Annotated in this window: 118 protein-coding genes and 2 pseudogenes (2 of these 120 running past the window's edge); 73 read left to right on the forward strand and 47 right to left on the reverse strand. The window is 46.1% G+C overall.

The window, feature by feature from the left end; genetic code table 11:
* From ftsA to lpxC, 4 genes are all read left to right on the forward strand, one after another.
* Window positions 1–603: the 3' end of a cell division protein FtsA gene (ftsA, locus tag VC188_RS02300; RefSeq protein ID WP_215321364.1), read on the forward strand. 627 nt of this gene lie to the left of the window's left edge; only the last 603 of its 1230 coding nucleotides appear in the window; its start codon lies off the left edge, out of view; its stop codon occupies window positions 601–603.
* A gap of 48 nt (window positions 604–651) precedes the next feature.
* Window positions 652–1992: a cell division protein FtsZ gene (gene ftsZ, locus VC188_RS02305; protein ID WP_216154365.1), complete on the forward strand. Its 1341-nt coding sequence runs from the start codon at window positions 652–654 to the stop codon at window positions 1990–1992.
* 112 nt (window positions 1993–2104) lie between these two features.
* Window positions 2105–2605: a peroxiredoxin gene (locus VC188_RS02310; RefSeq protein ID WP_215321366.1), complete on the forward strand. Its 501-nt coding sequence runs from the start codon at window positions 2105–2107 to the stop codon at window positions 2603–2605.
* Between the two features lie 47 nt (window positions 2606–2652).
* The gene (gene lpxC / locus VC188_RS02315) at window positions 2653–3567 is read left to right on the forward strand and encodes a UDP-3-O-acyl-N-acetylglucosamine deacetylase (RefSeq protein WP_323482886.1); all 915 of its coding nucleotides are present in this window, start codon (window positions 2653–2655) and stop codon (window positions 3565–3567) included.
* Window positions 3568–3588: 21 nt separating this feature from the next.
* Here lpxC and VC188_RS02320 read toward each other — a convergent pair whose 3' ends face one another.
* The gene (locus tag VC188_RS02320; RefSeq protein ID WP_216154367.1) at window positions 3589–4086 is read right to left on the reverse strand and encodes a hypothetical protein; all 498 of its coding nucleotides are present in this window, start codon (window positions 4084–4086) and stop codon (window positions 3589–3591) included.
* A gap of 54 nt (window positions 4087–4140) precedes the next feature.
* Here VC188_RS02320 and secA point away from each other — a divergent pair, with 54 nt between their 5' ends.
* From secA to VC188_RS02350, 6 genes are all read left to right on the forward strand, one after another.
* Window positions 4141–6906 carry a preprotein translocase subunit SecA gene (gene secA, locus VC188_RS02325; protein WP_323482887.1) on the forward strand — a complete coding sequence of 922 codons (2766 nt, stop codon included), beginning with the start codon at window positions 4141–4143 and terminating at the stop codon, window positions 6904–6906.
* A gap of 173 nt (window positions 6907–7079) precedes the next feature.
* Window positions 7080–7538: a (2Fe-2S)-binding protein gene (locus tag VC188_RS02330; RefSeq protein WP_323482888.1), complete on the forward strand. Its 459-nt coding sequence runs from the start codon at window positions 7080–7082 to the stop codon at window positions 7536–7538.
* 14 nt (window positions 7539–7552) lie between these two features.
* Window positions 7553–9676: a xanthine dehydrogenase family protein molybdopterin-binding subunit gene (locus tag VC188_RS02335; RefSeq protein WP_323482889.1), complete on the forward strand. Its 2124-nt coding sequence runs from the start codon at window positions 7553–7555 to the stop codon at window positions 9674–9676.
* Window positions 9677–9759: 83 nt separating this feature from the next.
* Complete coding sequence (argJ, locus tag VC188_RS02340) at window positions 9760–10995, forward strand: bifunctional glutamate N-acetyltransferase/amino-acid acetyltransferase ArgJ (protein ID WP_215321371.1); 1236 nt, start codon at window positions 9760–9762, stop codon at window positions 10993–10995.
* 15 nt (window positions 10996–11010) lie between these two features.
* Window positions 11011–11868 carry an ATP-binding protein gene (locus VC188_RS02345; RefSeq protein ID WP_323482890.1) on the forward strand — a complete coding sequence of 286 codons (858 nt, stop codon included), beginning with the start codon at window positions 11011–11013 and terminating at the stop codon, window positions 11866–11868.
* A gap of 9 nt (window positions 11869–11877) precedes the next feature.
* Window positions 11878–12294, forward strand: coding sequence for an NUDIX domain-containing protein (locus VC188_RS02350; protein WP_215321373.1), 417 nt, complete (start codon window positions 11878–11880; stop codon window positions 12292–12294).
* Here the strand turns inward: VC188_RS02350 and zapD are convergent.
* Genes zapD through VC188_RS02380 form a run of 6 tightly spaced genes read right to left on the reverse strand, consistent with a single transcriptional unit; the run spans window position 12291 to window position 17601 of the window.
* Window positions 12291–13043 (reverse strand): cell division protein ZapD, encoded by a 753-nt coding sequence (zapD, locus tag VC188_RS02355; RefSeq protein ID WP_215321374.1) that lies wholly within the window; start codon window positions 13041–13043, stop codon window positions 12291–12293. The two genes, VC188_RS02350 and zapD, sit on opposite strands and share 4 nt — an antisense overlap.
* A gap of 11 nt (window positions 13044–13054) precedes the next feature.
* Window positions 13055–13741: a dephospho-CoA kinase gene (coaE, locus tag VC188_RS02360; protein WP_215321375.1), complete on the reverse strand. Its 687-nt coding sequence runs from the start codon at window positions 13739–13741 to the stop codon at window positions 13055–13057.
* Window positions 13696–14196 (reverse strand): A24 family peptidase, encoded by a 501-nt coding sequence (locus tag VC188_RS02365; RefSeq protein WP_323482891.1) that lies wholly within the window; start codon window positions 14194–14196, stop codon window positions 13696–13698. Before VC188_RS02365 ends, coaE begins: the two co-directional genes overlap by 46 nt.
* The gene (locus tag VC188_RS02370) at window positions 14196–15242 is read right to left on the reverse strand and encodes a type II secretion system F family protein (RefSeq protein ID WP_323482892.1); all 1047 of its coding nucleotides are present in this window, start codon (window positions 15240–15242) and stop codon (window positions 14196–14198) included. Before VC188_RS02370 ends, VC188_RS02365 begins: the two co-directional genes overlap by 1 nt.
* Entirely contained in the window at window positions 15233–16312 is a 1080-nt protein-coding gene (locus VC188_RS02375) for a GspE/PulE family protein (RefSeq protein WP_323482893.1), read from the reverse strand. The genes VC188_RS02370 and VC188_RS02375 overlap by 10 nt, the downstream gene beginning before the upstream one ends.
* Window positions 16309–17601, reverse strand: coding sequence for an HlyC/CorC family transporter (locus VC188_RS02380; protein ID WP_323482894.1), 1293 nt, complete (start codon window positions 17599–17601; stop codon window positions 16309–16311). Before VC188_RS02380 ends, VC188_RS02375 begins: the two co-directional genes overlap by 4 nt.
* Window positions 17602–17827: 226 nt before the next feature.
* On the opposite strand from VC188_RS02380, the gene VC188_RS02385 reads away from it, so the two are divergent.
* Window positions 17828–18232 carry a methylated-DNA--[protein]-cysteine S-methyltransferase gene (locus VC188_RS02385; protein WP_323482895.1) on the forward strand — a complete coding sequence of 135 codons (405 nt, stop codon included), beginning with the start codon at window positions 17828–17830 and terminating at the stop codon, window positions 18230–18232.
* Window positions 18233–18238: 6 nt separating this feature from the next.
* Here the strand turns inward: VC188_RS02385 and VC188_RS02390 are convergent, their stop codons facing one another.
* A complete protein-coding gene (locus VC188_RS02390) occupies window positions 18239–19213 on the reverse strand; it encodes a squalene/phytoene synthase family protein (RefSeq protein ID WP_323482896.1) in 975 nt (324 codons plus the stop codon).
* Window positions 19214–19331: 118 nt separating this feature from the next.
* Here VC188_RS02390 and VC188_RS02395 point away from each other — a divergent pair, with 118 nt between their 5' ends.
* Together VC188_RS02395 and VC188_RS02400 are read left to right on the forward strand one after the other, a co-directional pair.
* Window positions 19332–20747 (forward strand): sodium:solute symporter family protein, encoded by a 1416-nt coding sequence (locus tag VC188_RS02395; RefSeq protein ID WP_323482897.1) that lies wholly within the window; start codon window positions 19332–19334, stop codon window positions 20745–20747.
* Between the two features lie 105 nt (window positions 20748–20852).
* The gene (locus VC188_RS02400; protein WP_215321383.1) at window positions 20853–21872 is read left to right on the forward strand and encodes a 2-dehydropantoate 2-reductase; all 1020 of its coding nucleotides are present in this window, start codon (window positions 20853–20855) and stop codon (window positions 21870–21872) included.
* 72 nt (window positions 21873–21944) lie between these two features.
* Here the strand turns inward: VC188_RS02400 and VC188_RS02405 are convergent, their stop codons facing one another.
* Window positions 21945–22712: a fumarylacetoacetate hydrolase family protein gene (locus VC188_RS02405; protein WP_215321384.1), complete on the reverse strand. Its 768-nt coding sequence runs from the start codon at window positions 22710–22712 to the stop codon at window positions 21945–21947.
* A gap of 56 nt (window positions 22713–22768) precedes the next feature.
* Between VC188_RS02405 and VC188_RS02410 the strand changes: the two genes are divergently transcribed.
* Window positions 22769–23704 (forward strand): reductase, encoded by a 936-nt coding sequence (locus VC188_RS02410; protein WP_323482898.1) that lies wholly within the window; start codon window positions 22769–22771, stop codon window positions 23702–23704.
* Here VC188_RS02410 and VC188_RS02415 read toward each other — a convergent pair.
* Window positions 23701–24705, reverse strand: a complete 1005-nt coding sequence (locus VC188_RS02415) for a polyprenyl synthetase family protein (protein ID WP_323482899.1) — start codon at window positions 24703–24705, stop codon at window positions 23701–23703. The two genes, VC188_RS02410 and VC188_RS02415, sit on opposite strands and share 4 nt — an antisense overlap.
* 75 nt (window positions 24706–24780) lie before the next feature.
* On the opposite strand from VC188_RS02415, the gene rplU reads away from it, so the two are divergent.
* The 4 genes from rplU (at window position 24781) to proB (ending at window position 27365) form a co-directional block, all read left to right on the forward strand.
* Window positions 24781–25092, forward strand: coding sequence for a 50S ribosomal protein L21 (gene rplU / locus VC188_RS02420; protein ID WP_011902040.1), 312 nt, complete (start codon window positions 24781–24783; stop codon window positions 25090–25092).
* A 19-nt stretch (window positions 25093–25111) separates the two neighbouring features.
* Complete coding sequence (gene rpmA, locus VC188_RS02425) at window positions 25112–25372, forward strand: 50S ribosomal protein L27 (protein WP_011902041.1); 261 nt, start codon at window positions 25112–25114, stop codon at window positions 25370–25372.
* An 88-nt stretch (window positions 25373–25460) separates the two neighbouring features.
* Complete coding sequence (gene obgE / locus VC188_RS02430) at window positions 25461–26549, forward strand: GTPase ObgE (RefSeq protein ID WP_323482900.1); 1089 nt, start codon at window positions 25461–25463, stop codon at window positions 26547–26549.
* Between the two features lie 21 nt (window positions 26550–26570).
* Window positions 26571–27365: a glutamate 5-kinase gene (gene proB / locus VC188_RS02435; RefSeq protein ID WP_215321388.1), complete on the forward strand. Its 795-nt coding sequence runs from the start codon at window positions 26571–26573 to the stop codon at window positions 27363–27365.
* Here the strand turns inward: proB and VC188_RS02440 are convergent.
* Window positions 27362–27928, reverse strand: a complete 567-nt coding sequence (locus tag VC188_RS02440) for a CNP1-like family protein (RefSeq protein ID WP_323482901.1) — start codon at window positions 27926–27928, stop codon at window positions 27362–27364. The genes proB and VC188_RS02440 overlap by 4 nt on opposite strands.
* Window positions 27925–28524 (reverse strand): RNA pyrophosphohydrolase, encoded by a 600-nt coding sequence (locus tag VC188_RS02445; RefSeq protein ID WP_215321390.1) that lies wholly within the window; start codon window positions 28522–28524, stop codon window positions 27925–27927. The genes VC188_RS02440 and VC188_RS02445 overlap by 4 nt, the downstream gene beginning before the upstream one ends.
* 48 nt (window positions 28525–28572) lie before the next feature.
* On the opposite strand from VC188_RS02445, the gene VC188_RS02450 reads away from it, so the two are divergent.
* Entirely contained in the window at window positions 28573–30315 is a 1743-nt protein-coding gene (locus tag VC188_RS02450) for a proline--tRNA ligase (protein ID WP_323482902.1), read from the forward strand.
* Here the strand turns inward: VC188_RS02450 and ffh are convergent, their stop codons facing one another.
* Complete coding sequence (gene ffh / locus VC188_RS02455; RefSeq protein WP_323482903.1) at window positions 30316–31698, reverse strand: signal recognition particle protein; 1383 nt, start codon at window positions 31696–31698, stop codon at window positions 30316–30318.
* 20 nt (window positions 31699–31718) lie between these two features.
* On the opposite strand from ffh, the gene VC188_RS02460 reads away from it, so the two are divergent.
* From VC188_RS02460 to VC188_RS02480, 5 genes and pseudogenes are all read left to right on the forward strand, one after another.
* Window positions 31719–32567, forward strand: a complete 849-nt coding sequence (locus VC188_RS02460) for a cytochrome C assembly family protein (RefSeq protein WP_215321393.1) — start codon at window positions 31719–31721, stop codon at window positions 32565–32567.
* Window positions 32568–32570: 3 nt separating this feature from the next.
* A complete protein-coding gene (gene ampD / locus VC188_RS02465; RefSeq protein ID WP_255533271.1) occupies window positions 32571–33389 on the forward strand; it encodes a 1,6-anhydro-N-acetylmuramyl-L-alanine amidase AmpD in 819 nt (272 codons plus the stop codon).
* A gap of 331 nt (window positions 33390–33720) precedes the next feature.
* Window positions 33721–36630, forward strand: a complete 2910-nt coding sequence (locus VC188_RS02470; protein ID WP_370623804.1) for a ribonucleoside-diphosphate reductase subunit alpha — start codon at window positions 33721–33723, stop codon at window positions 36628–36630.
* A 43-nt stretch (window positions 36631–36673) separates the two neighbouring features.
* Window positions 36674–37861: a ribonucleotide-diphosphate reductase subunit beta gene (locus tag VC188_RS02475; RefSeq protein ID WP_215321395.1), complete on the forward strand. Its 1188-nt coding sequence runs from the start codon at window positions 36674–36676 to the stop codon at window positions 37859–37861.
* Window positions 37862–38198: 337 nt separating this feature from the next.
* Window positions 38199–38596 (forward strand): annotated as a pseudogene (locus tag VC188_RS02480) (histone); the annotation flags it as partial.
* A 98-nt stretch (window positions 38597–38694) separates the two neighbouring features.
* Here VC188_RS02480 and VC188_RS02485 read toward each other — a convergent pair.
* The 7 genes and pseudogenes from VC188_RS02485 to VC188_RS02515 form a co-directional block, all read right to left on the reverse strand.
* On the reverse strand, window positions 38695–39654 hold the full coding sequence (locus VC188_RS02485) for a carbohydrate kinase family protein (RefSeq protein ID WP_215321396.1): 960 nt from the start codon (window positions 39652–39654) through the stop codon (window positions 38695–38697).
* A 52-nt stretch (window positions 39655–39706) separates the two neighbouring features.
* Window positions 39707–40327, reverse strand: coding sequence for a DUF3426 domain-containing protein (locus tag VC188_RS02490; protein ID WP_416350483.1), 621 nt, complete (start codon window positions 40325–40327; stop codon window positions 39707–39709).
* Window positions 40316–41236 (reverse strand): annotated as a pseudogene (gene prmA / locus VC188_RS02495) (50S ribosomal protein L11 methyltransferase); the annotation flags it as partial. The gene VC188_RS02490 and the pseudogene prmA, both read right to left, overlap by 12 nt.
* A gap of 15 nt (window positions 41237–41251) precedes the next feature.
* Window positions 41252–42616, reverse strand: a complete 1365-nt coding sequence (gene accC / locus VC188_RS02500; RefSeq protein WP_215362568.1) for an acetyl-CoA carboxylase biotin carboxylase subunit — start codon at window positions 42614–42616, stop codon at window positions 41252–41254.
* Window positions 42617–42668: 52 nt separating this feature from the next.
* Window positions 42669–43130 (reverse strand): acetyl-CoA carboxylase biotin carboxyl carrier protein, encoded by a 462-nt coding sequence (accB, locus tag VC188_RS02505; RefSeq protein WP_215321399.1) that lies wholly within the window; start codon window positions 43128–43130, stop codon window positions 42669–42671.
* Between the two features lie 36 nt (window positions 43131–43166).
* Window positions 43167–43616, reverse strand: a complete 450-nt coding sequence (aroQ, locus tag VC188_RS02510) for a type II 3-dehydroquinate dehydratase (protein WP_215321400.1) — start codon at window positions 43614–43616, stop codon at window positions 43167–43169.
* 219 nt (window positions 43617–43835) lie between these two features.
* Window positions 43836–44363: a TlpA disulfide reductase family protein gene (locus VC188_RS02515; RefSeq protein WP_323482904.1), complete on the reverse strand. Its 528-nt coding sequence runs from the start codon at window positions 44361–44363 to the stop codon at window positions 43836–43838.
* 26 nt (window positions 44364–44389) lie between these two features.
* Here VC188_RS02515 and mpl point away from each other — a divergent pair, with 26 nt between their 5' ends.
* The 6 genes from mpl to mtgA are packed head-to-tail and all read left to right on the forward strand — an operon-like array spanning window position 44390 to window position 51206.
* Window positions 44390–45790 carry a UDP-N-acetylmuramate:L-alanyl-gamma-D-glutamyl-meso-diaminopimelate ligase gene (gene mpl, locus VC188_RS02520; RefSeq protein WP_323482905.1) on the forward strand — a complete coding sequence of 467 codons (1401 nt, stop codon included), beginning with the start codon at window positions 44390–44392 and terminating at the stop codon, window positions 45788–45790.
* A gap of 29 nt (window positions 45791–45819) precedes the next feature.
* Complete coding sequence (locus tag VC188_RS02525) at window positions 45820–46554, forward strand: beta-ketoacyl-ACP reductase (protein ID WP_216154388.1); 735 nt, start codon at window positions 45820–45822, stop codon at window positions 46552–46554.
* 2 nt (window positions 46555–46556) lie between these two features.
* Window positions 46557–48608 (forward strand): ribonuclease catalytic domain-containing protein, encoded by a 2052-nt coding sequence (locus VC188_RS02530; protein ID WP_323482906.1) that lies wholly within the window; start codon window positions 46557–46559, stop codon window positions 48606–48608.
* Entirely contained in the window at window positions 48592–49479 is an 888-nt protein-coding gene (locus VC188_RS02535) for an energy transducer TonB family protein (RefSeq protein WP_215321405.1), read from the forward strand. The genes VC188_RS02530 and VC188_RS02535 overlap by 17 nt, the downstream gene beginning before the upstream one ends.
* 56 nt (window positions 49480–49535) lie before the next feature.
* Window positions 49536–50441 carry a shikimate dehydrogenase gene (gene aroE, locus VC188_RS02540; protein WP_323482907.1) on the forward strand — a complete coding sequence of 302 codons (906 nt, stop codon included), beginning with the start codon at window positions 49536–49538 and terminating at the stop codon, window positions 50439–50441.
* A gap of 9 nt (window positions 50442–50450) precedes the next feature.
* On the forward strand, window positions 50451–51206 hold the full coding sequence (gene mtgA / locus VC188_RS02545) for a monofunctional biosynthetic peptidoglycan transglycosylase (RefSeq protein ID WP_215321407.1): 756 nt from the start codon (window positions 50451–50453) through the stop codon (window positions 51204–51206).
* A 17-nt stretch (window positions 51207–51223) separates the two neighbouring features.
* Here the strand turns inward: mtgA and pyrF are convergent, their stop codons facing one another.
* Window positions 51224–52069, reverse strand: a complete 846-nt coding sequence (gene pyrF / locus VC188_RS02550; RefSeq protein WP_323482908.1) for an orotidine-5'-phosphate decarboxylase — start codon at window positions 52067–52069, stop codon at window positions 51224–51226.
* A 73-nt stretch (window positions 52070–52142) separates the two neighbouring features.
* Here pyrF and corA point away from each other — a divergent pair, with 73 nt between their 5' ends.
* A complete protein-coding gene (gene corA, locus VC188_RS02555; protein ID WP_072583348.1) occupies window positions 52143–53108 on the forward strand; it encodes a magnesium/cobalt transporter CorA in 966 nt (321 codons plus the stop codon).
* Between the two features lie 20 nt (window positions 53109–53128).
* Here the strand turns inward: corA and VC188_RS02560 are convergent, their stop codons facing one another.
* The 3 genes from VC188_RS02560 to thiL are packed head-to-tail and all read right to left on the reverse strand — an operon-like array spanning window position 53129 to window position 55190.
* A complete protein-coding gene (locus VC188_RS02560; RefSeq protein ID WP_323482909.1) occupies window positions 53129–53608 on the reverse strand; it encodes a CinA family protein in 480 nt (159 codons plus the stop codon).
* Window positions 53608–54168, reverse strand: a complete 561-nt coding sequence (locus VC188_RS02565) for a phosphatidylglycerophosphatase A (protein WP_323482910.1) — start codon at window positions 54166–54168, stop codon at window positions 53608–53610. Before VC188_RS02565 ends, VC188_RS02560 begins: the two co-directional genes overlap by 1 nt.
* Window positions 54168–55190 (reverse strand): thiamine-phosphate kinase, encoded by a 1023-nt coding sequence (thiL, locus tag VC188_RS02570; protein ID WP_323482911.1) that lies wholly within the window; start codon window positions 55188–55190, stop codon window positions 54168–54170. The genes VC188_RS02565 and thiL overlap by 1 nt, the downstream gene beginning before the upstream one ends.
* A 105-nt stretch (window positions 55191–55295) precedes the next feature.
* Here thiL and VC188_RS02575 point away from each other — a divergent pair, with 105 nt between their 5' ends.
* Both VC188_RS02575 and VC188_RS02580 read left to right on the forward strand, forming a co-directional pair.
* Entirely contained in the window at window positions 55296–57617 is a 2322-nt protein-coding gene (locus VC188_RS02575; RefSeq protein ID WP_323482912.1) for an NADP-dependent malic enzyme, read from the forward strand.
* A gap of 128 nt (window positions 57618–57745) precedes the next feature.
* On the forward strand, window positions 57746–58366 hold the full coding sequence (locus tag VC188_RS02580; RefSeq protein ID WP_215321414.1) for a barstar family protein: 621 nt from the start codon (window positions 57746–57748) through the stop codon (window positions 58364–58366).
* A gap of 33 nt (window positions 58367–58399) precedes the next feature.
* Here VC188_RS02580 and VC188_RS02585 read toward each other — a convergent pair whose 3' ends face one another.
* A complete protein-coding gene (locus VC188_RS02585) occupies window positions 58400–59161 on the reverse strand; it encodes a 16S rRNA (uracil(1498)-N(3))-methyltransferase (RefSeq protein ID WP_323482913.1) in 762 nt (253 codons plus the stop codon).
* 43 nt (window positions 59162–59204) lie between these two features.
* Here VC188_RS02585 and tkt point away from each other — a divergent pair, with 43 nt between their 5' ends.
* Window positions 59205–61196, forward strand: a complete 1992-nt coding sequence (gene tkt, locus VC188_RS02590) for a transketolase (protein ID WP_323482914.1) — start codon at window positions 59205–59207, stop codon at window positions 61194–61196.
* A gap of 42 nt (window positions 61197–61238) precedes the next feature.
* The gene (gene gap / locus VC188_RS02595; protein ID WP_215321417.1) at window positions 61239–62267 is read left to right on the forward strand and encodes a type I glyceraldehyde-3-phosphate dehydrogenase; all 1029 of its coding nucleotides are present in this window, start codon (window positions 61239–61241) and stop codon (window positions 62265–62267) included.
* 146 nt (window positions 62268–62413) lie between these two features.
* Here gap and fur read toward each other — a convergent pair whose 3' ends face one another.
* Entirely contained in the window at window positions 62414–62866 is a 453-nt protein-coding gene (gene fur / locus VC188_RS02600; RefSeq protein WP_072583439.1) for a ferric iron uptake transcriptional regulator, read from the reverse strand.
* Between the two features lie 130 nt (window positions 62867–62996).
* On the opposite strand from fur, the gene VC188_RS02605 reads away from it, so the two are divergent.
* From VC188_RS02605 to hemL, 10 genes are all read left to right on the forward strand, one after another.
* Window positions 62997–63632 carry an outer membrane protein assembly factor BamE gene (locus VC188_RS02605; RefSeq protein ID WP_323482915.1) on the forward strand — a complete coding sequence of 212 codons (636 nt, stop codon included), beginning with the start codon at window positions 62997–62999 and terminating at the stop codon, window positions 63630–63632.
* Window positions 63633–63701: 69 nt separating this feature from the next.
* A complete protein-coding gene (gene dapB, locus VC188_RS02610; protein ID WP_215322246.1) occupies window positions 63702–64502 on the forward strand; it encodes a 4-hydroxy-tetrahydrodipicolinate reductase in 801 nt (266 codons plus the stop codon).
* Window positions 64503–64544: 42 nt separating this feature from the next.
* Window positions 64545–67217 carry a leucine--tRNA ligase gene (leuS, locus tag VC188_RS02615; protein ID WP_323482916.1) on the forward strand — a complete coding sequence of 891 codons (2673 nt, stop codon included), beginning with the start codon at window positions 64545–64547 and terminating at the stop codon, window positions 67215–67217.
* Between the two features lie 21 nt (window positions 67218–67238).
* Entirely contained in the window at window positions 67239–67766 is a 528-nt protein-coding gene (gene lptE / locus VC188_RS02620; RefSeq protein WP_215321420.1) for an LPS assembly lipoprotein LptE, read from the forward strand.
* Window positions 67767–67780: 14 nt separating this feature from the next.
* Complete coding sequence (gene holA / locus VC188_RS02625) at window positions 67781–68842, forward strand: DNA polymerase III subunit delta (protein WP_323482917.1); 1062 nt, start codon at window positions 67781–67783, stop codon at window positions 68840–68842.
* 32 nt (window positions 68843–68874) lie between these two features.
* Window positions 68875–70152: a glutamate-5-semialdehyde dehydrogenase gene (locus tag VC188_RS02630; protein ID WP_323482918.1), complete on the forward strand. Its 1278-nt coding sequence runs from the start codon at window positions 68875–68877 to the stop codon at window positions 70150–70152.
* A 29-nt stretch (window positions 70153–70181) separates the two neighbouring features.
* On the forward strand, window positions 70182–70607 hold the full coding sequence (locus tag VC188_RS02635; protein ID WP_215321423.1) for a CopD family protein: 426 nt from the start codon (window positions 70182–70184) through the stop codon (window positions 70605–70607).
* A 69-nt stretch (window positions 70608–70676) separates the two neighbouring features.
* A complete protein-coding gene (locus VC188_RS02640) occupies window positions 70677–72113 on the forward strand; it encodes a THUMP domain-containing class I SAM-dependent RNA methyltransferase (protein WP_215321424.1) in 1437 nt (478 codons plus the stop codon).
* An 81-nt stretch (window positions 72114–72194) separates the two neighbouring features.
* Window positions 72195–72365 (forward strand): rubredoxin, encoded by a 171-nt coding sequence (locus tag VC188_RS02645; RefSeq protein ID WP_071464595.1) that lies wholly within the window; start codon window positions 72195–72197, stop codon window positions 72363–72365.
* A 13-nt stretch (window positions 72366–72378) separates the two neighbouring features.
* Window positions 72379–73680 carry a glutamate-1-semialdehyde 2,1-aminomutase gene (hemL, locus tag VC188_RS02650; protein WP_323482984.1) on the forward strand — a complete coding sequence of 434 codons (1302 nt, stop codon included), beginning with the start codon at window positions 72379–72381 and terminating at the stop codon, window positions 73678–73680.
* A gap of 25 nt (window positions 73681–73705) precedes the next feature.
* On the opposite strand, the gene VC188_RS02655 is transcribed toward hemL, so the two are convergent.
* Both VC188_RS02655 and VC188_RS02660 read right to left on the reverse strand, forming a co-directional pair.
* Window positions 73706–74545, reverse strand: coding sequence for a symmetrical bis(5'-nucleosyl)-tetraphosphatase (locus VC188_RS02655; RefSeq protein ID WP_323482919.1), 840 nt, complete (start codon window positions 74543–74545; stop codon window positions 73706–73708).
* 49 nt (window positions 74546–74594) lie between these two features.
* Window positions 74595–76067: a deoxyribodipyrimidine photo-lyase gene (locus VC188_RS02660; protein WP_323482920.1), complete on the reverse strand. Its 1473-nt coding sequence runs from the start codon at window positions 76065–76067 to the stop codon at window positions 74595–74597.
* A 73-nt stretch (window positions 76068–76140) separates the two neighbouring features.
* Between VC188_RS02660 and VC188_RS02665 the strand changes: the two genes are divergently transcribed.
* From VC188_RS02665 to VC188_RS02700, 8 genes are all read left to right on the forward strand, one after another.
* A complete protein-coding gene (locus tag VC188_RS02665; RefSeq protein ID WP_323482921.1) occupies window positions 76141–76953 on the forward strand; it encodes a YdcF family protein in 813 nt (270 codons plus the stop codon).
* A gap of 66 nt (window positions 76954–77019) precedes the next feature.
* Complete coding sequence (locus tag VC188_RS02670; RefSeq protein ID WP_251368560.1) at window positions 77020–77619, forward strand: YqgE/AlgH family protein; 600 nt, start codon at window positions 77020–77022, stop codon at window positions 77617–77619.
* Window positions 77612–78025, forward strand: coding sequence for a Holliday junction resolvase RuvX (ruvX, locus tag VC188_RS02675; protein WP_323482922.1), 414 nt, complete (start codon window positions 77612–77614; stop codon window positions 78023–78025). Before VC188_RS02670 ends, ruvX begins: the two co-directional genes overlap by 8 nt.
* Window positions 78026–78069: 44 nt before the next feature.
* A complete protein-coding gene (gene pyrR / locus VC188_RS02680; RefSeq protein ID WP_215321429.1) occupies window positions 78070–78570 on the forward strand; it encodes a bifunctional pyr operon transcriptional regulator/uracil phosphoribosyltransferase PyrR in 501 nt (166 codons plus the stop codon).
* Window positions 78570–79529, forward strand: a complete 960-nt coding sequence (locus tag VC188_RS02685) for an aspartate carbamoyltransferase catalytic subunit (protein ID WP_323482923.1) — start codon at window positions 78570–78572, stop codon at window positions 79527–79529. Before pyrR ends, VC188_RS02685 begins: the two co-directional genes overlap by 1 nt.
* A 10-nt stretch (window positions 79530–79539) precedes the next feature.
* Window positions 79540–80883 (forward strand): glycosyltransferase, encoded by a 1344-nt coding sequence (locus VC188_RS02690; RefSeq protein WP_323482924.1) that lies wholly within the window; start codon window positions 79540–79542, stop codon window positions 80881–80883.
* A complete protein-coding gene (locus tag VC188_RS02695) occupies window positions 80880–81782 on the forward strand; it encodes a DUF6492 family protein (RefSeq protein ID WP_323482925.1) in 903 nt (300 codons plus the stop codon). Before VC188_RS02690 ends, VC188_RS02695 begins: the two co-directional genes overlap by 4 nt.
* A 3-nt stretch (window positions 81783–81785) precedes the next feature.
* Window positions 81786–82514 carry a glycosyltransferase family 25 protein gene (locus VC188_RS02700; protein ID WP_323482926.1) on the forward strand — a complete coding sequence of 243 codons (729 nt, stop codon included), beginning with the start codon at window positions 81786–81788 and terminating at the stop codon, window positions 82512–82514.
* Window positions 82515–82542: 28 nt separating this feature from the next.
* Here VC188_RS02700 and VC188_RS02705 read toward each other — a convergent pair whose 3' ends face one another.
* A complete protein-coding gene (locus tag VC188_RS02705) occupies window positions 82543–83499 on the reverse strand; it encodes a glycosyltransferase family 10 domain-containing protein (RefSeq protein ID WP_323482927.1) in 957 nt (318 codons plus the stop codon).
* 162 nt (window positions 83500–83661) lie between these two features.
* On the opposite strand from VC188_RS02705, the gene rfbB reads away from it, so the two are divergent.
* From rfbB to waaC, 5 genes are read left to right on the forward strand one after another with little or no spacing between them, the layout of a single operon-like run.
* Window positions 83662–84720: a dTDP-glucose 4,6-dehydratase gene (gene rfbB, locus VC188_RS02710; RefSeq protein ID WP_323482928.1), complete on the forward strand. Its 1059-nt coding sequence runs from the start codon at window positions 83662–83664 to the stop codon at window positions 84718–84720.
* A 27-nt stretch (window positions 84721–84747) separates the two neighbouring features.
* A complete protein-coding gene (rfbD, locus tag VC188_RS02715) occupies window positions 84748–85722 on the forward strand; it encodes a dTDP-4-dehydrorhamnose reductase (protein WP_323482929.1) in 975 nt (324 codons plus the stop codon).
* A gap of 44 nt (window positions 85723–85766) precedes the next feature.
* Window positions 85767–86696: a glucose-1-phosphate thymidylyltransferase RfbA gene (gene rfbA / locus VC188_RS02720; RefSeq protein WP_323482930.1), complete on the forward strand. Its 930-nt coding sequence runs from the start codon at window positions 85767–85769 to the stop codon at window positions 86694–86696.
* Window positions 86693–87259 (forward strand): dTDP-4-dehydrorhamnose 3,5-epimerase, encoded by a 567-nt coding sequence (gene rfbC / locus VC188_RS02725; RefSeq protein WP_323482931.1) that lies wholly within the window; start codon window positions 86693–86695, stop codon window positions 87257–87259. The genes rfbA and rfbC overlap by 4 nt, the downstream gene beginning before the upstream one ends.
* Window positions 87260–87298: 39 nt before the next feature.
* Entirely contained in the window at window positions 87299–88366 is a 1068-nt protein-coding gene (gene waaC / locus VC188_RS02730) for a lipopolysaccharide heptosyltransferase I (RefSeq protein ID WP_323482932.1), read from the forward strand.
* Here waaC and VC188_RS02735 read toward each other — a convergent pair.
* A complete protein-coding gene (locus tag VC188_RS02735; RefSeq protein WP_323482933.1) occupies window positions 88363–89988 on the reverse strand; it encodes a TolC family protein in 1626 nt (541 codons plus the stop codon). The genes waaC and VC188_RS02735 overlap by 4 nt on opposite strands.
* A 120-nt stretch (window positions 89989–90108) precedes the next feature.
* Here VC188_RS02735 and VC188_RS02740 point away from each other — a divergent pair, with 120 nt between their 5' ends.
* From VC188_RS02740 to trmB, 4 genes are read left to right on the forward strand one after another with little or no spacing between them, the layout of a single operon-like run.
* Window positions 90109–90954: an undecaprenyl-diphosphate phosphatase gene (locus VC188_RS02740; RefSeq protein ID WP_215321441.1), complete on the forward strand. Its 846-nt coding sequence runs from the start codon at window positions 90109–90111 to the stop codon at window positions 90952–90954.
* Window positions 90955–90993: 39 nt separating this feature from the next.
* Window positions 90994–91458 (forward strand): DUF2721 domain-containing protein, encoded by a 465-nt coding sequence (locus VC188_RS02745; protein ID WP_323482934.1) that lies wholly within the window; start codon window positions 90994–90996, stop codon window positions 91456–91458.
* Window positions 91459–91493: 35 nt separating this feature from the next.
* Window positions 91494–92429: a UDP-glucuronic acid decarboxylase family protein gene (locus VC188_RS02750; protein WP_323482935.1), complete on the forward strand. Its 936-nt coding sequence runs from the start codon at window positions 91494–91496 to the stop codon at window positions 92427–92429.
* A gap of 2 nt (window positions 92430–92431) precedes the next feature.
* Window positions 92432–93238, forward strand: a complete 807-nt coding sequence (gene trmB, locus VC188_RS02755; protein ID WP_323482936.1) for a tRNA (guanosine(46)-N7)-methyltransferase TrmB — start codon at window positions 92432–92434, stop codon at window positions 93236–93238.
* A 24-nt stretch (window positions 93239–93262) separates the two neighbouring features.
* Here the strand turns inward: trmB and VC188_RS02760 are convergent, their stop codons facing one another.
* From VC188_RS02760 to ribBA, 4 genes are all read right to left on the reverse strand, one after another.
* Window positions 93263–94735, reverse strand: a complete 1473-nt coding sequence (locus tag VC188_RS02760) for an NAD-dependent succinate-semialdehyde dehydrogenase (RefSeq protein WP_323482937.1) — start codon at window positions 94733–94735, stop codon at window positions 93263–93265.
* Window positions 94736–94845: 110 nt separating this feature from the next.
* Window positions 94846–95355, reverse strand: a complete 510-nt coding sequence (gene nusB, locus VC188_RS02765) for a transcription antitermination factor NusB (RefSeq protein WP_215321446.1) — start codon at window positions 95353–95355, stop codon at window positions 94846–94848.
* A gap of 5 nt (window positions 95356–95360) precedes the next feature.
* Window positions 95361–95876 (reverse strand): 6,7-dimethyl-8-ribityllumazine synthase, encoded by a 516-nt coding sequence (gene ribH / locus VC188_RS02770; RefSeq protein WP_323482938.1) that lies wholly within the window; start codon window positions 95874–95876, stop codon window positions 95361–95363.
* Between the two features lie 35 nt (window positions 95877–95911).
* Window positions 95912–97042, reverse strand: a complete 1131-nt coding sequence (gene ribBA, locus VC188_RS02775) for a bifunctional 3,4-dihydroxy-2-butanone-4-phosphate synthase/GTP cyclohydrolase II (protein ID WP_323482939.1) — start codon at window positions 97040–97042, stop codon at window positions 95912–95914.
* Window positions 97043–97164: 122 nt separating this feature from the next.
* Between ribBA and VC188_RS02780 the strand changes: the two genes are divergently transcribed.
* From VC188_RS02780 to VC188_RS02805, 6 genes are read left to right on the forward strand one after another with little or no spacing between them, the layout of a single operon-like run.
* Window positions 97165–97494: a hypothetical protein gene (locus tag VC188_RS02780; protein WP_216190772.1), complete on the forward strand. Its 330-nt coding sequence runs from the start codon at window positions 97165–97167 to the stop codon at window positions 97492–97494.
* Between the two features lies 1 nt (window position 97495).
* On the forward strand, window positions 97496–98083 hold the full coding sequence (locus VC188_RS02785; RefSeq protein ID WP_323482940.1) for a hypothetical protein: 588 nt from the start codon (window positions 97496–97498) through the stop codon (window positions 98081–98083).
* Window positions 98080–98409: a hypothetical protein gene (locus VC188_RS02790; protein WP_323482941.1), complete on the forward strand. Its 330-nt coding sequence runs from the start codon at window positions 98080–98082 to the stop codon at window positions 98407–98409. The genes VC188_RS02785 and VC188_RS02790 overlap by 4 nt, the downstream gene beginning before the upstream one ends.
* Window positions 98357–98962 (forward strand): GspH/FimT family pseudopilin, encoded by a 606-nt coding sequence (locus VC188_RS02795; RefSeq protein WP_323482942.1) that lies wholly within the window; start codon window positions 98357–98359, stop codon window positions 98960–98962. The genes VC188_RS02790 and VC188_RS02795 overlap by 53 nt, the downstream gene beginning before the upstream one ends.
* A gap of 17 nt (window positions 98963–98979) precedes the next feature.
* On the forward strand, window positions 98980–100098 hold the full coding sequence (gene ribD, locus VC188_RS02800; RefSeq protein ID WP_416350482.1) for a bifunctional diaminohydroxyphosphoribosylaminopyrimidine deaminase/5-amino-6-(5-phosphoribosylamino)uracil reductase RibD: 1119 nt from the start codon (window positions 98980–98982) through the stop codon (window positions 100096–100098).
* Window positions 100099–100124: 26 nt separating this feature from the next.
* Window positions 100125–100736: a riboflavin synthase gene (locus VC188_RS02805; protein WP_323482944.1), complete on the forward strand. Its 612-nt coding sequence runs from the start codon at window positions 100125–100127 to the stop codon at window positions 100734–100736.
* Here the strand turns inward: VC188_RS02805 and VC188_RS02810 are convergent.
* Window positions 100733–100978, reverse strand: a complete 246-nt coding sequence (locus tag VC188_RS02810; protein ID WP_072583304.1) for a type II toxin-antitoxin system Phd/YefM family antitoxin — start codon at window positions 100976–100978, stop codon at window positions 100733–100735. The genes VC188_RS02805 and VC188_RS02810 overlap by 4 nt on opposite strands.
* A gap of 93 nt (window positions 100979–101071) precedes the next feature.
* Here VC188_RS02810 and VC188_RS02815 point away from each other — a divergent pair, with 93 nt between their 5' ends.
* Window positions 101072–101380, forward strand: coding sequence for a type II toxin-antitoxin system HigB family toxin (locus tag VC188_RS02815; RefSeq protein WP_323482945.1), 309 nt, complete (start codon window positions 101072–101074; stop codon window positions 101378–101380).
* Complete coding sequence (locus VC188_RS02820; RefSeq protein WP_072583302.1) at window positions 101377–101760, forward strand: helix-turn-helix domain-containing protein; 384 nt, start codon at window positions 101377–101379, stop codon at window positions 101758–101760. Before VC188_RS02815 ends, VC188_RS02820 begins: the two co-directional genes overlap by 4 nt.
* 5 nt (window positions 101761–101765) lie before the next feature.
* Here the strand turns inward: VC188_RS02820 and queC are convergent, their stop codons facing one another.
* From queC to tolQ, 7 genes are all read right to left on the reverse strand, one after another.
* A complete protein-coding gene (gene queC, locus VC188_RS02825; RefSeq protein WP_215321457.1) occupies window positions 101766–102509 on the reverse strand; it encodes a 7-cyano-7-deazaguanine synthase QueC in 744 nt (247 codons plus the stop codon).
* Between the two features lie 23 nt (window positions 102510–102532).
* A complete protein-coding gene (gene ybgF, locus VC188_RS02830) occupies window positions 102533–103264 on the reverse strand; it encodes a tol-pal system protein YbgF (RefSeq protein WP_323482946.1) in 732 nt (243 codons plus the stop codon).
* Window positions 103265–103765: a peptidoglycan-associated lipoprotein Pal gene (gene pal / locus VC188_RS02835; RefSeq protein WP_215321459.1), complete on the reverse strand. Its 501-nt coding sequence runs from the start codon at window positions 103763–103765 to the stop codon at window positions 103265–103267.
* Window positions 103766–103907: 142 nt separating this feature from the next.
* Window positions 103908–105230, reverse strand: coding sequence for a Tol-Pal system beta propeller repeat protein TolB (gene tolB, locus VC188_RS02840; RefSeq protein ID WP_216190782.1), 1323 nt, complete (start codon window positions 105228–105230; stop codon window positions 103908–103910).
* Window positions 105231–105233: 3 nt separating this feature from the next.
* On the reverse strand, window positions 105234–106055 hold the full coding sequence (locus VC188_RS02845; protein ID WP_323482947.1) for an energy transducer TonB: 822 nt from the start codon (window positions 106053–106055) through the stop codon (window positions 105234–105236).
* Window positions 106056–106078: 23 nt separating this feature from the next.
* Window positions 106079–106498 carry a protein TolR gene (gene tolR, locus VC188_RS02850; protein WP_323482948.1) on the reverse strand — a complete coding sequence of 140 codons (420 nt, stop codon included), beginning with the start codon at window positions 106496–106498 and terminating at the stop codon, window positions 106079–106081.
* Between the two features lie 23 nt (window positions 106499–106521).
* The gene (gene tolQ / locus VC188_RS02855; protein WP_215321461.1) at window positions 106522–107178 is read right to left on the reverse strand and encodes a protein TolQ; all 657 of its coding nucleotides are present in this window, start codon (window positions 107176–107178) and stop codon (window positions 106522–106524) included.
* Between the two features lie 76 nt (window positions 107179–107254).
* Here tolQ and glyA point away from each other — a divergent pair, with 76 nt between their 5' ends.
* The gene (gene glyA / locus VC188_RS02860; protein WP_323482949.1) at window positions 107255–108499 is read left to right on the forward strand and encodes a serine hydroxymethyltransferase; all 1245 of its coding nucleotides are present in this window, start codon (window positions 107255–107257) and stop codon (window positions 108497–108499) included.
* 39 nt (window positions 108500–108538) lie between these two features.
* Window positions 108539–108985: a transcriptional regulator NrdR gene (nrdR, locus tag VC188_RS02865; protein ID WP_216121648.1), complete on the forward strand. Its 447-nt coding sequence runs from the start codon at window positions 108539–108541 to the stop codon at window positions 108983–108985.
* Here the strand turns inward: nrdR and VC188_RS02870 are convergent, their stop codons facing one another.
* Window positions 108986–110158, reverse strand: coding sequence for an ATP-binding protein (locus VC188_RS02870; protein ID WP_323482950.1), 1173 nt, complete (start codon window positions 110156–110158; stop codon window positions 108986–108988).
* Between the two features lie 148 nt (window positions 110159–110306).
* On the opposite strand from VC188_RS02870, the gene VC188_RS02875 reads away from it, so the two are divergent.
* Window positions 110307–110600 (forward strand): addiction module antidote protein, encoded by a 294-nt coding sequence (locus VC188_RS02875; RefSeq protein ID WP_323482951.1) that lies wholly within the window; start codon window positions 110307–110309, stop codon window positions 110598–110600.
* Window positions 110601–110644: 44 nt separating this feature from the next.
* On the opposite strand, the gene adk is transcribed toward VC188_RS02875, so the two are convergent.
* The 4 genes from adk to lpxK form a co-directional block, all read right to left on the reverse strand.
* Complete coding sequence (adk, locus tag VC188_RS02880; protein ID WP_323482952.1) at window positions 110645–111310, reverse strand: adenylate kinase; 666 nt, start codon at window positions 111308–111310, stop codon at window positions 110645–110647.
* 124 nt (window positions 111311–111434) lie between these two features.
* Complete coding sequence (gene kdsB / locus VC188_RS02885; RefSeq protein WP_323482953.1) at window positions 111435–112199, reverse strand: 3-deoxy-manno-octulosonate cytidylyltransferase; 765 nt, start codon at window positions 112197–112199, stop codon at window positions 111435–111437.
* 21 nt (window positions 112200–112220) lie between these two features.
* On the reverse strand, window positions 112221–112400 hold the full coding sequence (locus tag VC188_RS02890; RefSeq protein ID WP_215321469.1) for a Trm112 family protein: 180 nt from the start codon (window positions 112398–112400) through the stop codon (window positions 112221–112223).
* A 72-nt stretch (window positions 112401–112472) separates the two neighbouring features.
* On the reverse strand, window positions 112473–113546 hold the 3' portion of the coding sequence (gene lpxK, locus VC188_RS02895) for a tetraacyldisaccharide 4'-kinase (protein ID WP_323482954.1). Its footprint extends 18 nt past the window's final position; only the last 1074 of its 1092 coding nucleotides appear in the window; its start codon lies beyond the right edge, outside the window; the stop codon is at window positions 112473–112475.

A 113546-nucleotide genomic window follows, 5' to 3' on the forward strand; every position in this document is an offset into this window, starting at 1 on the left:
ATTGGCGGTGGTACAACCGATATTGCAATTTATTGCCAGGGTTCGATTCGTCACACAGCAGTGATTCCTATTGCGGGCGATCAGATCACTAATGACATTGCGATGGCATTACGTACACCAACGATTGATGCGGAAGATTTGAAGATTGCACACGGCATTGCTCGTCAAGAGATGGCTGATCCAACCGCAATGATTGATGTTCCTGGTGTGGGTGATCGTGAGCCACGCCCGATGTCTAAGCAAGCATTAGCTGCAGTCATTGAGCCGCGTGTTGAAGAGTTATTTACGTTGGTAAGAGGGGTAGTGCGTGACTCCGGTTACGAAGATATGGTTTCTTCGGGAATTGTTTTAACAGGTGGCACCGCATTAATGCCGGGCATGGTGGAGTTGGCAGAACAAGTCTTCCTAAGGCCTGCCCGTATTGGTACCCCTGAATACCGTGGCCATCTCCATGAAGTCTTACGTAGTCCCAGATATGCCACCAGCATAGGTTTGCTGATGGAAGGCCAAGCGCAGTTATTGCGCGGTCGTCGTGTTTCTCAATCAGGCGCGTTGCAAGGTGTTATATCGCGCATGAAAGAATGGTTTGCAGGAAATTTTTAAGTTTTTTTCGTCGTCGTCAATGTAGTACGTATTTACCTAGGAGGGTATATGGAATTTGAAATGTTAGATCAAGAAACAGCTGGCAAGACCATTATTAAAGTGGTTGGAGTCGGTGGCGCTGGTGGCAATGCTGTCCAGCACATGATCCGTCGCGGTGTTAACGGCGTAGAGTTCATTTGCATGAACACCGATGCTGGCGCTTTACAGCGTTCTGAGGCATCTGTGAATTTGCAACTGGGTTCTAGCGGATTAGGCGCTGGTGCCAAACCAGAAATCGGCGCAGCTTCTGCTGAAGAAGCACGTGCTCGCATTGCCGATACATTACAAGGCGCCCACATGGTGTTCATCACTGCTGGTATGGGTGGCGGCACAGGAACTGGAGCGGCCCCAATCGTGGCTCAAGTAGCTAAAGAAATGGGCATTTTGACGGTTGGTGTCATTAGTAAGCCCTTTGACTTTGAGGGTGTAAAGCGCTTGAAGGTTGCTGAAAATGGTGCAGCAGAGCTTGAGTCATATGTAGATTCATTGATTGTTGTGCTTAATGAAAAACTCTTTGAAGTGATGGGTGAAGATGCTGAGTTCGATAAGGCATTTGCTTGTGCCGATGATGTGTTACATAACGCAGTATCTGGCATTGCAGAAATCATCAATGTTCAGGGCTTGATCAACGTTGACTTTGAAGACGTTAAAACAGTAATGGGTGAGCAAGGTAAAGCCATGATGGGAACGGCAACTGTTTCTGGCATGGACCGTGCACGCTTAGCTGCTGAAGCTGCGGTGGCATCACCATTGCTTGAAGGTGTTGATCTGTCAGGTGCACGTGGCGTATTGGTAAACATTACAGCTAGCCGTTCATTGAAGTTATCTGAGACTCGCGAAGTCATGGCAGCGATTCGTGGTTATGCCGCTGATGATGCAACCGTAATCTTTGGTACCGTTTATGATGAAAGCCTAGGCGATGCCTTACGTGTAACTGTGGTTGCTACTGGTTTGAATAATCCTCAAGCACGTAAAAACAACCAACCTGAAGTGGTTTGGAGACAAGCTACTGGTACTCATGATGCAATGCCAACGATGGCAGACCTCAATAGCTTTGCTCCTGCTAGCGCATCAGCAGCAATGAGCAAGATCAGTGTGGATTCTGCTTTAAGTACTAGCGCAGGTTTGGCTCTCACTGGAACAGGTAGTGCTCCAGCAATGGCAACTCAATCGGCAAGTACTGGTGTTGACTATAGCCAATATGACTTGCCACGGGTTTTTCGTAGCTCTCGTGAGGCGACTCCTGCGCCTACATTAGGTGCGGATAGCTCTCCTCAGGCTAAATCTATGTTGGACAAAGGGGCTGATTACTATGAAATCCCAGCCTTTTTACGTAAACAAGCAGATTAATTAACTGCTTAATACAATAGGTAATTGCGAAATGCCAGCGCGGCGCCCCTCCGGACGACGAATCCCGCGCTTGCGTTGGCATGCTTACTAACAATTATTTATTGGAGATGTCATGATTGCTGTTGGACAAAAATTACCGAACGCTACTCTTTATGAATTTATGAATGAAGAGACCGAAGGCTGCTCCTTAGGGCCAAATGCTTTTGAAGTTGAAAAGCTAGTAGCTGGCAAAAAGATTGTGTTGTTTGCATTGCCTGGTGCATTTACACCAACTTGCTCTGCTAAGCACGTGCCCGGTTACGTTGAGCACTACGATGCGATTAAAGCTAAAGGCGTTGACGAGATTTGGTGTGTTTCTGTAAATGACCCATTTGTGATGGGCGCATGGGGACGCGATCAAAAGGTTGGCAAAAAGATTCGCATGTTGGGTGATGGCAGTGCTGAGTTCACCAAAAAGCTTGGTTTAGAGTTAGATCTAACTGCTCGTGGTTTTGGTGTTCGCTCAGATCGTTATGCCATGATTATTGAAGATGGTGTTGTAAAGTCTCTTGACCGCGAAGCTCCAGGTAAGTTTGAAGTGAGTGATGCCGCTTCCATCTTGAAAAAGCTGTAATTCAAAGTCTTATATAACAAATACCCCCTGAATTTAAATACCTAAACATGATGAAGCAGCGCACCATTGCCACTCCGGTTAAGACCGTGGGGATTGGCTTGCACTCTGGTCGCAAGGTGACGATTTCTATCAAGCCTGCGCCAGTAAATTCAGGGGTTCAGTTTGTCAGAGTGGATACACCCGAACAGTCGGTTGTTCCTGCAACCGCTTTAGCTGTATGTGACACAAGATTGGCCTCTGTTATTCAGAAGGATGGTGTGCGTGTTTCCACAGTGGAACATCTGCTTTCAGCCTGTGCTGGTCTTGGTCTTGATAATTTATTGATAGAGCTTGATGGTGAAGAAGTGCCCATCATGGATGGTAGCGCCGCTTCATTCTTATTCTTAATTGAATCTGCTGGCATTGCAGAGCAAGAGGCGCCACGTCAATTTGTAGTGATTAAAAAACCAGTAGAGGTTCGTGAGGGCGATAAGCTTGCGCGCTTAGAGCCATTCTTTGGGTTCAAGTTAGATTTCACGATTGACTTTAAACATCCGGCGGTAGATAAAACAGGCCAACGCTTTGTGGTCGATTTTGCAGAACAAGCCTATCGCAGTGAAATTGGTCGTGCACGTACTTTCGGATTTGCGCATGAAGTTGAAGCATTGCGTGAAATGGGATTGGCGCGTGGCGGCAGCTTAGATAACGCGATTGTTTTAGATGAGCACCGCATTTTAAATAACGAGGAACTTCGTTATGAGGATGAATTTGTGCGGCACAAAATTTTAGATGCGATTGGCGACCTGTATCTCATCGGACACCCTATTGTGGGAGCTTATGTTGCAGAGAAATCTGGGCACGCTCTCAATAACGCACTTTTGCGGAAGCTTTTGGAAGACCCTAGCTCTTATGAAATCAGCTCCTTTGCTGAAAATAAGGCTCCAGGCGCTTATTCCCAGGAAAGCCAGCCCCTCTTTTTCTAAGGGGCCCGAAGTAGTTTTCGTCTACTTTGGTTTATTTTTCAACAGCTTCTCGATGGAGGAGCGTAAACCAGAGTCAGGCCCTAACTTCTCTAATAGGGACTCCCAGGATTTTTTGGCAACCTCATTTAGCCCTTTTGGCTTTTCACGCTGATCTTGGCGAGGTTTAACTTCCCAAGCGGGTGGAGCGGGTTTTACTCGCACCTTTATTGCCTTGCAGGATAAGCCAGATTTACCTAACTCATTGATTAGACTAGGTAATATTTGCTGTAAGCGACTGGCGATGCTCGCACTGCTGACCAGTAAAAATAGCTCATCCTGTGAGCCAGAGCGCCAACCAGCTTCAATTTTTGGGCTCAGATGGTTTAAATCAAGCTTCGTTAGGGCTGAGTTAATAATTGTCTTGAGTTTGGCTAGATCTTCGGTTTTAGCCAAAATTCCCCCAAGACCATCGGATTCACGTAGGTAATCCATCCAGTCGTGAGCTGAGGGCTTGCGGGATGATTTGGGGCTAAAGTTCATAAAAAATGGGCTTGCGGGTGATAAACTCAAGGACTTAATTTTCTTCAATATCCCATGGTAATCGGTCTTCTTAAAACCCTGGTCGGCAGTCGTAACGACCGCCTCTTAAAACAGTATCGCAAAGTCGTTGCTAAGGTCGCCACTTTTGAGGCGAGCCTGCAATCTTTGAATGACTCTGCACTTGCTGCAAAAACTGCAGAATTCAAGTCACGCCTTGCCGCTGGAGAGTCCTTAGATGATATTGCTGCAGAAGCATTTGCGGTAGTTCGTGAGGCTAGTACACGCGTCATGAAGATGCGCCACTTTGATGCGCAGATTCTGGGTGGTCTAGCCTTGCATCAAGGCAAGATTGCCGAGATGGGTACAGGCGAAGGAAAAACCTTAACAGCCACTCTTCCGGTCTATTTGAATGCTTTAACTGGTAAAGGTGTTCATGTTGTTACGGTGAATGATTATTTAGCGCAGCGTGATGCTGAATGGATGTCTAAGTTGTATAACTTCTTGGGTATGAAGGTAGGTGTGAATCTATCTCAAATGGATCACACCACTAAGCAAGAAGCTTATGCCGCTGATATTACTTACGGCACCAATAATGAATTTGGCTTCGATTACTTACGCGACAACATGGTTCAGGATTTGGATCAGCGCGTTCAACGCGGTTTGGCTTATGCGATCGTTGACGAAGTCGACTCCATTCTGATTGATGAAGCTCGTACCCCATTAATCATTTCTGGTCAGGCTGAAGATCACACCGATCTTTATGTCAAGATTAATGCTCTGCCATCTCATTTAGAACGTCAAATTGGCGAAGAGAAGGCTGATGGCACAGGTGTCGAGAAACCAGGCGACTACTGGGTAGACGAGAAGTCTCAGCAGGTTTATTTGACCGAACAAGGTCATGACAAGGCTGAGTCTATATTGGTTCAATTGGGTGCGCTCAATGATGGTGACTCTCTCTATGCGCCACAAAATATTACTTTGATGCATCACGTGTACGCCGCTCTGCGCGCACACACCCTATATCACCGCGATCAACAATACGTTGTTCAGAATGGTGAAGTGATCATCGTGGATGAATTTACTGGCCGCTTAATGCAAGGTCGTCGTTGGTCTGATGGATTGCATCAAGCTGTAGAAGCTAAAGAAGGTGTACAGATTCAGAATGAGAATCAAACTTTAGCGACGATTACTTTCCAAAATTATTTCCGCATGTATGGCAAGTTAGCCGGTATGACTGGTACTGCCGATACTGAGGCGTATGAATTTAAAGAAATCTACAACTTGGAAACAGTTGTGATTCCGCCAAATCGTATTAGCCAAAGAAAAGATAAGCAAGATCAGATTTATAAGTCATCTCGCGAACGCTATGACGCGGTGATTAAAGATATCGAAGATTGTTATGAACGTGGCCAGCCAGTATTAGTGGGTACTACTTCGATTGAAAACTCTGAGTTGATTGCGAATCTATTAGATCAGCGCAAATTACCGCACCAAGTTTTAAATGCAAAACAGCATGCTCGCGAAGCAGAAATTATTGCTCAAGCTGGTCGCCCAAAAATGATCACGATTGCTACTAATATGGCAGGCCGTGGTACTGATATCGTGCTTGGCGGCAACGTCGGCAAGCAGTCCTCTTTGATTGAGGCTGACGGCGCACTAGCCGATCCTGATAAAGCAGCCAAAATTAAGCAGTTGCAGGACGAGTGGCAAAGCATTCATGACCAAGTACTCACTGCGGGTGGTTTACATATCATTGGCACCGAGCGACACGAGAGTCGTCGTATCGATAACCAGTTAAGAGGTCGTTCAGGCCGCCAGGGTGATCCTGGCTCTTCCCGCTTCTACCTTTCATTGGATGATCCGCTGCTACGTATCTTTGCAGGCGATCGTTTACGTTCAGTGATGGAGCGTCTCAAGATGCCTGATGGCGAGCCGATTGAAGCGGGTATGGTGACGCGCTCTATTGAGTCTGCTCAACGCAAGGTTGAGGGTCGCAACTTTGATATTCGTAAGCAATTGCTGGAATATGACAACGTTGCTAATGATCAGCGTAAAGAAACTTACCGCCTCAGAAATGAAGTGCTTGAGAGTGCTGATATTGGCGAGTTAATTGCTAATTTGCGCGAAGATGTTTTACGTTCCGTTTGCTCGGTTTATGTTCCTCTGGAGTCTATGGAAGAGCAGTGGGACCTAGTTGGGCTGGAAAACGTTTTAGCCAGTGAGTGGGGCCTCACAATTGACCTCAGAAATTGGGTTGAAGGTGCCGAGACTGTAGATGATGCAGAAATCGTTGACCGTGTATTGCAGTCCGCTAAAGAAGCTTACGATGTAAAGGTCGAACTCTCTGGGCGTGAATCTTTTGCAGGCTTTGAGCGCTCCGTTCTCTTGTATAGCTTGGATAGCCACTGGCGTGAGCACTTGGCTGCTTTGGATCATTTGCGGCAGGGCATTCATTTGCGCGGTTACGCGCAGAAAGATCCTAAGCAAGAGTACCGCCGTGAAGCATTTGAGCTGTATGGTGAATTGCTCAATGTCATCAAAAATGACGTTGTGAAAAACATCATGACGGTTCAGATTCGTAGTGCCAATGAATTAGATCAGGCATCCGAGTCGATGAATGACGATTTGGCTAAGCTTTCTGATGTCCAGTATCAGCATGCCGATCCCGAGAAAGAGGTTGCTGGATCAACGGGTGATCGTGGTGCCGCTATTGATATTCAGCCTGCACCTCTGCGCACAGGTCCAAAGGTGGGTCGCAATGATCCTTGTACGTGCGGTAGCGGTAAGAAGTACAAGAACTGCCACGGCGCCTTAGCTTAGATTTTTAATCTTCACACGACAGTGCTTCAATGGCTCAGATTTATCTGGGCCATTTTTCTTGGTGGAATCCCTAATAATTTAATACCCCTAGAGACCCTGAGATCTGTCATGATTTGTAAGTGCAAAAATGTTTGCTTCGTCTACAAAATCTCAAATTTAACTTAGGGGGCGTTATGGCCGTGTCTTTTACTCTCAATGGTAAAGCCGTTAATTTCGATGGGGATCCTGAAACACCGATTCTCTGGGTCTTACGAGACCATTTAGATGTCACGAGTCCAAAGTATGGCTGTGGCGCAGGACTTTGTGGTGCATGCACCGTGCATTTAGAGGGTGCTGCCATCCGTTCTTGCTCTACCCCTGTATCCGTTGCCGGTGGTAAGTCAGTTACCACTCTCGAGGGTTTAACGGCAAAAGTTGGGAAAGCACTTCAAGACGCTTGGATCGAGTTCGATGTGCCTCAGTGTGGATATTGTCAGACTGGGCAAATGATGTCTGCAGCCGATTTATTGGCAAAGAAAAAACAGCCTAGTAGTGATGATATTAAAAATGCCATGAGCGGAAATATTTGTCGCTGCGGTACCTATTCCCGTATCGAAAAAGCAGTCAAACGCGCTGCAGATAAATTGGCATAAAGGGCAATGATCACATGAAAAATCAATCTTTAAAAAGTAACAGCCGTCGGCAATTTATTCAGCAAAGCGCCGCTCTTGGCGGTGTCTTTGTTATCGGGATGCATCTGCCGCTGGCAAGTGAAGCTGCAGTAGGGGATACTGCAAAGCCTGCCTTAGCAAACGCTTGGGTACAAATTACTCCCAATAATCAAATTACCCTCATTTGTGCTCGCTCAGAGATGGGCCAAGACGTATACACCTCTTTGCCAGCTTTGCTAGCTGAGGAATTAAACTTACCTCTCTCAATGATTCAGGTGCAGATTGCCGGAGTTGCTCCTGTTTATATTAATGCGATGTTGGGTGGCCAAATTACTGGAGGCTCAACTTCAGTTCGTGAGGCCTTCGATAAATTAAGAACTGCTGGAGCTGCAACTCGTACAGTCTTAATTCAGGCCGCAGCCCAACGTTGGAACGTTTCTGCTGCCGACTGTAAAGCTATGAATGGCAAGGTAACCCATTCAGGTGGCAAGTCAGCTACCTATGGTGAATTGGCTGCAGATGCAGCTAAGCTACCCCTTCCAGAAAAACCAGCCCTAAAGTCGCCTGCGAATTTTATGGTGATTGGCAAAGAAACAATGCGTCGCTTGGATACGCCAAGTAAAGTTGCTGGTAAAGCAGTTTATGGAATTGACGTCAAGATTCCAGGTATGGCAATTGCATCCTTAGCGCAATGCCCTGTTATTGGAGGTACGCCTACATCCTTTGATGCTTCCGCTGCAATGAAGGTAACTGGAGTGATTAAAGTTGTCCAGATTTCGGATGGCGTTGCAGTATTGGCTAAAGATTTTTATACAGCGCGTAAGGGTAGGGATGCCCTGAAAATTACCTGGAATGAAGGCTCTAATGCGAACCTGAGCAATGCTGTTGTTCGTAAATCCTTAGAAGAAGGTTTATCTAAAAAAGGTGCTGTGATTAAAACAGTGGGTGATGCTAACGCTACCGTTGTAAATGGCAAGCCGTTGAGTGCCCAATACTTTTTGCCATACTTAGCCCACTCCACTATGGAGCCTGTGAACTGCTCTGCTGATGTATCTAATGGCAAGTGCAGAATTATTGGCCCAATTCAGTTTCAGCAAGGTGGGCAGGCGGTAGCTGCAGCTGCTGCTGGGGTTAAGCCAGAAGATGTCACGATTGAAACCACCTTCCTGGGTGGTGGGTTTGGCCGCAAGTTAGAGCTGGACTTTATTCGTCAAGCCGCTGAAATTTCTAAGGCGGCTGGCATGCCAGTCAAGATGCTCTGGACTAAGGAAGATGACATTACTCATGACTTCTATCGTCCTATGAGTGTTCATAAGGTGGATGGAATCTTGGGCGCCAATGGTCAGTTGGCTTCCTTGAAAGCCAAAATGGTTTCTCAGTCAGTGACAGCACGAGCCTTTCCTGGTTTTGTGAAAGATGGTTTTGATCCATTCATGGTGGAAGGCTCGAACAATATTACCTATGAGATTCCCAATCTAGAAATTACTAACGTGATTACGGATACCGGACTTCGAGTAGGTTATTGGCGCTCAGTCAGTAATGCTCTCAATGCATTTGCAATTGAGAGTTTTGTGGATGAAGCTGCTAAAGCTGCTGGTAAAGACCCTGTTGCATATCGCATGGCATCTTTAAGCAAACACCCACGAGCAAAAGCTGTTCTTGAATTGGCGGTGAAAAAGTCTGGATACGTTCCTGGCAGTAAGCGTTTTGGTGTTGCACAGATGGAGTGTTATGACACTTATTCTGCTTGCATACTTGAATTGGATCCTGCGGCTAAAGAGACCAAGGTTAAGAAAATTACGTTCGTTTCTGATTGCGGAATTACGGTACATCCTGATCAAGCAAGGGCGCAGCTCACTGGTGGCGTGATTTACGGCTTGAGTGCAGCCTTGAGCAATGAAATCACAATCGAGAATGGCAGGGTTCAGCAGAACAACTTCAATAATTACCCTAGCTTGCGACAAAATCAAGTGCCAGTAGTTGAGGTGCATTTGGTGCCAAGTCAGGAAAAGCCGGGTGGTTTGGGTGAGGTTGGAGTGCCTTTAGTGGCCCCAGCTCTAGTAAATGCAATCGCCGCAGCAACTGGCAAGCGGATTCGGGAGTTGCCAATCAAGGCGTAGTATCTGTAATGGGGTTTTAACCAAAATAAAGCGCGCCCAGAAGGTGCGCTTTATTTTTGAGCCTCATCTACAATTATCAGACTATGACTGTTAACTTACCCCTCCCCCAAAAAGCCGAATTAAAGCCTATTAAAGGTTTTGAGATGGGCATCGCCGAAGCTGGTATTAAGAAGGCAAATCGTAAAGATTTATTGGTGATGACTTTAGCTCCTGGTTCCCAGGTCGCTGGCGTTTTTACTCTAAATCGCTTTTGCGCTGCTCCAGTGCAAGTTTGTCGCGAGCATTTGGCGCAAGAGGGTCGTAATGGTGAAATCCGAGCCCTCGTGGTGAATACCGGCAATGCTAATGCTGGGACTGGTGAATCTGGTATGAAGCACGCCTTAGAAACCTGCGCAGCTTTGGCTAAGGATCTGAAGATTCATCCAGGGCAGATTCTGCCATTCTCAACTGGGGTCATTCTTGAGCCGCTCCCGATTGAGAAAATTATTAGCGCTTTGCCAAAGGCAGTGGCAAACCTTAGCGAGGACAATTGGTTTGATGCGGCTGAAGCCATCATGACTACGGATACTCAGCCTAAAGCTACTTCAGCAACTGTGCAAACACCTGCAGGATTGGTGACCATTACCGGTATCTGTAAGGGCGCTGGCATGATTCATCCCAATATGGCAACCATGTTGGGATTTATTGCTACTGATGCTGGATTTGCGTCTGGCCTCTTGAGTGGTCTTACTCGTGAGATAGCGGACCTTTCATTTAATGCGATCACCATTGATGGTGATACATCCACTAATGATTCTTTCATCATTATGGCGACGGGTCAGTCGTCAGTGCAAATTCAATCAGCGAACGAACCTAGTTATGCGATCTTGCGAGATGCATTAATTGCATTAGCTAGAAAGCTAGCGCAAATGATTGTGCGCGATGGCGAAGGGGCAACTAAATTTATGACGATCGAAGTGCTTGGTGGCAAGACTTCTGAGGAGTGCCGCTTGGTTGCTAAGGCAGTTGCCCATTCCCCATTAGTAAAAACCGCTTTCTTCGCAAGCGACCCTAATTTAGGTCGCATCCTGGCAGCGATTGGCTACGCAGGCGTCACCGATTTAGATGTGGGTCGCGTACAAATGTGGCTGGGCGATGTTTGGGTTGCTAAAAATGGTGGGCGCAATCCTGATTATCTGGAAGCTGATGGTCAGAGGGTCATGCAGGCCCCAGAGATCACCGTCAAGATTGACTTGGGTCGCGGCAGCGCTACACAAACCATATGGACTTGTGACTTATCGCATGACTATGTATCCATTAATGCAGATTACCGCTCATAAAAGACCATCCGCAATATGAATGAAAAATTAGACCGTCTTTTAGACCATCTTGATACTTTTTTACCGAAGCCCCTGACTGAGGAACAGTGGAAATCTTCTACTGCATATAGATGGCGTCGACGTGATAGTATTTTTGGCAGCATTGGGTTTTTGCAGCCCGTCAAGTACGTTGCAGATATTACTTTTGAGGATTTACAAAATATCGATCGTCAGCGTGATGCCATCCGCGATAACACCAAAAACTTTATTCAGAAAAAGCCAGCTAATAATATTTTGTTGACTGGTGCCAGGGGAACAGGAAAGTCCTCGCTGATCAAAGCGAGCTTGCATGAGTTTGCGAGCCAAGGCTTGCGCCTGGTTGAGGTTGAGAAGGAGCATTTGGCCGATTTAGCTGACATTACTGAGCTTTTGGCTGAGCGTCCAGAGCGCTTTATTATTTTTTGCGATGACCTCTCGTTTGAGGATGGTGAATCTGGCTATAAGGCTATGAAATCAGCTTTAGACGGCTCTGTCTCCGCGCAAGTCGACAATATTTTGATTTATGCCACCTCTAATCGTCGCCATTTATTACCTGAGTATATGAAGGATAACGAGACCTACGTTCATAACGATGATGGTGAAATTCATCCTGGTGAAGTGGTTGAAGAAAAGATTTCTTTATCAGAGCGCTTTGGTCTTTGGTTGTCTTTTTACCCGCCAAAACAAGATGAGTATTTGGCGATCGTGGCGCATTGGTTGCAGCATTTTGGTTTAAGTGCTGCGCAAATTGAAGCGGCGCGTTCAGAAGCTTTGGTCTGGGCATTGGAGCGTGGCTCACGCTCTGGTCGTGTTGCTTGGCAATTTGCTAAGCATTGGGCAGGTTCAAAATCTTAAGATTTTTTGATGAGTGAAATCAATCGCCCAGTTACTGAAGTGGCAGCTGGAATCTTGCTGGATTCTGAAGGACGCTATCTTTTAGGGCAGAGACCTGAAGGCAAACCCTACGCTGGTTACTGGGAAGTTCCAGGTGGAAAAATCGAAAAAGGGGAAACTGTTTTCGAGGCGCTGAAGCGTGAACTTCAAGAAGAGCTCGGCATTGATATTCAATCTAGTGAAGAGCTTACCGTTCTAGAGCATGATTACCCCCATGCCTATGTTCGCCTGCATGTGAGCATTATTCGCGATTGGAGAGGAGTTCCCAAAGGTTGTGAGAATCAAGCCTTATCGTGGGAGTTACTTGCTGCCGAAAAGCCTAGCGTTGAACCTTTATTGCCGGCCGCCTGGCCCATGCTGGAAAGGCTAAGAGCTCTTTTGACTTAAAACTGGCAGAGGGTGAGTTTGAATGGCACGTCAGCATTTACCAGCTGTGCTTTTTTATCGCGTTCGGACTTTAAGAAGCGAACTGAGAGTAAATATTTATTTGCGCTAATTTCAGAAAACAAAGCATCGTCTTCTACGGCAATGCGCATTAACTGATACACCTTGCCCGATGGAGCTTGCTGAAAAGATCCATTGTGTGCGACCACATCTTTAGCCTCACCTGATTGACGTAACAGTCGTAAAAATAATTGGCATGCCTCATGCCATGGCAAGAGTGGTCCAACATATTTTTCAAGCAATTCACGCCGCTCAGATGATGGACTATTTTTCCAGGCATGATAACTAGGCAAATCAATTGGACTGGTGCCACCTGGAATATTTAATCTGGTGCGAATCGCATTTAACCATTCACTTTCTGTAATCACAGAGTTGGGTCTGCCTGTTGATTGATTAATACTGCTAGCAACGGAATCAATTTCTGAGAGAGTTTGTGTCAGCGCCTCTTGATCAACCTTTTGTGACGACTTCAATCCATTAAGTGCATATTTTTGACGCTCAAATTCTTTGAGTAGTAAAGACTTGATGTCACCGCGTGCACCGATGTCACCAAGATCAAACAAAACAGAGATGGCATTGTGGTGCAACTCTGGGTCATCAGAGCGGACAAAGTGGTTAAAGCGGGCGAACAAATACTCCAGTCGAAGCATGCTTCGAACTAATTCGTTAAAGGGGTATTCGTAAACAATCACAAGCCCATATTCTATGACGAACTGGTGCGATCTTTCTGAATCTGTAAGATTTTTTCGTTCAACTTTAAAACTTCAGTTTTTAAGTTCTCAAGAGAGCCCTGATTCTCAATGACCATATCCGCCCTGGCAATACGCTCTTCTCTGCTGGCTTGAGCCTTCAGAATTCTCTCTACCTCGTTTTTGGGTAATTTGCTGCGCTGCATCACTCGTTCAATTTGAGTTTCCTCTGGGCAGTCCACGACTACGAGGTAATCCAGAAGGGGTGCCCAATTACCTGATTCAATCAACAGGGGCACTACAAAAACAAGGTAAGGAACCTTTTTTTCTATCAGCCGTTTGGTTTGCCGAATGGATTCTTCCCTTATGAGGGGGTGGGTGATTGCTTCTAAAGATTGCCTAGCTACCGGCTCGGAAAATACTAGACTACGCATCTTGACTCTATCTAAAGCCCCGCTTGAGTCAATAAACTCAGAGCCAAACTGCTTTTGAATGAAGGGGATAGCCACTCCATTTGGGGCGGTGATCTGATGGGCGATGAGATCAGTGTCGACAATGCCCGCACCCAGTTGAGCGAGCTGATCGCTCACGGCAGTTTTTCCTGAGCCAATACCTCCAGTAAGACCTACAAAGGGTACATGCCCTTTTAGGATGTCTAGACCGGCTTGCTCAGAAGAAGGGTTTGTAGGGTTTGTGGCCATAACAACTCAATGATGCCAGCAATAGCCAGGAAAGGGCCAAACGGAAAAGCTGAGCGATGATTTTGTTTATTCCATTGCAGCCAAATAATGCCGCCAATCAGTCCGGTCAGGGATGCCATTAGCAAAATACTGGGTAATGCAAACCAGCCAAGCCAAGCGCCCAAGGCTGCCAATAGTTTGGCATCTCCCATTCCAATCCCATCTTGCTTTTTGACTATCCGATAAAGAAGATTGAGGAGCCAAAGACTGGTGTAGCCTAGGACCGCTCCAATGATTGCGTTTTGAAAAGAAATGAAGCTTTGATTTGAAAGGCCATTAAACAAGAGACCCAGCAAGATGAGTGGTAAGGTGATGACATCAGGCAAGCGAAAGGTGCGCAAATCGAAATAAGCTAAGTACACCAAGATCGCTATCAGGCATATTCGGATCCAGTCGAGCAAGACAAAATTACCCATTAAACAATCTGTCCTAGGTTAAAGATGGGGAGATATAAGATTATGACCAGACTTCCAATAATGAGTCCAACGATAATGATTAACAAGGGCTCCAAGCTTTGGCTTAGGGTATTTAAGCGATTGCTTAATTGAGAGCCCAATATCGATGCGCGCTTTTGTAGCATTTCAGCGAGCGCACCACTTTCAGATCCTATTCGTAAGAGCTGCAATGTTTCCTGATCAAATAGCAGGCGTTTGGGATCTGCTTTTGATATGGCATCTCCGAGTGACCAGCCACGGGTAAGGTGTTTGAATATATCTGCGCTGAAATCATGGCTAAGCCAGTGGTTAGATGATTGTGCGGTAACCCTCAATGCATCTGGAAGGGGTAATCCAGACTTCAGGAGGTGACCTAATGTCCGGCACCAGTAGGTCAGAGTGGCCAATCTTAGGAGCTGGCCAATGATGGGTATAGAGAAGCTCAGTCTATCGCAGTGCTTTTGTATTTTGGGGATCCTAGACCATGCAAGACTAAAAAGCATGGCAAAGCCAATGAAGGCTATCGCGATTTCGAGGTAAAACGCTTCAAACCATGACGATGCCTGAATTAACACTTTAGTCGGAGCTGGCAACTCCGCTTGAAAATGAGCAAAAACATCCTTAAAGACGGGCACAACCCAAATCATCATCACTATCACTAGAAGGCAAGAGCTAGTAAGGGTGATGGCGGGATAACTCATTGCCTGTTGAATTTTTCGACGTAATTCAATTTGGGCCTCAAGTTGCTGGCAGATGGTTTTTAGCGCCAGATGAAAGTCACCAGTACGCTCACTAACCCGAATGAGATTAATAAATTCCATAGAGAATAGATTTTCTTGGGCGCGCAAGCATTGAGAAAAACTTTCACCCTTTTTGAGCTGGGTGTGAATGCTAGTCACCCAAGGAATCCAGGTCTTTGGGGCGGTTGAATAAACAAGTTCAATCGCATTGAGGATTGGTAGGCCTGCCTCTAGCAATGTTACAAGCTGCTCAGCAAAATGAAGTTGATTCTGCTTGCTTAGTGCCATGTGCCCACTTCTGCATTTAGGGCTGCTTGATTAATAAGGCCCGCTTGCATATGCATTAATCCGGCATCTCGCATGTTGAGGTATGAAGTAGACGAGTTAAACAAATGGGTTTTGCTTAGTACTTCATGAACCCCAATGCGCCCAAGGTAGCCATTGCCTTTGCAGAATGAACATGGCACGTTATTTTTGATCTTAAATCCAAGACATTGAGCGCAAGTTTTTCGCACGAGGCGCTGTGAGCTGACGCTTAAGAGACAGGACTCTAAAGATTGTTGATCTACTCCTAGATGGCCAAGTCTAGGAACTACCCCACAAGCATTTCGGGTATGTAAGGTGCTGAGAACGAGATGCCCAGTTTGTGCCGCCTGAATAGCAAGTTGGGCTGTAGCGGTATCTCGAATCTCCCCGATCATGATGACATCCGGGTCTTGCCGAAGAAGGGCGCGAATGATTGTTGGAAAATCCAAGCCTGCCCGGGGGTGATAGGCTACTTGGTTGACTCCAGCAAGACGAATTTCAATGGGGTCTTCTATCGAGCAAAGATTGCGATGATTTTGATTGAGCTGACGCAGGCAGCTATAGAGCGTTCGAGTCTTGCCGCTCCCAGTTGGCCCGGTCACTAGGATCAGCCCGCTGGATTGAGCAAGGGCTTGCTGAAATATCTCGAGTTGTTCCGAGAGGAGGCCAATGTCTTGAAGATCAAGCTCCTCTACGCAGCTGGGTAGTATGCGAACAACCGCCTTTTCTCCATGAAGGGTTGGCAAGATTGAGACCCGGCAATCAATATTGGGTTTGGAAAAGTTATGGCCAATGCAAAGGCGTCCATCTTGCGGCAGGCGTTTTTCTGCAATATCTAAGCGCGCCAGCACTTTGATACGTGTGATGAGGCGGTCATGAAATTCAATCGGGTAATGCGACTGTACTTGTAGCAGGCCATCGACCCGAATACGAATGAGTGTGGCTTGGACTCCAGCCTCTATATGAATATCACTCGCTCGAGCATCTAGGGCATATGTAGCGATTTCATACCAAGTGCGAATGATCAGTGAGTCATCAGCGGTAACGCTCAATCTTGTTCTGGAGTCCGAATGGCGGGACGATAAAGCTTCACTGTTTTAACACTATGCTCGTCAAATTGAACAATTTCCATGACGATGCCAGCAATGCGAATGCTGACATCATGATCGGGGATGGCCTCGAGTTTTTCGAGAATGAGTCCATTTAAGGTGCGCGGACCATTTAAAGGGAGGCTAAGGTTGAGTAAGCGATTCAGATCTCGTAGTGAGGCACCACCTGTTGCTAGATAGGTTCCATTGGGGAGCCAATGAGGATCAGTTGAGAGGTTGGAGAAAGAGGTCGTGAATTCCCCAATAAGTTCTTCGACGATATCTTCAAAAGTGACTAGTCCCAGAACTTCGCCATATTCATTTACAACCAAACTTAAGCGTTGTTGGTTATCTTGGAAAAATTGCATTTGCTGCAATACGGGGGTGCTACTCGGGATGAAGTAAGGCTCATTTAATAACACCTTAAAGTCTTCATGCTCAAGGTCGGTGTCACCTAGCAGAGTCAAAGCCTTTTTGACAGAAAGGATTCCGACAATACGTTCAGAGTCACCATCACAAACGGGTAATTTATTGTGATAGCAAGTCTCCAATTGTTGGACTACTTCATTAATAGGTCTTGAGAGATCCAAAACTTCAATCTTGGACCTGGGTGTCATCACATCATCAACAGTAATGTTTTCTAAATTGAATAAGTTGAGCAGGATGTTGCGATGATGATTGGAGACAAAACGATTTGACTCCAAAACGAGGCTGCGTAACTCTTCTTTACTCATAGCCCTGCTATCAGAAGAGGATTGCAGGCCAGATACTTTCATAAGACCAGAAACAAAGTTATTGATAAACCAAAGCAGCGGTTTCAATACAAAAGTCAGGGGCAAAATAAACCAGCCAACATTGGAGGCAATCTTTTCTGGAAAAGCGGCACCAATGACCTTCGGGGTAATCTCGCTAAAAATAATGATGAGTAGGGCAACAACTAAAGTAGCAATTGAGAGTACGAGACCACTATCACCAAAAATATGCAGAGCAATCCCCGTAACCAGAATAGGAAGAACGGTATTGATCAGGTTGTTCGAAATCAGCAGCACCGACAACAAGGAGTCAATACGCTTTAGGAGTCTGTCAGCTAGCGCTGCACCTGCATTGCCACCATTGGCCATTGCACGTAGACGGTGACGATTGGAGGACAGCATGCTGGTTTCTGCCATCGAGAAAAAGCCAGAGAGTGCAAGTAAAAATAGGACTAGAGCAACTTGGACATAAAGCGGCCAATCGTCAAAAAAGGTGTCCATGAGGTCTGCCTGAAAAAAGTAAGGATGAGTCAATATAGCAAAGTGGCATTTCTCAAGCTATAGCCATGGAATAAATATCTGTCATCCCTCTTGTTTATTTATGTGAGAATCACTTGATATGGCCTCCATACCAACCCCTTTGAGCTCAAATGGCGCTAACTACTGTGTTATTGCGGCGCCTTTTGGGTGTCTGGGCATTTCGACGGAAATGGTGGAGGGTAGCCTAATGCTTTCTAGAATGGATTATTTGCCAGCCAACACGGTTTTAATCGCTCCACAGAATCAGCTGGCTAAAGAGGTTGCGCGGCAGTGCATGGCTTACTTTCAGGATCCTCATTGGCAATTTGACTTACCCACAAAACCCGCGGGTACTGAGCACCAAAGAAAAGTGTGGACTAGTATCCAAGACATACCTGCTGGAAAAACAAGAACCTATGGTGATGTAGCTAAAAAGATCAAGAGTGGGGCGCGTGCATTAGGCACAGCGTGCGGTGCCAATCCCTACCCCTTAATTGCACCATGCCATCGAGTCGTGTCAGCCCAAGGTATTGGTGGCTTTATGAAAGAAAACTCCCCAGGTCTGTATCGCCAAATTAAGCTCTGGCTTTTAAGGCATGAAGGCGCTTTGTAGGTTTGCTTATTTAGCGAGTGATCTGCTACTAAGGTTGAAAAAAATCTTCATCACCATATCGCTTTTAACGGCCCACTTTGTAAAGCCGTAGAAACTCATGACAGTGTTTCTAGAAAGTTTTACTTCATCTTTACTGTCGAATTCTTTACGATCTGCAACCTTTGACAGAGTCATTACCGCCAAACCAAAAGCCAAAAAGCAGAAACGTCTCATACCCTGTTCCTGTTTAGGAATCAACAGAATGTAATGCAGAGATTCCCGGAGCTTTTCATAGGCAAGCCTGAGAAGTGCTTCATGACTAACATTGATTGGCTTCCAGGAGACCCCGCGGGCCTTATCCTCTGGTGAGTCTTTAAGAATATTGGTCATTTGTAGTGCTTGACCAAATGCAATTGCCAAATTTTCATGCCCCGCCATTTTTTCTTTGAAGGCCTGGGAATGGTTGCTAAAGATGGTTGTTAGCAGTTCGCCAACTACCCCTGCCACGACATAGCAATATTGTTCAAACTCAGCAAGATCTTGAAGGCCGGCTTGGTTTTGTCTTCCATGGAAGCACGACATTCCTTCAGACATGATGGAAACGCAACGACTGACTGCTGCTTGATCCTGGGTAGAGCAGGTATGCAAAATTCGCAGAACAGTGGGTGTATGAGAAATTAAATCCAACTCATCTTGATTGGTGTAATTTTTTAATGCGTTGAGGCAGGGTGCAACAAATGCCTCAACTGGAGCCCTCTCAAGCACTGCATCCAAAAACAGCGCCGAAAGAGCTTGCTTGCTCTGTGGGCTTAAATCTGCGGCATCCTCAATAGTGTCAACAATGCGGCATAGCAAATAGGTGTTGCCGACTACCTTTTCGATGCTTGGTGGTAGAAGTGGGATGGTAAGGGCAAAAGTACGCGAGACAGATCCCAAAATAGCCTTTTGGTAGGCCAGATCGGCTGATGGACTCAATGTCGGGGATTGTTCGGGTGTTCTCACTCTTGAATTATGTCAGACCAATGCTCAACGTGGAGTGATCCAAATGGGTACTTTTTGCTAACTACCAAAAGTGACATAGCCATATAATTTCATCAAATTTCACAAGGAGTATTTGGGCGTGCTAATTTGGTTTGTCATTATTTACTGGGTTATCTCGGTCGGCATTGGCTTATGGGCAGCCCTAAGAGTCAAAAATACTGCTGACTTTGCTGCGGCTGGCCATAGCCTACCTTTGCCCATTGTTACCGCCACTGTATTTGCAACCTGGTTTGGCTCTGAAACCGTTTTAGGAATTCCGGCCACTTTTTTAAAAGAAGGATTGGGGGGAGTGGTTGCAGATCCCTTTGGTTCCTCTCTTTGTTTAATTTTGGTGGGACTGTTTTTTGCTCGCCATCTTTATAACCGTCGCATGCTCACTATCGGTGATTTTTTTCGCGAGAAGTATGGCCGCACAGTTGAGGTTTTAGTCACTCTTTGTATTGTTGTTTCTTACTTGGGTTGGGTTGCTGCACAAATTAAAGCTCTAGGATTGGTATTTAATGTTGTCTCTGAAGGAAGCATTTCTCAGACGGGCGGCATGATGATTGGTGCTGCTAGTGTATTGATGTACACCTTATTTGGCGGGATGTGGTCGGTTGCTATTACGGACTTCATTCAGATGATCATTATTGTGGTCGGCATGCTCTATATCGGTGGTGAGATGACCTCGCAGACTGGCGGTATTGGTGTGGTGATTGAGCATGCAGCCGCCGGTGGCCAATTTAGTAACTTCTGGCCAGATATGAATTTAGCTTCGATCTTGGGCTTCGTTGCTGCCTTATGCACCATGATGTTGGGATCTATTCCGCAGCAAGATGTCTTTCAGCGAATTACCTCATCTAAGAATGTGAACATTGCTGTCCAAGCAGCTTTGCTAGGCGGAGTGCTCTATTTTATTTTTGCATTTGTACCCATGTATTTGGCTTACTCGGCAACCTTGATTAGTCCGGATTTGGTCAAGGAATACCTCACCACTGATCCACAGATGATCTTGCCTAAGTTGATTCTGAACCACGCACCTCTTATTGCCCAGGTGATGTTCTTTGGTGCACTCCTCTCAGCCATTAAGAGTTGTGCCAGCGCTACCTTATTAGCGCCATCGGTAACGTTTGCTGAAAATATTGTGCGAGGTTTTTTCAAACATTTATCTGATCATGATTTGTTAAAGGTCATGCGGATTACGGTTTTATGTTTTGCTGTAGTGGTCACTTTCTTTGCGGTGAACTCGGAGCTGTCTATTTTTAAGATGGTGGAGAGTGCCTATAAAGTGACTCTAGTTGCCGCATTTGTGCCATTAGCGTTTGGGGTTTATTGGCCTAGAGCGAACTCCTTGGGCGGATTATTGGCCGTCGTTGGAGGCTTAACGATTTGGATCAGTTGTGAGACTTTGGCTCCGAATGCCATATTGCCGCCCCAATTAGCTGGTCTATTTGCTAGCATCGCAGGCATGATTTTAGGTAGCCTCGTACCGAAAGACTCATTAAAGGCTGTTTAGAGCATGATCTGCTTAAAAATGATGCAACTAAGAATATATTGCACCGCAAAATGATCTCCTCTAATATGACAGTAATACAAAATTTTTTATTCTTATGGAGTTCCTATGAAAATCTGTGTGATCGGCGGGGGTGGCGCTATTGGCGGTTACTTAGCTGTCATGTTGGCGCGAGCGGGCAATGAGGTAACGGTTGTTGCGCGCGGTGCTACTTTGGCCGCAATTAAAGAGCGTGGCCTAGCTTTAATTATGGATGACCAACCAGAGCCTTTGGTTGCCCAAGTTAAAGCGGTGGAAAAAATTGGTGATGCCGAGACTCCTGATGTTGTGATTCTTGCGGTGAAGGCTCATCAAGTAGAGCCGATCATTGATGATTTGGCGGCCATTATGGGTCCCGAAACTATTTTGATCCCAATGCAGAACGGAATTCCTTGGTGGTATTTCCAGAAGTTGAGCGGTGAATATCAAGATCATTCAGTGGAAACAGTGGATGCTGGTGGTATCGCTAAGAATGCCATTAACCCAAATAACATTATTGGTTGCGTAGTCTATCCAGCAACCTTTACTCAAGCGCCTGGCGTGATTCGTCACGTTGAAGGTAATCGCTTTCCATTGGGTGAGCTGGATGGCACAACGACTGAGCGCATTCAGAAGATATCGGAGATGATGGGCGCAGCTGGATTTAAGTCTCCTATTCTGGATGACATTCGCTCTGAGATCTGGCTCAAACTATGGGGCAATATGACTTTCAATCCAATTAGCTCTTTGACGCATGGAACCTTGGAAGGCATCTGCCAATACCCATTGACCAAAGAGTTGGCTCGCAACATGATGGCCGAAGCGCAGACGATTGCCGAGAAGTTGGGTGTGACTTTCCGTGTGGATATCGAGCGTCGTATCGCTGGTGCTGAAAAAGTCGGTAAACACAAAACTTCCATGTTGCAAGACCTGGAAGCGGGTCGTAGCTTAGAGATTGATGCTTTATTGGGGTCAGTGATTGAGCTGGGCAAGATCACCCAAACCCCAACACCTTGCTTGAATACCGTATTTGCTTTGACTAAATACTTGGATGAAAACGTCCAGGCCTCTAAAGGTAGCTTGGCATTGCCATCAGTATCAGGCTACTAAAAAAGTAAAGTTTCTTGAAACAAAAAACCCTTGCTACTGAACATAGCAAGGGTTTTTTTGTGGGGATAGAAATTATTCGAAGCGATTATCTAGTTGGCCAACCCCATCAATAATGATGCTGACATTGCTACCAGGCTTCATGGAGCCCACACCAACGGAAGTGCCGCAAGCAATGATATCTCCAGCTTCAAGCGGTACATCTTGGGAAATGAGGCTCACTAATTTTGCGGGTGCGAAAATCATGTCCGCAATCGGATAGTTTTGACGCTCTTGATCATTGAGAATGGTTTTGATCGTTAGCTTACTCGGATCTACATCGGTAGTGATGTAAGGGCCGAATACGCCAAAGGTATTAAAACTCTTAGAGCGAGTCCACTGTGCATAACCAGGGTCGCGGTTCAGGATTTCAATCGCGGTAACATCATTAATGCAGGTATAGCCAAAGATGGCTTGAGCTGCTTCCGCCTCATCGACCTCATGACAGCGCTTGCCAATCACAATGCCAAGCTCTCCTTCATAAACAACTTTTCCGGAATAGGACTTGGGGGTACGAATCACTTGGTTGGCGGCTAAGAAGGAGTTATTTCCCTTGAGAAAGTACAAAGGCTCTGCAGGTACGGCATGCTCAAGCTTCGTTACCAGTGCATGGAAGTTGTCGACCATGGCAACCATCTTGGAAGGAGTGCATGGGATATCAATCGTTACATCAGCCAGCTTGAGTGTTTCGCCTGTGGCCTTGGGTCCTTTAAATAAGTCACCCTCATACACTGCGATTTGGTCGCCCTGTACTTGTCCTAAACCACTTTTTCCTTGATGCTGAAATCTAAGCCACTGAGCCATAATGAGTTCCTATGAGATTAAATATTTGATATGCAATATCTTACAGGGATGGATTGATGTCTAAGATTTCTGAACTCATATTTGCACCAGAACGGGATCAGCCGATTCGCTATATAGAGCGCACCCGCAGCTACTACTTGGGTTTAGGCTATGAGAATCCGTATGTATGGGCTCACTATATTGATATACCATTTACTCCGCTGAAAAAACCACTTGCGCAATCTGTTTTGGGTCTCATTACTACGGCCGTTCCTCATGACCCCAGTAAAGGACATCAAGGCCAAGGCGCTCCTTACAATGCTGCAGCCAAGTTTTATCAGCCCTATCAACAGTCGATCGAAGGAAGTATCGATTTACGAATTGCCCATGTTGGGGTTGATCGCAAGAATGCCGATATGGAAGACGGCAATTGTTGGTTTCCGCTGGACGCTGCTAAACGAGCGCTTGCAGATGGAAGGATAGGTGAGGTTTCAGAAAACTTCTATGGCTTGCCGACCAATCGAAGTCAGCGCCACACATTAGAGATTGATGCCCCCCGCGTTTTAGAGATGATAAAAGCCGACGGTGTCAATGTAGTGGCATTAATTCCGAACTGCCCAATATGTCATCAGAGCCAAAGTTTATTAGCGCGTTACTTAGAGGCTGCAGGCATTTCAACAGTCGTGATGGGTGCCGCTAAAGACATTGTTGAATATTGTGGGGTGCCACGACTAATGTTTAGTGATTTTCCGTTAGGTAATGCGGCTGCAAAACCAAATGATGTGCCTTCTCAGGATTTGAATTTTGAGTTGGCATTACGGCTTTTGGAGTCTGCTCCTGCAGCCCGCACAACGGTTCAATCACCATTGGTATGGTCAGAAGATCCTTCGTGGAAACTAGATTATTCCAATCTAGAGCAGTTATTGCCGCAAGAAATTGCACGTTTGCGTGAAGAGGTGGAACAGGTCCGAATGACTGCGCGTGAACTCAGATTAAATACTTTGGGATCTTAAGTTTGCCTCGTAAGAGAGTAGGCACACAGAGCTTCCAGCGCAGCACTAGCTTCATTTGATGGGAAGTCTTTTAGGCAGGCTAAGGCCAGGTCGGCCTCACGCTTGGCTGCTGCTTGTGTATAATCTAGAGCGCCAGAGTTTTGGACGGCGGCAAGGATTTGTGCAAACACATCATCTGGTAAATCTTGGTTTTGTTCAATTGCTGCGCGCACTAAAAGACGTTCTTCATTACTACCGTTTTCTAGCAAGTAAATCAGTGGCAGCGTAGGCTTACCTTCGCGTAAATCATCCCCGGCATTTTTTCCCATCTGTGCAGCATTAGCGGTGTAGTCCAGCAAGTCATCCATTAACTGAAAAGCCGTACCGATGTGACGTCCAAATGCAGCAGCTTGTTCGCGTTGCGTATCGGAGGCGTTGGCTAGGATGGCGCCAAGCTCAGTAGAGGCTTCAAAAAGCTTGGCCGTTTTGTAACGAATAACCTGTAAATAACTTGCTTCATCTACTTCCGGGTCATTCATATTGAGAAGTTGCAAAACTTCGCCCTCGGCAATCGTGTTGGTTGCGTCTGATAAAATTTGCATGACTCGAAGGTCATTTGGGCCAACCATCATTTGGAAGGCTCGGGAATATAAGAAGTCGCCTACTAAAACACTGGCAGCATTGCCAAAAGCGGCATTGGCAGTCTCGCGACCTCTTCTGAGAGTAGATTCATCAACTACATCATCATGAAGCAGGGTAGCGGTGTGGATGAATTCAACTACAGCCGACATTTCCAGGATGTGAGGAGTTTCTTTGCCATTGGCTAATGCTTTAGCTACTAGCATCAATAGGGCGGGCCTGACCCGCTTGCCGCCTGCCTGGATGATATAGCTCGAGATTTGGTCAATTAAGGCGACTTTTGAGGCTAAACGCTGACGGATAACCTCGTCTAAGGCCTTGAAATCTAAGGCAATTGGGGCCAGAATTTGGCTTAAGTCATTGGTTTTGACAGTGCTCGTCATGCAAGATATAATAATGGGCTTAGCTGGTCCAGGGTGGATTAGCTTAAATGTAGATATTAATTGAGGTTTCAAACCATGTACGCGGTCATAAAAACCGGTGGCAAACAATATAAAGTTGCTGCAGGCGAAAAATTGAAAATAGAACAGATACCAGCGGAAATCGGCAGCGAAATCACTCTTGACCAAGTCCTCGCCGTTGGCGAAGGCGCTTCACTGAAATTAGGTGATCCATTGGTTAATGGTGCAGCTGTGATGGCCACTGTCGTCTCCCAGGGACGTCACGATAAAGTGACAATCTTTAAGATGCGCCGTCGCAAGCATTATCAAAAGCACCAAGGCCATCGTCAGAATTTCACTGAAATTTTGATCAACACGATTAAAGCCTAATTCAGGGTAGGAGAAAGATATGGCACAGAAAAAAGGCGGCGGCTCAACACGAAATGGCCGCGACTCAGAATCGAAACGCTTAGGCGTTAAGGTATTTGGCGGCGAGCATATTAATGCTGGCAGCATCATCATTCGTCAACGTGGCACACGTGTTCATCCAGGTGCTAACGTTGGTATTGGCAAGGATCACACTTTGTTCGCCTTGATTGACGGACAAGTGGAATTCGGCGTTAAGGGTGCTTTGAAGAAGGCCCAAGTTTCAGTCTTGCCTCGTTCATAAGGCAGCCTGACTGAGACACGTTTGATTCAGATTTATTCCGAATTTAACTCTTAGGAACAGGCCTCGCTAAGCGAGGCCTTTTTTATTCATGAAATTTATAGACGAAGCACGTATCGAAGTGATAGCAGGGCAAGGTGGCGCCGGGAGTGCCTCTATGCGCCGCGAAAAGTTCATTGAATTTGGCGGGCCTGATGGTGGAGACGGTGGCAAAGGCGGTAGCGTCTGGGCAATAGCCGATCGCAACATCAATACCTTGATTGATTACCGCTACGCAAAAACACATACTGCAAAAAATGGTGAGCCTGGTCGTGGCGCAGATTGCTATGGCCGCGCTGGTGACGATATCGAGTTAAGGATGCCAGTTGGCACAATCATTGCCGACTATGAAACTGGTGAACCCATTGCTGACTTAACTACTCATGGTGAGCGCTTATGTTTGGCGGAGGGCGGTGTTGGTGGTTGGGGCAATATTCACTTTAAGAGTAGTACGAATAGGGCGCCACGTCAAAAGACGAATGGCAAAGAAGGTGAACGCCGTAAGCTGAAGCTCGAATTAAAAGTATTGGCCGACGTTGGTTTATTGGGTATGCCTAATGCGGGTAAATCTACCTTGATTACTGCAGTTTCGAATGCTCGTCCAAAGATTGCGGATTATCCATTCACCACTTTGCATCCAAATTTGGGTGTAGTGCGTGTGGGAGCTGAACGCAGTTTTGTGATCGCTGATATTCCTGGTTTGATTGAAGGCGCGGCTGAAGGCGCTGGTCTGGGTCATCGCTTCTTGCGCCATTTACAACGTACAGGCGTATTGCTGCATTTGGTTGATATTGCTCCATTTGATGCAAATGTTGATCCAGTGGCAGATGCTGTAGCGATTGTGAATGAATTGCGTAAGTACGACGAAGCTTTGGTTGAGAAGCCGCGTTGGCTAGTCTTAAATAAAGTGGACATGATTCCAGAAGAAGATCGCAAGAAAGTCGTTGCTGACTTTATAAAGCGCTTTAAATGGAAAGGCCCCGTCTTCGAGATCTCAGCCTTAACAGGCTTGGGTTGCGACAAGCTTTGCTATTCTTTGCAGGATTATTTGGATTCTGTACGTCGTGACCGAGATGATGCTGATGAGCGCGCTCAAGATCCGCGTTATCAAGGTCAGTTAGAAGATAAAAAACCAGATTAAATATTTCATTCGCCTTTTGCTATGAACGCTAAAAAAACTCAACGGATTGTTGTCAAAGTAGGATCTAGCCTAGTCACCAATAATGGTGAAGGCTTGGATCATGCTGCGATTGCAATGTGGGCTGAGCAAATGGCTGGGCTATTAAAGGCAGGTCATGAGGTGTTGATGGTGAGCTCAGGCGCTATTGCTGAAGGCATGCAGCGTCTGGGTTGGACTAAGCGCCCACAAGAAATTCACCAACTACAAGCCGCTGCTGCAGTCGGTCAGATGGGTTTGGTTCAGGTTTATGAAAGCTGTTTTGCGCGCTTCAATCTCCGTAGCGCTCAGGTCTTGCTGACTAATGCAGACTTAGCTGATGCTGAACGGAATGCCAATGCTAGAGCTACCCTCGATACTTTGTTGAAGTTGGGTGTAGTTCCCATCATTAACGAGAATGACACAGTAGTAACCGATGAAATTAAGTTTGGTGACAACGACAGCCTTGCCGCTTTAGTAACCAATTTAATTCATGCAGATCTTTTGGTGATTTTGACTGATCAAGGCGGTCTGTTTACTGCAGATCCACGTCAAAATCCAAATGCCACCTTGCTTGCAGACGCTGTTGCGGGAGATCCTGCTTTAGAAAAAATGGCGGGTGGTGCCGCTAGTGAGCTCAGTAAGGGCGGTATGTTGACTAAGGTACTGGCAGCAAAGATTGCCGTACAAACCGGCGCAGCTACCGTGATTGCCTCTGGGCGCGAACCTCATGTGCTTACTCGCCTAATGGCGGGCGAGAAAATTGGGACCTATTTGGCCCCAGCCCCAAATAATCTTTAATTGACTACGCCAAAGGAATTAGTTGGTTTTGTTTGACCAGTGAATCCATTGGGGTTGAGCGATTTAAGAATCGTATTGATATTTTTTTCTTGAGAGCTGAAATTACAAAAAGCTCCTTGTGCTAAAGCTGCTTGATAGCGATTGGGTACGTTGCTTTGAATATTGCGCCAAGTAGACAAGGGATTCTCTTTCCAGGCGCCATTTTCTAAAGTGCCATAAAGCCGCCACTGAAATGAATCACAACGAATGCCTTCATATTGAGCCTGCACGCTACCGCTTGGACTTGTCAGCACGACAATATAGCGAGTCACTCCATCGGCACCAATTAGAATGGAGTCAGTATCTACGGCAAATTTAAAGATGGTGTGCTGAGAAACATAAAAAGGCTGCAAGGTAGCCTGGTTCGGTGGGTTTAAGGGCATAGTAGTTGTGCCCTCCTTAAATACCATGGGTGCAAAAGGATCTACGCCACTAATGAGCGCATCGCCACCGCATGCAGATAATGCGATGCCGAGGATTGCGGTGCAGCAAGTGAGATACAGGCGCTTCAGAGAAATAGTCATGTGGATTGATCGTTTGGGTTGTCGTCTTTCGGATGTTCGTGAGAGCCACCGTAAAAAGACTGAATTAAATCAAGAGGGGATCCCCAGGCGAGTTGCTGCATACGCATGCCACGGGATAAGAAGCGCGCTAATTCTGAAAGCGCAAGTTGATAAACTTCACGTTTAAAGCCAATGACTGCATCTAGTTGAATCCAGAAGGGTACCCAGCGCCAGGCATCGAATTCTGGATGTTCCGAAGCGCGTAGTTGGATATCGCTATCTAGACCTACTAGACGCAAGAGAAACCAAATTTGTTTTTGACCGCGGTATGCTGCTCGATGGACCCGAGTGGCGTGTTGGCGGCGCAAGTATTCCTCAGGGACGTCGTAGCGAAGCCAATCCCTGGTACGTCCAATAATTTGGACATGCTCCGGCAGTAAGCCAACCTCCTCTTGCAATTCGCGGTACATAGCCTGTTCAGGGCTTTCACCATGCTGAATCCCGCCCTGCGGGAACTGCCACGAATGCTGCCCAACGCGTTTTCCCCAGAAAACCTCGTTACGGCTGTTGAGGAGGACAATGCCGACATTCGGGCGATACCCTTCACGGTCAAGCATGATCGTGCCTCAAATCCTTTAAAATCAACGATTTGATTATATCCATACATGAAAGCCTCACAATCATTTCTCGCCACGCTAAAAGAAGCCCCCTCCGACGCTGAGGTGGTTTCGCACAAACTCATGGTGCGTGCAGGTTTAATTCGTAAGCTCAGCGCAGGCATTTACAACTATTTGCCGCTGGGTTTGAAGGTTATCCGCAAAGTAGAAAACATTATTCGTGAGGAAATGAATCGTGCTGGCGCAATTGAATTACTCATGCCAATGATTCAGCCTGCTGAGTTGTGGCAAGAGACTGGTCGTTGGGAAAAAATGGGTCCAGAGTTGCTGCGCATCAAAGATCGCCATGATCGCGATTTTTTGATTCAGCCAACTTCTGAAGAGGTCATTACTGATTTGGCTCGAAATGAGATTAAGAGTTACAAGCAATTGCCAGTGAACTTCTATCAGATACAGACCAAGTTCCGTGATGAGCGTCGCCCTCGTTTTGGCATCATGCGTGGTCGTGAGTTCAGCATGAAGGATGCCTACTCATTTGATCGCGATGTTGAGGGTCTCAAGAAGTCTTATCAAATGATGTTTGATGCTTACACCCGCATCTTTAAGCGTATGGGCCTTCAGTTCCGTGCGGTAACCGCAGACAATGGCGCCATTGGTGGCTCTGGCAGTCAAGAGTTTCATGTGATTGCCGATACTGGTGAAGATGCGATTGTGTATTGCCCTAGCTCTGATTACGCAGCCAATTTAGAGGCGGCCGAGTCTTTAGCTTTAATTGCTACACGTGCCGCTGCAGCTGCTGCGATGGCCAAAGTGCCAACGCCTGACAAGACAAATTGCGCAGATGTAGCAAAGTTCTTAAATATTCCGCTTGAGAGCACAGTGAAGTCACTATTGTTTGCTGCGGATCAGGAAAAAGGTCCAGCTAAGCTATTTATGTTGTTGGTGCGCGGTGACCATGAGCTTAACGAAGTCAAAGCAAGCAAAATTCCGGGTATGGCTGAATCACGTTTTGCTACTGAAGCAGAAATCAAACAAGCCTGTAATGCGCCTGCAGGTTATTTAGGTCCCGTCGGAGTAAGTGCTGACGTGACTGTTGTTGCTGATCGTACGGTCGCTAATATGGCTGACTTTGTCTGTGGCGCCAATGATGCTGGTCATCACTTGACTGGCGTGAATTGGGGCCGTGATTTGTCTGAGCCTTTAGTGTTGGATATTCGTAACGCGGTGATCGGTGATCCTTCGCCGGATGGCAAAGGGGTTGTTGATATTTGCCGCGGCATTGAAGTGGGTCACGTATTTCAATTGGGTACTCGTTATTCAGAAGCAATGGGTTGCACTTACTTGGATCAACAGGGCAAAGCCCAGCCGATGGTGATGGGTTGTTACGGGATCGGTGTTACTCGTTTGCTTGGCGCTGCAATTGAGCAGGGCCATGATGAGAAGGGTATTATCTGGCCGATCTCAATGGCACCCTTCGAGGTGGTCATTTGCCCAATGGGTTACGAGAAATCAGAAGCCGTTAAAGTCGCATGCGATCAGTTGCATGACGAGCTATTAGCAGCTGGCGTTGATGTGATTCTGGATGATCGCAATGAACGCCCAGGCGCGATGTTTGCTGACTGGGAGTTAATTGGAGCACCATTCCGTGTAGTGATTGGTGATCGTGGTTTGGCAGACTCTCAAGTCGAATTTAAGGGCCGCACGGATGCTGAGTTCGAGAACATCCCACTAAATGACATCAAAGCAAAAGTGATTGCTGCAGTTCAAGCAGCGAAGATCTTAGTTAATTAATTATTTCTTAAAGAGCCCGCCAATACCCTTGGCGGCTCCTTTTGCAGCCATGGTGGCCATGGTGCGCGCCATTTTTCCACCCTTGAATTGCTTCATCATGGTTTGCATTTGCTCGAACTGCGCTAGCAGGCGATTGACCTCTTGCACTTCTACGCCAGAGCCGGCGGCAATGCGACGCTTACGACTGGCTTTAAGTAATTCAGGCTTTCTGCGCTCCCGAGGAGTCATGCTATCAATAATGCCACGCATACGTGTAGTTTGTTTATCTGCATTGCTGAGATTTGCTTTGGAGGCAGCTTGTGCCATTTGGCTGGGTAACTTGTCCATCAGACTAGCCATGCCACCCATCTTTTGCATTTGCATGAGTTGATCTCTAAAATCTTCTAAATCAAAACTGCCTTTAGAAATCTTGCTGGCTAATTTTTCTGCCTTGGCAACGTCAACGTGTTGCTGAGCTTGCTCAACTAGAGCCAGAATATCGCCCATGCCCAGAATGCGATTTGCCATGCGTTCAGCATCAAATGCCTCTAGACCATCCATCTTTTCGGCGACGCCGATAAATTTGAGTGGAACACCAGTTACCTGTCGAACGGAGAGGGCTGCACCACCCCGAGAGTCGCCATCTAACTTAGTCAGGATCACGCCGGTAAGCGGGAGCGCTTCATGGAAGGCTTTAGCAGTATTGACAGCATCTTGACCCAGCATGGCGTCAACTACAAATAGGGTTTCAATTGGATTGAGGCTGGCATGCAAAGTTTTTATTTCTTGCATGAGGGCTTCATCAATACCAAGACGTCCTGCGGTATCCACAATCACCACATCAAAGTAATGGCGGCGTGCCCAATCTAGGGCAGCTACAGCAATGTCATTTGGTTTTTGACTAATGTCGCTCGGAAAAAACTCAGCGCCAACCTGCTTGGTAACAGTTTCTAATTGCTCAATCGCAGCAGGACGATAGACGTCACAAGAAACAGTCAGAACCTTCTTTTTCTTTTTCTCCTTCAACCACTTGGCGAGTTTGCCAACGGATGTCGTTTTACCCGCACCTTGTAAGCCGGCCATCAAGATAACTGCAGGAGGCTGGGTAGCAAGATTGAGTTCGCCGCTTTGATTGGTGTCGCCCATCATGACTTGGGCGAGTTCACGTTGAACTACGCCAACCAGAGCTTGTCCAGGACTGAGGCTCCCAACCACTTCCTCGCCAAGGGCTTTAAATTTGATTTGCTCAAGCAGTGACTTCACTACTGGCAGCGCTACGTCAGCCTCTAGCAAGGCCAAACGGATTTCCCGCAGCATTTCTGCGGTATTGTCTTCAGTGAGGCGGGCTTGGCCCCGCATTGTTTTAACAACGCGTGATAGGCGGTCGGTGAGGTTTTCTAGCATTTATCGATTAGACTTTCCAGATGGATATTTTAGGTTACTCAAGTTACGGATGGCTCCCTTCCGCACTTTATTTAGTGCTTTTGCTGGTTTTGAGCTTCAAAGCCAAGAGCGGCGTGGAGTCTGGACTCTCCAGCACTCTGGTCCAGGCTGCTATTTTTGTGATTTTGGTCATTCATGGGGTGCAATTGCATGACTCCGTCTTTACCCCTCAAGGCTTTGTATTTGGTTTTGCACAGGATTTGTCCTTGATTGCTTGGGTTGGCCTGGCCTTTTATTGGTTTCAATCTTGGTTTTTACCTATCTCAAGCTTACGTTGGATGGCCCTAATGTTTGCGCTCATTTGCGCATTGCTCCCTTCCATTTTTCCAGGGACCCTGCTTTCGCCGAAAGCGGTTTCAGATCCTTGGTTTAAGGGGCACTTCGTGGTGGCTACTGTTTCAGTGGGCTTGCTGAGTCTAGCAGCGATGCATGCCATGCTCATGAGCGTTCAAGATCGCGCATTGCATCGTCAGTTGGCAATCATTCCCAATGGCCGCCTTGCTCACTGGTTAGAGGATTTGCCCCCGCTCATGACAATGGAAAGTCTTTTGTTCAATTTGCTCTATGTTGGTTTTGCACTTCTGAGTTTGACCGTCTTCTCGGGTCTACTCTTTTCGCAAACCTTGTTTGGCAGACCTTTGTTGTTTGATCACAAAACCATTTTTGCTTTGGTTTCCTGGTTTTTGTTTGCTGGTCTTTTGATAGCGCGTTGGCGAGTAGGGCTGCGTGGCAGAGCGGCTATTCGATGGGTATTAAGTGCTTATACCGCTTTGTTGCTTGCATATGTCGGCAGTCGTTTTGTGGTTGAAGTCATTCTGCAGAGAGCTTAACCATTGTTTAAGTGGCTTTTATTATTTGCAGGTGCTGGTCTTTTTTATCTTTGGATTAAGGGTAAGAAGCAAGCGCAGTTCAACGCAGAAAACCCCCCTAAACCCAATAATAATAAGCCTGAGAGGCCTACTGCGCCTGAGGTAATGGTGCAATGCCAATACTGCAAAGTGCACCTTCCTCAGCCAGAAGCCTTTACTTTTGACAATCGTTTTTATTGCTCCAAAGAACATCTTCATGCTCTCGATTTAAATGGTTGGGTTGGGGATGCGCAATGGAGAATTTCGCCTAACCAAGACACTAGACCAGAAAATGTTATCCCTGATTTAGTGGTGATTCATCACATCAGTCTTCCCCCAGGCGATTTCAAAAATCAATCATCTAGTCAGCATATAGTCGACTTTTTCCAAAATAAGCTTGACCCAAACAAGCATCCTTATTTTGCGCAGATTGCCGACCAAAAGGTATCCAGTCATTTTTTGATTACCCGCTCTGGAGATTTAATTCAGTTTGTCTCTACACAGAACAAGGCTTGGCACGCTGGTATTTCATCATTTTTTGACAGGGAAAAGTGCAATGACTTTTCGATTGGCATTGAGATGGAGGGAGATGGAGATTCGCCATTCGAGGCTTCTCAGTATCAAGTTTTGGCAAATCTCATTACGAAATTGGCGAGCACTTATCCTCATTTGCAATTTGCGGGACACAGCGACATTGCGCCTGGTCGCAAAACTGATCCTGGAATTTATTTTGACTGGAAAAAGTTCCAAAAAGAGACAGGCATTTCTCCTGAAAAACTACCTTTTGGTCTAAGTTCTCGATAGTCTTATTTTTGTATGTGAGCGTACGCTTACTTTTTTAGCCTTTGTCTAAAACGGGTCAAAAAATCCGCACCAAAATGACCCCAGAATAAGTGGAAAACTTAGTAAAAATACTAATAAATATTTGTCATAAATGGCTTACCAATTATCAAATATTTCCCTATACTTAGTGCCTAATGCGCTTCGAAACACTAGATGTAGTGTTTGAATCTAGCAACACCTCATTGTTTTTTAACGATATTTTGTCCAAATAACTATATATATACGTAGGAGCAACATGACATACGCTAATCCACAGACAGCAGGCCAACCAGCTGGAGCGAATAACCCAGGAATGAGTCCTGCAGGGGCGGTAAATCAAGCCCCTTCTGCCAGCTTTGTGGCTGGTGGTGTTGGTGGCACCCAGGCAACCCAATTGTCTGATTACAAAATTATTCGCCGTAATGGTTCAGTTGTAGCGTTTGAGCCATCAAAAATTGCGATTGCAGTAACCAAGGCATTTTTAGCGGTTAATGGTGGACAAGGCGCTGCATCAGCACGTGTTCGCGAACAAGTAGAGCAGTTGACCCACTCTGTTGTGCGCGCATTGTTGCGTAGCCGCCCAAATGGCGGAACTTTCCACATCGAAGATATTCAAGACCAAGTTGAATTGGCTTTGATGCGTAGTGGTGAGCACAACGTTGCTCGTGCTTACGTCCTCTATCGTGAAAAGCGCAACCAAGAGCGCGCTGCTCAGCAAGAAGTTTCCCAAGAAGCACAAACTGCGAATCAAGCTGGCGAGTCTGGCATCAAGGTAACTGACAACGGTGTTGAGAAGTGGCTTGATATGGCTGCTTTGCGTACTGTGATTGAGGCAGCTTGCGAAGGTTTGGGTAATAACATTGATGCAACACCAATCATTACTGAAACCATCAAGAACCTGTACGACGGCGTACCAATGGCGCAGGTGTATGACTCTGCTATTTTGGCTTCCCGTACTTTGATTGAAAAAGATCCGGCCTATAGCCAAGTAACAGCGCGCATTTTGATGCACGTGATTCGTAAAGAAATCTTTGGCAAGGAAGTATTGCAGGGCGATACGCAAGCCGAATACAGCACTTATTTTGCGAAGTACATCAATGAAGGTATCTCTGCTGAGTTGCTGGACCCACGCATGCGTGAGTTTGACTTGCCACGCTTGGCTGCAGCCTTGAACGCCAGCCGTGATTTGCAATTCAACTATCTCGGCTTGCAAACTTTGTATGACCGCTATTTCTTGCACATTGAAGAGCGTCGTATTGAAATGCCACAGGCTTTCTTTATGCGCGTGGCAATGGGCTTGTCTTTGAATGAGATGGATCGTGAGCGTCGTGCAATCGAGTTCTATGAAATCCTATCTACATTTGATTTCATGTCCAGCACACCAACATTGTTCAATTCAGCAACTACTCGCCCACAGCTTTCTAGCTGCTACTTGACGACAGTGGATGATGATTTAGATGGAATTTACGAAGCATTGAAAGAAAATGCTTTGTTGTCTAAGTTTGCCGGTGGTTTGGGCAATGACTGGACTAACGTTCGTGCGTTGGGAAGCCATATCAAAGGTACTAACGGTAAATCACAGGGTGTTGTGCCGTTCTTGAAAGTGGTGAACGACACTGCAGTTGCTGTTAACCAGGGTGGTAAGCGTAAAGGTGCGGTCTGCGCCTACTTGGAAACATGGCACTTAGATATCGAAGAGTTCTTGGAGTTGCGTAAGAACACTGGTGACGACCGTCGTCGTACCCATGATATGAATACCTCAAACTGGATTCCTGATTTGTTCATGAAGCGTGTAATGGAAGGTGGTGATTGGACTTTGTTCTCACCATCAAACACTCCAGATTTGCATGACAAATTCGGCAGAGCATTTGAAGAGGCTTATGTTGCCTATGAGCAAAAAGCGGATCGTGGTGAATTGAAGCCATTCCGCCGTATCCCAGCGCAACAATTGTGGCGCAAGATGCTTGGCATGTTGTTTGAAACAGGTCACCCATGGATTACTTTCAAAGATCCTTGCAACATTCGTAGTCCACAGCAGCATGTCGGTGTAGTTCACTCATCCAACCTCTGTACTGAGATCACCCTCAATACAAACGAGACTGAAATTGCGGTTTGTAACTTGGGCTCTGTGAACTTAACGGCTCACATGACTACAGATGCCAACGGCAAGATGATTTTGGATCACGAGAAGCTCCAAAGAACTGTGCGTACTGCAATGCGCATGTTGGATAACGTGATTGATATCAACTACTACGCAGTAGCTAAAGCACGTAATTCGAACTTGAAGCACCGTCCAGTGGGCATGGGCATCATGGGCTTCCAGGATTGTTTGCATATGCAGCGTATTCCTTACGCTAGCGATGAGGCTGTGAAGTTTGCTGACTCTTCAATGGAAGCGGTTTGCTACTACGCATACCAAGCATCCAATGAATTGGCTGAAGAGCGTGGCGTTTACAGCACCTACAAAGGTTCCTTATGGGATCGCGGCATTCTCCCGCAGGATTCAGTAGCCATGTTGGCTGCCGAGCGCGGTGGTTACGTAGAGGTAGATAACTCTTCTACTATGGATTGGAGTGGTTTACGTGCACGCATCAAGCAATACGGTATGCGCAACTCCAATTGCGTGGCAATTGCGCCAACAGCAACGATTTCAAATATTATTGGTGTTTCAGCTTGTATCGAGCCTACATTCCAGAACTTGTTTGTGAAGTCGAACCTTTCAGGCGAATTCACAGTGGTAAATGAGTATTTGGTGCGTGATTTGAAAGATCGCGGTCTTTGGGATGAGGTGATGATTGCCGACTTGAAGTACTTTGATGGCACATTGTCGAAAATTGACCGCATTCCGCAAGATTTGCGTGATTTGTATGCAACAGCCTTTGAAGTGGAGCCAAGCTGGTTGGTTGAGGCAGCATCCCGCCGTCAAAAGTGGATCGACCAAGCGCAATCACTCAACATTTACATGGGCGGCGCTTCCGGTAAGAAATTGGATGACACTTACAAATTAGCTTGGTTACGTGGCTTGAAGACCACTTATTACCTCCGCACAATGGCTGCAACTCACGTTGAGAAATCAACTGTTACTAGCGGTCAGTTGAATTCGGTTTCTAGTGGTGGTGGCGTGAATGGTACTGATGCGGCAGCGGCGCAAGAATTAGATGGCCCAGCCTGCACAATGCGCCCAGGCGATGCTGGTTTCGAAGAATGTGAAGCATGCCAATAAGCGATTTGCTTATTGGTCAGAATAAAAGAATTAGGAGAAAGTTATGTTGAATTGGGAAGAAGAAGTCGCTCCGGCACTAGCCAAGGCGAATCTTGCACCGCAACCGGTTGCAGTCGAGCCACAGCGCCCACAGGTGGATCAGGTTGCTCAAGTAGCCCCTCAAGTTGTTTCTGCCGGCCCATCACAAGCTGCTGCTGCAGTTAGTGGCGCCGCCTTGCGTGTTAATGCCGCTGACAAGCGCGTCATTAATGCCAAGACTGACGTTAATCAGTTGGTTCCATTTAAATATAAATGGGCTTGGGAGAAGTATTTAGCTGGTTGCGCAAATCACTGGATGCCACAAGAGATCAATATGAACCGCGATATCGCGCTTTGGAAAGATCCGAATGGCCTAACAGAGGATGAGCGTCGCATCATCAAGCGCAATCTGGGTTTCTTTACAACTGCAGATTCTTTGGCAGCAAACAACATTGTTTTGGGTACTTATCGCCACATTACCGCTCCAGAATGCCGCCAATACCTATTGCGCCAGGCTTTTGAAGAGGCAATTCATACCCACGCGTACCAATATATTGTTGAATCTTTGGGCTTAGATCAATCCGAAATCTTCAATGCGTACAACGAAATTGAATCTATTCGCGCGAAAGATCAGTTCTTAATTCCGTTTATTGATGTTTTAACTGACCCGAATTTTCAGACTGGCACATTAGAAAACGATCAAAAGTTACTCCGATCACTCATTGTTTTTGCTTGTGTGATGGAAGGTTTGTTCTTTTATGTTGGTTTTACGCAAATACTTGCAATGGGTCGTCAAAACAAAATGACGGGTGCTGCTGAGCAGTATCAATACATCCTTCGCGATGAGTCTATGCACTGCAATTTCGGCATTGATTTGATAAACCAAATCAAGCTGGAGAACCCGCAGCTATGGACTTCCGAGTTCAAAGATGAGATCAAATCCATCTTCGAAAAAGCAGTCGAATTAGAGTACCGTTATGCCGAAGATACGATGCCTCGCGGAGTGCTCGGATTGAACGCTCCGATGTTCAAAGGGTACCTAAGATACATCTGTAATCGCAGATGTTTGCAAATAGGACTTGACGCGATGTTCCCAAATGAAGAGAATCCATTTCCATGGATGTCAGAAATGATTGATCTTAAGAAAGAAAGAAACTTTTTTGAGACACGCGTTATTGAGTATCAAACTGGCGGTGCGCTAAGTTGGGAGTAGTAAGCAGTAAGTAAGCGCATAGCCGGCTAAATTGGAGATTAGACGGTTGGATAGTTTAAGAAGTCAGCAAAAACAGACTCAAATCCGAAAACCCTTGCTCAAGGGTGTCTGGGCTATTCTCTCCATTTTTTCCAGCACATTTAAGAAGCCGTTGTCCTTTGGGACCACGGCTTTTTTTCCAGGATTCATTAGCGTGCAGCACCTAGCATCAAGCCGCGCGCCGATGAATGGCTCGCTCGTCAGATCCAAAAGGTTGCAAAACCAGGCGGAAATGAGTGGTCGGGTCTTCTTAATGTAGTTTGTACTAATCCTCACGTGAAGGAGTATTAATATGGCAATCGCCAAGAAAAAACCTGCTGCAAAGAAACCAGCTGCTAAGAAAAAAGTAGTTGCTAAGAAGCCTGCTGCTAAAAAAGTAGCTAAGAAGAAGCCTGCTGCTAAAAAAGTAGCTGCTAAAAAGCCAGCTGCTAAAAAAGTAGCTAAGAAGCGTCCTGCTGCTAAAAAAGCTGCTGCTAAAAAGCCTGCTGCTAAAAAAGTAGCTAAGAAGCGTCCTGCTGCTAAGAAGCCTGCTGCTAAAAAAGTAGCTCGTAAAGTAGCAAAAAAAAAGTAAGTAAGCCTGCTGCGAAGAAAGCGGGCTCTGCTGTAAAAAAGCCCGCGGCTAAGAAAGCTGCACCAGCGACTAGTGCGTTGAATCCTGCTGCTGCTTGGCCCTTCCCAACTGGCACACGTCCTTAATTGGACGGGTGTTACTAGAAGGGGTCTCTCACGAGACCCCTTTTTTTATTTCTGGATTATTAAACGAGTGATCCTAGGCCAGCTAGGACTGTTTTTGCTTAGAAGCTAAAGCCAAACGCCGCTTTAAATTGCTCAGTGATCTGATCTTTGCTCAATTGGTGATTTTGTGGTCCCTGGTGGGTAATTTTGATTGAACCCATCAAACTAGCAAGTCGACCAGTGGTGTCCCAGTCCATGCCATTTTCTAAACCAAACAGCAATCCACCGCGGAATGCATCTCCGCAACCTGTTGGATCTACTACTTTTGCAGCTGGTACCGGGGGAATGGCAATGCATTTACCCTCAAAGTAGATGTCCGCACCTTCAGCACCTTTAGTAACGATCAGTGCCTTGACTCGCTCAGCCACTTTTGCCAAGCTCAAGCCCGTTCTTTGAGAAAGCATTTCTCCTTCATAGTCATTTACCGCCAAGTAGCTAGCGATATCTACCAATTCCAGAAGCTCGGGACCATTAAACATTGGTAAACCTTGGCCTGGATCAAAGATAAAGGGAATATTGGCATCGGCCAATTGATGGCAGTGCTCCCACATTCCTTGGCGACCGTCGGGCGCAACGATTCCTAATTTCACTGGACCTTTAGCGTTCTTGCTACGCTCAACCACAACTGCCGAGACTTGGTTCAGGTGGGATTCCCCCATGGCGCCTGGATGGAAAGCAGTGATTTGGTTATTAGCTTGATCGGTGGTGATCATGGCTTGTGCGGTAAACGCTTGATCGATCTGGCGAATATGGCTCGCATCAATTTTGAGTTGCTCAAGGCGGCCCATGTAAGGCGCAGCATCACCACCCACTGTAGCCATGATGATCGGATCGCCGCCCAAAAGATTGAGGTTGTAGGCAATATTGCCAGCGCAACCACCAAACTCGCGGCGCATAGTTGGCACCAAAAAGGCTACGTTCAGGATGTGAATCTGTTCGGGGAGGATCTGATCGGCAAATTTGCCTTCAAAGTTCATGATGGTGTCGTAGGCAATAGAGCCGCAGATCAAGCTAGCCATAAATTACTTTCTTTATAAAAATTGGGTGTAAATGTGGTGTTTTTGAATTGATTTAGGGGTAGAGCACTCGAACGCGATAGCCCGCAGCATTCGGTGGAAGAGAAATAAGCAACTCAAGCTGCAGCGTTTCACCAGAAGGGATCCCCTTTTTTAAAAAATCAGGATGAGATTCTTGCCAAGCTTTGGGCAGCCACTCTTGTGGAGTGAATTGCAGTAATTTGATTTCAGATTCTTCTGCATCAGTCAAAGAAATTTCTAAATTTGGAGCTAAAACGGCAATAGCTAGACAATTTTTTATCTCCACTTGCAACAGAGATTGATTTGCAGGGTTTTTAAGGCCCTCACGCGCGTTTTCTGGCGCAAGTGCGGCGGAAGTTATTTTCCATGCAGAAAAATCGCTCACAGTGCGATCTAGACATCCTAGTGCACGACAAAGTTTTGCATCGATACGTTGTAAAACATGAAACGCACTAACGGAAATGGAATTCGATGTCCCATCAATTCGTGGTGCTAATGCAGGAAGCAATGAATTTCTGGAGAGATGCTCTCCAAAAACTAGAAGCAGCAGAAGTAAGGCAGCTAGAAAGACGAACTTAAGACTTTTTTTTTGAGCAGGTGCAGCAAAAGTAGATTCAGAATGACTTTGCTTGTCCTTGTGTAAGGTGCCGTGCAAGCAAACCCAACCTTCACTCTCTTTCCAGACAGAGAGCTTGAGCCATTGGCTATAAGTAGCAATCACTTCTTCTGCTTGGCGGGCAAGTACACCAGATAAAACAATACGTCCGCCTATTTTCATCTTGTTGACTAAGGCAGGAGCAAGAACTTGCAGTGGATTTGCCAGAATATTGGCCATCACGATGTCGTATTTGGTTTCAGCAGCCAATTCGAGCGCACCCTCGTTTGGAAGCACGAAGCGAATAGTGGTGTTGTTGATTTCTGCATTGCTACGAGCAGCTACCATCGCCTGTGGATCAATATCGGTGCCGATCACTGGCTTACAACCCAGCTTTGCGGCAGCAATTGCCAAAATGCCTGAGCCACAACCGTAATCCAAGAGACTTTGATTTTGTAAATGACTTTGTTGCTCAAGCCAAAGAAGGCATAAATGCGTGGTTGGGTGACTACCGGTGCCAAATGCGAGACCTGGATCAACTGCAAGGCAGATCGCATTGGGATCAGTCGGTGCATCGTGCCAAGATGGCACTACCCAAATTCGCTCACCAATCTGAATGGGTGCAAATTGACTTTGGGTTAAGCGAACCCAGTCTTGCTCTTCGACTGTTTTTTCTTGGGGAGGTGCTAGATGAAAGCCTGCCTCCTTAAGGGATGCGAGTAGTTCGGGAATAAATTCTGCGCTGCCTGAAGCATCAATCTCTGGATTAAAAAGCGCGGTTACTGCGGATCTATCCCAAGCCTGTACTTCTGGATGAAGCCCAGGCTCTCCATAAAGTGGGTTTTCGTCATAGCCACCAGCAGCATCATCTTCAACTGTGACGGACAGGGCACCCAAATCCAAAAGCGCATCACCCAAAGGCTCGGCGGTTTCAGCAGCTACCGTGAATACCAGTTCACGATAAGACATGAGGCGCTTTCATCATTAGGATTTACCGCGACTCGCAGCTTGCTCTTCTAAGCGATGCTCTAAGTAGTGAATGCTGGTACCGCCTTCAATGAAGTTCGGATCTAGCATGAGCTCACGGTGGAGTGGAACGTTGGTTGTAATGCCGTCAATCACCATCTCAGAGAGCGCAATCTGCATACGGCGAATGGCTTGCTCACGAGTATTACCGTAAGAAATCAATTTACCAATCATGGAGTCGTAGTTTGATGGCACCACGTAACCACTGTAAGCATGTGAATCAACCCGAATACCAGGGCCTCCAGGCATGTGGAATGAACCAATTTTGCCAGGGCTCGGGGTGAACTTGAATGGATCTTCAGCATTCAGACGGCACTCAATGGCATGACCACGGAAAACAATGTCTTTTTGGCGATAGCTGAGTTTCAGGCCAGCGGCAATACGAATTTGTTCCTGAACGATATCCACACCAGTAATCATTTCAGTCACCGGATGCTCTACCTGAACACGGGTATTCATCTCAATGAAGAAGAATTCGCCATCTTCGTAGAGGAATTCAAATGTACCGGCGCCACGGTAGCCAATCTTGCGACAGGCTTCTGCGCAACGCTCGCCAATTTTGGCGATAAGACGACGATCAATGCCTGGTGCCGGTGCTTCTTCAATCACTTTTTGGTGGCGACGCTGCATAGAGCAATCGCGCTCACCCAACCAAATCGCATTGCCATGGGTGTCAGCCAAAATTTGAATCTCTACGTGGCGAGGTTTTTCTAAAAACTTCTCCATATAGACTTCTGGGTTACCAAAAGCACGGCCCGCTTCTTCTCGGGTCATATTGACAGCGTTGATCAGCGCAGCTTCAGTGTGAACCACTCGCATGCCACGACCACCACCACCGCCAGCAGCTTTAATGATTACTGGATAACCAACCTTTTTTGCTGTTGCAATAATCTCTTTTGGATTATCAGGAAGCGCGCCCTCTGATCCGGGTACGCAAGGGACACCAGCTTTAATCATGGCGCGTTTTGCGGAAACTTTGTCACCCATTAAGCGAATGGAAGCGGCTGTAGGACCAATAAAGGCAAAGCCAGATTTCTCAACCCGCTCTGCAAAGTCAGCGTTTTCAGAAAGGAAGCCATAACCAGGGTGAATTGCTTCTGCATCAGTAACTTCCGCTGCAGAAATAATCGCTGGCATATTCAGATAGCTGAGCGGAGATGGCGCTGGCCCGATACAAACAGCTTCATCAGCAAGTTTTACATACTTGGCTTCTTTATCTGCTGTGGAGTACACCACCACAGTTTTAATTCCCAACTCGCGGCATGCGCGTTGGATACGGAGAGCAATTTCTCCCCGATTGGCAATCAGAATCTTATCGAACATGTCGGCTCTGAGTTAAATAGCAGTGAATTGGAATTGAGCTAAAGGTAGTCAATTAAGCGATGATGAAAAGCGGCTGGTCAAATTCAACACCTTGACCATTCTCACAAAGAATTTCTTTGATCACACCAGCATGCTCGGATTCGATTTCATTAAGCAACTTCATTGCTTCAATAATGCAAAGCGTTTGACCTACTTTTACAGTGTCGCCAATGTTGACAAAGTTGGGAGACTCTGGGTTTGGAGCGCGGTAGAAGGTCCCCACCATTGGTGAGCGTGCAATAGAACCAGTTTCAACCGCGGGAGCTTCTGCAGCAGGGGCTGTTGCAACAGGTGCACTAGCTGCTGGTGTGGCTTGCATCGCAGGGGCCGGATTGGCATAAACCATTTGGCCAACTGGCGCAGGAGATCCAGCGTTCACAATACGAACACGATCTTCGCCTTCATTTACTTCTAACTCTGAAATGCCTGATTCAGAAACTAGGTCGATCAATGTTTTTAGTTTTCTCAGATCCATGTGAGTGCTTCCTCTCTTCTAATTCTTTAAATAGTTTTATTTCTGCAAGCGAGCAATAGCTGCTTGCAGGGCTAACTCATAGCCAATCGCGCCAAGGCCACAAATCACCCCGGTTGCAATATCGGACAAATAGGAATGTTTACGGAATTCTTCGCGCTGATGAATATTGGATAAATGGACTTCGGTAAATGGGATGGCTACCCCAGCCAAAACATCGCGTAATGCGACGCTTGTGTGGGTAAAGGCACCCGGGTTAATGATGATGAAATCAACCCCATCTTGTTTAGCCTTTTGAATGCGGTCAATTAACTCGCCTTCATGATTGCTTTGAAAAGTGCCGAGGTCAACAGACTGCGCTTTTGCCAGTTCGCCGAGCCTTTGGTGGATATCTTCCAGGGTAGTTTTTCCGTAAACATCAGGTTCACGAGTACCTAATAGATTTAGGTTTGGGCCCTGAATTACGAGAATTGAAGCTTTTTTCGACATAGATCCCTGTTTTTAGAGGCAGTTAAGCGTAAATTGCTAAATAACATCATGCTCGATTGCTTATGAAGGGAAGTATACCTTTTTAAAGCAAGGAATAGACTAAAAACTCACTACAAAAACAGGAATTTTCATTGCTTTTAAAGACAGATATCAGAATTAATGCTTAATTATTAGGCAAAAATTGATCGATAGAAAAATCCATTCACAGCTTATAAATACTTATAAAGCTGATTTAATGGCATTTCTGATGTCATCTTCGCTTATCTTACCTAATTTGCTATAGCTGGCCTTACCTTTGGCATTGATGATGATGGTGTAGGGAAGGGCGCCTTGGGAATTTCCCAGTTGCTTAGAAAGATTGCTACCTTCAAGACCACCAATTACAATCGGATAGCTCACTGGAGTTTTTGAAAGAAATTCACGAATATTGGAGGGTGAATCGATGCCAATGCCAACAAATAAGACATTTTGCTGCAAGAACTCTTGCTGAAGCTTATCTAAAGCAGGCATTTCTTCGACACATGGGGGGCACCAGGAGGCCCAAAAGTTCACCGCCAGCACTTTACCCTGCCATTCTTGGGTGTTGACGGTTTTTCCATCCGGCGTTTGCCAAGAATTGGCAAAAAATGCTTTAACAGCAGGATCGCTGGCCAAACCAGTTTTATAAATCCACTGGGAGGTTAGTACGCCCCCAAGGAGCGCCAAAAGGCTAATTGCGACGATGATGATCAATTGTCTACGGTTCATTGCAACTCCTTCGCTAAAATTCGCTAATGCATATACATATCTTGGGCATTTGCGGTACTTTCATGGGCGGCATTGCCGCAATTGCGAGGCAGGCTGGACACCGCGTTACTGGTTGCGATGCCAACGTCTATCCACCAATGAGTACGCAGCTTGAAGCTCAAGGCATCGAACTGATTGAGGGATTTTCCCCTGATCAATTATCTCAGTTTGAGACCATGCCTGATTTATTCGTGATTGGCAATGTGGTTTCTCGCGGCAATCCATTGATGGAAGCAATTCTCAATCAAGGGCTACCCTATATCTCTGGCCCGCAATGGTTGGGCGAACAAGTTTTGTATGGACGACATGTCTTGGCCGTAGCGGGTACGCATGGCAAGACAACTACTTCAGCTATGCTGACTTGGATTTTAGAATTCAATGGTTACAAGCCGGGCTATCTCATCGGTGGCGTGCCCCTGAATTTCACAGTGTCTGCACGTTTAGGTGAGAGTAAATATTTTGTCATTGAGGCTGATGAATATGACACAGCTTTCTTTGATAAGCGTAGTAAGTTTGTTCACTATCGACCACGTACCGCCCTATTGAATAACCTAGAGTTTGATCACGCCGATATTTTTGCTGATCTTGCGGCAATCGAAACGCAATTTCATCATTTAGTGCGCACTGTTCCTGGCGATGGTTTACTGGTTGTTAATGGCGAGGAGCCTGCATTGGCGAGCGTGATTACGCGTGGCGCTTGGGCGCCTGTAGCGCGGTTCGGGCAAGAACTCAAAAATGAATGGTCTTTAATTGCTCAAGAGGCTGATAGCTTCATCGTGCGCAAGGCAGGTAAAGAAGTAGCCACTGTGAAATGGGCGCCTGATTCTGGTGTGATGGGTAGACACAATCAACTCAATGCACTTGGTGCGATTGCTTGCGCAAATCATATTGGTATCTCGCCAGCAGATTCTGCACGTGCATTGGCAGAATTTAAGAATGTAAAGCGTCGCTTGGAAACGATTGGTGTTGCAAATGACATCACGGTCTATGATGATTTTGCCCACCATCCAACCGCGATCACGACTACAGTTGATGGCCTTCATCGCCGTGTTGGTAAAGCACGCATCTTGGCGGTGCTTGAGCCACGTTCAAATACGATGAAGCTCGGCGTCATGAAAGCTCAACTTCCTGGAAGTCTAGAGGCTGCTGACAAAGTATTTGCCTATGGCGCTAATGCCGGCAAGGAATCATTGGGATGGGATTTGGCAGAAGTCTTATCTCCACTCAATAAGCAAGAACAGGGTAAAGCACATGCCTTTGATGATCTTGAAGCTCTGGTGAAGGCGGTTGCGCATGAGGCTAAGCCTGGCGATCATATTTTGGTGATGAGTAATGGCGGGTTTGGTGGCGTGCATCAGAAAATATTAAAAGCCATTTCGGCGCAGTAAAAAATATAAGTAAATACAGAAAGCAAATCATGGGCGATAGATTAAAAGACAAAGTAGCCATCATTACTGGTGCCGCTAAGGGTATTGGTTTTGCTACTGCTCAGCGTTTTGCAGAAGAGGGTGCAAAAGTCATCATTACTGATATCAGTCAGGAGGCTGTTAATAGTGCGGCAGAAAAAACGCCTAATGCCGAAGGCTATGCCATGAATGTCACGGATCGCGCTAGCATTCAGTCTGTTGTAGATCAGGTAATGCAAAAGCACGGACGGATTGATATCTTGATCAACAATGCTGGCATTACTCAAGATGCACGCTTAATTAAGATGACCGAAGCTCAGTTTGATACTGTGATTGATGTCAATCTGAAGGGTGTATTCAATTGCACCCAGATAGTCGTACCGCATATGCTGGAAGCTGGCTCTGGCGCAGTGGTTAATGCATCAAGCGTTGTGGGTCTCTACGGTAATTTTGGCCAAACCAATTACTCGGCTACTAAATTTGGTGTGATTGGTTTTACAAAAACATGGGCGCGTGAATTAGGAGCTAAAGGCATTCGAGTCAATGCGGTGTGCCCAGGTTTTATCGCCACTGAAATGGTCATGGCCATGCCAGAAAATATTGTGCAAGATATTGAAAAGCGCAGTTGGCTTGGTCGCCTAGGCACCCCAGCAGAAATGGCAAATGTGTATTTATTCTTAGCGAGCAATGAGGCAAGCTATGTCAATGGAGTGGCATTAGAGGCCAGCGGCGGGATCTCGCTCTAAGCATGAATCTTTTATACGAAGAAGGTGGCGATATTAAGATCGCCACAGTCCAGTCTGCTGCAGGGGCTGGCGATACAGAGTCTTGGCAAGCCACGAGCCTTTCTGGAAAAAAAATCAAGCTCAAGGCCAAAGAGGTATGGCTGCGTTTTGAAAATCCAGAAGCTCAAATAGCCATGGATGAAGCCAACACACTTACTGCTGATATTGATTTACAGTTCCTTTGGGATTGCGCACCTGATGAAGAGTTTGGCTTGGTTGATGTGGCTCATGAGTACTTTGGCTCACAAGCGAGCATTCCGCAGCAAGTTGCTCTGGCGATTGCCTTGCAAGGTGCGCCAGTATTTTTCCGTCGCAAAGGGCGCGGACGGTTTCAGAGAGCTCCACTAGAGCAGTTACAGGCTGGATTGGCTGCTTTAGAGCGCAAGCAAAAAGAACTTGAACAGCAATCCGTTTGGCAGCAAGAGTTGGTTGCTGGCATCTTCCCTGAGTCACTGAAGTCTTCAGCCAAGCAATTACTTTTCTCGCCCGATAAAAATACCTCCGCCTATAAGACATTGATCGCAGCCTGTACTGAAACCGGGGAGTCTCCGGCGCAACTGATGATTCGTTGTGGCGCAATCGACTCTCCTTTGGCGTATCACCAGGGATTGTTTCTCAAAGCCCATTTCCCGAATGGTGCGGATCACAACCCGGCTATTAGCATTGATCAATCGGCATACGCATCAGCGGTTGCTGAGCTACCTCTTGCTCAGGTCCAGGCATTTTCCATTGATGATTCCGGTACTACCGAGATTGACGATGCCCTATCAGTTACACCAATTGAGGGTGGTCATCGGGTGGGTATTCATATCGCCGCTCCTGGACTGGTAATTACAAAAGATGATCCATTGGATCAAGTCGCTCGTAATCGAATGTCCACGGTGTACTTTCCGGGTGACAAGATTACGATGTTGCCTGATTCAGTCATTGAGCAATTCTCATTAGATGAGGGTATGCCAAGACCGGCCTTATCGATCTATGTTGATATTGATGCTGAAGGTATTGCTAATCGAGCGAGCTTGCAGATGCGTGCTGAGATGGTGCCGATGGCTGCTAATTTACGCCTAGAAAATATTGAGCATCTCGTGAGTGAGGAAAGTCTGTTGGATGAGGGTTCTAACTACCCGTATCGCAAAGAGCTGGCTACTCTATGGCAAGCTGCTAAACATCTGCATGCAGGGCGTCAAGAGAAGCGCGTAGCAAATGGTTTGCGTGCTGAGCAGTTAGGTGTCACAGATCCAAATGCCCTAGCAAGAGACTTTCATTTTCAGATTCAAGACGTTGATGGGGTGCAGCGTGTAGAAATCACCCCACGTCAACGCGGCTCTATTTTGGATACGATCGTTGCCGAGTGGATGATTTTCTGTAATAGCGCCTCAGGACAGCTTCTAGCAGATCATGGCCTTCCTGGGTTATTTAGAACTCAAAAGGGTTGGGGTCCATTGCGTACCCGGATGCAAACCACTCCCGGACCTCATGAAGGCCTTGGTTTGGACTATTACGCCTGGTGTACATCTCCTTTACGTCGGTATTCTGATTTGGTAAATCAATGGCAACTCATTGCGCTAGCAAAGCATGGCGTTACTGCCAAGATGGTTGCCCCATTCCCGCCGAGAGACGCTACCTTGATGGGTATTGCTGCTGACTTTGAATCTTGCTATCAAGCTTATGGCGAGTTCCAAGATCGCTTAGAAAAGTATTGGTGTTTACGTTGGATTACTCAAGACGGTGATTCGAAAACAGTGCATGTGCGCCATTTAAAAGAGGGTATGTCCAGAGTGGAGTTAGTACCTCTACATCTACCTATCCCTGAATTGGCAACCCATCCACGCATGACCCGTGCGGAAGTGGTGATCGCAGATGTAGATTTGCTGCAGCTAAGTGCTGGCGTTCGTGTGTTGGAGATCGAGGCAAAAATTGAATCTCCTGAAAAGCCTTCGGCTGATCAGGCTACCGAGCAGACTCCAGAGCAAGTGGTTTCGGATAATCCCAAAGAAGATGCTAGCCCAGATTAAATCGCTGGAGTTTCCATGTCCTGAAAGGCTTGCTGGGGCCTTGCGTTACTTGCGCAGCGCCTGGAATCGCCACCCATTCCGATTTGCCTTGTGCGCTTCAATACTGATCCACATTGTTTTCTTATCTTTCCGATGGGGCGTTGGAGAGATTCAGAACCGCAGACTCAATACGCCATTGAGCGTGGTTTTAGTAAACGCCAGCAATAAAACGCCACCTCAAAAAGCGAATAAGTTGGCGCAGGCTGATTTGCAGGGTGGCGGTAAAACAGAAACTCAAGATGCCACAGCAATGCACCGCGCAAGATTGGGTGCAGAGGCGCGACTAGAGGTTTTAGAAAAGCAGCAAAAACAAATGCTCGCTAAGCTAGATGAGCAGCGCAGTCGATCAGGCGGTCGCAAGAGTGGCGATGAGCAAAAAATTACGCCTCAATTAAATTCTTTAGAGGCTGAGTTAGCTAAACGCTTACAAATTGATGGCAAAGAGCCTAGACGTAAAGTATTGACTGGAGCCAATACCAAAGCAGTTACCTTTGCGCATTATTACGATGCGATGCGTCAAAAGATTGAGGCTTACGGTAGCGCTTTTTTCCCAAGGGCGAGTGGGCATCCCTTGTACGGCAGTCTAGTTATTGTCGTTAGCGTTGATAACCAAGGCAGAATCACTACAAACGCTCAAGGCAAGGATGGGCTCTCGATTGGCCGTAGTTCTGGTAATCCCGAGTTAGATCGCCAAGCGCTGGCAATTGTGAGAGCCTCTGCACCATTTGGTCCTTTTCCTTCAGAAATGCGCAATCAAATCGATGTCTTAGATTGGATCTCTACCTTTGAGTTCACACGTGATGGGGTAGATCGCCTCGAGCTGCGCCATTAATATTATTTGAAAAGTTTGCTAACTCAATTTACAAATTCGCTTATTCTGTAGTCATCATGAGCTCTACCGATTCCTCCTCCCTACATACCGATCCAAGCCTTTTTGCTGGCGTGGATGTCTATGTGGTTGCGGGTAATCCGATTGCTCATAGCAAGTCCCCAGTAATACATCAACGCTTTGCGGAACAGGCAAAGCAACGGATGCACTATGGACGTCTTCAGCCGGATATAGATTCATTTGCCCAAGCAGCGCAATCTTTTTTTGCTGCGGGGGGTAAAGGCATGAATGTCACTGTGCCGTTCAAGCTAGATGCTCAAAATCTGGCTGATGTATTAACGCCGCGTGCTCAATTGGCTGGTGCCGTTAACACTTTGTGGAAGACGGAAGGCAAAATTTTTGGTGACAACACCGACGGTGCTGGTCTAGTGCGTGATTTACTGGCTCAAGGTATTTCACTGCATAGCGCTCGCATTTTATTGGTCGGTGCTGGTGGGGCTGCCCGGGGTGTAATAGGTCCATTGCTTGAGCAATCTCCTAAGTCCCTCATCATTGCCAATCGTTCCAGCGCAAAGGCAGATGAGTTGGTTAAGCTATTTGCAGATTTAGCCGGCTCTAAGGAGGTAGCACTGGAGTCACGTACTTTGGCTGATTTAGAGGATGTTGCAAAAACTCAGCACCCATTTGATTTGGTGATCAATGCCACAGCTGCTGGTTTAACCGATGAGTCCCCATTGATGCCCGAAGCGGTAGCTAATATTTTTGTGCCCAGCTCTTTCGCTTATGACATGGTCTACGGTAAAACTACTGCCTTCATGCAGCAGGCCTTACAACGAGGTGCTCGCGTAAGTGATGGCCTTGGAATGTTGGTTGAGCAAGCGGCTGATGCATTCTTGCTATGGCGGGGCGCGCAATTGGCGAGTGCAATTGACTCCCGCGCAGTCTTAGCAGAGTTACGCAGTTAATTTGCCCTGATGCGCTGGCTTCTATATCCAGTGAAGTGTTTGCTCGCAGGGTTTATCGCCATGCAAATCTTTTTCGCCTTGCAGATTGCTTTGTGGATTAGCTTAGATCCCAGTAGTACTGCGTTTCAGAGGGCTGAGCGTTGGCGCTTATGCACTTGGCATTGGACCTGTCCAGTGCAATCCCATTGGGTGCCTTATGACAAGATCTCGAACAATCTCAAGCGCGCTGTTTTAGTCAGTGAAGACGATATCTTCTTTCAACACAAGGGTGTGCGAGTTGAAGATATGCAAAAAGCCTGGCAGAAAAATCAACAGCAGAATCAGCAAAAAGCCCAAGCAGGCAATAAATCCAAAATAGCGTTACGGGGTGGATCTACCATTACCCAGCAATTAGCAAAAAACTTATTTCTTTCGTCAGAGCAACATTATTTGCGCAAGGGACAGGAGCTCATCATTACGGGGCTTTTAGAGTTAATACTTTCTAAGCAGAGATTGTTTGAGATTTATCTGAATTCGGTAGAGTGGGGCGAGGGCATTTTTGGAATTGGCGCCGCCTCTCAGCATTATTTTGCTACAAGCCCAGCAACCCTAGATCGTGAGCAGGCTGCTGCTCTAGCTTCAGCACTGCCGGCGCCCAAGTGTTTTGACAAGCAACAGTATTGCCGTCGAGGAAGCATTAACTACTCCGCTCGCCAAGAATTTGTCTTGGAAAACATGGATAGAGTTGCCTTGGCGCCTTACCCAAAGAGTGGTTCGGGTAAATAATTCCTTGTTTTACTTAACTATTTGTTTGCAGCAGCTCGAAGTGCATCCCGAGTACTCATGGCGACGACTCTAGCCGCTTCTGCAAAATCAGCACCTGAACTGGCATACAGAATCGCTCGGGAAGAATTAATGATCATCCCTGCTCCTGGTTTGCCGGTTATTTTTCCTGCGCTGACAGTGGCATCAACGTCACCGCCTTGAGCGCCGATCCCTGGAATCAATAAAGGCATATCACCAACAATGGCGCGTACCTTGGCAATTTCTTCTGGGAAAGTAGCGCCGACTACCAGGCTGATCTGATCAGAACTATTCCACTGTTGTGCAGCCAGCTTGGCCACACGCAGATAAAGAGGCTCGCCATTGGGTGCCACATTTAGGAACTGCAAATCTGACCCGCCAGGGTTGGATGTGCGGCAGAGGACAATAACCCCTTTGCCTGTGTGCTTTAGGTAGGGCTCGATCGTGTCAAAGCCCATGTATGGATTCACGGTCACGGCATCAGCGCCGTAGCGATCAAATGCCTCCAGAGCGTATTGGTCGGCAGTACTGCCGATATCTCCACGTTTGGAATCTAGGATGACTGGGATGTGGGGATATTTATCTTTGAGGTGCTTGATTAGTTTTTCTAGTTGAGCCTCTGCTCTTTGGGAGGCAAAGTAGGCAAATTGGGGCTTGAAGGCGCAGACCAAATCCGCGGTCGCATCAGCGATTTCTCGGCAGAACTCATAGATGCCTTCGGCATTCCCTTGTAGGGAGGGGGGTAAGCGCTTTGGGTCTGGGTCAAAACCAACACACAGCATGCTGCCTTGGGAAGCCCATGCGTACTGGAGTTGCTGGTTAAAGGTATTTGAGCGAGAGTTCATTGGATTTGGCTTATTTTAGTGAAACTGTCATGTTCTATAGGATAAACTAGCGCACATTCCTTAGGAGTTCACCATGATCAACTTGTTCGTCCTGCAAAATGGCCGCCTCTCTCAAGAGCAAGTCGAAGATCGCAATGAATTATTGCAATATGCCAATCCTATCTGGATTGACGTGGTTGATCCAGAAGAAGAGGAATTAATTTGGATTAAAGAGGCATTTGGCGTACTTTTGCCTGAGTTAGATGACTTGGGTGACTTAGAAGCTTCTGCTCGTTATTTTGAGGCAGACGATGGTCACCTCCATATCCGTACCGATTTCTTATTGGATGAAGAAGAAACCTCTCGCAACGTTCGAGTAGCGTTTGTTCTGACCAAGCAAGTGTTGTTCTCAATTCATGACGAAGATTTGCCAGTGTTCCGTTTAGTTCGCTTGCGTGCGCGTTTGCGTCCTGGTTCAGTGAGCAATGCAAAAGATGTGTTGCTAGATTTGTACTCAACAGATGCTGAGTATTCTGCTGATGCTTTGGAAGAGGTTTATGAAAACCTGGAGCAAGCTGGTAAACGAGTCTTGCAAGATGACATCAATGATGCGGATGCCGAGCAAGTCCTCGAAACCATTGCCAAAGAGGAAGATACCAACGGACGCATTCGTCGTAACGTGATGGATACCCGCAGAGCCTTGTCCTTCTTGATGCGCAGCAAGTTACTCTCTGATGAGCAGCAGGAGGAAGCGCGTCAAATTTTGCGCGATATCGACTCTCTGGAAAACCATACTGCTTTCTTATTCGATAAGATTAACTTCTTGATGGATGCTACCGTCGGTTTTATTAACTTGAACCAATCCAAGATCATCAAGATTTTCTCGGTGGTATCAGTAGCCTTAATGCCACCAACCTTGCTTGCCAGTATTTGGGGAATGAACTACAAGCACATGCCTGAGTTAGATGCTACTTGGGGTTATCCAATGGCGATTGTTGCAATGGTAATTTCAGCAATCATTCCACTCTGGTATTTCCACAGCAAAGGCTGGATGAAGTAATTGGCAGTCTGAATTTGCACTTAATTTCTGAGTAGGGCGATTAACTCCGTCAGCGCAAATTCGGTTGCTTGCTGCCTTACTGCTTGACGATCACCGTCAAAATGCATGGTTTTAGTGAGGGTTTGATTTTCAGTCGCCCAGCCAAAACAAACTGTGCCTACGGGCTTCTCAGCGGTCCCGCCTGACGGGCCGGCAATCCCAGTGATAGAAATAGCCACATCACTTCCTGAATTGATTCGCGCACCTTCGGCCATGGCCTTGGCTACTGGCTCGCTAACAGCTCCATGGGATTCAATTAACCGGGCTGGGACCTCCAGACACTCCGTTTTCGCTTCATTGCTGTAAGTGATGTAGCCTCGTTCGAACCACTCGCTTGAGCCTGCAAGTTCAGTCAGGGTGGCAGATACAAGACCACCAGTACAAGACTCTGCAAGCGACACCAGCCAGTTTCTGGAAAGCAAAATCGCGGCTAAGGTTTTGGTGAGATCGGTTGAGTTCATTATCTAGTGAGAAACTGTATCAAGGCTACTGCGAGCAGTGTACAAAATGCAGCAGCAAGATCATCCACCACAATTCCAAATCCACGCCAAATAATTTGCAAGAAGCTTGATCGCTGAGCGCTATCACTTGCTGTATTTTTAAAGTGACGATCAATCATGCCGATGGGGCCTGGTTTGATGGCATCAAAAAATCGGAATAGCGCAAAAGCAATCAACTGCATCCAAATATTAGCTGGCATGATGAAGATAAGCACCAGCCAGAACGCGACGATCTCATCCCAAACAATACCGCCAAAATCTTTTTTACCAAGTTCTTCGCTGACATGGCCGCAGATCCAGCAGCCGAGCAAAATGCCGCCACCAATGATCCAGAGAAAGTCTGCCGTACTGAAAAAGTATTCACCCATTAGAAATGCAGCCCACGCCCAAAGCGTACCGGCGGTGCCCGGAGCTACAGGGCTTAACCCACTACCAAAGCCAAAGGCAATAGTGCGACTGGCAGTTTGAAAAACCCATTTGAAGTTTGGCTTCACTTCTGTGGAATGCTCAACGTTAGTCATTAGGCAAAGTGGTCAAATGAGTTGAGGAAAGGAGCTGCTTGTAAATCGCTCAGTAGTACTCCTGATGCATCTAGTAAATATACTCTTGCCTGATCATCTTTTCTCGGAAGTATTTTTCCAATGAGCGTTAGTGGCAAGTTCAGTGACTTACCAATCTCCTGTATTTTTTTCTGCTGGCTTGGTGGTGCAGTAAAGCAAAGCTCGTAATCATCACCGCCGCATGCGGCAAATAAATTTTGAATGGAAGATTCTTGTTTTTTCAAGATGCTCGATTTTGGTAATTGATCCAACTGAATTTGTGCGTCAACTTGCGATTGCTTCAAAATATGGCGTAAATCACCCAACAACCCATCAGAGACATCTAAAGCTGCGCTTGCCACATCTCTCAATTGAATGCCTAAGTCAATGCGCGGCATTGGTTGATGCATGCGGTCTTCAATTCGTTGTAAGTCTTCGCTAGATAGATCTATTTCATGACGCAGTGCAGCAAGAGCAAGTCTGGCATCTCCAACCGCACCCGAGACCCAAACGTCATCGCCTGCCTTTGCGCCAGATCTGCGAATAGCTTTACCGGCGGGGATGCTGCCAAAGGCGGTGATCGAGATGGTGAGGGGGCCTGCAGTGGTGTCGCCGCCGATAAGGGGGCAGGAATACTCCTTAGCAATGGCAAAAAGCCCTTTAGAGAAAGATTCTAGCCAGACTTCATCTACTTTTGGTAGGGCAATTGCCAAGGTAAAACCCAGCGGACTTGCCCCCATGGCCGCTAGGTCTGAAAGGTTAACTGCTAGGGCTTTGCGGGCCAATAGGGTGGGATCGGCGCCAGCAAAAAAGTGCCTGCCCTCAACCAACATATCGCTGGTAATGGCTATTTCTTCATTCCCTGGTGGTTTGATCAGGGCGCAGTCATCACCAATCCCCAAGGTAACGCCTTGATCTGCTTTAGAGCGCATTGAATCCGCACCCGTTTTGAAAAAACGTTCAATCAGGTCAAATTCACCGAGGGGGGTAGCGCGAGAAGACATGCCCCATTTTATGGTGGTTATGAAGCGAATGTCCGAGAGGAATAGAATTGAAGTCTTATAAGTCTTAGCTAAATGAAGATAAGACAGAACTTAGCGAGTTAGTGGATGAGCAAAGAAAATAATAAAGAGCAACAAATTGCAGCCTTAAGAGAGGCAGCGCTTCAGTACCACGAGTTTCCGACTCCGGGAAAAATTGAAATTGCCCCAACAAAGCAATTAACCAATCAACGAGACTTAGCCCTTGCATACACGCCTGGCGTTGCAGCTCCTTGCGAAGAGATTGTTAAAGATCCGGCAAATGCATTCAAGTACACCGCCCGTGGAAATTTAGTTGGCGTCATTACGAACGGCACAGCCGTTTTAGGTTTAGGAAATATTGGACCGCTGGCAAGTAAGCCAGTGATGGAAGGTAAAGCAGTTCTTTTTAAGAAGTTTGCTGGCATTGACGTTTTCGATATCGAAGTCAATGAAAACGATCCCGATAAATTAGTAGAAATTATTGCGGCACTAGAGCCAACTTTTGGCGGTATTAATTTAGAAGATATTAAAGCGCCTGATTGTTTTGTCGTTGAGCGCAAGTTGCAAGCTCGCATGAAGATTCCAGTCTTCCATGATGACCAACACGGTACAGCGATTGTGGTTGCAGCCGCCATCCTCAATGGTTTGAAGGTGGTTGGTAAAAAAGTAGAAGAGGTTAAGTTAGTCACCTCAGGAGCTGGTGCTGCTGCGCTAGCCTGCTTAGATTTATTGGTTGACTTAGGTATTCAGCGTAAAAATATTTGGGTTACTGACTTGGCTGGCGTTGCATACAAGGGCCGTAAAGAGTTGATGGATCCTGAAAAGGAGCCGTTTTGCCAAGACACAGATTTGCGCACACTTGATCAAGCGATTGAAGGTGCGGATATTTTCTTGGGTCTTTCTGCTGGGGGTGTACTCAAGCAAGACATGGTGAAGAAGATGGCACCGAAGCCATTGGTTTATGCCTTAGCAAATCCAACCCCTGAAATTCTTCCTGAAGAAGTGAAAGCAGTTCGTCCGGATGCAATCATGGCGACTGGTCGTACCGACTACCCAAATCAAGTAAACAACGTTTTATGTTTCCCATTCATTTTCCGCGGTGCTTTGGATGTGGGTGCAACAACGATTACTCGTGGCATGGAAGTCGCAGCGGTCAAGGCAGTAGCGGAATTGGCTCAAGCAGAGCAGAGCGAAGTGGTTGCTTCTGTTTACGGTCTCGATAACTTATCCTTTGGCCCGGAGTATTTAATTCCAAAGCCATTCGATCCTCGACTCATTACCGTGATTGCTCCTGCAGTTGCTAAGGCGGCGATGGATGATGGTGTAGCTCTACGCCCAATCAAAGATTTCGATGCCTATCGCAATCAGTTACAGCAATTCGTGTACCACTCTGGCACTTTGATGAAGCCACTCTTTAGCATTGCTAAACGTGTACCAGCAAATCAAAAACGCATTGTGTTCGCTGAGGGTGAAGATGAGCGTGTATTGCGTGCAGTGCAGATCATCATTGATGAGCATCTTGCTACCCCAATTCTGATTGGTCGCCCAGCCGTTATCGAGCATCGAATTGAGAAATTCGGCCTGCGTATGAAGGCGGGCGATGATTTTGAGATTGTGAATCCAGAGAATGATTCACGCTTCCGTGATTTCTGGCAAACCTACCTTGCACTCACAGAGCGTAAGGGTGTAACGCAGTCGTTTGCTAAGTTAGAAGTCCGCCGCCGCAACAGTTTGATTGGAAGTCTGTTGATTCAAAAAGGCATGGCTGATGGCATGATTTCCGGCACAGTCGGCAATATCGCTACGCACTTGAAATATATTGATGAAGTGATTGGGCATGAGCCTGGTGCGAATGTTTATGGTGCCATGTCAGGTTTGATTCTTCCAGGACGCCAAGTATTTTTAGTGGACACCCACATCAATCTAGACCCTACGGCCGAACAGTTAGCGGATCTCACTCTCATGGCCGCAAGTGAAATGAGAAAGCTAGGATTAGCTCCGAAAGTTGCCTTACTGTCCCATTCGAATTTTGGTTCTAGCAATGCCCCTTCCGCAGTCAAGATGCGTGCAGTGTTGGCATTACTCCAAAAGGCAGATCCAACTCTAGAGGTTGATGGAGAGATGCATGGCGATAGCGCTTTAGATGCAAGCATTCGAGAAGGTGCCGTATCTTCATCCTCACTGAAGGGCGATGCCAATCTCTTAGTCCTGCCAAACATTGATGCAGCAAACATTTCTTACAATTTGCTAAAAACAGCAGCAGGCAATGGCATTGCAATCGGCCCATTGTTGTTAGGTGTTGCTAAGCCAATTCACATCCTCACTCCGGCCGCAACTGTGCGTCGTATTGTGAATGTGACAACTTTGGCGGTTGTAGAGGCAGCGAGTAACGCCAGAGGCATTTCTTAAGAATCAGTAATATATGTAAGTTAGTAATAACTTACATATATTATTTCTATATAAATCAGTGCATTACATAAAATGCACTGTATTTGGGCTTGATTTGATGGCGTGTTAAGGGTAACCTAGCACCCATCATGAATAATCGCTCTGAAAACAGCAATACAGCAAGCTTCGATGAACATAGCCGTGCTGAAAGTTGGGATAGCAATGATCGACTGGAAACCGAATCATCCGCTGCCAACATTTATGCTGAAGGCGGTTTATCTCGTTTACAAACCTATGCAGCAAATCAAGTTTCGGGGAAAAAAGTGACAGCTTCTTGGCGTGCCGCTTTGGCCGTTCGCGATGCCGGACCGCCGGCAATGTTGCGCAGTGTGCGCCCTAATATCGTTCAATCTATTCGTGCTTTCCGTACTCCTGATTTGCAGGAAGCGGCAACTGAATTGGGTCAACACTTCATTTATGCCAATTGCGCAAATGCAATGACTAAAGGTGAGGTTTTGGAGTCGATTGCGATTGCGTACTCATTTACTAAGCAGCAGGCAAAAAATTACGATCCTTTGTTGGATGCTTTGACTACCACGGTAGACAAGTCTGGTCCACAGCCTGGATTTGTAGTGGTGCTCGAAGGACTGCCTTGCACTCAGAAGTTTGACAAAGAAGCTCGTGAAACATTGTTGGATGTTTTCCGTGATGCTGTTGATTTCTGGGCTGAGCGCCGAACTCCATACCGCGTCTTCTATTCTTTTGCTTAATCGCTGAAGTCTTGTAAGTCCTATAAATCGCCTCTATTTGAGGCGATTTTGCATTTCAAGATTCCATATGCTGTGTACGGCTGTAATAGCCACTACGCCCGCTGTTTCCGTTCTGAGTACCCGCTCCCCCAGTGAAACCAATTGATAGCCTGCTGCTTGCGCTTGAGCCTCTTCTTCAGGGGAATGACCACCCTCGGGGCCGATCATTAAGACGATATCTTGGGGATCATTTTCAATTAACACCGAATACAGGCTTTTCGTCGCATCTGGACTGAGTAGTAGTTTGAGTGCGGGTTTTGGACTTGCTTTTAAATAACTTTCAAAAGTTTGAATGGGCTCCAGGTTGGCAAGGACAGTGCGATCGCATTGTTCACAAGCTGCTTGAATGATGCCCTCCCAGTGGGCAAGCCTTTTTTGGGCACGCTCTAGGTCGCTAGAGCGGGTAAGTTTGAGAATAGAGCGCTCGCATTGCATCGGAGCGATATTTTGGGCACCTGTTTCTACCGCTTTTTCAACAATCCAGTCCATTTTGTCGCCACCAGCTAAGCCTTGAGCCAAAGTAATGGCATATGGGGTCTCACGATGGGTGTCGATATGGATATCCGTCAGTTGAACCTGACCCGTTTTTCCGCTCAAAGAGAGGAGCTCGCCCTTGGCAACTTGCCCCTTTCCATCAAATACGGGGAAGAATTCCCCAGTTTGGACACGTCGAACGCGCAAATGGTGGGCAACCTCTGGGGTGAGGGTGGTTGGCTTTTGGGATTCCCATGGCCCGGGAAGATAAAATTGAGGCATTACTGAAATATAGCCAATTAATTTTCCAGAGACCACTTTTACGATGTCAAATCTTCAAATTCGTATGGCCAATGCCATTCGCGCCTTATCCATGGATGCTGTACAGCAGGCAAATTCAGGTCACCCTGGCATGCCAATGGGTATGGCAGATATTGCTGTCGGTCTTTGGAATGAACATTTAAAACATAACCCAACAGATCCACATTGGATTGATCGTGATCGTTTTGTTTTATCCAATGGTCATGGATCCATGTTGCTGTATTCACTCTTGCATCTTTCTGGTTACGACTTGCCGATTGAAGAGTTGAAAAATTTCCGTCAATTGCATAGTAAAACTCCAGGACATCCTGAATACGGCATTACTCCCGGCGTAGAAACAACTACGGGTCCATTGGGTCAAGGAATTTCTAATGCAGTAGGAATGGCGCTTGCTGAAAAATTATTGGCAGAAGAATTTAATCGTCCTGGCTTTAATATCGTTGATCACTTCACCTATGTATTTTTAGGTGATGGCTGTTTGATGGAGGGCATTAGCCATGAAGTATGTTCTTTGGCTGGCACACTCAAACTCAATAAGCTGATTGCATTGTGGGATGACAACGGCATCTCGATTGATGGCAAAGTTGTTTCTTGGTTTAACGAAGATACCCCAAAGCGTTTTGAGGCTTATGGTTGGAATGTGATTCGTGCTGTTGACGGGCATGATGCAGAAGCCGTATCTGCCGCGATTGCCAAGGCTAAAAAGAGTGATAAGCCAACCCTGATCTGCTGCAAGACCGCGATTGGCCAAGGCTCACCAAATATGGCGGGTAGTGACAAGGTACACGGCTCCCCATTGGGAGCGACAGAAATTGCAGCTACTCGTGTTGCATTGAATTGGCCGTACGCGCCATTTGAAATTCCAAAAGATATTTATGCGGCATGGGATTTTAAAAAGCGTGGTCAAGCAGCAGAACACGAGTGGAATAAAGAATTTCAGAAATACAAAAACAAATTTCCAGAACTTGCTGCTGAATTGCAACGTCGTATGGCAGGTGATTTATCTAAAGATTTTGTATCCACATTAAATGCATACTTAAAAACTTGCCAAACTAAAGCAGAAACAATTGCGACTCGTAAAGCAAGTCAGAACGCGATCGAAGCTTTGGCACCTGCTTTGCCAGAATTCATGGGAGGCTCTGCCGACTTAACAGGATCTAACCTCACTAATTGGTCTTCATGCAAACCTGTGCGCGCTGATCAATGGGGTAACCATATTAATTACGGCGTTCGTGAATTTGGTATGAGCGCCATCATGAACGGCATTGCCTTGCATGGTGGTTACATCCCATTTGGCGGCACATTCTTAACCTTCTCCGATTACAGTCGTAACGCTTTGCGTATGGCTGCTTTGATGAAGTTGCGCAGTATTTTTGTCTTTACCCACGATTCAATCGGTTTGGGTGAGGATGGCCCAACCCATCAGTCAGTGGAGCATGTAGCTAGCTTGCGCCTCATACCGAACCTGATGGTTTGGCGTCCATGTGACACCACAGAGAGCGCTGTAGCCTGGGGCTCAGCCATTGAGCGTAAAAACGGCCCTAGCGCCTTGATCTTTAGTCGTCAGAATTGTCCATTTGTATCTCGTACTTCTGCACAAATTAAAGAAATCGCACGTGGTGGTTACGTTTTGCGTGATCCCTCCGGCAAGATTGATGCGGTCATTATTGCAACTGGTTCTGAAATTGCGCTTGCATTACAAACTGCGCAACAGTTAGAAAAAGAAGGTTTAGGTATTCGAGTGGTTTCAATTCCATCAACCACTGTCTTTGATCAACAAGATGCTGCCTACAAAGCAAAAGTATTGCCTGAAAATATTCCGCGCATTGCAGTTGAAGCGGGCGTGAGTGATTTCTGGTGGAAGTATGGTTGCGCAGCAGTTCATGGCGTAGATACCTTTGGTGAGTCTGCGCCTGCGCCAGTGCTGTATGAATATTTTGGATTAACGGCTGACCAGATTGCGAAAACAGTTAAACAATGCATCGCAAAGAAATAAATCAAAGTGCGGAATAAATTCAATATTAGTAAGGGGAAATAAATGACAATTCGTATCGCAATTAATGGTTATGGACGCATTGGTCGTATGGTATTGCGTGCTTTATATGAAGATCAGGTAAATGGTAAGCCACGTCGTGATATCAAGATCGTCGCAATTAATGCGATGGGTGATATTGCTATTAACGCCCATCTTACAAAGTATGACTCTGCTCATGGCCGTTTCCCAGCAGATGTATCCGTTGATGGCGATTGCATGGTGGTCAATGGCGATCGCATCAAAATGTTCTGCACACGTAATCCTGCAGAAACCCCATGGGGTGAGTTGGGCGTTGATTTAGTTTTGGAATGTACTGGTAAGTTCACTTCCAAAGAAAAAGCCATGATTCATATTGAGCAGGGTGCGAAGAAGGTGCTGATTTCTGCTCCTGGTGAAAAAGATGTAGACGCAACTATTGTCTACGGCGTAAATCAAAATGTATTGAAGCCAAGCGATGTTGTTGTCTCTAATGCTAGCTGCACAACCAACTGTTTAGCCCCATTGGTAAAGCCGCTCTTAGAAAAGATTGGTATCGAGTCTGGTTTGATGACTACGATTCATGCATTTACTAATGACCAAGTGTTAACAGATGTGTATCACAAGGATATGCGTCGTGCGCGTTCAGCCGTTACCAGCATGATCCCAACGAAGACGGGTGCTGCTAAGGCAGTTGGTTTGGTTTTGCCGGCATTGGCAGGTCGCTTTGATGGCTTCGCAATGCGTGTACCTGTCATTAATGTTTCTGTTGTTGACCTCACTTTTGCTGCTAGTCGCGCCACCAGCGTTGACGAAGTGAATGCCATTCTGAAGACTGCTAGCGAAGGTGAGCTCAAAGGCATTTTGGGCTTTAATACATTGCCCTTGGTATCCATCGACTTTAACCATGATCCACGCCCAAGTATTTATGACGCCTCCCAAACTCGCGTTTCTGCGGATGGCAAGCTGGTGAAGGTATTGGCTTGGTATGACAACGAATGGGGTTATTCAGTGCAGATGCTCAATGCCGCTGAAGCATTAATGGCTGTAAAGTAAGAAAAAATAGATAAGAGTAGCTAAGAGCGTCTAAAAGTTGTTAAAAAACGTTTAAATCCTATTTTTCGGCTTAATTGTGTAAAAAAGACCTCAAATTGAGGTCTTTTTTGCTTCTACAGTGCTAAAAACGGCTTACTTTGGCTGTCTTATTTAGCTTGTTTATTGCGGCAATTCTTCTTTAAGCAGTGGCCATACATGGCTAAAGAATGCTCTTGGAGCTTAAAACCCAGGTTTTTGGCAATATCGCGCTGCCTTTTTTCAATGGCTTCGTCTACAAATTCCTCTACATGGCCACAATCGATACAAACCAGGTGGTCGTGGTGCTGACCCTCATTCAATTCATAGATTGCCCTGCTATCCCCTTTGCTAGATTCAAAATGACTACGCAATAGAAGGCCGGCCCGCTCAAATTGGGTGAGTACCCGGTAAACCGTTGCCAGACCGATCTCTTTGTCTTCTTTGGCTAAGGCCATAAAGACATCTTCGGCGCTAAAGTGGGTTCCCCCGTTTTGATGAAAAAAATCGAGGATTTTCATCCTTGGGCCGGTAGCTTTTAGGCCAATATCGCGTAAATCTTCAGGGCTAGGGTTTTGGGTCATATTTATGGCATTGGGAGCTAAAATCAATGTCTTAATGATACGGCCAGCCATGCAAAATTGCCTTGAACTTTTTATCCGTTTTTTGAACCCGTTTTTGAAGGGTGTTTATTCCCCCGCTCGATTGGGGCTAGTGTCTTTGACTCTGCTGGGATTGATGGGGGTTGTTGGGTGCACTTCTGCTGTTGATGAAACTCAACGCGCATGGATGAATAAGGTTTTTAGACCCTATGTTCCTGATGTTGTGCAAGGTAACTTCGTCTCTAGTGAGCAGTATTCCAAATTGCAACTAGGGATGACACGCGAACAGGTGCGTCAAATTATGGGTACACCATTGTTAGCTAGTTACTTCCACGCAAATCGCTGGGATTATATTTTTGAATTTAAGCGCGCTGGACAGGTTATGGGCAAAGATCGTCATGTCACAGTGTTCTTTGATGGCGATAAAGTAGTGAAGTTTGATGGTGATGCTTTGCCAACAGAAGTTGAGATGGTTGCCGAGATCGATAACTACGCTAAAACCAAACGCTCGTTCTGGGAGGTCATCACAGGCACCAATAAGCCACCAGTCACGCCACCATTGCAGCAACCCGAACTCATGGTGCCAAGTACAACGGATAATTTGGCAGCGGGTGCGGCCATACCACCAGCTAGTACTAGCAGTTCATTCTGGGACTTTTTTAGTTTTTCTAAAAAGGATCCAAATGTTCAGCCTGAGCCATTGGGTCCTGGTGCTCTCAATGTTCCGCAGGCCAGTGAAGCCAAGTAAAAAATGACTTATGTGTTGATGCTGAAGTAAGTTGCTTCAGCAACTTTTAATCAGAAGCGAAGAAAAATGATGAAGATTGCAATTGCTGGGGCAACAGGCCGTATGGGCAAGATGTTGATTGAGACTGTCCTCAATACAGCTGATGCAGAGCTGGTGGGTGCGCTTGAGCATAATGCTTGCCCACAGCTGGGTGAAGACGCTGGCGCCTTCTTGGGCAAAAAGACGGGTGTAGTGATTTCTTCTGATGTTGCTCAGGTTTTGGCTCATGCACAATTCTTAATCGACTTCACCAGGCCAGAAGGCACTATGGCCCATTTGGCTGTTGCTGAAAAGACGGGTACCAAAATGATTATCGGTACAACAGGCCTAACCACCGATCAAATTGCTAGCTTGAAAAAAGCATCTGCAAAGTTGGCGATTGTTTTTGCTCCAAACATGAGCGTGGGTGTGAATGCCACTTTTAAGTTGCTGGAGATCGCGGCAAAGATGCTCAATCAAGGTTATGACATTGAGATTATTGAAGCGCATCACAAGCATAAGGTCGATGCCCCTTCTGGTACCGCACTCAAGATGGGTGAGGTGATTGCGAATGCTTTAGGTGAAAAGCTTGATGATGTTGCCGTGTATGCCCGCGAAGGTCATACCGGTGAACGTAAAGAAGGTTCAATTGGTTTTGCAACGATTCGTGGTGGCGATATTGTTGGCGACCATACTGTCTTATTTGCAGGTGATGGTGAACGTATTGAAATCAGTCATAAATCTTCAAGCCGTCAGTCCTATGCGCAAGGTTCATTGCGTGCGGGCCGTTTCTTGCAAAACCAAAGTACCGGTTTATTCGATATGCAAGATGTTCTTGGCTTACGCAAGTAATTATTCAATTAATTAAAAATAGAAGAAAAGAGTTGTCTAAGAATGAGTAAGGATTATGACTACCGCAGTATTGAAGCGGCAGCGCAAGCTGATTGGGAAAGTGCGCAAGTCTATCAAGTAGCCGAGAACGCAGTGGATGCGCAGGGTAAGCAGAAGCCAAAGTACTATGCCTGCTCAATGTTGCCTTATCCATCTGGCAAGCTCCACATGGGACACGTGCGTAACTACACCATTAACGATGTGATGGCGCGCCAGCTACGCATGCAAGGCTTTAATGTTCTCATGCCTATGGGTTGGGATGCCTTTGGTATGCCCGCAGAAAATGCGGCGATTCAGAATAAAGTTCCCCCCGCTAAATGGACCTACGACAACATTGCTTATATGAAAAAGCAAATGGCTGCGATGGGTTTAGCGATTGATTGGTCACGTGAAGTGGCTACCTGTAGTCCTGACTACTATCGTTGGAACCAGTGGCTCTTTTTAAAGATGCTTGAAAAAGGTATCGCGTATCGCAAAACGCAAGTGGTGAATTGGGATCCAATTGATCAAACAGTTTTGGCGAACGAGCAGGTGATTGATGGTCGTGGTTGGCGCTCTGGCGCTTTAGTAGAGAAGCGCGAGATCCCTGGTTATTACTTCAATATCACAGCGTATGCAGAACCATTACTTTCTGGTTTAGATGGCTTGGGCTGGCCAGAGCGCGTCAAGACTATGCAGCAAAACTGGATCGGCAAAAGTCGTGGCGTGCGTTTTGCTTTTAAGCATGACATTGCTGATGATCACGGTAACTTTATTCAAGACGGCCTCTTGTACGTGTTCACTACCCGTGCAGACACCATCATGGGTGTTACGTTCTGCGCGGTAGCGGCTGAGCATCCATTGGCTGCCAAGGCAGCCGCTAACAATCCCGAGCTCGCAGCATTTATTGAGAAATGCAAAACTGGTAGCGTGATCGAGGCTGATCTAGCTACTCAAGAAAAAGAAGGAATGTTCACCGGCCTGTATGTCACACATCCTTTGACGCACGAGCCAGTACCTGTCTGGGTTGGTAATTACGTATTAATGTCTTATGGCGATGGTGCAGTGATGGGTGTGCCGGCTCACGATGAGCGCGACTTTGCTTTTGCGCTGAAGTACGAGTTGCCAATTAAGCAAGTAATTGCGCTCAAAGCCGAGTCGCCAATGTTTAATGCCACCCATTGGGAAGATTGGTATGCCCAAAAAGAAGGTGTAGTTTGTTTTAACAGTGCTCAGTTTGATGGCTTATCCTATGAAGAGGCGGTGAGCGCTGTTGCGAAAGAATTTGAAAAGCTTGGCATTGGCGAAATCAAGACTACCTATCGATTGCGTGATTGGGGAATTTCTCGTCAGCGCTATTGGGGTACACCGATTCCGATTATTCATTGTGGCGATGAGAGTAATCCAGGTTGTGGCGCCGTACCTGTACCTGAGGCAGACCTACCGGTCGTGTTGCCGGAAGATTGCGTACCAGATGGTAGCGGTAATCCACTCAATAAGCGTGCTGACTTCTTGAATGTGAAGTGTCCGAAGTGTGGCAAACCTGCGCGCCGAGAAACTGACACCATGGATACCTTTGTGGATTCCTCTTGGTATTTCATGCGCTATACCGGACCTAATGCTAAGACTATGGTCGATGAGCGCAATGAATATTGGATGCCGATGGATCAGTACATTGGCGGCATTGAGCATGCGATTTTGCATTTACTCTATGCGCGTTTCTGGACTAAGGTCATGCGAGACCTTCATCTCATTACCTTTGATGAGCCATTCCAGAATTTACTCACCCAAGGCATGGTTCTTAATGAGACTTACTATTCTGAAGATGCTTCGGGTAAAAAGACTTGGCTTAATCCCTTGGATGTGGAATTAGATCTTGATGAGAAGGGTCGTCCGCAAGGCGCCAAGTTGATAGGTGACGCTTCAAATACGCCAGTCATCATTGGCGGTGTTGAGAAGATGTCTAAGAGCAAGAATAATGGTGTTGATCCCCAGGCTTTGATTGATCAACATGGTGCTGATACTGCGCGTCTATTTGTAATGTTTGCTGCTCCTCCTGAGCAACAGTTAGAGTGGTCTGGCGCTGGCGTGGATGGCGCCTCTCGTTTCTTGCGTCGGGTCTGGATGTATTCCAGTAGTCACGCTAGTGTCTTGCGTGATGCATCTGATGGCTTGCCCACCAGCTTTAGCGATGCGGAAAAAGAATTGCGTCGCGAAGTCCATACGATTCTGAAGCAAGCTAATTTTGACTATCAACGTCGCCAGTACAACACGGTTGTTTCTGCTGCGATGAAGATGCTCAATATTCTTGAGCCTATCAAGTTGGAGCAGAATTCTGCCATTAGTGCGCCAGTCTTGCGAGAATGCTTAAGTATTTTATTGCGCGTTCTCTATCCAGTAGTTCCACACCTGACCCATGTGTTGTGGAAAGATCTTGCTTATACAAAGACTTACGGGCCTTTGCTTGATGCTCCATGGCCTTCTGTAGATGAAGCGGCATTGGTCCAGACTGAGCTGACTTTGATGCTTCAGATTAATGGCAAGTTGCGTGGCGATATTAAGGTGCCAGCAGATGCCAGCAAAGAGCAGGTTGAGTCATTGGCTTTACAAAGTGAGCCCGCACAAAAGGCTTTGAATGGCAATTCACCGAAAAAAGTGATTGTGGTGCCCGGTCGTTTGGTCAATATTGTTGCCTAACCTTTTATAGAAACGAAAGCGATGAGCGTAAATCACCTGCGACGTGCAATGTTAGGTTTAATGGTCACAGCACCTCTGAGTGGCTTAATTGCTTGCGGATATCGCTTGCGAGGCATGGTGGATTTACCTTTTAAGGTGATTGCGATTACTGGTAACCCATCTCCACCACTGAGAGCAGACTTGCAGGCAGCGATCTTGACTGGCACTGATGCCAAGGTCGCGATTAATCCTAAAGATGCAGATCTCATCTTGGAAATCACCAACGATATTAATGGTCGTGAGATTTTGGCTTACAACTCCAATGGCCAAGTATCAGCTTATCGCCTCAATATTCGTGTTGGCTTCAGAGCCTTTGATTTAGCTGGAGCAGAAATTGTTCCTGAGGCGGAAATTTATATGACTCGCGATATGGACTTCACGGTTTCTACTGTTTTGGCTACCGATGTTCAAATTCAGCAATTCTTAACTCTGATGCGTAAAGATTTGGCTATCCAGATCTTGCGCCGTGTTGCAGCGGCTGCAAAAGCCCCGCAATCAAGAGCTTTCTAGAGGTAGATTAAGGCATGGTTAAAGTTGATGCCTTACAAGTGCACCTCAAGTCTTTGAGTTCTGGTGGCGCCATGTTGCCGTTATATGTTTTTAGTGGCGATGAGCCGCTGTTGATGATGGAAGCGATGGATCAATTGCGATCTGCAGCCAAGAAACAAAATTTCACTGAACGCGAAGTCTTGTTACAAGAGCGTGGATTTGATTGGAGTGCTCTTCTAAGTGCTGGTCAGACCATGTCTTTGTTTGGTGACAAGCGTTGGGTCGAGTTGCGTATTCCGACGGGTAAGCCTGGGCGCGATGGAGCGGATGCTCTTAAACAGTTCGCTGCGCAAATTGCCTCTCAGTCAACTGGTTCTGATGGCCCGGATACCGTTGTCTGTATTGTGTTGCCTCGCTTGGATGGTAAGACCAAGACTTCTGCGTGGTTCAGTGCTTTGGACGATTCCGGTATGGCTATTCAGATCGATTCTTTGGACCGCAGCCATTTGCCACAGTGGATCGCTGGACGACTCAAGCGCCAAGATCAAGAGGTAGAGGCAGGACCGGAAGGTCAGCGCGCACTTGAGTTTATTGCCGATCAGGTAGAGGGCAATTTGATTGCTGCCCATCAAGAAATTTTGAAGTTGGGTTTGTTATATCCCGTAGGAAAACTCAGCGAGGAGCAAATTCGCTCATCCATTCTGAAAGTGGCGCGCTACAACGTTTTTGAATTGACTGAAGCAATGCTGGCTGGAGATCTGGCTAGGCTCAATCGCATGCTAGATGGCCTTAAAGGTGAGGGTGAGCCGCTGGTATTGATTCTGTGGAGCGTAACTGAAGAGCTTCGGATACTATCTAAATTGAAGGCTGCAAGCGATGCGGGTGAATCAGTGCAGAACTTGATGCGTGCAAACCGGATTTGGGGAAATAAAGAGCGTTTATACCCAGTAGCATTGAGAAGGATTCAGCCCCTCAAGCTGCGAAGAGCAATGCAAGTAGCTGCAGGACTAGATCGCCAAGTAAAGGGTTTGCATGCTGCTGAATTGCCTGCCGACCCATGGGATGGTTTGCGTTTAGTTGGAAATTTGCTGCGTTAAGAAGTGCGAAACAATACATAAGAGATTAAGAAATGATTTCATCCATTCAAGAAATGATGCAAGACATTGGAATGCGAGCACGCGCTGCATCGCGTGCAATGGCGCGCGCATCAAGCGAGCAAAAGAACCAGGCTTTATTGCATATTGCTAAAGTGGTTCGTCAGCAAGCCACTGAAATTCAGAAGATTAATCAAGTGGATGTAGAGCGCGCAAAAGGCAATGGGCAAGATCCTGCTTTTATTGATCGCCTAACCATGACTCCTAAAACGATTGAAACCATGGCTTTAGGTTTAGAGCAAATTGTTTCTTTGGATGATCCGATTGGCAAAATTTCTGCTTTGCAAAAGCAGGCTTCTGGCATTGAGTTGGGTCAGATGCGCGTACCTCTGGGTGTTATTGGCATCATTTATGAGTCTCGCCCAAACGTCACTATTGATGCTGCTGCCTTATGCTTAAAGTCTGGCAATGCCGTGATTTTACGGGGTGGTTCCGAAGCAATTGATTCAAATACTTTATTGGCTCAGATTATTCAAGAAGGTCTGGCTTCTGCTGGCTTGCCTAAAGACGCAGTGCAAGTGGTGACTACTACCGATCGTAGCGCAGTCGGCGAGATGATTACCATGACCCAATATATTGATGTGATCGTGCCTCGTGGCGGTAAGAGTTTGATTGCCCGTCTTATGGCTGAAGCGCGAGTACCGATGATTAAGCACTTGGATGGTATTTGTCATACCTATATTGATGCAGATGCTGATGTCGCTATGGCAGTAAAGGTCTGTGATAACGCTAAGACTCAACGCTACGCCCCTTGCAATGCAATGGAGACCTTGTTAGTCAATCAAGATATTGCACAGAAAGTCTTGCCAACGCTTTGCAAGATTTATCAAGATAAAGGTGTGGAGTTGCGGGTTGATGATTTGACACGCAAAACACTTGAAGCAAATGGTTTTCAGAATCTGGTCGATGCCAAAGAAGAAGATTGGCAAACTGAGTACTTGGCCCCTATCTTGTCCATTAAGACAGTGGCTAATATCGATGAAGCCATGAATCATATTGAGCAATATGGCAGCAAACATACTGATGCCATTATTACTAATAACAAAGCCCAGGCCGATCGCTTCTTGCGTGAAGTGGATAGTGCTAGCGTGATGGTTAATGCCAGCACTCGCTTTGCAGATGGCTTTGAATATGGTCTAGGGGCTGAAATCGGTATCTCCAATGACAAGCTGCATGCCCGTGGCCCAGTTGGGTTAGATGGCTTGACCTCATTGAAGTATGTGGTTATGGGCCATGGCGAGATCCGGACCTAAAGTAAAAAGATAAACAGAGCAAAAAATATATGAGCAACGCCTACCTCTGGGTAAAAACCTTTCACATCGTCTTCATCACCTCTTGGTTCGCCGGTTTGTTTTACCTGCCTAGAATTTTTGTGAACTTGGCTGAAGAGAAAAACTCTGATGCTTGTGCCCGTTTATTGGGTATGGCAGATCGCCTCTTCCGCTTTATGACTATCTTGGCTGTGCCAGCCGTAATACTAGGTTTGACACTATGGCTTTACTTTGGCATTGGTGCTGGCGATATCTGGATGCATGCCAAATTGTTCTTTGTGATCTTAGTTATTGGGTATCACCATGCCTGTTTAAGTTTGCTCAAAAAGTTTCGTGCGGGAGTCAATAAACGATCTGGCGTTTGGTTTCGTTGGTTTAATGAAGTCCCAGTGATCTTGTTGGTCATTATTGTTGCATTGGTGTTGTTTAAGCCTTAAGACCAGCTTTTTAATACTACTCAATACCGTTTAATTTTTTAATCCCCCTACTTAAAGACTGTTAGCCCCATGAGATTTTTTGTTGTTTGTCCAGGCGGTTTGGAAGTGCCGCTTGCCCAGGAGCTAGCCGAGATTGCTGGACGCCCAGAATGTAAGGCATTAGGAGCATGGGTAATTGATCCTACGCCCACAAGTCCTACCGGTGGTGTTGGTCTTGCTGCTCCGATCTCTGCTGCAATGGCGCTGAACTTACATTCTCGTATTGCGAGTCGGGTGTTATTGCAAATGGCTCAAGCACCTTATCGGCAAGAAGAGGACTTATATAAATTAGCGAGCGGCTTGGCGTGGGAGGAATGGTTTAGTTCAAAGCAAACTTTACGAGTGGATGTGACGGCACATCGCTCCCCATTAAAGAGTTTAAATTTTGCAACGCTCAAAATTAAAGATGCCATTGTTGATCGTTTACGTGACGTGACTGGCGATCGTCCTAGTATCGATACTGCGTTTCCGGACGTGCGAGTGCAGGCGCATTTGACAGCAACCCAAGTTACGATTTATTTGGACACTTCAGGCGAAGCATTGTTTAAGCGGGGCTGGCGCGACGAAAAGGGTGATGCACCCCTGAAGGAAAATTTAGCAGCCGGTATTTTGTCGATAACCTCTTGGAAACCAGGCCAAACCTTATTTGATCCTATGTGCGGTAGTGGCACCTTCTTGATTGAGGCTGCGCAGATTGCATTGGCTGTTCCTCCTGGCGCTATTCGTGCAGGCATGTATGGCGATGATGCCAAACCAAGTCGATTGGCTTACCGCCCTTTGGTGACATCTGCCCATGGCTTTGGGTTTCAAAGACTCAAGCCGTTTCATGAAGCTGCTGAGCAAAAGCGCTGGGTAGATTTGAAAGAGGCGGCGCTTGCTTTGATGCTGGAAAAGCGTAAGCAATATTCAAATGTCGATGCTCTGAAAATATCCGGTGGCGATATCAACGAGAAATTAGTATCAATGTTCAAAGGCAATTGGCAAAGAGCCCAATTACCCGATCAGCCGGTGGTACGTCAGGTGGATGCCTTGGCTGCCAAAGCACCTGGCAATCTGAGTGAGGGTGTGATGTTATTAAACCCCCCTTATGGCGAGCGTCTGGTCATTAAAGGTGGACGTGGTCAGGATCGCGCTTCTCCTGAAGATGCTAACTACGATGATGAACCTGATAATCGTTTTGAATTGAACTTAGAGACTGGCCGTCAAAGTGCTAAACGTTCAAGTCGTGAATCCTTGAAGAAGCTTCAAGCCCAGGAAGAGCAGGATCCAAAGTTTGTCGAGTTTTTGCGTCAATTTGGACAGCATCTCAAAGACGATTTTGGTGGCTGGAATATTTTTGTTTTGACTGCGGATATGGCTCTACCAGGTCAGCTACGCATCAAAGAATCCAAGCGCACCCCTTTATTTAACGGTCCTTTGGAGTGCCGTTTATTCAAGTTTGAGATGCATGCTAAGCGACCGGCTTAAAGCACTCAAAAACTTTAAAATAAAAGAGCAGGCTTAATGCAGCTAAATTCAAGCAGCAATTGATACTCAGAGAGTTAAGTAATGGAATTTAAAACGTATATGTGTTTGATCTGCGGTTGGGTCTATGACGAAGCCGCTGGACTGCCTGATGAAGGTATTGCACCAGGAACCCTCTGGAAAGATGTGCCGATGAATTGGACCTGTCCAGAGTGCGGTGCACGCAAAGAAGATTTTGAAATGATGGCAATTTAATTCGGAAGTAATGATGGTAAAAGTAGATCAAAACGAAGTTTTATTTGAGCGTGCACAAAAGACAATTCCTGGGGGTGTCAACTCTCCAGTGCGAGCATTTCGTCAAGTGGGCGGAACTCCCCGTTTTGTTACTAAAGCCCAGGGCCCTTATTTTTGGGATGCCAACGGTCAGCGCTATATCGACTTAATTATGTCTTGGGGTCCGATGATTGCTGGCCATGCTAATCCCGAAGTTGTTTCTGCAGTTCAGAAAGCCGCTGAGACCAGCTTTAGTTATGGCGCTCCGACTGAAGGCGAGATTGAATTAGCTGAGCGTATCTGCGCGCTTATGTCGAGCGTTGAACAAGTACGGATGGTTTCTAGCGGAACTGAAGCGACGATGAGTGCTTTGCGTCTGGCTCGCGGTTACACTGGCCGTGACTTAATTATTAAGTTTGAGGGTTGCTATCACGGCCATGCCGATAGTCTCTTAGTCAAAGCAGGCTCAGGCTTACTTACCTTTGCCGACTCTGCCCAAAATGCGCCTTCTTCTGGTGGCGTTCCGCAGGATTTGGTTAAACACACTTTAGTGCTGCCATATAACGATATTGCTGCGATTGAAGAAGTGTTCAAAAAACAGGGCGATCAAATTGCTGCCGTCATCATTGAGCCTATTGCTGGAAATATGAATCTGATTCAGCCTTCAAAAGAATTTTTATCGGCTATTCGAAGTTTGACGAGTAAGCATGGCAGCGTTTTAATCTATGACGAAGTGATGACTGGTTTTAGAGTCGCCTTAGGTGGCGCTCAGTCCTTGCAGGGCATAACCCCTGATCTAACTTGCCTTGGTAAGGTCATGGGCGGCGGCATGCCTATGGCGGCGTTTGGCGGCAAGAAAGAGATTATGAACAAGCTTGCCCCTTTGGGTAATGTTTATCAGGCGGGCACTTTATCTGGCAACCCAGTAGCAGTTGCTGCAGGCCTAAAAACTTTAGAGATTATTTCTCGCGAAGGTTTCTACGAATGCTTGACTGGCCAAACAGAAAAGTTGATGGCGGGCTTAAAACAAGCTGCAGATAAGGCCAATATTCCTTTTGCTGTGGACAGCGTTGGCGGTATGTTTGGCTTTTACTTTGCCGCTCAAGTGCCAACTACTTTTGAAGCGGTTACTAAAACCAATATTGAAGCGTTTAAGAAATTCTTTCATCTGATGTTAGATGAAGGTGTTTATCTAGCGCCTTCAGCTTATGAGGCTGGCTTCACATCCATTGCACATGACAATGCTGTGGTCGATGCCATCATTGCTGCTGCCGAGAAATCATTTAAAAAACTTTAAAAAAGTTTTTACTTCCAGGGAAAAATTACATTCGGAGTGGGTGGTCATAGCCACTCACCTGAATAATTTCTAGATTTTTGGAGTCTTTATTGGAGCTTGAAATCTCCAGAGCAGTGAGTTTCCCACCCCACACGCAGCCGGTATCGAGTCCAATCACATTGTCTTGACGCAATAAGCCCAATGTAGACCAGTGGCCAAAATAGGTGAGGACATCTCGAGTCTTCCTGCCTGGGACTTTGAACCAGGGGATATAGCCTTTAGGGCCTTGCTCTAGGCCTTCCTTGCTCTCAAATTCCATTTTTCCAGTTGGTGTGCAGAAACGCATTCTAGTTAAAGTGTTGGTAATCACGCGTAGGCGTTCATAACCTTTCAGAGATTTGTTCCATTGATTTGGTGTATTGCCATACATATTGGCTAGAAAATCTTTATACGATTTACTACGTAAAGTTTTTTCAACTTCTTGAGCACATTCAATCGTTTGCTGTAAGTCCCATTGTGGCAGGACGCCCGCGTGCACAGTTAAAACATTGCCGTTACTTAGCGCCATTGGACGGTTTCGAATCCAATGAATGAGTTCTCTGCGATCGGGCGCCAACAATATGGGTTCTATGGTATCCAGCCCTTTCGATTTGCGAAGTCCTGCATCGATTGCTAGGAGGTGTAGGTCATGATTGCCAAGAATGCATTCAGCGCGACCTGATTCCTGTAAGGCTTTTAGTTGGCGTAATGCACCAAGTGAGTCTGGACCACGATTAACGAGATCCCCTAAAAAAATCAGCTTGGATTTTTTAGGGAGTTTCTTGACTAGGGCTTTCAGAGAGGGCGCACAGCCCTGCACATCGCCTACGGCGTAGATCTTGCTCATACCCTATCTTAAATCGGAACTGTGAATAGGGCTCTAATGATTCCGTGTATTAGGCAACTTTTTTGACTACTCTGTAACGCACTAAGGTATTTTTGCGCGCTTCATCATGATCTACTACTGGCAGTGGGTAGTCGCGACCGATGACGATCCCGGCAGCCTCTAGCTCAATATGGCCAGTTTTCCAGGGGGCGTGAATAGACTTTTTAGAGAGCTTTTCTAATTGCGGCAGGTAGCGTTTGATGAACTTGCCCTCCGGATCAAACTTCTCAGATTGAGTAATAGGGTTGAAGATGCGAAAGTAGGGTTGGGCATCGCACCCGGATGACGAGGCCCACTGCCATCCACCGTTATTTGAGGAAAGCTCAAAATCATTGAGATGTTCTGCAAAGTAGGCTTCGCCCCAGCGCCAATCAATTCCCAGATCTTTTGTCAGAAAGCTTGCCACCACCATACGTAAGCGGTTATGCATGTAACCGCTTTGATTGAGTTGATGCATGGCTGCATCCACAAGCGGATATCCTGTTTTTCCCTCGCACCAAGCAGCAAATAGTTTCTTTGCTTTAGAGCCAGATTCCCAAACAATGTTGTCATAGTCTGGCTTAAAAGATGCTCCCGTTGCAAGACGAGGATGGTTGGCGAGGATCATGAAATAAAAATCACGCCAAATCAATTCACTCAACCATATTGTTGCACCCATACTGCCTGCCAGCATACGTCGATGCGCTTCGCGTACCAAGCCCCTAATAGAGAGCATGCCAAAACGTAAGTGGGTTGATAGATAACTTACGCCTTTAATTGCCGGGAAGTCTCTGCCGATTTGGTATTTATCAATGCGGGGCAGGAAGTCCTCTAAGAAGGCTTGACCACCATCTGATCCAGGTGGGATATAGCTTTCAATGCCGGTGGGGCAAAATCCCATCGACTCAAGAGAAGGCAGTTTTTGATCTAATTTTTTAGGAATTGCTGCCATTTGACCTGGCTTTGGATTGCATTCATATGCAGCGAGATCTTTTTCTTGGAGAGTCTTTAGCCAATTATTTTTATAGGGCGTAAATATAGAAAAGACAGTGTTTGAATTTGTAAGAATTTCTTTTTTCTCAAAAATGACTTGATCTTTAAAGCTCTCAAAATGAATTCCCAACTTTTCTAGGGACGCTTTTACAGTTTCATCCCTCTCAATTGCTGAAGGTTCGTAGTCATGGTTTGTGAAGACGGTTTCGACACCTAGCTCTTTGGCAATTGCAGGAATACATTCAGCGGGTTTTCCGAAGCGAACGATGAGTCCACTACCTTGCTTACGCAGCTCATCATCCATTTGCTTTATGCCCTGCCAGATGAAATCCACGCGGCGGTCATGCTTTAGTCCGTTGGCATCTAAATCACCCTTCAATAAGGGCTTGAGAATGTCCGTATCAAAGATAAAGGTGAGCCAGACCTGGCCACTATCTTTCAGGGCGTGGTGAAGCGCGGCATTGTCATAGAGGCGGAGGTCACGGCGGAGCCAAACGAGAGCTTTTTGCATAGCCCCTATATTAGGGCTTATTGACGGTAAATGCAGGCGGCTAGGCGGGGCTGACAGGTTAAGATCCTAAGGAATGATGGATACGATCTTTTTTATTCTCTCGAAGGTAGTGCAATTTTGCATTGAGCCACTCAATTGGGTGCCTATTTTCGTTTTGCTGGCCCTTCTCTTTTTATCCTTGCGAAAGCCGCACCTCTGTAAGAGATTCTTAGTGCTAGCTTTGGTAGATCTTGCTCTGGTGGGTTGGCTTCCTGCGTCTGAAGTGTTTCTTAGAGCACTTGAGAATGCCGTGTCCAAAACTGAGATTACAAAATTATCCAATAACGAAGTGGGTGGCATCATTATTCTGGGTGGCGCCATTGAGGATGGAGAAATAATTGGAGATCGCGGCGAGGTTTCTCTACGCTCATCTGCCGAGAGAGTGACTAAAGCATTCGAGTTAATACGCAAAAACCCCAATGTGCCATTCATCTTCAGCGGTTATTCAGGGCGCATAACACCTAAGGGGATTACAGAGGCGGATGCATTTAAGCGGTTGATTCAAGAGCAGGGCTTAAGCGAGCAGAACGCGCATTACGAAAATCAATCTCGAAATACCTATGAAAATGTGTTTCATATGAAGCCCATGATTGAGGAGTTTGGCTTAAAAACGGAATCGGGGGAGCCCAAGCCATGGCTTCTCATTACCTCCGCCAGCCATATGTACCGCTCTACCAAGATTTTTCAAAAACAGGGTTTAGAAGTGCTTCCAATGTTAGTCGATTATCAAACGGCCAATAGCCTTCAGTGGACGATGTTTGACTTGGTGGATGGAGCTCACAACTGGAACATCCTAGTTCATGAAATAGTTGGTCTTTTTGCTTACTGGATTACCGGAAAAATCTAGATATTCTGTAAAATAAGCCATATGACTTCTGCTAAAAAAGCACCCCCTGCTTCAGAACGAGCTTCTATGTCAGAGTCATCAATTTCCTTTTCTGCAGACCATCTCGCCAATCAGTTTTTAATTGCTATGCCGGGCATGGTGGACCCTAATTTTGCTGGATCTCTTATTTATCTGTTTGAGCATACCGAAAGAGGTGCAATGGGCTTGGTGGTTAATCGACCTACCGAGGTTGATTTAGAAACTCTTTTTGACAAGATTGAGTTGAAATTGGAAATTGCCCCATTATTAAAGCAACCAGTATATTTTGGCGGTCCAGTTCAGATAGAGCGGGGCTTTGTCTTGCATGAGTCTGATTCACTAAGTCCATATAGCTCTTCCTTAATTATTCCCGGCGGCTTGACGATGACTACTTCAAAGGATGTTCTTGAGGCAGTTGCTGCAGGTAAAGGACCGCAACATTTTTTGATGACCTTGGGTTATGCCGGATGGGGTGCTGGTCAGCTTGAAGAAGAAATTACGCTGAATGGCTGGATGAATGTTCCGCTGGCACGTGAGCAAATGATTGAGATCATCTTTAATACGCCATCGAGCCAGCGTTACGAGAAGGCAGTGAGTCACCTAGGGTTTGATTTGTCTCATTTGTCTGGTGAGGCTGGGCATGCCTAAGGCATTGACCATACTGTCTTTTGATTATGGAACTCGCAGAGTGGGTGTGGCAGTTGGAAACTCGATATCCAAGTCGGGACAAGCTTTAAAGACGATTGCAGCGCCAACTAGCGATGCTCTTTTTCAAGCGATTGAGTCTCTATTAAAGGATTGGCAGCCAGACCAATTGGTGGTTGGAAAGCCAATGCATCCAGATGGCACGCCCCATGAGATGACATCTAAAGCAACCCGCTTTGGCAATCAGCTACATGGACGCTTTCATTTGCCGGTTGTTTGGGTCGATGAGCGCTATACGTCAGCCGTTTTAGAGGGGGATCCAGAGATGTACGACAATCTAGATGCCCACTCTGCCGTTTTGATCTTAGAGCAGTATTTTGCAGAGCAAAGCACGAAGTCTTTAAATTAAAAATAGTTACAAAAATGGAATTGATATAAGCACCGGACCCAAGAATGAACGCTGAACAGTTATACGGAAAATTACTAGAGAACTTGCGTAAGAGAGCGCAAGAGGGTGCCTTTGAACTTGCGGGTCTCGCTATGGGAGGCGCTTGGATTACTGAGCGTTTGGCTCACGATTTAGGGCTTCCACACTTTGGTGTAATTAATGTGGCTTTTCATCGGGATGATTATGCCGAGAAGGGTATGACTGCTTTGCGTACTGCTAGTACTATGACCACCCATTTACCGTTTGATGTAAACGGCGCCAATGTGATTTTGATTGACGATGTTTTGTTAACGGGTAGAACTGTCCGCGCGGCTTTAAATGAGTTATTTGATTTCGGCCGACCCGCTCAAGTGGAGTTGATGGTTCTGGCTGATCGAGGGAATCGCGAACTTCCAGTAGCTGCCAACTTTGTTGGTGAACAGATAGAAGTTCCGGAGAATCAACTTCTGGTTTTAGAGAAAGATACCGCTGGTAAGTTCAGCTTTCAGTTAGAGGAGCGTGAATAATGAGTCAGCTAGTCAATCAATTTAATTCCGCTGGCGAGTTAACGCATCTTCTAACGCTTGAAGGTTTACCTAAAGAGCAGATTCTCCATATTTTGGATACTGCCCAACAGTTTGTAAGCGTGACTGATCCTGCGCGCGAGGTGAAAAAAGTCCCACTACTTAGAGGGAAGAGCGTATTCAACCTGTTTTTTGAAAACTCTACTCGCACTAGAACTACTTTTGAGATTGCTGCAAAACGTTTATCTGCAGATGTGATTAATTTAGATATTTCTACATCCTCCACTGCTAAGGGCGAGAGTCTTCTCGATACGATTGATAATTTAGTAGCAATGCAGGCGGATATTTTTGTTGTGCGACATGGTGTTTCTAAAGCCCCTATTGAAATTGCAAACCACGTACCAGCGCATGTACACGTTGTGAATGCTGGCGATGGTAGCCATCAGCATCCAACTCAAGGTTTGCTGGATATGTACACCATGCGGCACTTCAAACAAAACTTCAAGGGTCTAAAGGTTGCGATTGTGGGAGATATTGTGCACAGCCGTGTAGCCAAATCCAATATTCATGCGTTGACCACATTAGGTTGCGAAGACATCCGCGCCATTGGTCCAGAAAGCCTGCTCCCAAGTGATTTAGATATGCTCGGCGTTAAAGTCTTCCACAACATGGAAGAAGGCTTAAAGGATGTTGATGTAGTGATGACCTTGCGCATCCAAAAAGAGCGCATGGAAGCCGGGCAGGTACCTGAGGGCGATGCTTTCTTTAAGCAGTATGGTTTAACACCGACTCGTTTAGCCTTAGCTAAGTCAGATGCAATTGTGATGCACCCAGGCCCCATGAATCGGGGTGTGGAGATTGACTCAGTAGTGGCTGATGGTCCTCAGTCCGTCATTCTCAATCAAGTGACATTTGGTATTGCTGTGCGCATGGCTGTGATGTCTATAGTTGCTGGCAACTAAGATCATAAGCATGCTGTCCAAAAAACGTTGGTTGATTCTGTCGCATGGCTTCAATATGGATGGTCGTGCGTCAAGCCAAACAATTACCGATAAGATCCCTTATTTTTTAGAGGCGGGTATTGAGCCCATTGTCTTTAGCGCCATCACCGGAATTAAAGATAAACGCTTTCCTCATCGTCAATTTTTAGCTTGGGGCCCAGCAGCGTTCCGATTTGATTTTCGTCATTGGATTGCTAATCAATACGGCAGAGGATTTTTCTATAAGGTTTCAACCGGCATTGTTTCTTTGCTGCTTGCCCCGTTTATTGCCTTAGAAAAGTTTGCTCTTGGCTATTCCAGTCAATGGTCTTGGTCGATTCCTGCCTACCTTCATGGCCTATATTTAATTCGGTCTGGCAAAGTTGATCTTATTTATTCAACAGGGGGAGCGTGGTCTGCCCATTTGGCGGGTTTATGGCTCAAGAAAAAAACGGGTGCGCCATGGATCGTAGAGATTCATGATCCATTGGTCATTCGTCAGAGTCCAGACGATTCCGGTTTTGAAAAGCCCAGTAATCGCGATGCTCGCTTTAGGCAATATTTAGAAAAGCAAATCTGTAAATATGCGGATTTAGCCTGGTGGTTTACCGATGGTGCCGTACATTACGCGAAAGTACGCAACCCCAATTTAAATACCTTATATAACGCTCATGGTTTTATGGTTCTGCCTGGCGCTGAACCGCCTGGCGGTTCAACTGGTGAGAAAATGCATCAGTATTGTGAATATTTGAATCTGTGTCACTTTGGTTCCTTGGCAAATGATCGCTCTCTTTCCACCATTCTGAATGCCTTAGTCCCGCTATTTAAGAAATATCCTCAAGCAAGAAAGCATATTCGGGTGCATGCCTATGGAGCGCCTCTAGATTCGTTAACTGTGGATGCTCTCAAGAAACTAGCGTTTGACGATGTTTTACTTGCCCACGGACGTTTAGAAAAAGATCCCACTACCGGTAAGTCAGGACGTGAGCGCGTGGTTGAGAAAATGCAGTCAGCGGACGTTTTAATTCTTTTGCATGGCAATGATGAGTGGTGCGCAGAATACATTCCCTCTAAGTTCTATGAGTATCTTTGGACGGGTAGGCCAATTTGGGGTATCACCCATCGCAACCCTCAATTGGATCAAATGTTATTGGAGCGCTCGGCTTACTTGAGCCCTCAAAATGACCCAGAGGCTATCGAGCTTGCTTTAGAGAGAATTTGGTTGGACTGGGAAGGTAAACAGTTGGCAGTACCCAAAGGCGTTCCGATTGGCGTAAATCAAGCTGCATATAGAATACTTTCTGAAGTGCAAGCTAAAACTGAAAGAAGCGCTTGAAAGATATCGTCCTCTATTGCAAATCTTACCGCAGAGACTTTTTGCGTCTTAAGCGCTTGCTAGAATCAATTAATCTATACAACGTCGACCAAATCCCCTTTTATATTTCTACTCCCGCAGATCAATATCAGGAGTTGCAATCGGTTTTGGGAGAAGGCACTGGGTACCAGTGGGTTTCTGATGAGTCGATTATTGCTTCTAATCCTCGAGTACCCGCTGGCATCGAAAAAACGAGATCTGGTAGCTTAAGTCAGCAGGTCATTAAATCTGAGTTTTGGCGTCTTGGTTTAGCTGAGAATTATGTTTGTCTCGATTCGGATTGCGTCTTTATTAAAGATTTCCATCGAGCTGATTTTTTAAGCGCAGATGACACTCCATACACAGTCATCTATCAAAATAAAGAATTTTTTCAGCTATCGATTAATCGAGGGCATGCAAAGGTTGAAGCCAATCTTCGTAAAGAGGGTGATTGTGTAAAGGCTTTATTTTCTAGGGTAGGTCCAAACTACTATTGCCCATGCCCACCATTTATTTGGTCGGCCAAGGTTTGGCAGTCTTTGGATAGCCAATATCTTGAACCCAGAGGTTTGCATTTCTGGGATATCTCGAATAACGAACATCCAGAGACGCTGTTGTATCTCGAGGCTTTATTGAACTACCGCGCGATTCCTTTGTACCCAATTGAGCAATTATTTAGGATCTACTACTATGATTGGCAATACTATCTGCTGCGCAGAACGGGTGAGTCCGAGAGTAAATTAAAAGCAAATTACTTGGGCGTGATCTATCAATCAAACTGGGATTCTGGAATGGACTTTGGTGGGTCCACTAAGGCATTTCTCTCTCTTGCTCTTCGCCGCATCAAACGTTTCGGCCGCTATTTACAAAGTTACCTTTAATTCATGTCAGCACCTTTAAATATCAAGATTTTTGTTATTTCATTGCAAAGATCACTTGATCGCAGAAAACAGGTTGAGAAAGAAATGCAAAAAATTTCTTTACCCTGGTCTTTTCTGGATGCGATTGATGGCTCTGCTTTGGCATCAAGGCCAATTGAGTACAAGCCAGCTAAAGTGAAAAGACTACAGGGTTATGAATTAACCCCCAATGAGATTGGCTGCTATCTCTCTCATAAAGAGGCATGGAAGCGTTGTGTAAGTGAGAATGCACCCACCCTAGTTTTAGAAGATGATTTTGTTTTAGCGGCCAATTTTGAGAGTGTGCTCGGCACCATTCTTGAGGCAGATGATTGCTGGGATTTCCTCAGGCTGCAGGGTTTATATGAAGTGCCTTACAAGACCTTAGTTGAAAAATCAGGCGTCGCATTCGTTAGAAATGAAGGCGATGCTGTCGGTGCTACCGCATACCTATTAAAGCCAGTGATAGCAAGGCAGTTAATTCACGATTCTGTAGATATCTATGAGCCCGTTGATCATTTTCTGGAGCATCATCAAAAGCATGGCTTGGAATTTTTGGCAATTCGTCCATATCCAGTGGATATTACGCGCGCTAAATCGACTATTGCTGATCGCTCTGAGCGTTCTCCCGTTAAAGGTTTGCACAAGCGATGGAGATCGGTTGCCCGAGCGCTTGATCGGGTGCTGAGTAAAGACCCCTGGTTTCCAAAATAATTAAATCAGAAATATTCATCCCATTTGATTAACTAAGAGCAGTCTGAATAATATCCTTTAGGTAGCTTTTCAGGGGATCAAGTGATGGCTTTTGTAATAGCAAAGGCTGCTCTGCATATTGTGCAAGCTTACTTTTCGAATGCAATATTTGACCTAGTTCAGCAAAGTGATCTGCTGACATTGGCGCTAAATTAATAAATGCTTGCGGATTAAAGTCTACCTTTACATTTTCGTCAGCCCAAGTAATGGGTAGGCATCCCGCCATAAACGCTTCTGGAATTTTCTCGGTGTAGTAACCAGGGTGCATGCCATTTTCGGGGCATAAGTTAAAGGCGAATGCTTGTAATTCATCAAACTTAATCAAGCCACTTTCGGAATGGTTTTTAATATTTGGATTGAATGATTTTCCAAACTCCACCACCTCGATTTGATTCTTAACGGCATTTAATAGGGTGCCCCTGGGCTCTCTGAGGTGTGAAGCAAATATCGCCGCCTTTTGCGGGCGCATCAGAAAGTCATGACCAAGCGGCTGAAGGAGGCGATTGATATCTAGCAACTTGCCATATCTGGGGTTAGTGTTGCCATTCACCCCCTCTGATGACCAGTCGGCAACTTCCATCCAGTAAGGCATGCGGAAGTGATGGGGGCCAGAAATCCCTAGATCAAAAGTGAGCGCATAGTCATTGGAGACAAAATCATGCCGAAGATTCTCGCCAGTCTGGAAAAGGATTAAAGGTGGTTTATGTGATGTGGGGACAATGGATTGAAGCCCATTATTTAGGCTGGCAACCAAAGGTCTAAGGGGTTTAGGGCACCAGGCCAACTTCTTTTTGCCTAAATGATGAAATGATCCGATGATCATCAAATCACATTGTTTGGGCTCAACCCATTCAATTTGATAGCCGAGGTTATGGCATATGGCAGGTACAAGGCTGGTTTTATAGTCGCTGGGCACCCCTACAGCGGATACTCTGATTGCAGTCATAAATACCTTACTTTCTAGATGCCTAAATGAAGTATTCAATTGTAATAACTACCTTGATAAACGTCTCGAAAACGCTCAAATCCCAGATTGATGAGTTGGTATCATTGAGGTCAGTTGAGCTTTTAAAGGCTCTATAACTTCATTCTGGGCTTTGGGGGTTGCATGATTTTAGTGACGGGCGGCGCGGGATTTATCGGCGGTAACTTTGTTTTGGATTGGCTGGCCGATCCGAAGGCAGAAGGAATTGTTAATTTAGATAAGTTAACTTATGCCGGTAACCTGGCGACACTGGATTCTATTAAGAATGATGCTCGCCACGTATTTGTGCATGGTGATATTGGTGACAAAGAGTTAGCTACCAAATTGTTGAAAGAGCATAAGCCACGTGCAATTGTGAATTTTGCTGCCGAGAGTCATGTGGATCGCTCCATTCATGGGCCCGCGGATTTCGTAGAAACCAATATCGTTGGTACGTTTAATTTGCTAGAGTGTGCTCGTGAGTATTGGAGCGGTCTTGAAGGAGGGGCTAAAGAAGGGTTCCGTTTTCATCATATATCAACTGATGAAGTTTATGGATCCTTATCTTTAACCGATCCAGCATTTACGGAAACAAATTCGTATGAGCCCAATAGCCCGTACTCAGCATCTAAAGCAGCATCCGATCATTTGGTACGTGCCTGGTTTCATACGTATGGGTTCCCAGTAGTAACCACCAATTGTTCTAATAACTATGGCCCTTATCACTTTCCAGAAAAATTAATTCCTTTGGTGATATTAAATGCGCTCAATAGCAAGCCATTACCTATTTATGGTGATGGCCAACAGATTCGCGATTGGCTCTATGTAGGCGACCATTGCTCCGCTATTCGTGAGGTATTGGCTAAAGGTAAATTGGGTGAGACTTACAACATCGGTGGTTGGAATGAAAAGGCCAATATTGATGTTGTGAAAACCATTTGTAGCATTTTGGATGACCTAAAGCCCCGCGCAGATGGCAAGTCCTACGTCGAGCAAATCACCTTTGTAAAAGACCGCCCAGGTCATGATCGCCGTTATGCGATTGACGCTAGCAAGGTAGAGCGCGAGTTGGGTTGGAAACCAGCCGAGACCTTTGAGACAGGTATTCGTAAAACAGTGCAATGGTATCTGGATAATCCTGTCTGGATCGATGGCGTAGTGAGCGGGTCTTATCGTGACTGGCTGCAAAAACAGTACAACTAACCGTAAATACTGAGATTAAATAACTGCGTGAATATTTTAGTTTTCGGAAAAGATGGTCAACTGGGTAAAGCATTCAAAGCTTTATTTGACGAACTTCCAGCCTCTGCAAATCTGGATATAACTTATCTCGGTAGAGCGGAGTGCGACCTTAGTAAAGAAGAGGAAGTACTCGTGCAACTCAATATAGCAAAAGCAAATCTCATTATTAATGCTTCTGCATATACAGCAGTGGATAAAGCAGAAACTGAAATCGATTTAGCTTATGCGGTAAATGCAAAAGCCCCCGAATTAATGGCGCGTTATGCCGCAGAAAATAATGCCGCCTTTCTGCACTACTCCACAGATTATGTGTTTGATGGCAGTAAAGATGGTTTCTATATTGAAGACGACCCACGCAATCCTTTGGGAATTTATGGCAAGAGTAAGGCTGCGGGTGAAGAGTCAATAGAAAAAGTATTTGCAAATTCTGCAAAAGGCCAATTTGCTATTTTCAGAACCAGCTGGGTTTATGGGGATGGTGGTAATTTCATTCGTACGATGTTGCGCTTAGCAAAAGAGCGTGAAGAATTAAAAGTCATTCATGACCAACATGGCGTCCCCACTAGTGCGGATTGGCTTGCCGGCATAAGTCTGGATTTGGCATTAGATTCAGCATGGAAGTTAAAGCAATTCCCATCCGGTATTTATCATGCCGTGCCAGCAGGTGAGACTACTTGGCATGGTTTGGCGACTTTCGCGGTTCAATCCGCCCTGAATGCTGGAGTTGAGCTCAAGGCTCAACCAGGGGCAATTAAGCCTATTTTGGCAGTTGAATACCCACTCCCAGCCCCCAGACCCATGAATTCACGCATGGATAGCGTAAAACTACGTTCTGCTATACAAGATGGGGCTTCCAAAGCTTCAAACTCTTATAATCAACTCCAAAATGTGCCAAATTTCCCAGCATGGGATGGCATGGTTCAAGAGTATGTATCCAAGCTAGCTTCAAAGGGTTTAATTTAAAAACCCTCATTGGCTTTCTTGGGGTGCTGAAACAGGGGTAATAAATGGCTTTAAATCGCAAAGGCATCATCTTGGCTGGTGGGTCTGGTACCCGTCTTTATCCAGTGACTCAGGCAGTGTCAAAGCAATTAATGCCAGTCTATGACAAGCCAATGGTGTATTACCCATTAAGTACCCTAATGTTGGCTGGTATTCGCGACATTCTCTTAATTTCTACGCCGCAAGATACTCCTCGATTTTCTGAACTATTAGGCGATGGCTCGCAGTGGGGTCTCAATATAGAGTATTGCGTGCAACCCTCACCAGATGGTTTGGCGCAAGCATTCACGCTAGGCAAAAACTTTGTAGGAAATAATCCAAGCGCATTAGTGCTGGGCGACAATATTTTCTATGGCCATGAATTGGTTGATCAACTCAATAGTGCAAACAATCGTACTTCGGGTGCATCTGTATTTGCGTATCACGTGAATGATCCGGAGCGTTATGGCGTAGTAGAGTTTGATAAAGACTACAAAGCGCTGTCGATTGAAGAAAAACCTTTGAAGCCTCGCAGTAACTATGCAGTAACAGGCTTATATTTTTATGACAATCAGGTTTGCGATATTGCTGCCTCGATTAAGCCCAGCGCTCGTGGTGAACTCGAGATTACAGATGTCAACCGTGCCTATCTTGAAAAGAATGAGCTGAATGTCGAGATTATGGGTCGTGGATTTGCTTGGTTGGATACTGGAACGCATGATTCTCTGTTAGATGCGGCAGGTTTCATTGCCACTCTACAAAAGCGTCAAGGCTTGATGGTGGCCTGTCCTGAAGAAATTGCTTATCGCCAAGGTTGGATTAGCGCTGAAGTGGTACAGAAGGTTGCTGCACAGTTAAGCAAGAATAGTTATGGTCAGTACTTGGGTAAGATTTTGAACGAGCTCAATAGCTCAGCTCAACCCATTTCACTTTCTGCCAAGAAGGTTCCTAAATGAGCATTCCTTCTAAGTTGCAGTTAACACCTACTGCGATTCATGATGTTTATATTGTGGAGTCAAAAGTCTTTGGCGATGAGCGCGGTTGGTTTACCGAATCATTCAATGCAGAGGACTTTGCAAGTGCAACTGGCCTTGATGTCCAGTTTGTGCAAGACAATCATTCTTTTTCACGTCAGTGGACTTTGCGTGGCCTGCATTATCAAATAGAGAAGACTCAAGGTAAATTAGTACGAGTCGTGGCTGGTAGCGTATTTGATGTGGCTGTCGATATTCGTAAGGATTCACCAACTTACGGTAAATGGGTTGGTGTTGAATTGAGCGCAGAAAACCACAAGCAATTGTGGATTCCTGCTCAATTGGCTCATGGCTTTTTGGTACTCACACCTACAGCAGAATTTCTTTACAAGACAACGGATTATTACCATCCACAGAGTGAAGCTTGCCTTGCTTGGAATGATTCAACAGTGGGTATAGAGTGGCCTTTGCCCGCTGGTATCGAGCCCAATATGAATGCCAAGGATGTGGCCGGTCTTTCATGGGACGTGGCACCCAAGTTCTAGATGCCTTCGGCAATTTTCAAAAGATAAGATAATCCTCATATGAGTGATTTATCTTCGACCTACTCAAAGGGTCTCCCGTCCAATCCCAAGATTTTGTTGGTAAAGCTTTCCTCCTTAGGGGATGTGCTGCACAACTTACCGATTGTTTGGGATCTTCGTAGACGTTTGCCTCATGCGCAAATTGATTGGGTAGTTGAAGAGGGTTATGTTCATTTGCTTGAACCACTTCTCAGTAAAAATGGCTTTAGCGGAATTGATCGCATCATTCCATTTGGTTTACGTCGCTGGAAAAAGAATTTATTTAAGCTCTCTACTTGGCAGCAGTTTTTTGCATTCAAAAAAGAGCTTCAGGCAACTTCTTACGATGTGATTATTGAGACTCAGGGCCTGCTTAAATCAGCCATTGTTTGTGCTCTAGCTAAAAAGAGTTCAAACGCTGTGATTTCAGGGCTCGCCAATGCAACAGAATTTTCCGGGTATGAGCCGATTGCCCGATTGTTTTATAACCAGTCTGTGCAAGTCCCAATGCAATGTCATGCAGTAGATCGTTCGCGCTGGGTTACGTGCTCGGCTTTTGATTGGCCCTTAGTTGATCGCACTATTGCGCCTCAGTTTTATCCAAAGGATTACGTTGATTCTCTGAGCGTCAATTCAGGTGAGGTCTTAAAAGAATTAAAGTCACCTTATGTTTTGTGTTTTCATTCGACTGCTAGACAAGCTAAGCGTTGGTCCAATGAACATTGGATTTCTTTGGGCAATGAGCTAGCTAGTAGTGGTTATCAGATTGTGCTCCCCTGGGGCAATGCGGCCGAGCAAGCTGTGAGCAAGGAAATTGCTTTGCACGTTCCGAATGCCTTGGTGCCACCAGCATTTTCAATTCAGGAAGCTTTTTCGGTGATCGCAGGTGCCGCACTGACAGTGGGTGTTGATACGGGCCTCACACATCTTGCAGCTGTTTTAGGTAAACCTACAGTAGAAATTTATTGTGATTCACCAAGATGGAAGACCGAAGGTTACTGGTCTAATAGTATTCGCAATGTGGGTGATATGCAGGCGCCACCACAGGTGGCAGAAGTCATTGAAACTTCTTTAAGTTTGCTGAGTTAACGCAATAAAGAATTAATTGCCATTAAATCCTCATCAGACAAGGTTGAGGCACTTGCTTTAAGCTTGAGCGCATTTAAAACTGTGCTGTAGCGCGCTTGTTGTAACTGAGAGCGTGTGGTAAATAAGGTATCGACCGCAATCAATACGTCGATATTAATTAAGGTCCCAACCTGAAAGCCTAGGCGGCTTGATTCCACAGCAGATTCTGCAGATCTCTCAGCAGCTTCATAGGCTTTAACGCTGGCTAAACCACCATAGAAACCAGTGAACGCAGCACGCGTATTTTGAGCCGCAGTACGTCTCGCATTGTCATAATTGGCTTTTGCTGTATCTACTAATGCAGCATTCTGTCGAATGACGGAGCTATTGAACCCGCCTGACACCAATGGAATGGTCATCTGCAAGGCAAGGGTGTTGTTATAAACGTTAGTCTGTGAAGGCGAGTAATTATTTGGCGTGCCGTTGGAGGTGTTATAGCCGGAGGTGCCCACTAAATTGACTGAGGGATAGTTCAAGGCCTGAGCAGCGCGATAAGTACTTTCGGATAAGGTCACTGATAACTGGCTTGCTAATACCTTGAAATTTGCAGCTTCTGTTTGATTAATCCAGTCATCTAAAGTTTGGCCAGGTGGCAGTATCGGATTGACGTTATCCACTAGCGGAGCGCTTTTGTTTTCTTTGCTTTTGCTACGCGGATCTTTCAGTACACCATCAATTTTGGCTGCTTTAACCAAGGGTTTGAGTGGACCAACTGGGTGGCCTACTAATTGCTCTAGAACCCCCTTTTTTACAACTAAATCTGCTTGCGCAGCAATTTCTTGGGAGGTAGTAAGGTCGTAGCTAGCTTGGGCTGTATTGACATCCACAATAGTTGCAAGGCCTGCGTCAAACTTGGCTTGAGCAATATCTAGCTGTTGCTTAATCAGATCCTTCTTATTGCGATAGAGTGCTACATTGTCTTGGCTTGTCAGTGCATCAAAGTAAGCTTGTGAAACTCTCAGAATAAGATCTTGCTGCGCCTGAAAGAAATTCATATCAGCAATCTTGGTATTCAGATCACCTTGCTTAAAAGCCTCGAGGGCTGCTACGTTAAAAACAGGCTGCGTGAGAGTGACAGTATAGTTTTTTTGATCAAATACACGAGAGTTGCCTGCACCTGTTGAGACTACTGTTGTCCCAGCTCCATGTTGATAGTAGCGTGTACCACCAGGCGTTGCATTCGCTTGCGGGAGCAATAGAGAGAGGCCCTGCCAGTAGAGTTCTTTGCTGGCTTGATAGTTAAAGCGTGCAGCATTCAACACCGGATCACTAAATGCAGCATCTTGATAGAGTTGAATGAGGTCGTTAAATTGAGTCTTGTTATCGCTAGACTTGCTATTTCCCAGGTAGGATGGAGTTGCGTTATCCGGTAATGCGGTTTTATTGGGTAGCGGGGCTATCTGTGGTGGTTGCTCCAGCCCAATCAGGGTAGATGCACTCATGGGGGTGGGCAAGGCAGGTCTTGCGGCGGAAGTGGGGCTTTGGGCTAATGCCTGAAATGACCATGTGCCAAGACCGAGTGATTGACTTAGGATCAAACCAAAGGCGGTAAGTCTAGAAAGTCTAAAGCGGGATGGGGTCATGTAATTCAGATACTTTTCAATGTGCCATGCAGTTTAAGGCTAATTTATTCAAAATGCTTATTTAGACACTATTTTGCCAAATCCTCTGAGTTGTCTCTATATACCTATAAAATTTGGTCTATGGATCTAATCTTGTTACTAAAAGCAGTCATTCTGGGGGTGGTCGAGGGATTAACGGAGTTTTTGCCGATATCCAGTACCGGGCATCTGATATTGGTCGGAGATTTGCTCGACTTTAATAATGATCAAGGCAAAGCCTTTGAGGTCATTATTCAGTTTGGCGCCATTTTGGCGGTTTGCTGGGAGTTTCGTCAAAAGCTCATCAAAGTTGCTACCTCTTTTACCGGTAGCGCTATTGCGCGACGCTTTGTATTCAATCTCTTGATCGCCTCAATTCCGGCTATGGGTCTGGGATTCTTATTTGGCAAGCATATTAAGGCAGTGTTGTTTTCCCCGATTCCAGTAGCTGGCGCATTCATTGTGGGGGCACTCATTATTTTTTGGGCAGAACGTCGCCAACAAAACCGGGCCGATGTATCTAGTCACATTAAATCAGTAGATGACCTCACTCCTTTGGATGCACTCAAAGTCGGATTGGCGCAATGTGCTGCATTGATTCCGGGGACATCGCGTTCGGGCGCAACCATTATTGGCGGTATGTTGTTTGGACTGCCTCGTGCTGTAGCAACGGAGTTTTCATTCTTCTTGGCTATCCCAGTTATTGGCGGTGCCACTGCTTATGAGCTCCTTAAGCTCTGGAAAGCGCCGGTAGCCTTCTCTGGAGAATTTACTCTCGCTACTATTGTGGGTTTTATTGCTGCGTTTATTTCAGCATTTGTTTGTGTGCGCTGGTTAATTCATTATGTAGCTCACCATAACTTCATTCCATTTGCCTGGTATCGCATCGCATTTGGATTGCTAGTGTTATTTACTGCTTACAGCGGGTTGATTGCTTGGTCTCACTGATCTAACCAACGTCCTTCATCAAAATAAACGGAATTAAATATGGATGTATCAATAGACGCAATTACTAATAATATTCAGCTGGCACTTGCCCCTGTATTTTTACTAACGGCTGTAGCAACTTTGATTAATGCGATTTCAGGACGCTTAGCCCGCTCGGTCGACCGTATGCGTGCAATCCGACACTCCATTAATCTGGGTGAGGTAAAAGATGCGGCAATACTGCTGCACATGAATAAAGAGGCTGATGAGGCCCAAATTAGAGGCCGCCTTTGTACCGCTGCCATCTTTTTTGATGTCCTCAGTGGCGTGTTTATTTCCTTAACAGTGCTCGAATTATTCTTCTTTCAGGCGGGCGCGGTGCGTTCTTTACAGACGTCTTATGTCATTTGGACATTTGTACTGGGCCTCATCTTTTTTATGACATCTTTATCCATTGTTCTGGCAGAGGTTGTTTATGCCTATCGCTCAGCGGGTTGGAATGCCCCAAAAAAGACTAATAGCTAACGCATTTAAATATCCTTTTTTAAAAAAGACTAACTATGAACAAAATCCTCATCACCGGCGGCGCTGGCTTTTTGGGATCTCACTTAACTGAGAAACTCCTCAAAGAGGGTAATGATGTTTTGGTTGTTGATAACTATTTCACAGGCACTAAAGAGAACTTAGCGCATTTATTACCTAATTCTCGTTTAGAACTTATGCGTCATGATGTCACCTTTCCGCTCTATGTGGAAACGGATCAAATCTACAATCTTGCTTGCCCAGCATCTCCGGTGCACTATCAATACGATCCAGTACAAACTACCAAAACGAGTGTGCATGGCGCCATTAATATGCTCGGACTTGCCAAAAGAACCAGAGCCCGTATCTTGCAAGCTTCAACTAGTGAGGTATATGGCGACCCCGAAGTCCATCCACAGCCAGAAGAGTACTGGGGTAAGGTTAATCCGATTGGTATTCGCTCTTGCTATGACGAAGGCAAGCGCTGCGCTGAAACCCTGTTCTTTGATTATTATCGTCAGCACAACTTAGACATCAAGGTCGTACGCATCTTTAATACCTATGGCCCACACATGCACCCCAATGATGGCCGTGTAGTGAGTAACTTCATTGTTCAAGCATTGCAAGGCAAAGACATCACGATTTATGGTGATGGCCAGCAAACCAGAAGTTTTTGCTATGTTGATGACTTAATCGATGCTATGGTCAAAATGATGAACTCAGAACAAGGCTTCACGGGACCCGTAAACATTGGCAACCCAGGTGAGTTCACTATGCTTCAATTAGCTGAGACGATTCTGAAGTTATCAGGCAGTAAATCTAAGATCGTTTATCAGCCACTACCTTCGGATGATCCTAAGCAGCGCCAGCCTAATATCGAATTAGCAAAAGCTAAGCTCGGTTGGCAGCCTAAGGTCAACTTAGAAGATGGTCTTAAAGAGACGATTGCTTACTTTAAGAAAGTTGTGGGCTAGTAGTGGTTGAAAATAGCACTGTATCTGGGAAACGCTTTGATGAGCGAATTCGCTCCTTTGTTTTAAGGGCTGGAAGAACTACCGCTGGTCAACAACGCGCAATTGAGGAATTAGGCCCTCAGTTTTTACTGCCTTATCAAGCGTCTAATCTCAATTTAATCGAAGCATTTAACGGCTCAACTAAACCAAAGATATTGGAAATTGGTTTTGGCATGGGTGAGACGACTGCCAAGATTGCAGATCTCAGAACAGAAGATGATTTTTTAGCAATTGAAGTTCATCCCCCTGGCGTCGGTGCCTTGCTTAAGCTCATTGGCGAAAACAATCTTACCAATCTCAGACTAATACGTCATGATGCTGTTGAGGTTTTAGAGAACATGCTTGCACCAAATTCTTTGGATGGGATTCATATTTACTTTGCTGATCCTTGGCATAAGAAGCGGCATCAAAAACGTCGTTTAATCCAGGCTGAGTTCGTAGAGCTTTTGGTTTCCAGATTAAAGCCTGGTGCTTATTTGCATCTAGCAACCGATTGGCACAACTATGCTGAGCAAATGCTCTTGGTTCTGAATGCTGAAACTACTTTAGAAAATACTTCTCGCGAATTAATGAAAGTGGAAACTTTCACTGCTGACGATATTGCTAAGCCCGGTGAGGTTTACAATGAATTCAAGCCCACCCCTGAACAGCTCAATGCCGAGCATCAGGGTTATGTCGTGCGCCCAGACTATCGCCCAGTAACGAAGTTTGAAAACCGTGGCATCAAGCTGGGCCACGGTGTTTGGGACTTGGTTTACAGGAAAAAATAAACCAAGAGCATTAAATACTGAAGCTTATAAGCCTACGCAGACGTATTTCATCTCAAGGTATTCATCCATTCCGTAGGCGCTGCCTTCACGTCCCAGTCCGGATTGCTTGATACCGCCAAAGGGAGCAACCTCGTTAGAGATTAATCCAGTATTGACGCCTACCATGCCGTATTCCAAGGCTTCAGCCACTTTCCACACGCGACCAATATCACGACTATAAAAATACGATGCTAGGCCAAATTGACTACTATTGGCTAACTTTATGACTTCTTCATCACTCTCAAAAGGAATGATCGGCGCTATCGGGCCAAAGGTCTCTTCATAAGTAATCAACATTTGACTATTTACGTTGGCTAAAATAGTTGGCTCATAAAAGTTCCTACCTTCAATAGATTGCTTACCACCAGTGATCAGCTTGGCGCCTTTACTTAATGCATCAGCAACATGCTTTTGTACTTTTTCAAGGGCGGCAGTTTCAATTAAAGGGCCTTGAGTAATGCCCGCCTCCATGCCATTGCCGACCTTAATGATGGCTAGTGCCTTGGCAAACTTTTCGACAAACTGATCATGCACCTTTTTATGAACATAAAAACGGTTTGCGCATACACAAGTTTGCCCAGAGTTTCTAAATTTAGAAGCCATAGCGCCACTGACTGCAGCATCGATATCTGCATCTTCAAAGACGATAAACGGTGCGTGTCCACCCAACTCAAGGGCAAGCTTCTTAACGGTGGGGGCGCATTGCTCCATCAGGATTCGGCCCACTTCTGTGGATCCTGTGAAAGATAAATGGCGCACTGTTGGTGAGGAGCAAAGTGTTTTACCAACCACAATAGATTGAGTTGCATCAGCAGTCACAATATTAATTACCCCATCCGGAATGCCGGCGCGCTTCGCAAGTTCAGCTAGGGCTAAGGCAGATAGTGGTGTTAATTCAGCGGGCTTAATCACGATGGTGCATCCTGCCGCTAATGCAGGTGCAATCTTGCGCGTGATCATCGCAATCGGAAAGTTCCATGGCGTAATAGCTACGCATACACCAATCGGCTGCTTTAAGACCATGAGGCGCTTGTCACTCCAGGTCGTTCCCAGAATGGAGCCTTCTACACGTTTCGCTTCTTCAGCAAACCACTCTACAAATGAGGCGCCATAAACCACTTCACCAGCAGCTTCACTGAGAGGCTTGCCTTGCTCAAGCGTCATGAGCTTTGCAAGATCTTGTATATTTTCAATAATGAGGTCAAACCACTTGCGCATGATGTGCGCCCGCTCTTTGGCTAATTTGCTGCGCCATGCTGGAAGTGCTTTTTCAGCTGCGGAGATGGCGAGCTCAGCATCTTTGGTTTCTAGATTGGCTACCGTTGCAATGGTCTCATCGGTGGCGGGATTGGAAACGGCAAAGGTATTTGCGGAGCCAATCCATTGACCATCAATAAAAGCCTCTTCTCTAAAGAGACTGGAATCTTTCAGTTGACTACGAATGTCTACTTTTTGCATGTTGTCTGACCTCGGTATAGATGTAGGTCATTTTATCCCTCAATAAATAAAATAGCCTCCAAGCTTTAAGGGCCTGAAGGCTGGATGCTTTACCACTGGTTAGGAAGTGTTTAGCCTGCCTGAGTCTCGGTAGCGCGGAGCTTCTGGGCGAGTAGATCTAGTACGCCATTGACATATTTATGGCCGTCTGTGCCGCCAAAGGTTTTGGCAAGCTCGACTGCTTCGTTGATTGCTACTTTATAAGGCACGGAAAGGTCGACAGCTAGCTCATAGGCGCCAATCAGTAAAGCCGCATGCTCAACTGGTGAGAGCTCATTAATTGGGCGATCTAGCGCCGGAGTAATAATGGCCTCCAACTCATCAGTGCGAGCCAGTACACCATCAAAAATACCTTGAAAAAGCTCGAGTTGGCAGCGACGGAACGCGGGATCTTCAGCAAGCTGCTTAGCAATGGCAGCACCATTGGGAATGCTGCCAGCACGACGCATGACCAGGCTTTGATAAACGCCTTGGAGGGCATATTCACGAGCGCGACGACGTGGTGTTAATGAGCGCTTTGGAGCTGGCTTCACTTCCTTACTAGCTTGTGGGTTCAGTGGGTTTTGGCTAGATGTGGTCATGCGAATTATTCTTCTTCACTCGAGTTGATTTCGATATCAATATCAGGAGTTAATGCCAAGGCTAAATTTGCCATCTCCACTACTGCTTGAGCACATTCTGCGCCTTTTACTTGAACACGGGCTTGGGCTTGCTCATCAGTGTCGCAAGTGAGTACGCCATTGGCGATTGGTAATCCAGAGTCAATTGAGATACGGGTGATGCCGGAAGCGGATTCATTGGATACTAATTCGAAGTGATAGGTCTCACCGCGGATAACAGCACCTAGGGCCACTAAGCCATCAAACTCACCAGTCTCTGCCATTTTTTGGAGGGCAAACGGAATTTCTAGTGCGCCAGGAACGGTAACCAATTTAATATCTGCTTGAGAAACCCCAAGAGAAATCAATTCATTGATGCAGGCATTAGTTAAGGCAACACAATGATCTTCATTAAAGCGGGCTTGCACAACACCAATGCGGAGATCTTGACCGTTGAGATCAGCTTCTAATACACCTACAAAATCATTAGTGGAACTCGTCATATCAATCTTTAAAAATATTTAGGCTTTAATGGAATTTAAGAAGTGTACGGCTTGTAACCCGTAACTTCGAGCTTATAACCAGATAGGCTAGGCACAGGGCTTGGATTTGCAAGCAAGCACATTTTGCCAACGCCGATATCTTTCAAGATTTGGGCGCCGATACCGTAGCTTCTGAAATCAGTTTTTCTGGTCAACGGTTTCTTGGCTTCTTCATGGGATTGATTCAGTTTCTGGAACTGTGCCAACCAATCTTGGTCGTTCGGAGCAGCGATCCCAGAGGCATTGAGGAGTACCGCAACGCCAGTAGGGGCAGAAGCAAGTTCTTCCAACGCTTTGGCTAGCGGCCATGAATGGGTGCTGACGTTGGAGTCCAGGAAATCCAAAACAGTGACCGGCTCATGCACGCGCACTAAGGTTTCTTGAGCTTCAGAAGGCTTGCCATGCACTAATGCAATATGAATGCATGAGCTAGGAGTATCGCGATAAACAATCCCTTGGAATTTTCCCCAAGGGGTAATGAATTCACGAGTACCTTCACGAACCACAATACTTTCATGTTGGCTACGGTATTGAATGAGATCTGCAATGCTGCCAATTTTTAATTGATGCTCTTTTGCAAATTCCAAAAGATCTGGAAGACGTGCCATGCTGCCATCGTCTTTCATAATTTCACAAATCACGGAAGTCGGTGAGCATCCAGCCATTGCTGCTAAGTCGCAGCCCGCTTCAGTATGTCCTGAGCGAATAAGTACCCCACCAGGCTGTGCCATCAATGGAAAAATATGGCCAGGCTGAACTAAATCACTGGGCTTGGCGCTTGGTGCCACGGCAGTTTTAATTGTAAGTGCGCGATCAGCTGCTGAAATACCAGTAGTCACTCCGCTGGCTGCTTCAATAGAGACTGTGAAATTCGTTCCCATTGATGTGCCGTTATCACGAACCATCAAAGGAAGATTCAGTTGTTGGCAACGCTCGCGTGTCAGGGTTAAGCAAATCAATCCACGGCCATGTTTTGCCATGAAATTCACGGCCTCAGCTGTAACGTGATCGGCGGCCAGAACTAAATCGCCCTCGTTTTCACGATCTTCTTCATCGACGAGGATCACCATTTTGCCGGCGCTAAGCTCAGCAATAATTTCTTCGGTGGAGGCAAGGGTATTTGGCATAGCCCTCTATTTTAAGCTCAGGAGCCCTTTACAGTGCTGTCCCACCTTAATATCCCGTGTTTCTGACAGCAAGAGCCTTAGATGGGAGTTTCAGTTCACAAGACTGCCTTTGAAAATGGGCGATGCCTCCTAAAAAGACCTCCAACCCAGCATTCGGACCTATGAATTGCCGGGGATTTATTTTGTTAGAGGTTTTGGTGGCCATGAGCATGATTTTGGGGGTCTGGATGGCATCGGCGGGTGTTTATCAGCGCCTGGCCTTAACCCTGACTCAACAAGAGAGCAAAAGAGCGCAACTTAGAAAGGATTCAGATGCTTTTGAAATGCAGGAGCAAAGCAGGATCAATCTCAATCTACCCAATAAAGCTTTAAGTTATGAGTCTACTCGAATGTCTGGTCGGGATCGCTCTGTGCGCATTGCTACTCAACCCACTATTAAAAACAAGCGCTGATTTGGTAATCAAGCAAATTGAGTATGAAAAATCACAAGCGCTAATTTCAGAAGCAGATCGTGCATTTGAATTAATTGGCCGAGCTATTCGTATAGCGGGTTATCGAAATATTCAAGACGCTCAAATTCTAAGTCAGAAGTCAAGACAAAAAATAAGGCATCAAAAAAATGATAGCTCATTGCTTCAGGTCGAAAAAAGATCGGGATTCCGAGGATCGGATTCACTGATCATTCGTCATGAATTATCCGCTAGTACAGATTTTGATTGCATTGGAAATGTACTGACTCAAGATCGCACCAAAAATAATTTGGCCATGCAAGGATTCTTGGTGGATCGTCAGGCAGGTATTCCAAAAGGCAAAAAAGTCAATGGTGGTTCGCTAATTTGTCAGTCACTCGATCGCCAGGGCCGCATACAAAATACCACCTTAATGAATGGCGTGAACAGCCTTCTGATAGATGAGTTGAATCTCCCTCAAGACCAGCAATCATCGGCACCAAGACTTTTTAAGATCAGGCTACAAATGACTGATGGGGCTAAGCTCAACTTAGATCTCGAGCGAACTTTTGCGACGAGGAATCTCTTGTGATTTTAGCTTGGGTGATATCGCTACTCTTGCTCTGTTCATCTCTTATCGTTTATTTAGAGAGGTTGAATGCATTACGTATCGTAGAAGTAAAAACAATGGAAGTGGCCCAAAATCATTTTCTTGCTGCTGAAAAATCGGTCTTAGACTGTGAGAACAATTTAACTGATCTGGCTAATCTCGAAGAGAATGCTTGTTTTATTCAATCAGTAGGAAAAAATCGTTGGTTGATTTCCAGTAAAGAAAAACCAGCCATTCAGATTGGCGTTGTGATTGATGAAACAACTGGCACGGTCACTCGTATTAACTGGCGACAAGTTTTTGAATAACTTCAAGCTAGATTCAAAATCCGGATTTAGTCTCTTGGAGTTAATGGCTGTGGTTTTGCTCATTGCCATTGTTGCGATGATGACTATGCCTTTATTGCAAGAACAAATTGCCGCACGAGAAATCGAAACTATCGCTCGAAGGTTTATTGCTCATGCGCACTTTGCTCGTCAGCAAGCTTTGTATTTAGGGCAACCCGTGCGCCTTGCGCCTATTGCTGACGATCGATGGGAGTCGGGGTGGGTAGTTAAAAGCGGCTGCATCGGTAAGGCAGTCAAATCAGGTTGTATTGAAAAGCCCTGGTTTTTGCAGGGAGGCATCGACCCCATTTACTTTAAGGGCGGAGGTAAGCAATTTATTGATCCCAATTCTGGCAAGAAGAGCATTTTGTTTAATGCCGCCGGTGCGGCAAAAACGGCTCAAGGCGGGTTTGTGGCCAATCGATTGATCCTGGGTCACAGCAGGGCTCCCGACTTGGAGCGCCAAATGATTTTGGGAAGTGGAGGTCGCTGGCGCATCTGCGACCCCGCTAGAGATACTAAGCGCTGCCATTGAATGGTTTAATAGACCCTATGTACAGCGCAGTTGACCACCAGTTTATGAGTAAGGCTTTAGCCGAGGCTCAAAAAGCACTTTATTTATCGAACCCTAATCCTAGAGTGGGTTGTGTCATTGTTAAAGATGACAAAGTTATTGGTAAGGGCTTTACTCAGAAGGTAGGCAGTGCTCATGCTGAGATACAAGCCCTAGCGAATGCCAAATCACTCGGAAATGATCCTGCGGGATCAACCATCTATGTAACGCTGGAGCCCTGCAGTCATACTGGGCGAACTCCCCCATGCGTTGATGCATTGATTGCTGCAAAACCGAAAGCCGTATTTGTAGCGATGTCTGATCCCAATCCCTTGGTTGCGGGTAAAGGCTTGGAGTGTTTAACAGCTGTTGGCATCAAAGTACATTGCGGGTTAATGGAGGCAGAAGCACGGGCATTGAACCCAGGATTTATCTCAAGGATGACTAGAGGCTTGCCTTGGGTGCGCATGAAAATCGCTGCGACCCTGGATGGCAAAACAGCTTTGCCTGATGGCCGTAGTCAATGGATCACCGGACCATTAGCGAGAGCAGATGGCCATCATTGGCGTGCGCAAGCTTGTGCCATTGTGACTGGTGTAGGCACTGTTAAAGAAGATGATCCCACCCTCAATGTGCGAGATATTCAAACTGAGCGTCAACCTTGGCGCATCATCGTTGATTCCAAATTAGAAACGCCGCTGGCAGCAAAGATTCTCAATAACATTGATCAATCAGGCATCATCATTGTTTGTGCCAACTTGGACAGCCCTGAAATGCAGAAAAAAGCGCAAGTATTTACTGAGCGCGGTATAGAAGTTATTGCTATGGCTAACCCATCTGGCAAGGTGGATCTGCCAAAGCTATTCTCGTATTTAGCTAAAGAGCGTGAGATGAATGAGATTCATATTGAGTCAGGCTTTAAGCTCAATGGTTCTTTGCTCAGAGAAGATTGTGTAGATGAGCTACTGCTCTACTACGCCCCATTCCTAATGGGTGATGGTATTGGTATGGCCAATGTGTCACCCTTGAGCTCCTTGGAAAGCAAGCAAGAATGGCAAGCGATAGATCACAGTCTATTTGGCCCAGATCTTCGTTTACGCCTAGTTAAAAAGCAATAAGAATCATTCGGAACTAAAATCCCCCTATGTTTACTGGAATCATTACTGCTGTTGGTCAAATTAAGAGCGCTCAAGCAAAGGGCGATGGCTTGCATTTAATTATCGAGGTTCCATCTGGCTATTTGGATGATGTTGCCTTGGGTGACAGCATTGCCATTCAAGGTGCTTGCATGACAGCTACCCAGTTAACCAGCGATTCTTTTGCCTTAGATATTTCTCGTGAGTCTCTGAATAAAACGATTGGTCTTGATAAGGTCGGTCCAGTCAACCTCGAAAAGGCCATGCGTTTAAATGATCGCCTAGGCGGACATTTAGTGAGTGGGCACGTAGATGGTGTTGGCAAGGTTGCGCACTTTTCTCAAGTGGCTAATGACGCTTATGGTTCTTGGTTGCTGCGTATTGAAGCTCCAAAAGAACTGGCGCAATACTTGGCTTACAAAGGATCTATTGTTGTGAATGGTGTATCGCTCACAGTCAATCAGACCGAAGACTCAGCAACTTCTTGCGTCATTGATATCAATATTATTCCCCACACCTTGGAAAACACTACCCTGGGCAATCTCAAGCAAGGTGATGCGGTAAATCTTGAAGTAGATTTGATTGCGCGCTATGTAGCTAGAATGCTTAATAAGGCTTAAATCTTTACTTTTATAGTTTTGCCACCCCTACGAGCCTTGATAGTTTTTATTAGTGAGGCATCATCAATAAAATCAAGTACCACTTCATATGCCTTAGCTGACAAAAGATAAGCCTTAGGTTTGTTGCTATTTAAGATGGCCATAGGTAGATCGTCTGCATTACCAATAATCTTCTTAGGATTGCGTTTTAGCTCAGCCATGCTGACTGTGGTTTTGATGCGAAGTATGTCTGCAATATCCATGTGACTTGTAATTTTAAATCGCTTAAATCTTAATTGGCATAGGGTTATATGGCCCCACTTGCAATAGTCCCATTTTGGGACTAAAATTAATGTGTGCGAATAATAGCCAGAAAACACCTAACAAATTTTTGGCGTATTCATCCCGATGCCGAGCAGCCACTTAAAGCTTGGTATGACGAGGTGGCGCATGCAAGTTGGAAAAGGCCGCAAGATATAAAGAATAAGTATCGAAATGCGAGTTTTATTGCAGGCAACAGAGTTGTCTTTAATATCAAAGGAAATTCCTACCGTTTGGTGGTGGCAGTTGCTTATAGTTTTGGGGCGGTATATGTGAAATTTATTGGTAGCCATGCTGCATACGATCGAATTGATGCTTGCACAGTGCAGTTGGAGGAAAAATGAAAGAATTAAAACCCATTCGTAACAAGCTTGAATACAAGGATGCCCTAGCCCAGGCGTCTTACTATTTTGATCATGAGCCAAAACCTGGGACTAAGGATGGAGATAGGTTTGAGATCCTCTTAATGCTCATTGAGTCTTATGAGAGCAAGCACTATGCGATTCTTCCACCAGACCCAATTGAGGCAATTAAATTCAGAATGGAACAATCCGGCTTGAGTCCAAAGGATTTGCAGCCGATGATCGGTGGCCTAAATCGCGTATATGAAATATTAAATCGCAAACGCCCCCTTACACTGAAGATGATTTGGAGGTTGCACTCTATGTTGGGGATCCCTGCTGATAGTTTGATTCAGCAGGATGATGAGCTGCGCGCAGCCTAATACGTTTAATACTTTTTTTGGTAGCGAGTAGGATCGCCCACATTGGCTTGCTTAAAGCCTGCCTGCCTTAGACGGCAAGACTCACATTCTCCACAAGCTTCACCCAAATCATTAGCTTGGTAGCAAGAGACTGTTTGCGAGTAATCAACGCCTAGAGTGCTTCCTAGCTGGATGATTTCACCTTTAGTTAGGCTGATGATAGGTGCGTGTACTCTAAAACGATTTGCATCATTGATGGCTTCGACACCTGCTTTAGTAGCTAGGTTAGCCATATGTTCGAAAGAGGCTACATATTCAGGTCGGCAATCAGGATAACCTGAGTAATCCACCGAATTAGCGCCGTAGAAAATATCAAGGCCTCCTAATGACTCCGCCCAACCCAATGCAAGTGATAGCAAAATCGTATTGCGTGCTGGCACGTAGGTAATGGGAATTTCTTGATCTTTGCCGGGAGTGGTTGGGACTGCAATCGAGGCATCAGTTAAAGCAGAGCCCCCAAAGCGAGTGAGATCCAAGTTAACCACTTCATGCCTTGCCACTCCAATTTGCTTGGCAATATGTTTGGCCGCTGCCAATTCAGATGAATGACGCTGACCATATCCTACGGATAGGGCATACGGCGTATACCCAAGGTCTTTCGCAAGGGCGAGCACAGTTGTTGAGTCTAGCCCACCCGAAAACAGAATGACTGCTGGAGCGCCGGCTTTACGGGGCGCTAGAGATTCGAATGCGGCAGAAAGCTTAGACATACTTAGATATGGATGAGAAGCGCTTACTTCGTACCGGCAATCAGCTGTTGTGCATCTTTAGCTGCATCAGTGTCTGGGTACTTAGCAATAATTTCGCTAAATGTTTTTTTAGCCGCTGCCTTGTTGCCGCTTTCTAATTGCGAGTTACCCAAAGTCACCATTGCCGCAGGAACGCGTGGATGATTTGGGTAGCGTTTAATTAAACTTTGTAATTGGGCGATGGCACCAGCATATTCTTTATTGGCATATTTGCTATTACCACTCCAGTAGAGGGCAAGCGGCAAGTAAGGGCTTTTTGGATACTTGGCAGTGAATGCAGCAAAGCTATCGTCAGCCTTCTTCAGATTACCCGTCTGAAACGCCTTTAATGCATCGTCGTAGGCTTTTTTCTCGCCAGGTTGCACTGTTCCAGAGACGCCTTCAATTGTTACGGTGCGAGGCTCAAAATTACCCAAGCGAGTATCGAGATCTTGGTAGTAAGTTTTCTGACTATTGTTAATGTCTTCGCCTTGCTTCTCAAGCTCTTCAACCTTGCCACGCAGCTCTGCATTCTCAGTTTTGAGTTTGTCGATTTGACCCTGTAACTCAAGCTGGGTGGTCGCTAGAGACTTGCGCAGATCCAGGATGGCTTTACGTGCCTCGTCATCGGAGAAGAGGGCCCAGGCGCTATTAGATGCGCCTAAACAAATGAGTGCAGCACTTAAACAAAACGCTCGTGAGAGCGTTTGTTTTACTGAGTATGAAAGCATCTTCATTTAGTTAGTGATGTAAACAATGTCAGCGCGGCGATTTTCTGCCCAAGCTGCTTCAGTGTCACCTTCTGCTTTTGGCTTTTCTTTGCCAAAGCTCACTGCTTCCATTTGGTCGTCAGAAACGCCCATCAAGTTCAATGATTTACGTACAGCATCAGAACGACGTTGGCCAAGTGCCAAGTTGTATTCAGCTGTGCCGCGTTCATCAGTGTTGCCCTGAATAATGACTTTCTGCTTTGGATTGGCTTTTAAGTAGCTTGCGTGAGCAGACAGCATTTTTTGGTATTTAGTTTGAACGGTGTATTCATCAAAGCCAAAGTAAACACTCTTTTCAAAGAGTGGACTGCTCGGGTCATTCCATGGCTGTGAGCCAAATTTGCCACTGCCGCTACCATTAGCGCCATCAGTGTCATCTAGCTTGACGCTGGAGCATGCTGCCATCAAAAATGCCGCGGCACCAATCAGGGCGAATGTCGCTGCGCGACGTGCGATAGAAATCTTCATGAATTTTCCTTTTTCCTACGAGCTAAATCTATAAATAAATCAATAGACAATATTATGCCCCTAAGAACATCAAAAGTGACTATTTCAACCCCTAAAAAAGGGTTTAGATGCAGTTAAGGCTTGGTTCAGACCTACCTAAGACTCAGTCCATGAATGGGCCCCAGGACGGTTGACGTACATCAGATCCGGGAATGCTCAATACCTGTTTGGAGTTGCCATCGACTGAAACGGCGGCGAGTACTCGTTTGCCACCGACTTTGGTGGAGTAGAGAACATAGCGGCCGTTGGCAGCAAAGGAAGGGGATTCATCACTAGTGCCATCGGTAAGCGCCTGAGTATCGCCAGTAGCCAAGTTCAGAATGTAGAGGCGATATGCGCCACCAATATTGGCGATGTAAGCTAAATATTTGCCATCTGGTGAGATGCGAGGTGAGGTTACAAAACCTTGTTTGAAGGTAATGCGTTTGACGCCTTCAGCTTGTTCGCCATCAGCACTCATGCGATAGATTTGTGGGTTGCCACCGCGATCGCTAGTGAAGTAGATGTAGCGACCATCAGCAGAATATTGCGGCTCGGTATCAATCGTGTTGCCACGAGTTAAACGATGCAAACCCGTGCCATCTGCATTGATGCCGTAGATCTGTGTATTACCATCTTTAGACAATGAGATCGCTAATTTCTTGCCATCGGGTGACCACGCTGGTGCGCTGTTATTACCCTTTTGATTTGAAAGAGAAATGCGACGACCGGTTGCTAGTTCATGAACATAAATCACCGGCTTACGATCTTCAAAAGAAACGTACGCTACTTTCTTGCCATCGGGTGACCATGATGGAGAAATAATCGGCTCACCACTGTTCATAGCATTGCGAATGTTCTGACCGTCTGCATCAGATATCACCAGGCGATAGCGCTTACCATCCTTAATGACATAGGAGAGGCGGGTGGAGAACACGCCACGCTCACCCAATAACTTAAAGATGATGTCATCAGCAATTTTATGGGCAACTGCACGCAAGTTATCGGTGCTTGAGCTGAGATTTAGACCGCCCAGGCTTTGAGATTTGCGAACATCAAATAATTTGTAATGAATGTCAAATTGATTGTTGCCAGTCTGTACGACTGATCCAACTACTAATGCATCAGCGCCACGTGCTGCCCAAGATTTGTAGTTGGGGGTACCATCATCGCTCTCAACAGCATTACCGTTCTCAGTATTTTTAAAGTAACCGCTGCGAGCTAAATCTTGGCGAATGATTTCAGTAACGCTAGTGGGTAATTTGTTCTCATCTTTAAAGCGCATTACCGCGATTGGGTAAAGTGATTGACCTACGCCAGTGATTTCAATATTCATCTGCGCAAGCGCAGGAGTTGCAAAGCTGATACATAAAGCAATACCAATCAAGCTAAAAGAATTTAGTTTTGAGGTCAGTTTCTGTATCTGTCTTTTTGCTAATTGCAACATGCATTAATCCTTGGGTTTAAAAGTCAGTTTTACTTCGCGTTGAGGAATTTTGCCATTGTCGTCTTTTGGCAAACTCTCTGCGCGAGAAAGTGCGAGGAGTACGGCACGGTCCCAGCCGGTATTACCGCTAGAGGATTGAATGCTGGTACTCAAAATAGCCCCGTCTGGAGCAAGATTGACCAGAATCACTGCTGCAGGGTTGCCACTCACGGATTCAGGGTTAAAGACAATCAATGGCTTGACCTTCTTAATGACTTTGTCGGTCCAGCCTGGGGGCGCATTGCCTCCGCCGCCAACACCACTTCCAACCGTACCACCACTACCGCCTTCGGCACCAGCTGCAGCACGTAAACGCGCTAATTGATCAGCACGTGATTTCTCAGCTGCTGCATTGGCTTTAGTTTCTACAGGAGATTGGGCTTTAGGGGCTTCTACTTTTTTCGGCGGATCTTCCTTCTTCGGCTTTTCCTTCTCCTTCGGTGGAGGAGGTTTCACTGGCTTTGGCTTCTCTTTCACCACTTCTTTTTTGGGAGGTTCTTTATCTACCTTCTTTTTCTTGATGGCGATATCAGCAGCCTCTTCTTTCACTTCTGTTTTGAGTTCTGGCTCAGGTGGAGATTCTACTTGTGGAGCGGAGTCCCAGAGCTCAACCTCAACACCAGAAGAGGTGGTGTTGTTCCAGCTAATCCCAATCATTAAAAAAGCAAGCAGACCTAAATGCGCGATGAGTGAAAAAGTAAAGGCGCGCTTGGTACTTTCTTCTTTCGTAAAACGTCCTCGCTTGAATTGCGAGAGGGGTGACTTAAAAGAGTGTGCGCTATTCATGAGCAGCTATGATGGCCAGAGTCTTACTGGGTCTTGACCGCAAGGCCAACGCGCTTCACGCCATTCTCTTTGAGCTTGGACATCACTTCCATCACTGTTTCATACTTAATGGATTTATCCGCAGCAATCACAATCGGTTGATCGGAGGATTTTTCTGCCTGAGATCTGGCAAAAGCACCAAGCTCAAATTTATTAAGTGTTTGCGTGGGGTCTCCATCTTTGCGCACGATGACATTCTCGTTGGCATCAATCGTTAGAAAGACTGGCGGCAGTGATTGCACTTTGGCGCCACCAACAGTGGGTAAGTTGACAACGCCTGGGTTGACCATTGGTGCGGTGACCATAAAAATTACGAGCAATACCAACATGACGTCGATGTAGGGAACGACGTTAATGTCAGACATTGCCCGACGTTTGTTTTTACGCAATGAAGAACCAGCCATAATTTTTTCGCTTATGAATGCAATTAACGTCCAGCAGTTTGACGCTGCAAGATGTTGGTGAACTCTTCAATGAAAGTTTCAAAGCGAATGGAGAGGCGGTCTACATCAGTTGCTGCGCGGTTGTAAGCCACCACTGCTGGAATCGCAGCGAACAAACCAATCGCTGTAGCGATCAATGCTTCTGCGATACCAGGAGCCACCGCAGAAAGGGTCGCGTTTTGCACATTAGCTAAACCGCGGAAGGAGTGCATGATGCCCCAAACAGTGCCAAAGAGGCCGATATAGGGGGAGACTGAGCCAACGGATGCCAAGAAGGGTAGATTGGCTTCTAGAAGGTCCATTTCACGTTGGTAGGTGGCTTTCATAGCGCGACGGGCAGCGTCAATCTCACGACCTTTTGCAAATTCTTGCATCCCAGCCTCGAAAATATGCTCTAGGACCGCGTCATTGCGGTTATTGCGCTGGGCCGCCTCTAGGAGGGTATTGAGGTCTCCACCGGCCCAAAAGTCACGCTCAAAGCGCTCGGTATCCTGGCGGACCCCACGTAAAACAGCGGTTTTCTTAAAAATAATGGTCCAAGAGGCCACGGACATGCTGAGTAATAACAACATTACCAGCTGTACTAATAGGCTGGCATTGAGGACTAGGGAGAGGAATGAGAGGTCTTGTGTAGAGGTCATGGTGGATTTTGTATGATGTAGGTTGATTTTACTAAGTTAATTCACTCAGCAATCCAACTTTTTCAGGATTATCACCATGTTTGACCGTCAAAACACCTTAGCCAAAACCGACCCCCAGTTATGGGCAGCCATTCAGAACGAAAATAAGCGTCAGGAAGACCATATTGAGCTGATTGCTTCTGAGAACTACACCTCACCAGCGGTAATGGAGGCTCAAGGCTCTCAGTTGACCAATAAGTACGCTGAAGGCTATCCAGGCAAGCGCTATTACGGCGGTTGTGAATTCGTCGACGTGGCTGAGCAATTAGCGATCGATCGTGTCAAAGCATTGTTTGGTGCTGAAGCAGCAAACGTACAACCCCATTGCGGCGCATCCGCTAACCAAGCAGTGTTCTTGGCTTTCTTAAAACCAGGCGATACCTTCATGGGTATGAGTCTTGCTGAAGGCGGTCACTTGACCCACGGCATGGCTTTGAACATGAGCGGCAAATGGTTTAATCCAATCGCTTACGGCCTTGATAAAAACGAAGAGATTGATTACGAGCAAATGGAGCGTCTCGCTCGTGAGCACAAGCCTAAATTAATTATTGCTGGCGCCTCTGCTTACTCTCTAAAAATAGATTTCGAGCGCATTGGTAAATTAGCAAAAGAAGTGGGCGCGATTTTTATGGTCGACATGGCTCACTATGCTGGCTTGATAGCTGCGGGTGTTTATCCAAACCCAGTTCCCCATGCAGACATTGTCACCTCTACAACGCACAAGAGCTTGCGTGGCCCCCGTGGCGGCATCATCTTGATGAAGGCTGAGCATGAGAAGGCGATTAACTCTGCAGTGTTCCCAGGCTTACAGGGTGGTCCTTTGATGCATGTGATAGCCGGTAAGGCGGCAGCATTCAAAGAGGCGCAGGAGCCGAGTTTTATTGATTACCAAAAGCAAGTTGTTGCGAATGCAAAAGCACTTGCCGAGACTTTAATTGCGCGTGGCTTACGTATCGTTTCTGGCGGAACAGATTCTCATGTAATGTTGGTGGATCTGCGCGCCAAGAAAATGACCGGTAAAGAAGCTGAACGTGTTTTAGGTGAAGCGCACATCACTTGCAATAAGAACGGTATTCCAAACGATCCAGAAAAACCAATGGTGACCAGCGGCATTCGTTTGGGTTCACCAGCGATGACTACACGTGGATTTAAAGAAGCAGAAGCAAGACAAGTTGGAAACTTTATTGCGGATGTTTTAGATAATCCAACTGATCCTGAGAACATTGCTAAAGTGCGCGCTCAAGTTTCTGAGCTCACGAAGCGTTTCCCAGTTTACGGTTAAGTAAACAATCAGCAACCCAACCAAGAAAAGAAGAGCTCATTGCGCTGCCCTTTTTGCCATAACGAAGATACCCAGGTTTTAGATACCCGGGTATCTGACGAGGGCGATACCATTCGCCGCCGCCGTCGTTGTGCCAAGTGCGATAAGCGATTTACAACTTATGAGCGTGTTGAATTGGTGCTCCCGGCAATTGTTAAGAAGAATGGCAGCAGAGTGGAATACAGTCACGATAAGCTGGCAAGTTCACTCAAGCTGGCTCTTCGTAAGCGCCCAGTATCTTCCGACTCCGTTGACGAATCCATTGCCCGTATCGAAGAGAAGCTTCTTAGTCTTGGCGAAAAAGAAATCCCAAGCGAGCGTGTTGGTGAATTAGTGATGCGTGAACTTAAGCGTCTCGACAAGGTGGCTTACATTCGCTTTGCCTCAGTCTATCGAAGCTTTGCTGATATTGAATCTTTCGAGAGCGCCTTAAAAGAATTAAAGTGATTACGGCAACATTCGCTTCATATAGTCCGCAAAAAGTGGAACTGTAAACGCAGTATCTCCGTGAGCAGGGCTATAAATCATTCCCTTGCTTATTAAGGATTGTCTTAATGGGGCTATTTGATGAACTTCCTTATTCATGGCGCTTGCGATGTCTCCCGACCTTGGTGCTGGGCTATTGATGCCCGCCATAGCTCTTAGATAGTTTTTTTCCATGGGGGTACAGCGATCAAACCTCACCCGAAAAAAGCTTGAGTCTAATTGGAGTATTGCTAGCTCGCTAGCTGCTAAAGCATCCTCCTCTGTAATTACTTTGGTGTTGGCAACCCCCCAACACATACTCCCCCACTCTTGCAGGAAATAAGGGTAGCCCTTCGTCTGCTTAAGGATTTGTTCTATTGCGCTAGTTTCAAAACTGACTTGGTATTGACTCACAGGAAGTTGAAGCGCTTTTGTTGCTGCATCTGGTGGTAGGGGGCCAATTTCTGGAAAATCAAACAAACGTTCAGCATACGATTTTGCTTTTCCAACATTTCCAACTAATTGTGGTGACCCTGCGCCTACCAAAGCCACCGGCAATCCTTTCTGAGCGCACCCATGGAGTGCTGAGATAAGGGCTGCAAGCTCAAGCTCAGGAACATATTGCAATTCATCGATGAATAGAACCACTGCCGTCTTCTTTTCTTTGGCGGCCTCACCAATTGCCTGTAAGAGTTCTGATAAATCGTAGTCAAGATCGCCCGTATCTGCGATACCTGGCTCAGTCCCTAAATCAAATCCAAATTCCATGCCTTCATATTTAACTTTTGCAGATGAGATAAAACTGCCAAGTATTCTTGCCGCCTTAGTAACCTTATCACTCAGTCCTGACAGTCTATTTAATTTGAATAGGGCCGCTCTAAGACTTGGAACAATCATTGCAGGTAGATTGCGATTTTCAGGAGACTCAAACTGAACACAGACTAAGCCTTCGGATTCAGCATCATTTTTTAATCTATTTAGTAGAACTGTTTTACCAACCCCTCTGAGGCCCACCATTAATATGCTTTTTGCAGATAGGCCATTTCTAATGCGATGTAAGGCAATGGACACATCTTCAATAACTTTGTCACGACCAGATAGCTCTGGTGGTGCAGAGCCAGCGCCAGGAGAGAATGGGTTGCTGCGGGGATCCATATATAGCAATCTTAGGTAATGTTATGAAAAAAACATAATATTGTATAAGATACTTATATTCAACCATTTTGCAGACAGGGATTTCATAAACTTATGTAATCAATTGATTACTATTGCCCAATAGATATATTGCACGATCAAGGGCCATATGAAGAAAATAAAAAAGAGTGTATTACCAAAGCTTGATGTCGTAGATTATTTAAAAACCGAGGCGGATATCGCTGGTTATTTGACTGCTGTACTAAAAGATGGAGATCCTGCGTTATTTGTTGCGGCAATTGGCGACATTGCTAGGGCAAAAGGAATGACCGCTATTGCCAAAAAGAGTGGGATAACCAGAGAATCCCTTTATAGAGCCTTAAAAATTGAAGCACGCCCACGATTTGAGACTGTCACGAGAGTCATACATGCCCTAGGTATGAAATTAAGCGTTCATGCATAAAAATAGGACTGCCATGCAGTCCTATTTAATTGGTGAGAATTGAATTACTTCAATTCAGCAAAAATTGAGATGGTAATGTCTTCAACGCTGCCAGTGCCGCTGACCTTGCGATAGGCCGGCGCTTTTACTTTGTCCGCTGGACTGCCTTGCGCAGCCCATGAGGAGTAGTACTCCACCAATGGACGGGTCTGATCGTCATAAACCTGTAAGCGTTTGCGAACAGTTTCTTCTTTATCATCATCACGCTGAATGAGATCATCGCCAGTCACATCATCTTTACCTGCAACCTTTGGTGGGTTGTACTTAATGTGATAAGTGCGGCCAGAAGCTGGGTGCACGCGACGTCCACCCATGCGATCGATGATGGCATCAAAGGGCACATCAATTTCTAATACGTAATCAATAGGAACGCCAGCATCTTTCATGGCTTGTGCTTGAGGAATTGTTCTTGGGAAGCCATCAAACAAATAGCCCTTGCTGCAATCGGGTTGAGTTAGGCGATCTTTAACGAGGCCGATGATGATGTCATCAGAAACAAGGCCGCCGGCATCCATAATCTTTTTAGCAGCAACGCCGAGTTCAGTTCCTGCTTTCACAGCAGCGCGCAACATATCGCCAGTAGAAATTTGTGGAATAGCGAATTTTTCGCAAATGAACTGAGCTTGTGTGCCTTTTCCAGCACCTGGTGCACCGAGCAGAATCAACCGCATTGTTTTCCCCTTAGAAGAGCTGTCATTGTCCCGTATTTTGTCGGGATCTTAGATACCTATTGACTAGGATTATCCCCGAGAAGCTCCAAACTACTGAGGTTTTGGCTTTTAGCCTTAGGTTAGCCTAGGAGCGAGCTAGTATCTGCCGCACTCTTTCGAGGTCCTCTGGGGTATCGACACCAGTTGGTGGAGCTTCTGAGGCGGTATGAACCGCTATGCGATAACCATTCCACAGGGCGCGCAATTGTTCCAGTGCCTCAGCCTGCTCTGGAGGTGCTGGCTCTAGACGAGTGTAGGCTTGTAAAAAGTCAGCTCTATAGGCATAGATCCCCAGATGGCGCAAATGCTCTATTTTTTGGTTTGCCTCAGGATCTCTCACAAACGGAATCGGCGCTCTGGAAAAGTAGAGCGCCTCACCAGAGCGATTGAGAACGAGTTTCACGACATTAGGGTTGTTGATCTCAGTAGCATCGGTAATCGGTACAGCAACTGTGGAGATGGCGCACTCTTGATGCTCCGCCAAAGTACTGGCAACTTGATTAATTAATTCCGGCGGAATGAGTGGCTCATCACCTTGTACATTCACAATCAATGCATTGCTGGGTAATTTAAGTAGCTGCGCAACCTCTGCAATGCGATCGGTTCCGGTTGGATGATCTGCGCTAGTCAGTAAACACTCAATACGGTACTCATCACAAGCTGCTTGTATTTCTGGTGAATCAGTTGCCACTACAACGCTGTGCGCAAGTGATTGCTTGGCGCGTTCTGCAACCCGAATGACCATCGGTTTACCACCAATGTCAGCTAGAGGTTTTCGAGGTAAGCGAGTGGATCCCAGTCTGGCTGGAATCACTACTAAAAAATCTGCAGCCTTGGAGTCAGTGTTCATTAAAGAATGATTTTTATTAAATTAAGCAATTTCATCAGCGCTAAGGCTGCGCGCTTCTTCAACCAGCATTACCGGCACATCATCTCGAATGGGATAAGCCAAGCGGTCAGCTTTGCAAATGAGTTCATGTTTCTCGGCATTTAAATGCAATTGGCTTTTGCATAGAGGGCAAACCAAAATATCGAGCAGTCGTTTATCCATGATTTCTTTGCAGTGATCTAAATGAAGAGTTTAAATATATGAGGACACAGTGTAGTGCTATGTACGCTAAACCTACAAGGTATAGCGATAAGGATTAGGTCTTTGCAGGATAGATTGGAGCCAGTCAGCCAGGCTATCCGGAAGAGTGAGAGTCATTGGCACCACCCAAATACGCTCATCGGTAATCGTTGTGCATTTCACAGCATCCTTTTCGGTAATGAGGATGCATTGTGCGTTGATCTTCTCAAAGAACTCAGGGGTATAGGTCGCATGATCAGGTAAAGGAATCGATTTAGCGACAATGCCCTGTTTCAGTAGATCATCAAAAAAGCGCTGTGGATTACCCAAGGCGGCAACAGCAGTAATTTTGTTTGGTAGATAGCTATCCGCAATTTGAGCAAGCGTCTGCGTATTTGTGGGATTGATCAATTGGTAGGCATTTCCCAAATTACCCAAGAGCGAGAATGCGCGACGCCCTAAAAAGTATTCATCCTGGGGGCCAAGCTTAGTTTCAATATCCTTTGTTTTTCCGGTAAAAAGGGTGGCATCGCGTTCGCGTGTCGCTGGTTCACGCAAAGGACCGGCGGGCAGCAAAAAGCGATTGCCTTCGCCGCGTCCATCACGCACTACGAATTCGATATCACGACCACCTTCGCGAGCAGGCCAGCGGGCTAAGCCGCTATGTTGCAAGCCATCATCACTAATGATGACGTTTACATTGGGTGAATGCTTGAGCAAAGCCCCAATACTTCTTTGACGCTTTGGAAAAACCCAAATCGGAAATTGGTCGTGCGTACGTTTTGCAATCAAGACTGGTTCATCGCCAACTAAAGCAGGATCAGAATTGCCGTGTACTTGTAAGGGTGCTGTTTGTGAAGAGGAGCCATAGCCTCTACTGATAATCCCGGGCCTCCATCCAAGTTGCTGTAAGCGTTCTGCTAAAGCAATGACGATGGGTGTCTTGCCTGTCCCGCCTACGCGAATATTGCCCACAATAATCACCGGTACTGGAGCAGGCTTTTGTTTTACTAAGCCCGTATCCAGAATTAATTTACGCATACGCACTACTAGGCCATAAAGCCAAGAGAGTGGCCATAGCAATAAGCTTGTAGGGCCACGTCTTTCCCAAAACTTAGGTGCTTTACG

Origin of the sequence: Polynucleobacter sp. MG-28-Ekke-A2 (genome assembly GCF_035012985.1) — a bacterium.
Lineage (GTDB): Bacteria > Pseudomonadota > Gammaproteobacteria > Burkholderiales > Burkholderiaceae > Polynucleobacter.

Bases quoted from the DNA above. Each gene is read 5' to 3' on its own strand.
- ftsZ (WP_216154365.1), top strand. From the start codon at position 652: ATGGAATTTGAAATGTTAGATCAAGAAACAGCTGGCAAGACCATTATT.
- VC188_RS02310 (WP_215321366.1), top strand. From the start codon at position 2,105: ATGATTGCTGTTGGACAAAAATTACCGAACGCTACTCTTTATGAATTT.
- lpxC (WP_323482886.1), top strand. From the start codon at position 2,653: ATGATGAAGCAGCGCACCATTGCCACTCCGGTTAAGACCGTGGGGATT.
- VC188_RS02320 (WP_216154367.1), bottom strand. From the start codon at position 4,086: ATGAACTTTAGCCCCAAATCATCCCGCAAGCCCTCAGCTCACGACTGG.
- secA (WP_323482887.1), top strand. From the start codon at position 4,141: ATGGTAATCGGTCTTCTTAAAACCCTGGTCGGCAGTCGTAACGACCGC.
- VC188_RS02330 (WP_323482888.1), top strand. From the start codon at position 7,080: ATGGCCGTGTCTTTTACTCTCAATGGTAAAGCCGTTAATTTCGATGGG.
- VC188_RS02335 (WP_323482889.1), top strand. From the start codon at position 7,553: ATGAAAAATCAATCTTTAAAAAGTAACAGCCGTCGGCAATTTATTCAG.
- argJ (WP_215321371.1), top strand. From the start codon at position 9,760: ATGACTGTTAACTTACCCCTCCCCCAAAAAGCCGAATTAAAGCCTATT.
- VC188_RS02345 (WP_323482890.1), top strand. From the start codon at position 11,011: ATGAATGAAAAATTAGACCGTCTTTTAGACCATCTTGATACTTTTTTA.
- VC188_RS02350 (WP_215321373.1), top strand. From the start codon at position 11,878: ATGAGTGAAATCAATCGCCCAGTTACTGAAGTGGCAGCTGGAATCTTG.
- coaE (WP_215321375.1), bottom strand. From the start codon at position 13,741: ATGGCCACAAACCCTACAAACCCTTCTTCTGAGCAAGCCGGTCTAGAC.
- VC188_RS02365 (WP_323482891.1), bottom strand. From the start codon at position 14,196: ATGGGTAATTTTGTCTTGCTCGACTGGATCCGAATATGCCTGATAGCG.
- VC188_RS02370 (WP_323482892.1), bottom strand. From the start codon at position 15,242: ATGGCACTAAGCAAGCAGAATCAACTTCATTTTGCTGAGCAGCTTGTA.
- VC188_RS02380 (WP_323482894.1), bottom strand. From the start codon at position 17,601: ATGGACACCTTTTTTGACGATTGGCCGCTTTATGTCCAAGTTGCTCTA.
- VC188_RS02385 (WP_323482895.1), top strand. From the start codon at position 17,828: ATGCTTTCTAGAATGGATTATTTGCCAGCCAACACGGTTTTAATCGCT.
- VC188_RS02400 (WP_215321383.1), top strand. From the start codon at position 20,853: ATGAAAATCTGTGTGATCGGCGGGGGTGGCGCTATTGGCGGTTACTTA.
- VC188_RS02405 (WP_215321384.1), bottom strand. From the start codon at position 22,712: ATGGCTCAGTGGCTTAGATTTCAGCATCAAGGAAAAAGTGGTTTAGGA.
- VC188_RS02410 (WP_323482898.1), top strand. From the start codon at position 22,769: ATGTCTAAGATTTCTGAACTCATATTTGCACCAGAACGGGATCAGCCG.
- VC188_RS02415 (WP_323482899.1), bottom strand. From the start codon at position 24,705: ATGACGAGCACTGTCAAAACCAATGACTTAAGCCAAATTCTGGCCCCA.
- rplU (WP_011902040.1), top strand. From the start codon at position 24,781: ATGTACGCGGTCATAAAAACCGGTGGCAAACAATATAAAGTTGCTGCA.
- rpmA (WP_011902041.1), top strand. From the start codon at position 25,112: ATGGCACAGAAAAAAGGCGGCGGCTCAACACGAAATGGCCGCGACTCA.
- obgE (WP_323482900.1), top strand. From the start codon at position 25,461: ATGAAATTTATAGACGAAGCACGTATCGAAGTGATAGCAGGGCAAGGT.
- proB (WP_215321388.1), top strand. From the start codon at position 26,571: ATGAACGCTAAAAAAACTCAACGGATTGTTGTCAAAGTAGGATCTAGC.
- VC188_RS02440 (WP_323482901.1), bottom strand. From the start codon at position 27,928: ATGACTATTTCTCTGAAGCGCCTGTATCTCACTTGCTGCACCGCAATC.
- VC188_RS02445 (WP_215321390.1), bottom strand. From the start codon at position 28,524: ATGCTTGACCGTGAAGGGTATCGCCCGAATGTCGGCATTGTCCTCCTC.
- VC188_RS02450 (WP_323482902.1), top strand. From the start codon at position 28,573: ATGAAAGCCTCACAATCATTTCTCGCCACGCTAAAAGAAGCCCCCTCC.
- ffh (WP_323482903.1), bottom strand. From the start codon at position 31,698: ATGCTAGAAAACCTCACCGACCGCCTATCACGCGTTGTTAAAACAATG.
- VC188_RS02460 (WP_215321393.1), top strand. From the start codon at position 31,719: ATGGATATTTTAGGTTACTCAAGTTACGGATGGCTCCCTTCCGCACTT.
- VC188_RS02470 (WP_370623804.1), top strand. From the start codon at position 33,721: ATGAGTCCTGCAGGGGCGGTAAATCAAGCCCCTTCTGCCAGCTTTGTG.
- VC188_RS02475 (WP_215321395.1), top strand. From the start codon at position 36,674: ATGTTGAATTGGGAAGAAGAAGTCGCTCCGGCACTAGCCAAGGCGAAT.
- VC188_RS02485 (WP_215321396.1), bottom strand. From the start codon at position 39,654: ATGGCTAGCTTGATCTGCGGCTCTATTGCCTACGACACCATCATGAAC.
- accC (WP_215362568.1), bottom strand. From the start codon at position 42,616: ATGTTCGATAAGATTCTGATTGCCAATCGGGGAGAAATTGCTCTCCGT.
- accB (WP_215321399.1), bottom strand. From the start codon at position 43,130: ATGGATCTGAGAAAACTAAAAACATTGATCGACCTAGTTTCTGAATCA.
- aroQ (WP_215321400.1), bottom strand. From the start codon at position 43,616: ATGTCGAAAAAAGCTTCAATTCTCGTAATTCAGGGCCCAAACCTAAAT.
- VC188_RS02515 (WP_323482904.1), bottom strand. From the start codon at position 44,363: ATGAACCGTAGACAATTGATCATCATCGTCGCAATTAGCCTTTTGGCG.
- mpl (WP_323482905.1), top strand. From the start codon at position 44,390: ATGCATATACATATCTTGGGCATTTGCGGTACTTTCATGGGCGGCATT.
- VC188_RS02525 (WP_216154388.1), top strand. From the start codon at position 45,820: ATGGGCGATAGATTAAAAGACAAAGTAGCCATCATTACTGGTGCCGCT.
- VC188_RS02530 (WP_323482906.1), top strand. From the start codon at position 46,557: ATGAATCTTTTATACGAAGAAGGTGGCGATATTAAGATCGCCACAGTC.
- VC188_RS02535 (WP_215321405.1), top strand. From the start codon at position 48,592: ATGCTAGCCCAGATTAAATCGCTGGAGTTTCCATGTCCTGAAAGGCTT.
- aroE (WP_323482907.1), top strand. From the start codon at position 49,536: ATGAGCTCTACCGATTCCTCCTCCCTACATACCGATCCAAGCCTTTTT.
- mtgA (WP_215321407.1), top strand. From the start codon at position 50,451: ATGCGCTGGCTTCTATATCCAGTGAAGTGTTTGCTCGCAGGGTTTATC.
- pyrF (WP_323482908.1), bottom strand. From the start codon at position 52,069: ATGAACTCTCGCTCAAATACCTTTAACCAGCAACTCCAGTACGCATGG.
- corA (WP_072583348.1), top strand. From the start codon at position 52,143: ATGATCAACTTGTTCGTCCTGCAAAATGGCCGCCTCTCTCAAGAGCAA.
- VC188_RS02560 (WP_323482909.1), bottom strand. From the start codon at position 53,608: ATGAACTCAACCGATCTCACCAAAACCTTAGCCGCGATTTTGCTTTCC.
- VC188_RS02565 (WP_323482910.1), bottom strand. From the start codon at position 54,168: ATGACTAACGTTGAGCATTCCACAGAAGTGAAGCCAAACTTCAAATGG.
- thiL (WP_323482911.1), bottom strand. From the start codon at position 55,190: ATGTCTTCTCGCGCTACCCCCCTCGGTGAATTTGACCTGATTGAACGT.
- VC188_RS02575 (WP_323482912.1), top strand. From the start codon at position 55,296: ATGAGCAAAGAAAATAATAAAGAGCAACAAATTGCAGCCTTAAGAGAG.
- VC188_RS02580 (WP_215321414.1), top strand. From the start codon at position 57,746: ATGAATAATCGCTCTGAAAACAGCAATACAGCAAGCTTCGATGAACAT.
- VC188_RS02585 (WP_323482913.1), bottom strand. From the start codon at position 59,161: ATGCCTCAATTTTATCTTCCCGGGCCATGGGAATCCCAAAAGCCAACC.
- tkt (WP_323482914.1), top strand. From the start codon at position 59,205: ATGTCAAATCTTCAAATTCGTATGGCCAATGCCATTCGCGCCTTATCC.
- gap (WP_215321417.1), top strand. From the start codon at position 61,239: ATGACAATTCGTATCGCAATTAATGGTTATGGACGCATTGGTCGTATG.
- fur (WP_072583439.1), bottom strand. From the start codon at position 62,866: ATGACCCAAAACCCTAGCCCTGAAGATTTACGCGATATTGGCCTAAAA.
- dapB (WP_215322246.1), top strand. From the start codon at position 63,702: ATGAAGATTGCAATTGCTGGGGCAACAGGCCGTATGGGCAAGATGTTG.
- leuS (WP_323482916.1), top strand. From the start codon at position 64,545: ATGAGTAAGGATTATGACTACCGCAGTATTGAAGCGGCAGCGCAAGCT.
- lptE (WP_215321420.1), top strand. From the start codon at position 67,239: ATGAGCGTAAATCACCTGCGACGTGCAATGTTAGGTTTAATGGTCACA.
- holA (WP_323482917.1), top strand. From the start codon at position 67,781: ATGGTTAAAGTTGATGCCTTACAAGTGCACCTCAAGTCTTTGAGTTCT.
- VC188_RS02630 (WP_323482918.1), top strand. From the start codon at position 68,875: ATGATTTCATCCATTCAAGAAATGATGCAAGACATTGGAATGCGAGCA.
- VC188_RS02635 (WP_215321423.1), top strand. From the start codon at position 70,182: ATGAGCAACGCCTACCTCTGGGTAAAAACCTTTCACATCGTCTTCATC.
- VC188_RS02640 (WP_215321424.1), top strand. From the start codon at position 70,677: ATGAGATTTTTTGTTGTTTGTCCAGGCGGTTTGGAAGTGCCGCTTGCC.
- VC188_RS02645 (WP_071464595.1), top strand. From the start codon at position 72,195: ATGGAATTTAAAACGTATATGTGTTTGATCTGCGGTTGGGTCTATGAC.
- hemL (WP_323482984.1), top strand. From the start codon at position 72,379: ATGGTAAAAGTAGATCAAAACGAAGTTTTATTTGAGCGTGCACAAAAG.
- VC188_RS02655 (WP_323482919.1), bottom strand. From the start codon at position 74,545: ATGAGCAAGATCTACGCCGTAGGCGATGTGCAGGGCTGTGCGCCCTCT.
- VC188_RS02660 (WP_323482920.1), bottom strand. From the start codon at position 76,067: ATGCAAAAAGCTCTCGTTTGGCTCCGCCGTGACCTCCGCCTCTATGAC.
- VC188_RS02665 (WP_323482921.1), top strand. From the start codon at position 76,141: ATGATGGATACGATCTTTTTTATTCTCTCGAAGGTAGTGCAATTTTGC.
- VC188_RS02670 (WP_251368560.1), top strand. From the start codon at position 77,020: ATGTCAGAGTCATCAATTTCCTTTTCTGCAGACCATCTCGCCAATCAG.
- ruvX (WP_323482922.1), top strand. From the start codon at position 77,612: ATGCCTAAGGCATTGACCATACTGTCTTTTGATTATGGAACTCGCAGA.
- pyrR (WP_215321429.1), top strand. From the start codon at position 78,070: ATGAACGCTGAACAGTTATACGGAAAATTACTAGAGAACTTGCGTAAG.
- VC188_RS02685 (WP_323482923.1), top strand. From the start codon at position 78,570: ATGAGTCAGCTAGTCAATCAATTTAATTCCGCTGGCGAGTTAACGCAT.
- VC188_RS02690 (WP_323482924.1), top strand. From the start codon at position 79,540: ATGCTGTCCAAAAAACGTTGGTTGATTCTGTCGCATGGCTTCAATATG.
- VC188_RS02700 (WP_323482926.1), top strand. From the start codon at position 81,786: ATGTCAGCACCTTTAAATATCAAGATTTTTGTTATTTCATTGCAAAGA.
- VC188_RS02705 (WP_323482927.1), bottom strand. From the start codon at position 83,499: ATGACTGCAATCAGAGTATCCGCTGTAGGGGTGCCCAGCGACTATAAA.
- rfbB (WP_323482928.1), top strand. From the start codon at position 83,662: ATGATTTTAGTGACGGGCGGCGCGGGATTTATCGGCGGTAACTTTGTT.
- rfbA (WP_323482930.1), top strand. From the start codon at position 85,767: ATGGCTTTAAATCGCAAAGGCATCATCTTGGCTGGTGGGTCTGGTACC.
- rfbC (WP_323482931.1), top strand. From the start codon at position 86,693: ATGAGCATTCCTTCTAAGTTGCAGTTAACACCTACTGCGATTCATGAT.
- waaC (WP_323482932.1), top strand. From the start codon at position 87,299: ATGAGTGATTTATCTTCGACCTACTCAAAGGGTCTCCCGTCCAATCCC.
- VC188_RS02735 (WP_323482933.1), bottom strand. From the start codon at position 89,988: ATGACCCCATCCCGCTTTAGACTTTCTAGACTTACCGCCTTTGGTTTG.
- VC188_RS02740 (WP_215321441.1), top strand. From the start codon at position 90,109: ATGGATCTAATCTTGTTACTAAAAGCAGTCATTCTGGGGGTGGTCGAG.
- VC188_RS02745 (WP_323482934.1), top strand. From the start codon at position 90,994: ATGGATGTATCAATAGACGCAATTACTAATAATATTCAGCTGGCACTT.
- VC188_RS02750 (WP_323482935.1), top strand. From the start codon at position 91,494: ATGAACAAAATCCTCATCACCGGCGGCGCTGGCTTTTTGGGATCTCAC.
- VC188_RS02760 (WP_323482937.1), bottom strand. From the start codon at position 94,735: ATGCAAAAAGTAGACATTCGTAGTCAACTGAAAGATTCCAGTCTCTTT.
- nusB (WP_215321446.1), bottom strand. From the start codon at position 95,355: ATGACCACATCTAGCCAAAACCCACTGAACCCACAAGCTAGTAAGGAA.
- ribH (WP_323482938.1), bottom strand. From the start codon at position 95,876: ATGACGAGTTCCACTAATGATTTTGTAGGTGTATTAGAAGCTGATCTC.
- ribBA (WP_323482939.1), bottom strand. From the start codon at position 97,042: ATGCCAAATACCCTTGCCTCCACCGAAGAAATTATTGCTGAGCTTAGC.
- VC188_RS02780 (WP_216190772.1), top strand. From the start codon at position 97,165: ATGCCTCCTAAAAAGACCTCCAACCCAGCATTCGGACCTATGAATTGC.
- VC188_RS02795 (WP_323482942.1), top strand. From the start codon at position 98,357: ATGAAACAACTGGCACGGTCACTCGTATTAACTGGCGACAAGTTTTTG.
- ribD (WP_416350482.1), top strand. From the start codon at position 98,980: ATGTACAGCGCAGTTGACCACCAGTTTATGAGTAAGGCTTTAGCCGAG.
- VC188_RS02805 (WP_323482944.1), top strand. From the start codon at position 100,125: ATGTTTACTGGAATCATTACTGCTGTTGGTCAAATTAAGAGCGCTCAA.
- VC188_RS02810 (WP_072583304.1), bottom strand. From the start codon at position 100,978: ATGGATATTGCAGACATACTTCGCATCAAAACCACAGTCAGCATGGCT.
- VC188_RS02820 (WP_072583302.1), top strand. From the start codon at position 101,377: ATGAAAGAATTAAAACCCATTCGTAACAAGCTTGAATACAAGGATGCC.
- queC (WP_215321457.1), bottom strand. From the start codon at position 102,509: ATGTCTAAGCTTTCTGCCGCATTCGAATCTCTAGCGCCCCGTAAAGCC.
- ybgF (WP_323482946.1), bottom strand. From the start codon at position 103,264: ATGAAGATGCTTTCATACTCAGTAAAACAAACGCTCTCACGAGCGTTT.
- pal (WP_215321459.1), bottom strand. From the start codon at position 103,765: ATGAAGATTTCTATCGCACGTCGCGCAGCGACATTCGCCCTGATTGGT.
- tolB (WP_216190782.1), bottom strand. From the start codon at position 105,230: ATGTTGCAATTAGCAAAAAGACAGATACAGAAACTGACCTCAAAACTA.
- VC188_RS02845 (WP_323482947.1), bottom strand. From the start codon at position 106,055: ATGAATAGCGCACACTCTTTTAAGTCACCCCTCTCGCAATTCAAGCGA.
- tolR (WP_323482948.1), bottom strand. From the start codon at position 106,498: ATGGCTGGTTCTTCATTGCGTAAAAACAAACGTCGGGCAATGTCTGAC.
- tolQ (WP_215321461.1), bottom strand. From the start codon at position 107,178: ATGACCTCTACACAAGACCTCTCATTCCTCTCCCTAGTCCTCAATGCC.
- glyA (WP_323482949.1), top strand. From the start codon at position 107,255: ATGTTTGACCGTCAAAACACCTTAGCCAAAACCGACCCCCAGTTATGG.
- VC188_RS02870 (WP_323482950.1), bottom strand. From the start codon at position 110,158: ATGGATCCCCGCAGCAACCCATTCTCTCCTGGCGCTGGCTCTGCACCA.
- VC188_RS02875 (WP_323482951.1), top strand. From the start codon at position 110,307: ATGAAGAAAATAAAAAAGAGTGTATTACCAAAGCTTGATGTCGTAGAT.
- adk (WP_323482952.1), bottom strand. From the start codon at position 111,310: ATGCGGTTGATTCTGCTCGGTGCACCAGGTGCTGGAAAAGGCACACAA.
- kdsB (WP_323482953.1), bottom strand. From the start codon at position 112,199: ATGAACACTGACTCCAAGGCTGCAGATTTTTTAGTAGTGATTCCAGCC.
- VC188_RS02890 (WP_215321469.1), bottom strand. From the start codon at position 112,400: ATGGATAAACGACTGCTCGATATTTTGGTTTGCCCTCTATGCAAAAGC.